Origin of the sequence: Streptomyces sp. DSM 41931 (assembly GCF_050271085.1) — a bacterium.
Classification (GTDB): Bacteria; Actinomycetota; Actinomycetes; order Streptomycetales; family Streptomycetaceae; genus Streptomyces; species Streptomyces albogriseolus.
The window spans coordinates 6,815,043-6,926,150 of record NZ_CP189902.1; the positions used below are offsets into that span (position 1 = coordinate 6,815,043).

105 protein-coding genes and 1 pseudogene (1 of these 106 cut by a window edge) are annotated in these 111,108 nt (G+C 73.0%); 53 read left to right on the plus strand and 53 right to left on the minus strand.

Annotated features, from left to right (window positions below; all coding sequences use genetic code 11):
- Positions 1–134, minus strand: partial view of an alpha-galactosidase gene (locus tag ACP7TJ_RS31030; RefSeq protein ID WP_427766953.1) — the beginning only. It extends 2,083 nt beyond the left edge of the window; 134 of the gene's 2,217 nt are visible here — the first part of the coding sequence; its start codon is at positions 132–134; the stop codon falls past the left edge of the window.
- A 178-nt stretch (positions 135–312) separates the two neighbouring features.
- On the opposite strand from ACP7TJ_RS31030, the gene ACP7TJ_RS31035 reads away from it, so the two are divergent.
- From ACP7TJ_RS31035 to msrA, 3 genes are all read left to right on the plus strand, one after another.
- Positions 313–1,479 (plus strand): ROK family transcriptional regulator, encoded by a 1,167-nt coding sequence (locus ACP7TJ_RS31035; protein ID WP_266403605.1) that lies wholly within the window; start codon positions 313–315, stop codon positions 1,477–1,479.
- Positions 1,480–1,658: 179 nt separating this feature from the next.
- The gene (locus ACP7TJ_RS31040; protein ID WP_427766956.1) at positions 1,659–2,855 is read left to right on the plus strand and encodes an SGNH/GDSL hydrolase family protein; all 1,197 of its coding nucleotides are present in this window, start codon (positions 1,659–1,661) and stop codon (positions 2,853–2,855) included.
- Between the two features lie 134 nt (positions 2,856–2,989).
- Complete coding sequence (gene msrA, locus ACP7TJ_RS31045; protein ID WP_093768762.1) at positions 2,990–3,502, plus strand: peptide-methionine (S)-S-oxide reductase MsrA; 513 nt, start codon at positions 2,990–2,992, stop codon at positions 3,500–3,502.
- Between the two features lie 95 nt (positions 3,503–3,597).
- On the opposite strand, the gene ACP7TJ_RS31050 is transcribed toward msrA, so the two are convergent.
- Entirely contained in the window at positions 3,598–4,071 is a 474-nt protein-coding gene (locus ACP7TJ_RS31050; RefSeq protein WP_427766959.1) for a carboxymuconolactone decarboxylase family protein, read from the minus strand.
- A 183-nt stretch (positions 4,072–4,254) separates the two neighbouring features.
- Here ACP7TJ_RS31050 and ACP7TJ_RS31055 point away from each other — a divergent pair, with 183 nt between their 5' ends.
- The 9 genes from ACP7TJ_RS31055 (at position 4,255) to ACP7TJ_RS31095 (ending at position 16,416) form a co-directional block, all read left to right on the plus strand.
- Positions 4,255–4,485, plus strand: a complete 231-nt coding sequence (locus ACP7TJ_RS31055; RefSeq protein WP_093768764.1) for a hypothetical protein — start codon at positions 4,255–4,257, stop codon at positions 4,483–4,485.
- Positions 4,486–4,794: 309 nt separating this feature from the next.
- Positions 4,795–7,071: a catalase gene (locus tag ACP7TJ_RS31060; protein ID WP_367547903.1), complete on the plus strand. Its 2,277-nt coding sequence runs from the start codon at positions 4,795–4,797 to the stop codon at positions 7,069–7,071.
- Positions 7,072–7,254: 183 nt separating this feature from the next.
- A complete protein-coding gene (locus ACP7TJ_RS31065) occupies positions 7,255–8,406 on the plus strand; it encodes a spore photoproduct lyase family protein (RefSeq protein ID WP_093768766.1) in 1,152 nt (383 codons plus the stop codon).
- 75 nt (positions 8,407–8,481) lie between these two features.
- Positions 8,482–9,336, plus strand: a complete 855-nt coding sequence (locus tag ACP7TJ_RS31070; RefSeq protein WP_367463676.1) for an ABC transporter ATP-binding protein — start codon at positions 8,482–8,484, stop codon at positions 9,334–9,336.
- Positions 9,333–10,313 (plus strand): ABC transporter substrate-binding protein, encoded by a 981-nt coding sequence (locus ACP7TJ_RS31075; protein WP_427766965.1) that lies wholly within the window; start codon positions 9,333–9,335, stop codon positions 10,311–10,313. Before ACP7TJ_RS31070 ends, ACP7TJ_RS31075 begins: the two co-directional genes overlap by 4 nt.
- A 4-nt stretch (positions 10,314–10,317) precedes the next feature.
- Complete coding sequence (locus ACP7TJ_RS31080) at positions 10,318–12,384, plus strand: iron ABC transporter permease (protein WP_427766968.1); 2,067 nt, start codon at positions 10,318–10,320, stop codon at positions 12,382–12,384.
- Positions 12,385–12,514: 130 nt separating this feature from the next.
- A complete protein-coding gene (locus ACP7TJ_RS31085) occupies positions 12,515–13,891 on the plus strand; it encodes a hypothetical protein (RefSeq protein WP_427766971.1) in 1,377 nt (458 codons plus the stop codon).
- A gap of 45 nt (positions 13,892–13,936) precedes the next feature.
- Complete coding sequence (locus ACP7TJ_RS31090) at positions 13,937–15,160, plus strand: AAA family ATPase (RefSeq protein WP_427766973.1); 1,224 nt, start codon at positions 13,937–13,939, stop codon at positions 15,158–15,160.
- Positions 15,157–16,416, plus strand: a complete 1,260-nt coding sequence (locus ACP7TJ_RS31095) for a vWA domain-containing protein (protein ID WP_427766976.1) — start codon at positions 15,157–15,159, stop codon at positions 16,414–16,416. The genes ACP7TJ_RS31090 and ACP7TJ_RS31095 overlap by 4 nt, the downstream gene beginning before the upstream one ends.
- A 48-nt stretch (positions 16,417–16,464) precedes the next feature.
- Here ACP7TJ_RS31095 and ACP7TJ_RS31100 read toward each other — a convergent pair whose 3' ends face one another.
- The 5 genes from ACP7TJ_RS31100 to ACP7TJ_RS31120 form a co-directional block, all read right to left on the minus strand.
- Positions 16,465–18,495 (minus strand): RICIN domain-containing protein, encoded by a 2,031-nt coding sequence (locus ACP7TJ_RS31100; protein ID WP_427766979.1) that lies wholly within the window; start codon positions 18,493–18,495, stop codon positions 16,465–16,467.
- A 124-nt stretch (positions 18,496–18,619) separates the two neighbouring features.
- Positions 18,620–20,662 (minus strand): beta-galactosidase, encoded by a 2,043-nt coding sequence (locus ACP7TJ_RS31105; protein ID WP_427766982.1) that lies wholly within the window; start codon positions 20,660–20,662, stop codon positions 18,620–18,622.
- Between the two features lie 75 nt (positions 20,663–20,737).
- Positions 20,738–22,075 carry an ABC transporter substrate-binding protein gene (locus ACP7TJ_RS31110; protein WP_093768775.1) on the minus strand — a complete coding sequence of 446 codons (1,338 nt, stop codon included), beginning with the start codon at positions 22,073–22,075 and terminating at the stop codon, positions 20,738–20,740.
- A gap of 101 nt (positions 22,076–22,176) precedes the next feature.
- Positions 22,177–23,118 (minus strand): carbohydrate ABC transporter permease, encoded by a 942-nt coding sequence (locus ACP7TJ_RS31115; RefSeq protein ID WP_093768776.1) that lies wholly within the window; start codon positions 23,116–23,118, stop codon positions 22,177–22,179.
- Positions 23,119–23,122: 4 nt separating this feature from the next.
- A complete protein-coding gene (locus ACP7TJ_RS31120) occupies positions 23,123–24,049 on the minus strand; it encodes a carbohydrate ABC transporter permease (protein WP_093768777.1) in 927 nt (308 codons plus the stop codon).
- A gap of 357 nt (positions 24,050–24,406) precedes the next feature.
- On the opposite strand from ACP7TJ_RS31120, the gene ACP7TJ_RS31125 reads away from it, so the two are divergent.
- The 3 genes from ACP7TJ_RS31125 (at position 24,407) to ACP7TJ_RS31135 (ending at position 27,824) form a co-directional block, all read left to right on the plus strand.
- The gene (locus tag ACP7TJ_RS31125) at positions 24,407–25,399 is read left to right on the plus strand and encodes a LacI family DNA-binding transcriptional regulator (RefSeq protein ID WP_266551673.1); all 993 of its coding nucleotides are present in this window, start codon (positions 24,407–24,409) and stop codon (positions 25,397–25,399) included.
- A 132-nt stretch (positions 25,400–25,531) separates the two neighbouring features.
- Positions 25,532–26,338, plus strand: coding sequence for an SAM-dependent methyltransferase (locus ACP7TJ_RS31130; RefSeq protein ID WP_189911356.1), 807 nt, complete (start codon positions 25,532–25,534; stop codon positions 26,336–26,338).
- 307 nt (positions 26,339–26,645) lie between these two features.
- Entirely contained in the window at positions 26,646–27,824 is a 1,179-nt protein-coding gene (locus ACP7TJ_RS31135) for a Cmx/CmrA family chloramphenicol efflux MFS transporter (protein WP_427766988.1), read from the plus strand.
- Here the strand turns inward: ACP7TJ_RS31135 and ACP7TJ_RS31140 are convergent.
- Positions 27,790–28,389 (minus strand): hypothetical protein, encoded by a 600-nt coding sequence (locus ACP7TJ_RS31140; protein ID WP_427766991.1) that lies wholly within the window; start codon positions 28,387–28,389, stop codon positions 27,790–27,792. The genes ACP7TJ_RS31135 and ACP7TJ_RS31140 overlap by 35 nt on opposite strands.
- Positions 28,390–28,749: 360 nt before the next feature.
- On the opposite strand from ACP7TJ_RS31140, the gene ACP7TJ_RS31145 reads away from it, so the two are divergent.
- The 3 genes from ACP7TJ_RS31145 (at position 28,750) to ACP7TJ_RS31155 (ending at position 32,633) form a co-directional block, all read left to right on the plus strand.
- Complete coding sequence (locus ACP7TJ_RS31145) at positions 28,750–30,363, plus strand: DEAD/DEAH box helicase (protein WP_376724446.1); 1,614 nt, start codon at positions 28,750–28,752, stop codon at positions 30,361–30,363.
- Between the two features lie 246 nt (positions 30,364–30,609).
- On the plus strand, positions 30,610–31,374 hold the full coding sequence (locus tag ACP7TJ_RS31150; RefSeq protein WP_404715354.1) for a sulfite exporter TauE/SafE family protein: 765 nt from the start codon (positions 30,610–30,612) through the stop codon (positions 31,372–31,374).
- A gap of 149 nt (positions 31,375–31,523) precedes the next feature.
- Entirely contained in the window at positions 31,524–32,633 is a 1,110-nt protein-coding gene (locus tag ACP7TJ_RS31155) for a glycoside hydrolase family 5 protein (RefSeq protein WP_403448874.1), read from the plus strand.
- Positions 32,634–32,708: 75 nt separating this feature from the next.
- Here ACP7TJ_RS31155 and ACP7TJ_RS31160 read toward each other — a convergent pair whose 3' ends face one another.
- Positions 32,709–33,503 (minus strand): SDR family NAD(P)-dependent oxidoreductase, encoded by a 795-nt coding sequence (locus ACP7TJ_RS31160; RefSeq protein ID WP_403200452.1) that lies wholly within the window; start codon positions 33,501–33,503, stop codon positions 32,709–32,711.
- Positions 33,504–33,740: 237 nt separating this feature from the next.
- On the opposite strand from ACP7TJ_RS31160, the gene ppk2 reads away from it, so the two are divergent.
- Positions 33,741–34,802 (plus strand): polyphosphate kinase 2, encoded by a 1,062-nt coding sequence (gene ppk2, locus ACP7TJ_RS31165; protein WP_370166597.1) that lies wholly within the window; start codon positions 33,741–33,743, stop codon positions 34,800–34,802.
- A 506-nt stretch (positions 34,803–35,308) separates the two neighbouring features.
- Here ppk2 and yicI read toward each other — a convergent pair.
- A complete protein-coding gene (gene yicI / locus ACP7TJ_RS31170; protein WP_401541044.1) occupies positions 35,309–37,591 on the minus strand; it encodes an alpha-xylosidase in 2,283 nt (760 codons plus the stop codon).
- A 295-nt stretch (positions 37,592–37,886) separates the two neighbouring features.
- Here yicI and ACP7TJ_RS31175 point away from each other — a divergent pair, with 295 nt between their 5' ends.
- Genes ACP7TJ_RS31175 through ACP7TJ_RS31185 form a run of 3 tightly spaced genes read left to right on the plus strand, consistent with a single transcriptional unit; the run spans position 37,887 to position 40,951 of the window.
- Positions 37,887–39,152, plus strand: coding sequence for an ABC transporter substrate-binding protein (locus tag ACP7TJ_RS31175; protein ID WP_427766998.1), 1,266 nt, complete (start codon positions 37,887–37,889; stop codon positions 39,150–39,152).
- Between the two features lie 12 nt (positions 39,153–39,164).
- Positions 39,165–40,118, plus strand: coding sequence for a carbohydrate ABC transporter permease (locus ACP7TJ_RS31180; protein WP_427767001.1), 954 nt, complete (start codon positions 39,165–39,167; stop codon positions 40,116–40,118).
- A gap of 5 nt (positions 40,119–40,123) precedes the next feature.
- Entirely contained in the window at positions 40,124–40,951 is an 828-nt protein-coding gene (locus ACP7TJ_RS31185) for a carbohydrate ABC transporter permease (protein ID WP_167741613.1), read from the plus strand.
- On the opposite strand, the gene ACP7TJ_RS31190 is transcribed toward ACP7TJ_RS31185, so the two are convergent.
- From ACP7TJ_RS31190 to ACP7TJ_RS31200, 3 genes are all read right to left on the minus strand, one after another.
- A complete protein-coding gene (locus ACP7TJ_RS31190; RefSeq protein ID WP_427767004.1) occupies positions 40,944–42,113 on the minus strand; it encodes a PP2C family protein-serine/threonine phosphatase in 1,170 nt (389 codons plus the stop codon). The genes ACP7TJ_RS31185 and ACP7TJ_RS31190 overlap by 8 nt on opposite strands.
- A 92-nt stretch (positions 42,114–42,205) precedes the next feature.
- On the minus strand, positions 42,206–42,958 hold the full coding sequence (locus ACP7TJ_RS31195) for an IclR family transcriptional regulator (RefSeq protein WP_401626299.1): 753 nt from the start codon (positions 42,956–42,958) through the stop codon (positions 42,206–42,208).
- Between the two features lie 94 nt (positions 42,959–43,052).
- On the minus strand, positions 43,053–44,480 hold the full coding sequence (locus tag ACP7TJ_RS31200; protein WP_427767008.1) for a cellulose binding domain-containing protein: 1,428 nt from the start codon (positions 44,478–44,480) through the stop codon (positions 43,053–43,055).
- A gap of 300 nt (positions 44,481–44,780) precedes the next feature.
- Here ACP7TJ_RS31200 and ACP7TJ_RS31205 point away from each other — a divergent pair, with 300 nt between their 5' ends.
- The 5 genes from ACP7TJ_RS31205 (at position 44,781) to ACP7TJ_RS31225 (ending at position 50,102) form a co-directional block, all read left to right on the plus strand.
- Positions 44,781–45,635, plus strand: coding sequence for a GntR family transcriptional regulator (locus tag ACP7TJ_RS31205; RefSeq protein ID WP_367450051.1), 855 nt, complete (start codon positions 44,781–44,783; stop codon positions 45,633–45,635).
- A 150-nt stretch (positions 45,636–45,785) separates the two neighbouring features.
- Positions 45,786–46,991, plus strand: coding sequence for a glycoside hydrolase family 64 protein (locus tag ACP7TJ_RS31210; RefSeq protein WP_093768790.1), 1,206 nt, complete (start codon positions 45,786–45,788; stop codon positions 46,989–46,991).
- Between the two features lie 123 nt (positions 46,992–47,114).
- Positions 47,115–48,287: an AI-2E family transporter gene (locus ACP7TJ_RS31215; protein WP_376724451.1), complete on the plus strand. Its 1,173-nt coding sequence runs from the start codon at positions 47,115–47,117 to the stop codon at positions 48,285–48,287.
- 34 nt (positions 48,288–48,321) lie between these two features.
- On the plus strand, positions 48,322–49,533 hold the full coding sequence (locus tag ACP7TJ_RS31220; RefSeq protein ID WP_367419583.1) for a cysteine desulfurase-like protein: 1,212 nt from the start codon (positions 48,322–48,324) through the stop codon (positions 49,531–49,533).
- Positions 49,530–50,102: a GNAT family N-acetyltransferase gene (locus tag ACP7TJ_RS31225; protein WP_427767014.1), complete on the plus strand. Its 573-nt coding sequence runs from the start codon at positions 49,530–49,532 to the stop codon at positions 50,100–50,102. The genes ACP7TJ_RS31220 and ACP7TJ_RS31225 overlap by 4 nt, the downstream gene beginning before the upstream one ends.
- Before the next feature lie 60 nt (positions 50,103–50,162).
- Here the strand turns inward: ACP7TJ_RS31225 and ACP7TJ_RS31230 are convergent, their stop codons facing one another.
- The 5 genes from ACP7TJ_RS31230 to ACP7TJ_RS31250 form a co-directional block, all read right to left on the minus strand.
- Positions 50,163–52,079 (minus strand): AMP-dependent synthetase/ligase, encoded by a 1,917-nt coding sequence (locus tag ACP7TJ_RS31230; RefSeq protein ID WP_427767017.1) that lies wholly within the window; start codon positions 52,077–52,079, stop codon positions 50,163–50,165.
- Positions 52,080–52,184: 105 nt separating this feature from the next.
- A complete protein-coding gene (locus ACP7TJ_RS31235) occupies positions 52,185–53,735 on the minus strand; it encodes a YfbK domain-containing protein (protein ID WP_427767020.1) in 1,551 nt (516 codons plus the stop codon).
- Between the two features lie 339 nt (positions 53,736–54,074).
- Positions 54,075–55,160 (minus strand): lytic polysaccharide monooxygenase auxiliary activity family 9 protein, encoded by a 1,086-nt coding sequence (locus ACP7TJ_RS31240; RefSeq protein WP_093768796.1) that lies wholly within the window; start codon positions 55,158–55,160, stop codon positions 54,075–54,077.
- A 270-nt stretch (positions 55,161–55,430) separates the two neighbouring features.
- Positions 55,431–56,570 (minus strand): GH12 family glycosyl hydrolase domain-containing protein, encoded by a 1,140-nt coding sequence (locus ACP7TJ_RS31245; RefSeq protein WP_167741621.1) that lies wholly within the window; start codon positions 56,568–56,570, stop codon positions 55,431–55,433.
- A gap of 255 nt (positions 56,571–56,825) precedes the next feature.
- Positions 56,826–57,848, minus strand: a complete 1,023-nt coding sequence (locus ACP7TJ_RS31250; RefSeq protein WP_093768897.1) for a LacI family DNA-binding transcriptional regulator — start codon at positions 57,846–57,848, stop codon at positions 56,826–56,828.
- Positions 57,849–58,110: 262 nt separating this feature from the next.
- On the opposite strand from ACP7TJ_RS31250, the gene ACP7TJ_RS31255 reads away from it, so the two are divergent.
- The gene (locus ACP7TJ_RS31255) at positions 58,111–60,507 is read left to right on the plus strand and encodes an RICIN domain-containing protein (RefSeq protein ID WP_427767024.1); all 2,397 of its coding nucleotides are present in this window, start codon (positions 58,111–58,113) and stop codon (positions 60,505–60,507) included.
- A 32-nt stretch (positions 60,508–60,539) separates the two neighbouring features.
- Here the strand turns inward: ACP7TJ_RS31255 and ACP7TJ_RS31260 are convergent, their stop codons facing one another.
- From ACP7TJ_RS31260 to ACP7TJ_RS31275, 4 genes are all read right to left on the minus strand, one after another.
- Entirely contained in the window at positions 60,540–61,523 is a 984-nt protein-coding gene (locus ACP7TJ_RS31260; protein ID WP_376724455.1) for a TIGR01777 family oxidoreductase, read from the minus strand.
- Positions 61,524–61,637: 114 nt separating this feature from the next.
- Positions 61,638–62,027, minus strand: a complete 390-nt coding sequence (locus tag ACP7TJ_RS31265; protein WP_167741624.1) for a VOC family protein — start codon at positions 62,025–62,027, stop codon at positions 61,638–61,640.
- A complete protein-coding gene (locus tag ACP7TJ_RS31270) occupies positions 62,024–62,326 on the minus strand; it encodes an ArsR/SmtB family transcription factor (RefSeq protein WP_189911372.1) in 303 nt (100 codons plus the stop codon). The genes ACP7TJ_RS31265 and ACP7TJ_RS31270 overlap by 4 nt, the downstream gene beginning before the upstream one ends.
- A 79-nt stretch (positions 62,327–62,405) precedes the next feature.
- Complete coding sequence (locus ACP7TJ_RS31275) at positions 62,406–62,828, minus strand: DoxX family protein (protein ID WP_189911373.1); 423 nt, start codon at positions 62,826–62,828, stop codon at positions 62,406–62,408.
- Between the two features lie 166 nt (positions 62,829–62,994).
- Here ACP7TJ_RS31275 and ACP7TJ_RS31280 point away from each other — a divergent pair, with 166 nt between their 5' ends.
- Positions 62,995–63,441 (plus strand): DUF2809 domain-containing protein, encoded by a 447-nt coding sequence (locus ACP7TJ_RS31280; protein ID WP_167741626.1) that lies wholly within the window; start codon positions 62,995–62,997, stop codon positions 63,439–63,441.
- 48 nt (positions 63,442–63,489) lie between these two features.
- Here the strand turns inward: ACP7TJ_RS31280 and abc-f are convergent, their stop codons facing one another.
- Positions 63,490–65,151: a ribosomal protection-like ABC-F family protein gene (abc-f, locus tag ACP7TJ_RS31285; protein ID WP_387791341.1), complete on the minus strand. Its 1,662-nt coding sequence runs from the start codon at positions 65,149–65,151 to the stop codon at positions 63,490–63,492.
- 273 nt (positions 65,152–65,424) lie between these two features.
- Between abc-f and ACP7TJ_RS31290 the strand changes: the two genes are divergently transcribed.
- A complete protein-coding gene (locus ACP7TJ_RS31290; RefSeq protein ID WP_401541008.1) occupies positions 65,425–66,354 on the plus strand; it encodes a ketopantoate reductase family protein in 930 nt (309 codons plus the stop codon).
- 24 nt (positions 66,355–66,378) lie between these two features.
- Here the strand turns inward: ACP7TJ_RS31290 and ACP7TJ_RS31295 are convergent, their stop codons facing one another.
- The 6 genes from ACP7TJ_RS31295 to ACP7TJ_RS31320 all read right to left on the minus strand — a co-directional run bounded on the left by ACP7TJ_RS31295 (position 66,379) and on the right by ACP7TJ_RS31320 (position 74,186).
- Positions 66,379–67,458, minus strand: a complete 1,080-nt coding sequence (locus ACP7TJ_RS31295; protein ID WP_189911376.1) for a DUF475 domain-containing protein — start codon at positions 67,456–67,458, stop codon at positions 66,379–66,381.
- A 163-nt stretch (positions 67,459–67,621) separates the two neighbouring features.
- A complete protein-coding gene (locus tag ACP7TJ_RS31300; RefSeq protein WP_427767032.1) occupies positions 67,622–69,139 on the minus strand; it encodes an FAD-dependent oxidoreductase in 1,518 nt (505 codons plus the stop codon).
- A 47-nt stretch (positions 69,140–69,186) separates the two neighbouring features.
- Positions 69,187–70,107 (minus strand): AurF N-oxygenase family protein, encoded by a 921-nt coding sequence (locus ACP7TJ_RS31305; protein WP_167741631.1) that lies wholly within the window; start codon positions 70,105–70,107, stop codon positions 69,187–69,189.
- A gap of 181 nt (positions 70,108–70,288) precedes the next feature.
- On the minus strand, positions 70,289–71,863 hold the full coding sequence (locus tag ACP7TJ_RS31310) for a DUF4139 domain-containing protein (protein WP_427767036.1): 1,575 nt from the start codon (positions 71,861–71,863) through the stop codon (positions 70,289–70,291).
- Between the two features lie 7 nt (positions 71,864–71,870).
- Positions 71,871–73,943, minus strand: a complete 2,073-nt coding sequence (locus tag ACP7TJ_RS31315; protein WP_427767039.1) for a DUF4139 domain-containing protein — start codon at positions 73,941–73,943, stop codon at positions 71,871–71,873.
- Between the two features lie 108 nt (positions 73,944–74,051).
- Positions 74,052–74,186 carry a hypothetical protein gene (locus ACP7TJ_RS31320; RefSeq protein ID WP_255303994.1) on the minus strand — a complete coding sequence of 45 codons (135 nt, stop codon included), beginning with the start codon at positions 74,184–74,186 and terminating at the stop codon, positions 74,052–74,054.
- Between ACP7TJ_RS31320 and ACP7TJ_RS31325 the strand changes: the two genes are divergently transcribed.
- The 3 genes from ACP7TJ_RS31325 (at position 74,185) to ACP7TJ_RS31335 (ending at position 76,198) form a co-directional block, all read left to right on the plus strand.
- Positions 74,185–75,078, plus strand: coding sequence for a hypothetical protein (locus ACP7TJ_RS31325; protein WP_427767042.1), 894 nt, complete (start codon positions 74,185–74,187; stop codon positions 75,076–75,078). The genes ACP7TJ_RS31320 and ACP7TJ_RS31325 overlap by 2 nt on opposite strands.
- A gap of 233 nt (positions 75,079–75,311) precedes the next feature.
- Positions 75,312–75,662 carry a DUF1330 domain-containing protein gene (locus tag ACP7TJ_RS31330; protein WP_367419600.1) on the plus strand — a complete coding sequence of 117 codons (351 nt, stop codon included), beginning with the start codon at positions 75,312–75,314 and terminating at the stop codon, positions 75,660–75,662.
- An 86-nt stretch (positions 75,663–75,748) separates the two neighbouring features.
- Positions 75,749–76,198 carry an SRPBCC family protein gene (locus ACP7TJ_RS31335; protein ID WP_093768812.1) on the plus strand — a complete coding sequence of 150 codons (450 nt, stop codon included), beginning with the start codon at positions 75,749–75,751 and terminating at the stop codon, positions 76,196–76,198.
- 97 nt (positions 76,199–76,295) lie between these two features.
- Here ACP7TJ_RS31335 and ACP7TJ_RS31340 read toward each other — a convergent pair whose 3' ends face one another.
- Positions 76,296–76,451, minus strand: a complete 156-nt coding sequence (locus ACP7TJ_RS31340; RefSeq protein WP_167741635.1) for a hypothetical protein — start codon at positions 76,449–76,451, stop codon at positions 76,296–76,298.
- A gap of 141 nt (positions 76,452–76,592) precedes the next feature.
- On the opposite strand from ACP7TJ_RS31340, the gene ACP7TJ_RS31345 reads away from it, so the two are divergent.
- Positions 76,593–76,973 carry a transglycosylase family protein gene (locus tag ACP7TJ_RS31345; RefSeq protein WP_266403690.1) on the plus strand — a complete coding sequence of 127 codons (381 nt, stop codon included), beginning with the start codon at positions 76,593–76,595 and terminating at the stop codon, positions 76,971–76,973.
- Positions 76,974–77,052: 79 nt separating this feature from the next.
- Here the strand turns inward: ACP7TJ_RS31345 and ACP7TJ_RS31350 are convergent, their stop codons facing one another.
- Positions 77,053–77,634 carry a DUF4328 domain-containing protein gene (locus tag ACP7TJ_RS31350; RefSeq protein WP_427767047.1) on the minus strand — a complete coding sequence of 194 codons (582 nt, stop codon included), beginning with the start codon at positions 77,632–77,634 and terminating at the stop codon, positions 77,053–77,055.
- 428 nt (positions 77,635–78,062) lie between these two features.
- Here ACP7TJ_RS31350 and ACP7TJ_RS31355 point away from each other — a divergent pair, with 428 nt between their 5' ends.
- Entirely contained in the window at positions 78,063–78,497 is a 435-nt protein-coding gene (locus tag ACP7TJ_RS31355; protein WP_401540991.1) for a cytidine deaminase, read from the plus strand.
- 471 nt (positions 78,498–78,968) lie between these two features.
- Here ACP7TJ_RS31355 and ACP7TJ_RS31360 read toward each other — a convergent pair whose 3' ends face one another.
- Complete coding sequence (locus ACP7TJ_RS31360) at positions 78,969–79,982, minus strand: LacI family DNA-binding transcriptional regulator (protein WP_427767050.1); 1,014 nt, start codon at positions 79,980–79,982, stop codon at positions 78,969–78,971.
- 301 nt (positions 79,983–80,283) lie between these two features.
- Between ACP7TJ_RS31360 and ACP7TJ_RS31365 the strand changes: the two genes are divergently transcribed.
- The 4 genes from ACP7TJ_RS31365 (at position 80,284) to ACP7TJ_RS31380 (ending at position 85,139) form a co-directional block, all read left to right on the plus strand.
- Positions 80,284–81,591: an ABC transporter substrate-binding protein gene (locus tag ACP7TJ_RS31365; RefSeq protein WP_167741637.1), complete on the plus strand. Its 1,308-nt coding sequence runs from the start codon at positions 80,284–80,286 to the stop codon at positions 81,589–81,591.
- An 87-nt stretch (positions 81,592–81,678) separates the two neighbouring features.
- A complete protein-coding gene (locus ACP7TJ_RS31370; RefSeq protein WP_193457144.1) occupies positions 81,679–82,674 on the plus strand; it encodes a carbohydrate ABC transporter permease in 996 nt (331 codons plus the stop codon).
- Positions 82,675–82,686: 12 nt separating this feature from the next.
- The gene (locus ACP7TJ_RS31375) at positions 82,687–83,613 is read left to right on the plus strand and encodes a carbohydrate ABC transporter permease (RefSeq protein ID WP_167741639.1); all 927 of its coding nucleotides are present in this window, start codon (positions 82,687–82,689) and stop codon (positions 83,611–83,613) included.
- Between the two features lie 86 nt (positions 83,614–83,699).
- A complete protein-coding gene (locus ACP7TJ_RS31380; RefSeq protein WP_367474318.1) occupies positions 83,700–85,139 on the plus strand; it encodes a GH1 family beta-glucosidase in 1,440 nt (479 codons plus the stop codon).
- 61 nt (positions 85,140–85,200) lie between these two features.
- Here the strand turns inward: ACP7TJ_RS31380 and ACP7TJ_RS31385 are convergent, their stop codons facing one another.
- Complete coding sequence (locus ACP7TJ_RS31385) at positions 85,201–85,845, minus strand: maleylpyruvate isomerase family mycothiol-dependent enzyme (RefSeq protein ID WP_387582706.1); 645 nt, start codon at positions 85,843–85,845, stop codon at positions 85,201–85,203.
- Between the two features lie 106 nt (positions 85,846–85,951).
- On the opposite strand from ACP7TJ_RS31385, the gene ACP7TJ_RS31390 reads away from it, so the two are divergent.
- Positions 85,952–86,428: a hypothetical protein gene (locus tag ACP7TJ_RS31390; protein WP_401405617.1), complete on the plus strand. Its 477-nt coding sequence runs from the start codon at positions 85,952–85,954 to the stop codon at positions 86,426–86,428.
- Here ACP7TJ_RS31390 and ACP7TJ_RS31395 read toward each other — a convergent pair.
- Positions 86,383–87,123 (minus strand): class I SAM-dependent DNA methyltransferase, encoded by a 741-nt coding sequence (locus ACP7TJ_RS31395; protein WP_189910825.1) that lies wholly within the window; start codon positions 87,121–87,123, stop codon positions 86,383–86,385. The two genes, ACP7TJ_RS31390 and ACP7TJ_RS31395, sit on opposite strands and share 46 nt — an antisense overlap.
- Positions 87,124–87,241: 118 nt before the next feature.
- Here ACP7TJ_RS31395 and ACP7TJ_RS31400 point away from each other — a divergent pair, with 118 nt between their 5' ends.
- Entirely contained in the window at positions 87,242–87,880 is a 639-nt protein-coding gene (locus ACP7TJ_RS31400) for a hypothetical protein (RefSeq protein ID WP_427767058.1), read from the plus strand.
- Positions 87,881–87,898: 18 nt separating this feature from the next.
- Here the strand turns inward: ACP7TJ_RS31400 and ACP7TJ_RS31405 are convergent, their stop codons facing one another.
- On the minus strand, positions 87,899–88,432 hold the full coding sequence (locus tag ACP7TJ_RS31405; protein ID WP_367494568.1) for a GNAT family N-acetyltransferase: 534 nt from the start codon (positions 88,430–88,432) through the stop codon (positions 87,899–87,901).
- A 140-nt stretch (positions 88,433–88,572) separates the two neighbouring features.
- On the opposite strand from ACP7TJ_RS31405, the gene ACP7TJ_RS31410 reads away from it, so the two are divergent.
- Positions 88,573–89,442, plus strand: a complete 870-nt coding sequence (locus ACP7TJ_RS31410) for a helix-turn-helix transcriptional regulator (protein WP_427767061.1) — start codon at positions 88,573–88,575, stop codon at positions 89,440–89,442.
- A gap of 39 nt (positions 89,443–89,481) precedes the next feature.
- Here the strand turns inward: ACP7TJ_RS31410 and ACP7TJ_RS31415 are convergent, their stop codons facing one another.
- From ACP7TJ_RS31415 to ACP7TJ_RS31435, 5 genes are all read right to left on the minus strand, one after another.
- Positions 89,482–89,934 carry a hypothetical protein gene (locus ACP7TJ_RS31415; protein WP_167741647.1) on the minus strand — a complete coding sequence of 151 codons (453 nt, stop codon included), beginning with the start codon at positions 89,932–89,934 and terminating at the stop codon, positions 89,482–89,484.
- Positions 89,918–90,409 carry an RNA polymerase sigma factor gene (locus tag ACP7TJ_RS31420; RefSeq protein WP_093768828.1) on the minus strand — a complete coding sequence of 164 codons (492 nt, stop codon included), beginning with the start codon at positions 90,407–90,409 and terminating at the stop codon, positions 89,918–89,920. Before ACP7TJ_RS31420 ends, ACP7TJ_RS31415 begins: the two co-directional genes overlap by 17 nt.
- Before the next feature lie 126 nt (positions 90,410–90,535).
- A complete protein-coding gene (locus tag ACP7TJ_RS31425) occupies positions 90,536–91,162 on the minus strand; it encodes a class F sortase (RefSeq protein ID WP_093768829.1) in 627 nt (208 codons plus the stop codon).
- Positions 91,159–91,533, minus strand: coding sequence for a hypothetical protein (locus ACP7TJ_RS31430; RefSeq protein WP_093768830.1), 375 nt, complete (start codon positions 91,531–91,533; stop codon positions 91,159–91,161). The genes ACP7TJ_RS31425 and ACP7TJ_RS31430 overlap by 4 nt, the downstream gene beginning before the upstream one ends.
- Positions 91,534–91,666: 133 nt before the next feature.
- The gene (locus ACP7TJ_RS31435; protein ID WP_427767066.1) at positions 91,667–92,077 is read right to left on the minus strand and encodes a Rid family hydrolase; all 411 of its coding nucleotides are present in this window, start codon (positions 92,075–92,077) and stop codon (positions 91,667–91,669) included.
- Positions 92,078–92,156: 79 nt separating this feature from the next.
- Here ACP7TJ_RS31435 and ACP7TJ_RS31440 point away from each other — a divergent pair, with 79 nt between their 5' ends.
- Positions 92,157–92,534, plus strand: a complete 378-nt coding sequence (locus tag ACP7TJ_RS31440) for a winged helix-turn-helix transcriptional regulator (RefSeq protein WP_093768832.1) — start codon at positions 92,157–92,159, stop codon at positions 92,532–92,534.
- Between the two features lie 111 nt (positions 92,535–92,645).
- Entirely contained in the window at positions 92,646–93,134 is a 489-nt protein-coding gene (locus ACP7TJ_RS31445) for a VOC family protein (protein WP_189910820.1), read from the plus strand.
- Positions 93,135–93,155: 21 nt separating this feature from the next.
- Here the strand turns inward: ACP7TJ_RS31445 and ACP7TJ_RS31450 are convergent, their stop codons facing one another.
- Positions 93,156–94,052 (minus strand): NAD-dependent protein deacetylase, encoded by an 897-nt coding sequence (locus ACP7TJ_RS31450; RefSeq protein ID WP_427767070.1) that lies wholly within the window; start codon positions 94,050–94,052, stop codon positions 93,156–93,158.
- Between the two features lie 134 nt (positions 94,053–94,186).
- Positions 94,187–94,798 carry a TetR/AcrR family transcriptional regulator gene (locus ACP7TJ_RS31455; protein WP_167741649.1) on the minus strand — a complete coding sequence of 204 codons (612 nt, stop codon included), beginning with the start codon at positions 94,796–94,798 and terminating at the stop codon, positions 94,187–94,189.
- A gap of 90 nt (positions 94,799–94,888) precedes the next feature.
- Between ACP7TJ_RS31455 and ACP7TJ_RS31460 the strand changes: the two genes are divergently transcribed.
- The gene (locus ACP7TJ_RS31460) at positions 94,889–95,734 is read left to right on the plus strand and encodes an alpha/beta fold hydrolase (protein ID WP_427767074.1); all 846 of its coding nucleotides are present in this window, start codon (positions 94,889–94,891) and stop codon (positions 95,732–95,734) included.
- A gap of 30 nt (positions 95,735–95,764) precedes the next feature.
- On the opposite strand, the gene ACP7TJ_RS31465 is transcribed toward ACP7TJ_RS31460, so the two are convergent.
- Positions 95,765–96,265, minus strand: coding sequence for a DinB family protein (locus ACP7TJ_RS31465; protein ID WP_167741651.1), 501 nt, complete (start codon positions 96,263–96,265; stop codon positions 95,765–95,767).
- Positions 96,266–96,303: 38 nt separating this feature from the next.
- Positions 96,304–96,930, minus strand: a complete 627-nt coding sequence (locus tag ACP7TJ_RS31470) for an SAM-dependent methyltransferase (protein ID WP_427767077.1) — start codon at positions 96,928–96,930, stop codon at positions 96,304–96,306.
- Between the two features lie 93 nt (positions 96,931–97,023).
- Here ACP7TJ_RS31470 and ACP7TJ_RS31475 point away from each other — a divergent pair, with 93 nt between their 5' ends.
- Positions 97,024–97,623 (plus strand): helix-turn-helix domain-containing protein, encoded by a 600-nt coding sequence (locus ACP7TJ_RS31475; protein WP_387791360.1) that lies wholly within the window; start codon positions 97,024–97,026, stop codon positions 97,621–97,623.
- Positions 97,624–97,718: 95 nt separating this feature from the next.
- Here the strand turns inward: ACP7TJ_RS31475 and ACP7TJ_RS31480 are convergent, their stop codons facing one another.
- The 3 genes and pseudogenes from ACP7TJ_RS31480 to ACP7TJ_RS31490 form a co-directional block, all read right to left on the minus strand.
- Positions 97,719–98,003: a GlsB/YeaQ/YmgE family stress response membrane protein gene (locus tag ACP7TJ_RS31480; protein ID WP_093768899.1), complete on the minus strand. Its 285-nt coding sequence runs from the start codon at positions 98,001–98,003 to the stop codon at positions 97,719–97,721.
- A gap of 74 nt (positions 98,004–98,077) precedes the next feature.
- Positions 98,078–98,914 (minus strand): endonuclease/exonuclease/phosphatase family protein, encoded by an 837-nt coding sequence (locus ACP7TJ_RS31485; RefSeq protein WP_176710913.1) that lies wholly within the window; start codon positions 98,912–98,914, stop codon positions 98,078–98,080.
- A gap of 307 nt (positions 98,915–99,221) precedes the next feature.
- A pseudogene (locus tag ACP7TJ_RS31490) lies at positions 99,222–99,450 on the minus strand (serine hydrolase); the annotation flags it as partial.
- Positions 99,451–99,785: 335 nt separating this feature from the next.
- On the opposite strand from ACP7TJ_RS31490, the gene ACP7TJ_RS31495 reads away from it, so the two are divergent.
- Genes ACP7TJ_RS31495 through ACP7TJ_RS31505 form a run of 3 tightly spaced genes read left to right on the plus strand, consistent with a single transcriptional unit; the run spans position 99,786 to position 101,404 of the window.
- The gene (locus ACP7TJ_RS31495; protein WP_427767530.1) at positions 99,786–100,385 is read left to right on the plus strand and encodes a sulfite oxidase-like oxidoreductase; all 600 of its coding nucleotides are present in this window, start codon (positions 99,786–99,788) and stop codon (positions 100,383–100,385) included.
- Positions 100,355–101,110, plus strand: a complete 756-nt coding sequence (locus tag ACP7TJ_RS31500) for a ferredoxin reductase (protein ID WP_093768841.1) — start codon at positions 100,355–100,357, stop codon at positions 101,108–101,110. The genes ACP7TJ_RS31495 and ACP7TJ_RS31500 overlap by 31 nt, the downstream gene beginning before the upstream one ends.
- 18 nt (positions 101,111–101,128) lie before the next feature.
- Positions 101,129–101,404: a DUF6510 family protein gene (locus tag ACP7TJ_RS31505; protein ID WP_093768842.1), complete on the plus strand. Its 276-nt coding sequence runs from the start codon at positions 101,129–101,131 to the stop codon at positions 101,402–101,404.
- A gap of 100 nt (positions 101,405–101,504) precedes the next feature.
- Here ACP7TJ_RS31505 and ACP7TJ_RS31510 read toward each other — a convergent pair whose 3' ends face one another.
- The 3 genes from ACP7TJ_RS31510 to ACP7TJ_RS31520 form a co-directional block, all read right to left on the minus strand.
- Complete coding sequence (locus ACP7TJ_RS31510; protein WP_093768843.1) at positions 101,505–101,981, minus strand: VOC family protein; 477 nt, start codon at positions 101,979–101,981, stop codon at positions 101,505–101,507.
- 56 nt (positions 101,982–102,037) lie between these two features.
- Complete coding sequence (locus ACP7TJ_RS31515; RefSeq protein ID WP_093768844.1) at positions 102,038–102,955, minus strand: NADP-dependent oxidoreductase; 918 nt, start codon at positions 102,953–102,955, stop codon at positions 102,038–102,040.
- Between the two features lie 81 nt (positions 102,956–103,036).
- Positions 103,037–104,356, minus strand: a complete 1,320-nt coding sequence (locus ACP7TJ_RS31520) for a DUF2254 domain-containing protein (RefSeq protein WP_189910815.1) — start codon at positions 104,354–104,356, stop codon at positions 103,037–103,039.
- 223 nt (positions 104,357–104,579) lie between these two features.
- Here ACP7TJ_RS31520 and ACP7TJ_RS31525 point away from each other — a divergent pair, with 223 nt between their 5' ends.
- Both ACP7TJ_RS31525 and ACP7TJ_RS31530 read left to right on the plus strand, forming a co-directional pair.
- Positions 104,580–106,001 carry an amino acid permease gene (locus ACP7TJ_RS31525; RefSeq protein WP_427767085.1) on the plus strand — a complete coding sequence of 474 codons (1,422 nt, stop codon included), beginning with the start codon at positions 104,580–104,582 and terminating at the stop codon, positions 105,999–106,001.
- 193 nt (positions 106,002–106,194) lie between these two features.
- Positions 106,195–106,725: a hypothetical protein gene (locus ACP7TJ_RS31530; protein WP_093768847.1), complete on the plus strand. Its 531-nt coding sequence runs from the start codon at positions 106,195–106,197 to the stop codon at positions 106,723–106,725.
- A 46-nt stretch (positions 106,726–106,771) separates the two neighbouring features.
- On the opposite strand, the gene ACP7TJ_RS31535 is transcribed toward ACP7TJ_RS31530, so the two are convergent.
- Positions 106,772–107,287, minus strand: a complete 516-nt coding sequence (locus ACP7TJ_RS31535; RefSeq protein ID WP_167741659.1) for a molybdenum cofactor biosysynthesis protein — start codon at positions 107,285–107,287, stop codon at positions 106,772–106,774.
- A 42-nt stretch (positions 107,288–107,329) separates the two neighbouring features.
- Positions 107,330–108,463, minus strand: a complete 1,134-nt coding sequence (locus tag ACP7TJ_RS31540; protein WP_367490885.1) for a hypothetical protein — start codon at positions 108,461–108,463, stop codon at positions 107,330–107,332.
- 230 nt (positions 108,464–108,693) lie between these two features.
- Between ACP7TJ_RS31540 and ACP7TJ_RS31545 the strand changes: the two genes are divergently transcribed.
- Positions 108,694–108,936: a DUF6411 family protein gene (locus tag ACP7TJ_RS31545; protein ID WP_093768901.1), complete on the plus strand. Its 243-nt coding sequence runs from the start codon at positions 108,694–108,696 to the stop codon at positions 108,934–108,936.
- A 13-nt stretch (positions 108,937–108,949) separates the two neighbouring features.
- Here the strand turns inward: ACP7TJ_RS31545 and ACP7TJ_RS31550 are convergent, their stop codons facing one another.
- Complete coding sequence (locus ACP7TJ_RS31550) at positions 108,950–109,576, minus strand: dihydrofolate reductase family protein (RefSeq protein WP_167741661.1); 627 nt, start codon at positions 109,574–109,576, stop codon at positions 108,950–108,952.
- Positions 109,577–109,758: 182 nt separating this feature from the next.
- Here ACP7TJ_RS31550 and ACP7TJ_RS31555 point away from each other — a divergent pair, with 182 nt between their 5' ends.
- Positions 109,759–111,000 carry a PP2C family protein-serine/threonine phosphatase gene (locus tag ACP7TJ_RS31555; RefSeq protein ID WP_266551228.1) on the plus strand — a complete coding sequence of 414 codons (1,242 nt, stop codon included), beginning with the start codon at positions 109,759–109,761 and terminating at the stop codon, positions 110,998–111,000.
- Positions 111,001–111,108: the final 108 nt, after the last annotated feature.

Here is a 111,108-nt window from a genome sequence, read left to right on the forward strand (position 1 = left end):
TCCTCGGGGGTGAGGCGGGGGCCCCACGCCACATGACAGGGCGCGCCGGTCTCGTCGATCCACAGCGCGTACGACGTGCGCGGGGTGGTGAGCAGCCAGACCCCGGTGTCCGGGGAGCGGGTGATGAGCGGCATGGTGCCTCACGATCAGCGTCAGGGGATTGCACCGCACACCCAAGCGCGGCCTTCGATCATGTGTCAAGAGCCGACCGGCTCCTGTATTTACAAGGTTCAAGAGCGCTCTCCGTCGCCTTCGAAAGAAAGAAGACTGCTTTCATTGACAGAGGAAAATAAGGAGCCTAGGTTCCGGGCCATGTCCTCGACCTCGCCCGCCGAGACGTTCCCGGCGCACACCCCGGCGGCCTCCCAGATCTTCACCACCGTCCTGACGCACGGCCCGCTCACCCGGCAGGAGGCGGCCCGGCGGACGGGCCTGTCCCCGGCGGCGGTCACCAAGGCCGTCCGGCCGCTGCTCGAGGCCGGCTATCTGGTGGAGGACGCGGGCGCGGAGGTCCGCCCGCCGGTCGGCCGCCCGGCCAGCCCGGTGCGGGTCGACGGCGGACGGGCGCTGTTCGTCGGGCTGAAGGTGACCGGCGACGAGATCATCGGGGTGCTCACCGACCTGTGCTGCCGCATCCGTGTCGCCCGGCGCGTCCCCCTCTCCGGCCGGGCGCCGCGCCAGGTCCTCACGGTCGCCGCGGACCTCGTACGGGAACTGCTCACCGAGGCCGAGGGGTTCGGCGTCCGGGTGCTGGGGCTCGGCATCGCGGTGGCCGGGGACGTGGATCGCGCCGCGGGGACGGTGCGCTACTCGCCGTTCCTGGACTGGCGCGACGTACCCCTCGCCGGGCTCGCCGAGGAGGCGGCCGGGCTGCCGGTCACCGTCGACAACGACGTCCGCGCCCTGACGGTGGCCGAGCAGTGGTTCGGCGACGGCGTGGGCCTGTCCGACTTCGCCGTCGTCACCGTGGGCGCGGGCATCGGCTGCGGGCTCGTGGTGCACGGGCGGGTTGTCTCCGGCGCGCACGGCGTCGCGGGGGAGATCGGTCATGTCCCCGTTGTCCCGGACGGCCCGCCCTGCCACTGCGGTGACCGCGGCTGCCTGGAGGCCGTCGCCTCCGACGCGGCGATCACCGCCCGGGTCGGCGAGGTGACCGGCGTCCCGGTCGCCGACGCCGCGGAGGCCCTCGCCCTGGCGCGCCGGGGGGACGCGGGGGCGCGCGCCGTCTACGCCCGGGCGGGGGAGGCGATCGGACGGGGGATCGCCACCGTCGCCAATCTGCTCGGCCCCGAACGTGTGATCATCTCCGGCGAGGGGCTGGCCGCGTACGACCTGTTCGCCGGGCAGATCCGCGACGCCTTCGCCGCGGCCGCCTTCGGCTCCGCAGCCCGCTGCGAGGTCCGCACCCGCCCGCTGCCGTTCGAGGAGTGGGCCCGGGGCGCCGCCGCCACGGCCATCCAGTCCTTCGTCGGCCGCTGACGCCCGCCCGCCGGGTACCGGGAGATGAACGGCCGATGAAGGCCTGCGGCCGACGGTGCCGGGCCGGACGGGTGCCGCTAATCTCACTAGCAGTCACGACATCATCACGGGTTACGTGGGAGGCGACGCTGAACACCACGACGCTCCACCCTCGACGTCTTCCCCCGCGGGGGACCCGGTTGCGCGGGCTGTTCGTCCTGGCCCTGCTCGCCGCTCTCCTCGGTCCCGTCCCCTCGGCGGCCGGGAGCGCACCGCCCCGGCACGACGTGGTCACCTGGGCGACCAGCGCCTTCCGGCTGGGCACGGGCGTGCCCGACCGCGCCTACCGGCTGGTGGTGCACACCAGCGCCGGCGGCGACCGGATGCGCGTACGGCTCTCCAACGCCTTCGGAGACCGGCCGCTGACCTTCGACAGCGTGTACGCCGGTGTCCAGCGGGAGGGCGCCGCCCTGGTCCCCGGCAGCAACCGCCGGCTCACCTTCGGCGGGCGCACGAGCGTGACGGTCCCGCCCGGCGGCCTTGTGTACAGCGACCCGCTCCCCGGCCGGGTCCGCGCCCGCACCAACCTGGTCGTCAGCCTGCACAGCCCCGACGCGGCGGGGCCCGCCACCGGACACCGGCTGGCCATGCAGACCTCGTACGTCACCCAGGGCGACCACACCGCAGACGAGACCGCCGCCCCCTGGACGAGGAGCATCACGTCCTGGTTCTACCTGGACGCCGTCACCGTCCGCACCCCCGTCCGCACCGGCGCGGTGGTGGCGCTCGGCGACTCCATCACGGACGGCTGGGAGTCCACCACGGACCTCAACCGCCGCTGGCCCGACTACCTCTCCCGCCGCCTCCAGCACTCCCTCGCCACGACCGTCCGCGGTGTGGCCAACGCGGGCATCTCCGCCAACAAGGTGCTCGCCGACGGCGCCTCGCCGAGCGCCCTGAACCGCCTCGACCGCGATGTGCTGTCCCACCCGGGCGTCCGTACGGTCCTGGTGTTCGAGGGCGTGAACGACCTCAAGGCGCACACCGGCGTCACGGCCGAGGACCTGATCGACGGCTTCCGGCAGCTCACCGACCGCGTCCACGCGGCCGGGCACTGCGTGGTCGCCGCCACGATCGCGCCGTTCAAGGGCTGGCCCGAGTGGGACCCGGAGGCCGAGGCAGTACGCCAGGAGGTCAACGCGTTCATCCGCACCGGCGGACTGTTCGACGCCGTGGCCGACTTCGACCGGGCGGTGCGCAGCCCCGACGACCCCGAGAGCATCCGGCCCGCCTACGACAACGGCGACCACCTCCACTTCACCGACGAGGGCATGCGGGCGATGGCCGACGAGGTCCGCCTGAAGGACCTGGAGTGCGCCTCGGGGCCGGGACGCTGACCCCGCCCGGCGCCCCTCTGGGAGGACCGGGCGACCCGGTGTCCCGCGCACCGGGCGCGGCCGGAACAATGCAGGTCCCGGCACGGTTCTCACTGAGGAACGTCGCAGCACACCTGGGAGAAGGGCGACACACGATGACAAGGACCGAGGAGAAGGCGCTGCTCGCGGGCGGATGCTTCTGGGGCATGCAGGAGCTGATCCGCACGCTGCCGGGCGTGCTGAGCACCCGGGTGGGGTACAGCGGCGGCGACGTCCCCAACGCGACCTACCGCGACCACGGCACCCACGCCGAGTCCATCGAGATCACCTACGACCCGGCGGTCACCGACTACCGGACGATCCTGGAGTACTTCTTCCAGATCCACGACCCGACGACGAAGAACCGCCAGGGCAACGACATCGGCATGAGCTACCGCTCCGCGATCTTCTACTACGACGACGAGCAGAAGCGCGTCGCCGAGGAGACGATCGCCGACGTCGACGCGTCCGGGCTGTGGCCGGGCACGGTGGTCACCGAGGTGGCCCCCGCCGGAGACTTCTGGGAGGCCGAGCCGGAGCACCAGGACTACCTCCAGCGCTACCCGGACGGTTACACCTGCCACTTCCCGCGGCCAGACTGGCGCCTGCCCAAGCGCGCGGCGTCCTGAGCCGACGACGGCACACGGAAGGGGGCGCCCCCGCTCGGCGGGCGCGCCCCCTTCGTCGTGCGTGCAGGTGACGTCATGTCACACCACGCGCCTGCTCAGCCGAACTGACCGGGCTGGTAGTCGCCCGCGGGCTGCTGGTTGATGACGTTGATCCGGTTGTAGGCGTTGATGATCGCTATCAGCGAGATCAGCGCGGCGAGCTGGTTCTCGTCGTAGTGCTTCGCGGCGTTGGCCCACGCCTCGTCGGTGACCCCGCCGGCCGCGTCCGCGATCCGGGTGCCCTGCTCGGCCAGTTCGAGCGCCGCGCGCTCCGCCTCGGTGAAGACGGTGGCCTCGCGCCAGGTGGCGACCAGGTTGAGACGCAGCTGGGTCTCGCCCGCGGCGGCGGCGTCCTTGGTGTGCATGTCGGTGCAGAAGCCGCAGCCGTTGATCTGGCTGGAGCGGATCTTCACCAGTTCTTGGGTGGCGTGCGGCAGACCGGCGTCCCCCGCGGCCTTGCCCGCCGAGTTGATGTGCCGCAGCACCTTCCCGGCGACGGGGTTGGCGAAGAAGTCGATACGCGCGTTCATGTGCTCTCCATGGTCGGTCCGTCGTTACGGTGTCGCTTCACTGACGGAACGGCCCCGCGATGTGTGACAGCCCTCCGTATGTGACCTGCGTCTCATCACTTCAGGGCGCCGTACGACACGGCGTCAGGCGGGCACCGGACCTGCCGATAACCTTTCCGGGTGGACGGGGAGCGGGGGTGCCGGGTGGGCGAGCGTCGGGAACGCGACTGGACGGCGATGACGCCCGGGGACTTCGACCGCGAGGCCCCGCTCTGCCTCAACGTCGGCACCGGCCCCGTCGTCGTCCCCGCCGAACCGGACGAGTACGGCACCGCGCCGCTCTTCGGCGACGACGTCCCGGAGCGCCGCCCCGCCCCGCGCCGCGCCCCGCGCCGGACCACCGCCCCCGACGGACAGCAGGGGCAGCTCTTCTGACCCCGGCCGTCCCGGACGTGCTTCGGCGTGAAATCGATGTGCCTTGAAACCGGTGTGGGGGGTACGCGGCGGGAGCGGTCGGATCACCCGGAGGGAAGGTGCGCGGAGACCCGTTCGGCGTGACGCGGGGCCCGGGGGCCCGAGGTCACTCCATCGGCGGGCGTCTCCTGCGCGGGACGGCGAGCCATGAGACGTTGACGGAGGTCGACGTCCCTTTCGCACCTTGCGTCCCGAGGTCACCCGCAGTCGGCAAGTGAAGCAGCACGGCCACCCCGTCGTGGCCGGTCCGAAGCGGAGGAGCATAAATCCATGAGCGAGGCCAACCCCGTACGGCGTGCCGCCAAGAAGGTCGCCGAGACCCTGCAGGGCGGCACCTCGGCCCCGGCCGACGGCATCCCCGGCCGTCCCGCCCCCGAACCGCCCACGGTGGAGCGGCCGGTGGAGCCCCGTGAGCCGCTGCCGCCCAAGCCCGACCAGAGCGGGCCGGCCACCGTCTCGCCCACCGGTTCCCCCACGGGCGCCGACCAGGCGCGCATGGCCCAGTCCGGCAGCCATCTGACGAACGCGCAGGGCACCCGGCTGCACGACACCGACCACTCGCTCAAGGCGGGCCCGCGCGGCCCGGTCCTGCTCCAGGACCACCATCTGCGCGAGAAGATCATGCACTTCGACCACGAGCGCATCCCGGAGCGCGTGGTCCACGCCCGCGGCGCCGGAGCGCACGGCGTCTTCCAGAGCTACGGCACGGCGTCCGCCGTGACCAAGGCCGGGTTCCTCGCCCCGGACGTCGAGACGCCGGTCTTCGTGCGCTTCTCCACGGTCGTCGGCTCCCGCGGCTCCGCCGACACCGTGCGCGACACCCGCGGTTTCGCGACGAAGTTCTACACCAGCGAGGGCGTCTTCGACCTGGTCGGCAACAACATCCCGGTCTTCTTCATCCAGGACGCCATCAAGTTCCCCGACGTCGTGCACGCCGCCAAGCCGCACCCCGACAGGGAGATCCCGCAGGCCCAGAGCGCCCACGACACCTTCTGGGACTTCGTCTCCCTGCACACCGAGGCCACCCACCACACCCTCTTCTTCATGGGCGACCGCGGCATCCCGCGCTCGTACCGGATGATGGAGGGCTTCGGCGTCCACACCTTCCGCCTCGTCGACGCGGAGGGGAGGACCACCCTGGTGAAGTTCCACTGGAAGCCCAAGCTGGGCGTGCACTCCCTGGTGTGGGACGAGGCGCAGCTCATCAACGGCAACGACCCCGACTTCCACCGCCGGGACCTCGCCGACGCCATCGAGTCGGGCGCCTACCCGCAGTGGGAGCTGGGCATCCAGACCTTCCCCGACACCCCGGACCAGACCTTCGAGGGCATCGACCTGCTGGACCCGACGAACATCGTGCCGGAGGAACTGGCCCCGGTGCAGCCCATCGGGCTGATGACGCTCAACCGCAACCCGTCGAACTTCTTCGCGGAGACGGAGCAGGTCGCCTTCCACGTCGGCCACCTCGTGCCCGGCATCGACGTCACCGACGACCCGCTGCTCGCGGGCCGGCTGTTCTCCTACCTCGACACCCAGATCACCCGGCTCGGCGGCCCCAACTTCCCGCAGCTGCCCATCAACCGGCCGCACGCGCCCGTCAACGACATGCTGCGCGACGGCATGCACCAGACCGCCGTGCACCGGGGCGTGGCGCCCTACCAGCCCAACTCCCTCGACGGCGGCTGCCCGTTCACCGCGGGCGCGGACATGGGCGCCTACATCGAGACGCCGGTGACCGTTCCCGAGGGGCGGAAGGTGCGCGAGGCGCCGGAGTCGTTCTCCGACCACTTCAGCCAGCCCCGCCGCTTCTGGCTCTCCATGAGCCCGGTGGAGCGCGAGCACATCATCGGCGCGTACACCTTCGAGCTGGGCAAGTGCTACGAGGAGGCCATCCGCAAGCGCACCCTCCAGGTGCTGGCCAACATCGACCCCGAGCTGTGCTCCCGCGTCGCCGACGGCCTCGGCCTGCCCGCGCCGGAGCCGACGGTACCGCTCGCCGACGTCGAGCCGAGCCCGGCGCTGTCCCAGGTCGGCGGGACCTGGCCGGTCGACGGGCGCGTCATCGGCATCCTCACCGGCCCCGACGGCGACCTCGAAGGGGTGCACGCGGTGCGCGACGCCGTGCTGGAGGCGGGCATGATCCCACTGGTCGTCGCGCCGACCGGCGGCACGGTCGGCACGGGCGATCACGCTCTGACGGCGCAGCGCAGCCACGTCACGGCGCGGTCGATCGAGTTCGACGCGGTGCTGCTCGCCGGGCCGCCGGCGGCGGGTCCGGACGCGCCGGGCGCCACGGACGGCAAGGGCGCGCCGGGTGCTCCGCCGGCCGCGCCGGACCCGCGGGTCGTCCAGCTGCTCCAGGAGGCGTTCCGGCACGGGAAGGCGATCGGGGCGTGGGCGGGAGGCGAGGCGGCACTCGGCTCGGCGGGCGTCCCCGTCGACGCGCCCGGCGTCGTGGTGACGGACTCCGGCCCCTCGGCCCTGGACCAGATCCGCACGCTGCTTGCCTCCCACCGGGTCTGGGAACGGTTCGCGCCGGGGGCGTGAGGGACGCCTGCGGGTGCGTCGTGGCTGGTCGCGCAGTTCCCCGCGCCCCTTGGGCGGGTTGCACTCGCCGTGAGTGCACACCCTCAGGGGCGCGGGGAACTGCGCGACCGGCCCTCAGCGGCCCGCGGCCGTACCCTGGACGGCGACGGCCGCGTCCGTCACCTCCGCACGGGAAGCCGACCCATGTCCCACCAAGAGCCCCTCTTCGGCATCGACGAGATGCCCCGCCCCGAGCCGACGGCACCGACCTCCTCCCGCTTCCGCGACTCCCGCGCAGCGCACCGCCTCCTCGCGGTCAAGGAGATCCACGCCGAACCGGCCGCCGCCGCCTCTCCCCGGGGCCGTCAGATCCTGGCCCGCTTCCCCGAGGCCCGCCTCGTCGAGGTCCCCTCCCACTGGCGCATCCCCGACCTGCACGGCAACGAGGGCAGCGCGGACCGCTGGATGCGCGTCAAGCGCGAAACCCTCGTCCTCGGCGTGCGGAAGAAGCTCACCACCCGCCCCAACGGCCGCTCCGCCGACTGGATCGCCCCCGGCCCCTCCAACGGCTGCGCCCTCTCCTGCGTGTACTGCTACGTCCCGCGCCGCAAGGGCTTCGCCAACCCCATCACCCTCTTCACCAACATCGACGCGATCATCGCCCACCTCGGCCGGCACGTCGCCGCGCAGGGCCCCAAGACGGAGCCGAACCAGTGCGACCCCGAGGCGTGGGTGTACGACATCGGGGAGAACGGCGACTGCTCGGTCGACGCCCTGGTGTGCGACAACACCGCCGATCTGATCCGCGCCTTCCGCGACTGGCCCACCGCGAAGGCGTCGTTCGCCACCAAGTTCGTCAACCCGGACCTGCTGGAGCTCGACCCGCGCGGCCGGACCCGTATCCGCTTCTCGGTGATGCCGGCCGACGACTCCCGACTGCTGGACCTGCGCACCAGCCCGGTGGACCGGCGGATCGCCGCCGCCGCGGACTTCCTCGACGCGGGCTACGAGGTGCACTTCAATCTGTCGCCCGTCGTCGTCCGCCCCGGCTGGCAGGACGCGTGGGACGAACTGCTGCGGCAGATGGACGACGTGCTGCCCGAGCGGGTGAAGCGCCAGGCGCTGGCCGAGGTCATCATGCTCACGCACAACGCGGACCTGCACGAGGTGAACCTCCGCTGGCACCCGCGCGGCGAGGACGTCCTGTGGCAGCCCGCCCTGCAGGAGACGAAGCGCTCCCAGAACGGCGCCCTCAACCTCCGCTACCACGCGGGTGTCAAACGCCAGGCCCTCGCGGAGCTCCGCGACCTCGTCGAGCGCCGCACCCCGTGGCTGGGCGTGCGCTACGCGTTCTGAGCCTCCGCCGCCTCCGGACGCGCCGGCAGGGCACCCCCCCTGCCAGGCGCACTAAGGTTAGGCTAACCTTGTCTCGTGATTCCAGGTGAGAAGGCGTCCTCGGGCCTGCGAGGGCATGAACTGGCGGCCACCGGCGTGACCGTGGCGTACGACGGCACGGACGTCGTGCACGACGCGGAGCTGACGCTGTGCCCCGGTGAGGTGACCGCCCTCGTCGGCCCCAACGGCAGCGGCAAGTCGACCCTGCTGCGCACCGTCGCCCGGTTGCAGCGTCCCCGGCACGCCGCCCTCACCCTCGACGCCGCCACCGACGCGCTCGCGCTCGGCCCCCGGGAGTTCGCCCGCCACGTCGCGCTGCTGCTGCAGAGCCGGCCTACGCCCAGCGGCCTGAGCGTGCGCGACGTCGTGGAGTTCGGCCGCTACCCGCACCGCGGCCGCTGGGGCGGTACCGACCCGGGCGGCCGGGCCGCCGTCGACCGCGCCCTCGCCCTCACCGGCGTCACCGACCTCGCCGACCGCGGCGCCGAACACCTCTCCGGCGGACAGCTCCAGCGCGTCTGGCTGGCCGGCTGCCTGGCCCAGGAGACCGGCGTGCTGCTCCTGGACGAGCCCACCACCTACCTCGACCTGCGCTACCAGGTCGAACTCCTCGACCTCGTGCGCGATCTGGCGGACGACCAGGGCATCGCCGTCGGGGTCGTGCTGCACGACCTCGACCAGGCGGCCGCCGTCGCCGACCGCATCGTGCTCCTGGCGGACGGACGCGTCGTCGCCGAGGGAGCACCCGAGGACGTCCTCACCCCCGAGCGGCTGACCGACGTCTACGGCATCCGCATCGAGGTCGACACCGACCCCCTCACCGGCCGCCTGCGCACCCGCGCCCTCGGCCGTCACCACACCCGAAGCGAAAGGCTCAGCACCACCTCATGAGACGCCTCCTGCGCACCGCGCCCCTGGCCGCCGCCGCTGCCCTGCTGCTCGCCGCCTGCGGCACCACCGAACCCGCGGCCGACGAAGCGCCCAAGGCGTCGGCCGAGCCCATCACCCTCACCGACGCGTCCGGCGCGAAGGTGGAACTCGACGGGCCCGCCACGAAGGTCGTCGGCACCGAGTGGAACGTCGTCGAGCACCTCCTCTCGCTCGGCGTGGAGCCCGTCGGCGTGGCCGACGTCAAGGGCTACAAGACCTGGGACAGCGCCGTACCGCTCACCGGCGACGCCAAGGACATCGGCACCCGCGGCGAGCCCAGCACGGACACCATCGCCGCGCTGAACCCCGACCTCATCGTCGCCACCACCGACCTCCAGCCGAACGCCGTCGAGCAGCTGCGGAAGATCGCCCCGGTCCTCGAGGTGACGTCCGCGGACGCCTCCGACCCGGTCGGGCAGATGCTGGAGAACCTCGACCTCATCGCGAAGGCCACCGGCACCACCGAGCAGGCCGCCACCCTGAAGAAGGACTTCGACGCCAAGCTCGCCGAGGGCGCCAAGGCCCTCGAGGACGCCGGCCTGAAGGGCGCCCCGATCGCCTTCTCCGACGGCTACGTCGTCTCCAACCAGGTCTCCCTGCGCCCCTACACCTCCGGCTCGCTCATCGGCGGCGTCAACGAGCGGCTCGGCCTGAAGAACGCCTGGAAGCTCAAGGGCGACGAGGCGTACGGCCTCGCCGCCACCGACGTCGAGGGCCTGACCGCCCTGGGCAACGCGCACTTCGCCTACATCGGCAACGAGCAGGACGCCGCCAGCGACCCGTTCGGCAAGGAACTGAAGAACAACTCCGTCTGGAAGTCGCTGCCGTTCGTGAAGTCCGGCGACGTGCACCGGCTGGACGACGGCATCTGGATGTTCGGCGGCACCGGCTCGATGGAACGTTACGTCGACGCCCTCGTCGCGGCGCTGACGAAGTAGCGCGATGGCCGTCACCGCCACCCCTCCCACCGTCCGCCCGGAGACGGTTCCCTCGCGGGCGGGCGCGGCCGCGGTGACGACCGCGCTCGTGCTCCTCGTCGCCGTCCTCGCCGTCGTCGACATCACCCAGGGCACGGCAGCGGTCGGCCCGGCCGAGGTCCTCAAGGCCCTCACCGGCCGGGCCGACCCGGGCGACGCGTCCGTCGTCATCGCCTCGCGGCTGCCCCGGACGGCCGCGGGGCTGCTCGTGGGCGCCGCCCTCGGCGTCGCGGGCCTCGCCCTCCAGGCCGTCAGCCGCAACGTCCTGGCGTCCCCGGACACCCTCGCCGTCAACGCGGGCTCCTACTTCGCCCTCGGCGTCGTCGCCGTCACCGGCCTGTCGCTGCCGCTCATCGCCTCCTCGGCCATCGCCTTCGCGGGCGGTCTCGCCGCGGCGGCCGTCGTCCTCGGCCTCTCCGGGCTCGGCACGGGCACCGTACGGCTCGTCCTGGCCGGCACCGCGCTCGCGCTCGGCCTGACCGCCGTCACCGAGGGGCTGCTCCTGCTGTTCCCGGAGGAGACCGAGGGCCTCTACCAGTGGAACCAGGGCAGCATCGGCCAGAACGGCTTCGACGGCGTGCTGCAGATGCTGCCCGTCGTCGTCATCGGCGTCACCGGGCTGCTCCTCGTCGCGCGCCGGGTGGACGCCCTCGCGCTCGGCGACGACACCGCGCGCGGCCTCGGCGTGCCGGTGCGGGCCACCCGCGTCACGGCCGTCGTGCTGGCGACGCTGCTGTCCGCCGCTGCCGTCACCCTCGCGGGACCGATCGGCTTCGTCGGCCTGTGCGCCCCGGCGCTCGCCCGTCCCCTCGCCCGCTGGGTCCGCGGCCTGCGGCGGCTGCGCGTCGGCGCACCGGTCACCGGTCTCGTCGGCGCCGCGCTGGTCCTCGGCGCGGACGTGCTGCTGCGCGCGCTGATCGACGCCGACACCGCCGTCGCGGTGCCCACCGGCGTGGTCACCAGCCTCGTGGGGGCGGCGTTCCTGGTGGTGATGGCCGCCCGGCTCCGCGACACCGGCGGCGCCGCCGCACCCGACAAGCTGAACATCCGCAGCCGCACGGCGTTCCTCGTCACCCTCGCCGCGCTGGTGCTCGCCCTGGCCGGCGTCGCCGTCGCGGGGCTGCTGCTCGGCGACAGCAAGCTGCTGCTGGGCGACGTGGCCAACTGGGCGCAAGGCAACGCGGGCCGGACCGTCTCCTTCGTCCTGGACACCCGCACCCCGCGGGTGCTCGCCGCGCTCCTCGCCGGCGCCGCCCTCGCGCTGGCCGGCACGCTCGTCCAGGCCGTCACCCGCAACCCGCTCGCGGAACCCGCCGTCCTTGGCGTCTCCGGCGGCGGCGCGCTCGGCGCGGTGATCCTCGTGACCACCGTCCCGACGGCAGGGGGCTGGAGCGTGTCCGCGGCGGCCTTCGCCGGGTCCGCGCTCACCGCGGTCCTGGTGTTCGGTCTCGCGGCGCGCGGAGGCTTCCAGCAGAACCGGCTGGTGCTCGTCGGCATCGGCGTGGCGTCCGGGACGACCGCCGTGATCAGCCTGCTGATCGTGCTCACCGACCCGTTCAACGCCACCAAGGCGCTCACCTGGCTGTCGGGCTCCACCTACGGCCGTGACCTGCCCGACGTGCTGCCCCTCGCGGCGGTGCTCGCGGTCGGCGTGGCGGTGGCGGGCGCAGGACACCGGGAGCTCGACCTGGTCTCCCTGGACGAGGACACACCGAGGCTCCTCGGGCTGGACCTCGCGCGGGGCCGGCTCGCCTTCCTCGTGCTGAGCGTGCTGCTCACCGCGACCGCCGTGGCCGCGGCGGGCACCATCGGCTTCGTCGGCCTGGTGGCCCCGCACGCCGCGCGCGCCCTGGCCGGCCGCCGGCACACCCGGGTGCTGCCGGTCGCGGTGCTGCTGGGCGCCGTGCTCGTGTGCACGGCGGACCTGCTGGGCCGCACCGTCATCGCCCCGGCCCAGCTGGGCGCCGGCCTGATGACGGCGGTGATCGGCACGCCGTACTTCCTCCATGTGCTGGTGCGTGCCCGCCGCTGACGGAGGCCGGAGGTCACCCTTCCCTTCGGAAAACCACCTGACAGGGTGATCGACGGCGCACTAACCTGACGGCGATGACCACCTCCTTCCTTCACAGAAGGGGGGTCCCGTCCACGCAAGGTGAGTGCTGATGCACCCACGCCCCGTGGACGAGGACTCCCGTCTCTCCCTCTGGCGGCGCGTACGCGAGTACGCCGTGCCGCCCACCATGATCGAGACCGCGACCGCCCGCCGCCGCTCCGGCGATTGGGCGGGGGCGTGCGCCGCGGCCCGCGTCGACGTCGACTTGCGGCTGCGCGACCTCACCCGCATCCACGGCGTCGGCCTCGCGGCACAAGTGCGCGTGGACCTGCGGTACTTGGCGCCCGACCTGCTGCGCTGGCACATGCCGAGGTCCGCCCCCGACGGTCTGCTGCGGCCGGGCCTCACCGTCCCCCTCGCCCGCTACACCGCGGGCGAACCGGACGAGTGCCGCCCCGTGTACTTGGTGGTCCGCACCCCGCCGGCGTGGGCGGCGGGCGGCCAGCGTATGAGCCTCGCGCTGTGGGACGGCCACCGGCTGCGGGAGGGCTCCCGCGGGCATCCGCGCCCCCGGCCCGGCCGGCGGTTCCGGTTCGACCTGCACCGGCACCTGTGGGACGCCCGCCGGGCGCGCGAACTGCCTCACCGGTCCGGGACGGACGCGCCTCGGACGGAGATCGTGGTGCCGTCCGGGCTGCTGCCGCCGGGCCACCACTACGCCGTGGACCGCTGGGCGGACGAGGCCCGCATCCTGTTCCGTGACGCGGGACGGGGACGCACGGGAGGGTCCGTCGCCGTACGGCTGGACGCCCGGCGCCGACTGGTGCTGGACCTGTCCTGCGACGGACACCGTCCGGTCGCGGTGTCCACCGAGCAGGCCGCCTCCAGAACAACGCCCCTCCTGCCGGACGCGGCGACCCACGTCCTCCCCGACCTCGCCCTGCTCCGGGCCGGCGCGATCGACGCCGGACGGCTGCATCCGCTGGTGGCCTCCGCCCTGGCGCCCGGCCACCCCGTCGCCCCCGAGGCGCCGCCCCCACCGGCCACCACGCGTCCCCACACCGTCCTGTGCCAGGGGGTTCCGCACCGCGTAGCCCTCGTCGACGGTGTCCTGGTCCCGCTGGACCACACACCCGACGAGATCGGGCGGGAGGAGCTGCTGGCCGAACTGACCGGCACCCCGCTGCCCTGCCTCCAGTTCGTCGACCGCGCCCATCGCAGGCCCGACTGCCTCACAGGCGTCCGTGAACGACTGGACCACGGCGACGTCGACGGCGCGCTGGCCGTCGTCGAGAACCTGCTCGGTCCGGACGCGTGTCTGCGCGACGGGCCGCTGAAGGACGCCCTTGAGGAGGCCGCACTGCGCAGGCTCGCCCACGGGCTCCACCGGGCCGGCCTGCGCGGCCCCGCCGACCACTGGATCCTGCCCGCGCCCGCCAGGCGCCGCGACCACCGCACCCACCCGCGCCACGCCATCTCCCGCTGACCGACCCGGCCGCGCCCGGCCCCTCTCCTCCCTCGGTGATGCCTCATGCCCACGTCCCTGTCCGCCCCCTCCCAGCTCGACGTCGCCTCCGACCTGCTCGCCCTGCTGCGGGACACCACCACCGAACCGCGCCCCGACGTCCAGCTGGAGGCGCTCACCCTCGCCGTGTCCGCCGATCTGCCCGTGCTGCTCCGGGGCGAGCCGGGCATCGGCAAGACCGCCGCGCTCACCCAGCTCGCCGCCGCGCTCGACCTTCCGCTGACCACCGTCATCGCCAGCGTGCACGAGCCGACCGACTTCTCCGGGCTGCCCGTCGTGGGCGACGACCCCGCCGAACAGGGCGTGCCGATGGCTCCGCCGGACTGGGCCGTGCGCCTGGTGCGGGCCGGCCGGGGCCTGCTGTTCCTGGACGAGCTGTCCACCGCCCCGCCCGCCGTGCAGGCCGCCCTGCTGCGCCTGGTCCTGGAGCGGCGCGTCGGCGCGCTGCGGCTCCCGCCGGGCGTGCGGATCGTCGCCGCCGCCAATCCGCGCGCCTCCGCCGCCGACGGCTGGGAGCTGAGTCCGCCGCTGGCCAACCGTTTCGTGCACCTGAACTGGACCCACGACCCCGAGACCGTCGTCCGCGGCCTCGGCGGGACCTGGCCGCTCGCCACCCTGCCCGAACTGGACCCCTCCCGCATGCCGGACGCCGTCGCCCACGCCCGCCGGGCGGTGTGCGCCTTCCTCACCGCCCGGCCCCCGCTGGTGCACCGGCTGCCGGACGGGGAGACCCGCCGCGGCGGCCCCTGGCCCTCGCCGCGCAGCTGGGAGATGACCCTGCGTCTGATCGCCTTCGCCACCGCCGCCGGCTCCTCCCGCGACGTCCTCTCGCTGCTGGTCCGCGGTACCGTCGGCGACGGACCGGGCCTGGAGATGCTGGCGAGCCTGGACCGGCTGGACCTGCCCGACCCGGAGACCCTGCTCGCGGACCCGTCCGGAGCCGAGCTGCCCGAGCGGGGCGACCTGCGTCAGGCCGCGCTGGACGCGGTGGTCGCCGCCGTACGCGCCCGCCCCGAGCGGCACCGCTGGGACGCGGCCTGGGACCTGCTCGCCCGCGCCGCCGCCACCGGCGCGCCCGACCTGGTCGTCGTCCCCGCGACCACCCTCGCCGCCCTGCGCCGCGAGGACTGGGACGTCCCCCCGACGATCGAACGCCTCACCGGCGCCCTGAAACTGTCCCGCCGTGCCGACCGGGCCCTGGACCGCACGCGGGAGGCCGCGGCCCGATGACCACGCACCCGCCGCGCGCCACGACCCCCGCGCTCGACCTCGACAAACTGCTTGCGGCCCGGCTGACGGCCGTCCGCGCCCGCCCTTACCTCGCCACCGCCCTCTTCGCCCTGCGCCCCGTCGAGTCCCGCAGCGTGCCCACGATGGCCGTCGACCGGTACTGGCGGTGCTACGCCTCGCCCGCGTTCGTCGCCGCCACGTCGCTGGAGGAGCTGGCCGGTGTCTGGGTGCACGAGGTGTCCCACCTGCTGCGCGACCACCACGGCCGCGGCGACCGCGTGGCCCGCGCGCGCGGGATCGACGGGCCGGGAGAGCGGCTGCGGATGAACATCGCCGCCGACTGCGAGATCAACGACGACGTGTACGGCGACGGGCTGCCCCAGCCCGAGGACGTCGTCCTGCCCGGGGCGCTGGGCCTGGAGTCCGGGCTGCTGATGGAGGACTACCTGTCCCGGTTCCGGCTGGGCGCGCACACCCGCACCATGGTCTGGCTGAACTGCGGCAGCGGCGCCGACGGCCTCGAACGGGAGTGGGACCTCGGCCCGGACGGCGCGCACGCCCTCACCGACCAGGAACGCGACGCGGTCCGCTTCCGGGTGGCCCAGGGCATCGCCGGCCGGCCCGGCAGGACGCCGAAACGCTGGCGGCGATGGGCCGAGGAGGTGTTCCACCCGCCGCAGCCCTGGCGGGAGCTGCTCGGCGCGGCGCTCCGCTCCGCCGTGTCCGCCTCCGGCTCGGGCGACGACTACAGCTACGGCCGGCCCTCCCGGCGGTCCGCCGGTGTGCCGGGCGCGGTCCTGCCCAGCCTGCGGCGCACCCCGCCCCGGGTGTCCGTCGTGGTCGACACCTCCGGCTCGGTCAGCGACGCCGAACTGGGCAGCGCCCTGCTGGAGGTGACGGCGATCTCCCGTGCCGTGGGCGGGCGCCGCGACCTGGTGTCCGTGGTGCCGTGCGACGCCGCGTCGTACGAGGTGCACCGGCTGTGCCGCGCGGAGGGCATTCCGCTCGTCGGAGGCGGCGGCACCGATCTACGGGCCGGTTTCACCCGGGCGCTCGCCGCGCGTCCCCGTCCCGACGTGCTCGTCGTCCTCACCGACGGCCAGACCCGCTGGCCGTCGTCCCGGCCCCCGTGCCGCACGGTGGTCGGCCTCTTCCCGCGCCCTCCCCGCAGGACCGACGAGGAGAACCCCGACTACGTGCCGGACACCCCGCCCGAGTGGGCCCGCGTGGTCACCGTCGGCGACCCGCACGGATGAGCGGCCCGGTGGGTCACCCACCGGGCCGCTCATCACGGGGGAACCGGATCAGCCCGTCACGTCCGTGATCCTCCACCGCTGGTTCGCGCCCGAGTTGGGCGGCCAGGTGGTCACCGCGGCGCCCTCGTGCGTGGCCTGACCGCCGACCTCCAGAAGCCGGCCGGTGGCCGCGTTGACCAGGGTCCAGGTGCCGTCACCGGTCGTCGACGTGATCCACTGGGCGGCAGGGTCCGGTCGGCCGCTGCGGGGCTCGGCCACCGGCACGTCGTCCCGTACCGTCAGCCGCCGGTCGCCGTTGGTGAACTCGTAGCGCTGGCGCGTCCCGTCGTCCGGGTGGACGGCGCTCAGCCGCCACCGCTGGGCGGCCGACCCGTCGCCGCCGCTGATGACGAGATCGGTGCCGTTGCCCGCCAGGGTGACCGCCTTGCCGCTCTGCACGCCGGTCAGCGTGTAGGTGCGGCCCTTGCGCAGCAGCGGGGCGTCCTCGGCGACCCCGGAGACGCCGTCGACCACGAAGGTCGTCACCGACTGTGCGGGCACGGTGACGGTGGCCGACCCGCCGGTGACCGGGACCGCCCGGTGCCGCACCAGTTTGCCGTCGGCGCTGGTCACCACGGGAGTGACGGTCGCCCTGGGTGCGATCCGGCGGAACTTGGAGAGATCCACGGTCACCTCACGCGCCGTCGCGGTGTCGTTGACGTGGACGACCGAGGCGCCCTTGCCGTCCCGCGAGACCGCCGCCGCGCTGGAGGTGTCGTCCACCGTGATCAGCCGGTCGCCCGGCCGGATGAAGTGGGTGAAGTTCCGGGCGGTGTCGAACTTGGTGTTCGTACGGACGGGGCATGTCGCCGGCGTGTCCTCGGCGGTGCAGCTGAACGGGACCTGGATCTCGCCCCAGTTGCCGCCCTTGGCGGACTCGCCGCCCGGCTTCATGTTGTCGAGATCCTCGACGGGCTGCCAGAACACCCAGGCACGGGGCTCCAGTTCGCGCAGGTCGTCGACGATGCGCGTGGCGAGGCCGAGTCCGGGGCGCATGTCGGTGAAGCTCTGCCCGTCGCCCCAGTCACCCTCGACCTCGCTCATCCACAGCCGCTTGTTCTCGGCCTTGGCGATGTCGCGGACGGTGGTGCGCTGACCGGTGCCGTAGGTGTGGACGTTCAACTGACCGACCAGGGACCGTGCTTCGGGCCCGTAGACGGACCAGTTGCGGGCGAAGATCGAGGGGTTGGTCTCGTCCATCGCCGAGATCCGCGCCTTGGTGCCCGCCTCGCGCAGCGCCGGGGCGAGCGCGCGGATCACCTTCTCCTGGAGCTCCGGACCGATGTGGGCGCCCTCCTGACGGCCCCCGACCGGTTCGCCGTCGGGGCCGAGACGGGTGGACCAGTAGTCGGTGTTCGGCTCGTTGAAGGGGTCGACGGTGGCGACCTTGATGCCGTGCGCCTTCTCCAGCCGCCGGGTCACGCCCGCCACGTACGCGGCGAAGTCGTCGACCGACTCGTTCTTCAGCTGGTCGCGCGTGGCGTCGAAGCCGCCGGAGACGTAGCCGCTGACCGTCATGAACCAGGGCGGGGAGTTGCTGAAGGTCTCCCAGTGGGTGATGTCCTTCTTGATCCGGTCGACCCACCAGCGCTGGGTGGCGTCGGCCCCGTCGTTCCAGTCGGCCGGGTCGTCCGGGTCCCACCAGCCGGTGTCCTCGCGGGTGGTGCCGGCGGGCGCCTTCCACCAGCCCTCGACGGCTCCGCCAGGCCGCAGGTAGTCCTCGACGTCGGGGGCGTTGCCGCCGCCGATGTTGTAGCGGGCGATGTTCAGGGCCAGTCCGTCGTCGCCGAAGACGAGCCGCGCCAGCTTCTCGCGGATCTGCGGCGGGTAGTCGCCGGTGGCGTTGGCGAACCAGACGAGGCTGGTGCCCCAGCCCTCGAACGGCTGCTGCCGGTAGGAGGGGTCGGGCCGTACGGTGACGGACGGCAGGTCGGCTGCCTGGGCGGCGGACGTGGGGCCGGGGACCAGCGCGGCCCCGGTGACCAGGGCCGCGGTCAGGCCGGTGGCCGTGAGGAGTCGTCTGTCGCGGGTGCGTGCCATCGGTGTGCTCCCAACAGTGGGGTGTGTGGGTCGCGCTCTGGTGGTACGCCCGGCCGTGCTCACGGCCGGGAGAGAACGGCCCCCGGAACGGCCCGTGCCGTTCCGGGGGTGGTACGACCGCCGGTCAGGAGGCGGGCTGCCGCAGGACGGCGACGGCGCGCGGGCCGAGGGTGAGGGAGCCGTCGGCGCCGGTGTCGCCGAGCAGCACCTCGCCGTCGAGCCCCGGCACCGGGGCGGTGTCGTCGGTGCGGTTCACCAGGAACAGGAACCGGCCCCCGGGACCCCGGCGCACCACCGGCTCGACCGAACCCCGTGCCTCGGCGGGCAGTTCGCTCTCCACGCCGGCCGGTTCCAGCAGACGCGGCAGCAGCGACACCAGCCCGTCCACGCCGAGCCGCGTGGAGACGTAGGCGGCGGTGCCGCGGCCCGAAGGGCGCCGGGTGACGGCGGGACGGCCGGCCTGCTCGCCGGTGCGGTAGCGGACGAGGACGTCCGTGTCGTCGGCGGTCACCGTGATCCGGTCGGTCCACAGCGTGCCGGTGGTGGCGTCGTCCAGCTCCACGCCGTCGCCCGCGAGCAGCGGCGCGAACTCCTCGACCCGGATGCCCAGCAGGTCCCGCAGGGCACCGGGGTAGCCGCCGAGCCACACGTGGTCGTGCTCGTCGACGATCCCGGAGAAGTACGTCGTGATCAGGTGGCCGCCCTGCTCGGTGTAGCGGGTGAGGGTCTTGGCCAGGTCGGCGGGCACCACGTGCAGCACGGGCGCGATCAGCACCTGGTGGCGCTGGAGGTCCGAGCGGGTGGTGACGAGGTCGGCGCGGATGCCGAGACGGAGCAGCGCCGAGTACCAGTCGAGCGCCTCCTGCCGGTACCGCAGCAGGGCCGTGGGGTGCGAGTCCTGCTCGCTCGCCCACCAGGAGTCCCAGTCGTACACGATGCCGACCGGGGCGGGCTCCCGCTCGCTGCCGGCCACCGGGGCCAGCGTCTTGAGCGTGGCGCCGAGTTCGGCCACCGCGCGGAACAGGTCGCTGTCCGCGCCGGCGTGCGGCACCATCGCCGAGTGGTACTTCTCGGCGCCCGCCGCCGACTGCCGCCACTGGAAGAAGCAGACCGCGTCCGCGCCGTGCGCCACGTGCAGCAGTGAGTCCCGGGCCAGCTCGCCGGGGCGCTTGGCCACGTTCACCGGCTGCCAGTTGACGGCGCTGGTGGAGTGCTCCATCAGGAACCACGGCCGGCCGCCGGAGATGCCGCTGGTGAGATTGGCGGAGAAGGACAGCTCGTCGCGGTCCTGCGGGCCGGGGTGCACGTAGTGGTCGTTGGAGACGAAGTCGATCTCCTCCGCCCAGTCCGCGTAGTCCATGCCCTTGGTGTTGCCCATCACCATGAAGTTGGTGGTGACCGGCACGTCCGGGGTGATCTCCCGCAGCAGGTCCCGCTCGGCGCGCAGATGGTCCTTCAGCGCGTCCGACGAGAACCGCTTGAAGTCGAGCTGCTGCGTCGGGTTGGGGTGCGAGGCGGCGAGCCGCGGCGGCAGGATCTGCTCCCACGCGGAGTAGCGCTGCGACCAGAACGCGGTGCCCCAGGCGTCGTTGAGCGCGTCCAGCGTGCGGTACCGCTCGCGCAGCCACTCCCGGAAGGCGCGGGCCGCGTCGTCGGAGTAGTCGTACACGTTGTGGCAGCCCAGCTCGTTGCTGACGTGCCAGGCGACGAGCGCCGGGTGGTCCTTGTACCGCTCGGCGAGCGTGCGGACCAGGCGCAGCGCGTGCTCGCGGAAGACGGGCGAGGTGGGGCGCCAGTGCTGGCGGGCGCCCGGCCACAGGGTCTCGCCGGTCGCGGTGACCGGCAGGACCTCCGGGTGGGCGGTGGTCAGCCACGGCGGCGGGGAGGCGGTCGCGGTGGCCAGGTCGACGCCGACGCCGCCCTCGTGCAGCAGGTCGAGCACCTCGTCGAGCCAGCCGAAGTCCCAGGTGTCCGCCGTGGGCTGGAGCCGGGCCCAGGAGAAGATCCCGACGGACACGACGTTGACGCCGGCCTCCCGCATCAGCCGGACGTCCTCCTCCCACACGGACCGGGGCCACTGCTCCGGGTTGTAGTCGGCGCCGAAGAGGAGACGGGGGGCGGTGTCACCGTCCGGCCCGCCGCTGCGGGACAGGAGGGTGGAGATCATGGTGGTCCTTCCGGTGGGCGCATCGGGGGCGGCGCGCGGCGTGGTGCGCGCCGCCCCGCGGGGTGGTGCGTGTCGCTACTTCTCGACGGTGAAGCCCTGCTCCTCGCCGTACTTCACCGAGGCGTCCTGCCACGCCTTGAGACCGTCCTCCAGCCGGGTGCCGGAGATGTAGGCCTTGCCGACGGTGTCGTTGAAGATCGAGTTGGCGTACGCCTGGAAGGGCAGGTACGACCAGTCGTCGGCGACGTTCGCGGCGGAGGCGGCGAAGATCTCGTTGGCCTTCTGGCCGCCGAAGTACGGGAACTCCTTGCCCAGGAACTCGGTGGACTTCAGCTCCGCCTGGGTGGCGGGGAAGGCGCCCTCGGAGACGCGGGAGGCGACGCCCTCGCCGGAGTTGGCGTACTCCACGAAGGCGTAGGCCAGTTCCTTGTTCTTGGCGAGCGCCGGGACGGTCAGGGCGCTGCCGCCGTTCTCCGCGCTGGCCTTGTCGCCCTGGGTCCACGCGGGCAGCGGGGCCACGCGCCACTGGCCGGAGGCGTTGGGCACGCCGGACTCGAAGTTGGCGGGCATCCAGGCGCCGGTGGACAGGGTGGCGATGGAGCCGTCGCCGAGGCCCTTGTACCAGTCGTCGGTCCAGCTGGTGACGGGCGCGAGCAGCTTCTCGTCGATCAGCTTCTGCCAGACGTCCGTGAACTTCTTGGCGTTCGCGTCACCGAAGTCGATCTTCACGTTGGTGCCGTCGACCTTGTAGGGCCGCGAACCGGCCTGCCACAGCAGGCTGGTGGTGAAGCCGGCGTCACCGGTGTCGTTGGCGATGTACGCCTTCGGGTCGGCCTTGTGCAGCTTGCGGGCCGCGTCCAGGTACTCGTCCCAGGTGGTGGGAACGGCGATCTTGTACTTGTCGAAGACCTTCTTGTTGTAGAACAGCGCCATCGGACCGGAGTCCATCGGCAGGCCGTACACCTTGTCGCCCTCGGTGACGGCGTTCCACGGGCCCGGCGTGTACGCGGAGGCCAGCTTGTCCGCGCCGAAGCCGGACAGGTCGGTCAGGCCCTTGGTGAGGGAGTACTGGCCGATCGAGAAGTACTCGAGCTGCGCGACGTCAGGGACGCCCTTGCCCGCGGATATGGCGTTCGACAGCGCCGTGTAGTGCTTGTCGCCGGAGCGCTCGCTCACCAGGTTGATCTTGACCTTGGGGTGCTTCTTCTGGAAGTCGGCGGCGACCGTCTTCAGCGTGGGCTCCCACGACCAGACGGTGACCGTGCCGCCCTTGTCCAGGGCCGCCTGGATGTCCTCGGCGGAGACCGACTCGGTGCCGGCGCCGTCGTCCGAGCCGCCGCAGGCGGTGGCGCCCAGGGCGAGGGAGGTCACGAGGGCGATGCCGCCCAGCAGGCGGCTGGTCCTTCTGCGCATGAGTGTGGATCCACTTCTTCGTGGGTGGGACAGGGGAGGGGTGGGGGAGACAGGACGTGGGGAGGGTGTGGGGTCTCGAGGGCGGTCGGCGGGCCGCCGGATCACTCCTTGACGCTTCCGGCGGCGAGACCCGACTGCCAGTACTTCTGGAGGAACAGGAACGCGACGACGAGCGGCAGGATCGTGAGGAGGGAACCGGTGATCACCAGGTTGAAGATCACCTCGCCGCCGACGGTCTCCGCCTGGGAGTTCCACGCGCTCAGGCCCAGCGTCAGGGGGTACCAGTCCGGGTCCTTGAGCATGATCAGCGGCAGGAAGTAGTTGTTCCAGGTGGCGACCGTGGTGAACAGCAGCACGGTCACGATGCCGGGGGCGAGCAGCGGAAGCGCGACGGTGAAGAAGGTCCGCGCCTCGCCCGCGCCGTCCATCCGGGCGGCTTCCAGAAGCTCCGTGGGGATCGCCTCGGTGGCGAAAACCCACATCAGGTAGAGGCCGAACGGCGACACCAGCGACGGGAGGATGACCGCCCACGGGGTGTCCGTCAGCCCCATCTTGCTGAACATCAGGAAGGTGGGGACGGCGAGCGCGGTGCCCGGCACCGCGACCGCGCCGATCACCGTGGCGAAGACGCCGCGCTTGCCGGGGAAGTCGAACTTCGCCAGCGCGTACCCGCCGAGCACCGCCAGCAGGGTCGCGCCGCCGGCGCCCAGCACCACGTACAGCAGGGTGTTGAGCAGCCAGCGGGTGAAGATGCCGTCGCCGTAGGTGAACGTGTCACGGATGTTGTCCCACAGGGCGAAGTCGTCCGCGAACCACAGGCCGTTGGAGCTCGCCAGCCCCGACTGCGTCTTCGTGGCGTTGATCACCAGCCAGATCAGCGGGACCACGGTGTAGAGGACGACCAGCGAGGTCAGCACGGTCAGCAGCTTGCTGCGCCGGGGGCGGCCCGGGCGGTGCTCCTTGGCGCGCCGCAGACGCGGGGCGCTCTTCACGGCGCCGGGGGCCGCGGCGGCGGGGGCGGGGGTGGTGACAGGGGTGGTCATCGGGTCACGCTCCCTTGCGCATGCCGCGAAGCTGCACGACGTAGGCGACCACCATCGTGATCAGGCCCATGATGATGGCCACGGTCGCGGAGTAGTTGTGCTGCTGGCCGCTGAAGGACAGCGAGTACGTGTAGAAGTTCGGCGTGTAGTCCGTGGTGATGGCGTTGCGGGCCAGCGGACGCAGGATGCTCGGCTCGTTGAAGAGCTGGAAGCTGCCGATGATGGAGAAGATCGTCGCGATCACCAGCGCGCCGCGGATGGCGGGCAGCTTGATCGCGGTGATCACCCGCCACTGGCTCGCGCCGTCGATCTCCGCCGCCTCGTACAGGGAGTGCGGGACGACCCGCAGCGCCGAGTAGAAGATCAGCATGTTGTAGCCGACGAACTCCCACGTGACGATGTTGCCGATGGAGGCCAGCACCAGGTCGGCGGAGAGCGGGTCGGGCAGCGACCAGCCGAAGGCGGAGTTGAAGTCCCCGACCAGGCCGTACTTGGTGCCGTACATGAAGCCCCACATCAGGGTGGCGACCACGGCGGGCACCGCGTACGGCAGGAAGATCGTGATGCGGAAGAAGCTCTTGCCGTACAGCCGGCCGCTGTCCAGGGCGAGCGCCACCAGCAGGGCGATGCCCAGCATGATCGGCACCTGGACCACCAGGAACAGAGCGACCCGGCCCAGCGACGCCCAGAACAGCTCGTCCTTCAGGGCCTGCTGGTAGTTGTCGAACCCGACGAAGGTGGTGCCGCCGATGAGCTGGTCGCGGAACAGGCTCAGGTAGACCGAGTAAGCGATCGGTGCGAGGAAGACCAGGGCGAACACGGCCGCGAACGGGCCGATGAACCCCCAGCCCTTCCATGAGCGCCGGTCCCGTCTCACCGGAGGCGGGGCCGGCCGCGGCTCTGCGGCCGCCGGCGGTTGCAGCGTCGTCATGTCGTTCCTTGCTGTTCGGCGTTCCGGTAACCAGCGGCTCGGCACCCGGCACGGAGCCGGGCGGCAGGTCGCCCGGTCGGATGTTTGCGTAAACATCCGTGGCCGGGGAATCGCGTCGACCTGTTATGTTTACGTAAACATCCGGTGGCGGCATGTCTACACTGCCCCGATGACGACGGTCAAGGGTCCTCAGTGGGACCGTGACACGGGAGACAGGAAGGCGGGGGGCGGCGCGTGGAGACGGTCGACGACGCGGCGGTGGACCCGGGCGGCCCGGCCGCCGCGACGGAGGGAGACGGCCGGGGGACGGCCGCGCCCGCCCCGCGGCGCCGCGCCCGGGCCCGCGCCACCGCCTCGATGGCGGACGTGGCACGGCTCGCGGGAGTCTCGGCGCAGACCGTCTCCCGCGTCTCCAACGGCTATCCCGGGGTGACCGAGGAGACCCGCCGCCAGGTCCTCGCCGCGATGAAGGAGCTCGGCTACCGGCCCAACAGCGCCGCCCGCGCCCTCAAGCGGGGCGAGTTCCGCACCATAGGCGTCATCACCTTCACGCTCTCCACCACCGGCAACGTGCGCACCCTGGAGGCCATCGCCAACTCCGCCGCGCGCGAGGGCTACGCGGTGACCCTGCTGCCGGTCGCCGTGCCCACCCAGGACGAGGTGCGCGGCGCGTTCTCCCGCCTCGAGGAACTCGCCGTCGACGCCGTGATCGTCATCATGGAGGTGCACCTCCTGGACGCGGCCACGGTCCATCTCCCGCCGCACGTCCAGGTGGTGGTGGTCGACTCCGACGCCGGCGACCGCTACACCGTCGTCGACACCGACCAGCACGGCGGCACCCGCGCCGCCGTACGGCACCTGCTCGGCCTCGGCCACCGCACCGTGTGGCATCTCGCCGGACCCGAGGACTCGTTCGCCGCGCAGCGCCGCACGGACGCCTGGCGCGCCGCGCTCACCGAGGCGGGGCGGGAGCTGCCGCCGCTGGTCCGCGGCGACTGGTCGGCCGAGTCCGGCTACCGGGCCGGCCTCGAACTCGCCGCCGTCGAGGACTGCACGGCCGTCTTCGCCGCCAACGACCAGATGGCGCTGGGGCTGTTGAGAGCCCTGCACGAACACGGCAGACGGGTGCCGGAGGACGTCAGCGTGGTCGGCTTCGACGACATCCCGGAGGCGTCCTCGTTCCTGCCGCCGCTGACCACCCTGCACCAGGACTTCGCCGAGGTGGGGCGGCTGTGCGTACAGGCGGTGCTGCGCAAGATGCGGCAGGAGGGACCGGAGCGGGGCACGACGCTGGTGCCGGCGCGGCTGGTGCTGCGGCAGAGCACGGCGCCGCCGCCGAAGGGGCGCTGAGGGACGCTGGAGGCTCGTCGCCGACACGGGGCGCAGACCGGTGAACCGCCCCTGTCCGCACGGTCGTTGGTGTGCCAGACTCGATGATCGTCAGGGCGCAGGAGCCGCCGTACCCACCGGAACGGACGTGTCATGCCGACGGGCACACCCCCCACCCCGCCGCGGACCGACACCAGCAGGGCCCAGCCCGCGCGGGTCTACGACTGGCTGCTGGGCGGCAAGGACAACTATCCGGTCGACGAGGTCGTCGGGCGCGCACTCCCGCCGCAGGCGAAGGACGCCGCCCGGCAGAACCGCGCCTTCATGCACCGCGCCGCCGCCTGGCTCGCGGACCAGGGCGTCGACCAGTTCCTGGACATCGGCACCGGCATCCCCACCGAGCCGAACCTCCACCAGATCGTGCAGCGCGTGGTCCCCGCGGCGCGGGTCGTCTACGTCGACAACGACCCGATCGTGCTGCGTCACGCCGAGGCGCTGCTCGTCAGCAGCCCCGAGGGCACCACGGACTACGTCCAGGCCGACGTGCGCGAACCCGGCGAGATCCTGCGGCACGCCCGCGACGTCCTCGACTTCTCCCGCCCCGTGGCCCTGTCCCTGATCGCCCTCCTCCACTTCCTCCCCGACGACCAGGACCCGCAGGGCATCGTCCGGCAGTTGGTGGACGCGCTGCCGCCGGGCAGCCACCTCGTGCTGTCCCACGCCGCGTCCGACCTCCACGCCGACCTGGCCCGCCAGGTCACCGAGGAGTACGCCCGCGCCGGCATCCGCCTCGGCTTCCGCACCCATGCCGAGGTCGCCCGTTTCTTCGACGGCCTCGACCTGGTCGCCCCCGGCCTGGTGACGGCCCCGGAATGGTTCCGCACGGAACCGGCGCCTGTGGCGGAGGACAGCGGGATCTACGCGGGGGTGGCGCGGGTGCCGGCCGCTGGGACGGCGTAGAGGGCGAGCGGACCGAGGCGTCGGCGGAGCCGACCGCCACGACCCGGACGTGTTCGCCCTCCGGCCCCCGAACGGCATCCGGGGAAAACCGGAATGCTCCGGAAGGCATCGGTCGGATAGCGTGCGGGACATGTCGAGTCCTGAGTCGGACGAGGCGGGGGCTGCCGGTCACGCCGCCAGCCCCTGAACCACCGAGTCCGTAGTCCTGTCGTCGCACCGCCTTCCGCGGTGGGACGCGCGTGTGTTCACGGCCGGCCGCGGTGACGAGATGACCCTCTCGTGCCTCTCCTCACCTCGGAGCCACTCGATGCCCCTCCCGCTGTACCTGCTTGCCCTGGCGGTCTTCGCCATGGGCACCTCGGAGTTCATGCTTGCCGGCCTTCTGCCGGACATCGCCCTGGATCTCGGCGTCACCGTCGGGACGGCGGGCTCGCTCACCTCGGCCTACGCGATCGGCATGATCGTCGGAGCCCCCCTGGTGGCCGCGTCGGCCCGCAACCTGCCCAGGCGCCCAGCCCTTCTCGGCTTCCTCCTGGTCTTCGCCGCGGCCCACGCCGTGGGCGCCGTGTCCACGAGCTTCGCCCTCCTGTTCTGCACCCGAGTCGTCGCCGCGCTCGCGAACGCCGGATTCCTCGCCGTCGCCCTGACAGCCGCGGCCGCCCTGGTCCCGCCCGACAGGAAGGGACGCGCCTTGGCCGTTCTGCTGTCCGGCACGACGCTGGCCACGATCGCCGGCGTGCCCGGCGGGGCGGTGCTCGGCACGGAACTCGGCTGGCAGGCCACCTTCTGGACCGTCACCGCTCTCTGCCTGCCGGCGGCCGTCGGCATCGTCGTAGGCGTCCCCGCGGAACATGACGCACGCGGGGCGACCGGTAAGCCGGCGCTGCGGACGGAACTCTCCCGACTCACCCGGCCGCGGCTGATCCTGGTGATGCTGCTCGGCGCGCTGGTGAACGCGGCCACCTTCGGCGGCCTCACCTTCCTCGCACCCGTGGTGACCGGCACCGCCGGGCTGGGTGAGCTGTGGGTGCCCGTCGCCCTGGTGCTCTTCGGCACCGGTTCCTTCGTGGGCGTCACCGTCGCCGGACGGCTGTCCGACCGGAACCCCGGCCCGGTCGTCACGGTCGCCGGCCCCTTGCTGCTGATCGGCTGGCCGGCCCTGGCGGTGCTGGCCCACCGGCCGGTCGCCTTGTTCACGCTCGTGTTCGTGCTGGGCGCGCTGTCGTTCGCGCTGGGCAGCACACTGATCGCCCGCGTCCTTCACGAGGCCGCGGGCGCCCCCACGATGGCCGGCGCGTACGCGACTGCGGCACTCAACGTGGGCGCTGCCGTCGGCCCCGTCGCGGCCGGGGCCACGCTCGGCACCGGAGCCGGCCCCCTGGGACCGCTCTACGTGTCAGGCCTCCTCGTCGCGACCGCGCTGCTCATCGCGTTCCCCTTCCTTCGCGTCGTCACCGGTGTGAGGAGTGGGGAGGCGCGGCTGTGACGCCGTCCTCATGGATCAGCCGAGGGCCGGCGTCATGCGAGTCGTCCGCGAAGTCCGCGAGGGCGCGGAAGTCGTCGTCGCGGAGGCCGATGCGCGGGTCCACGTGGTGCAGGAGCGCCGGCCCGCGGTGGTGGGCGTCGAGACAGGCCCGGTCGGGTTCGGTCTGTTCGTCGTCCACCCAGGCGAAGGGACGGCCGTCGGCGTACTCCACCAGTGGCGCGGTCTTCCAGTGGACTCCGTCGGTGCGCTCCCGGAAGAGCGCGTCACCGAAGTCGACAAAGGGGAGTTCGGGGAGGCCGAGGGCCGGTGCGATCCATCGGTTGGCCTCGTCCATCCATGTCGTCGCCCAGCACAGGTCGTATTCCATCCGGAGCAGGGAACGTCCGTGCTCAGGATTGAGCCAGACCCGCAGGGGGCGCCGACGGGACGACAGGCTCACCTCGTCGACGAGGGCGCTGTTGTGGGGCACCCTGAGGGTGATGTAGCCCTCGGGGCGCCTCTCGGGCTGGGCCGCGTAAGGGTTGAGAGGACCGTCCACGTCCAGGAACAGCAACGGTCGTTTCACGGACCGGATCTTCCCTGGCGCGGGCGGCGATTTCCAGCCCGGGGGAGGGGGGCGGGCGACGCCCGTCACAGTGCGCGGGCGATCGCCGTGCTACTGTCGATCTCTGTTGTAGTCGTGCGGTCATCGACCCGCGGGGTCGGAGGGACCGGCACCGCGCCAGCACCGGCGCCTGCTGCGCAGCAAGATCTCACACGGATCACACGGAGAGGTGCACACTCCCGTCGCTGCTTCTCATGGGTCGCGCCCTCACCGGGCGGTACCGCCTCCGCGGCCCCATTCACCCAGGCTCGTTCTTGCAATTCCCCGCGTCCCACTGCGGCGGACATTCCTTGAGACGCGCCACATCAAGGAAGGTTCTCCGTGACACAGGCACGTGCGAACGATCGATCCGCCCGCACCCGCTCCGTCGGCAAGGGCGCCCCGAAGGGCGGCCGCCGCTTCGGCGCCGCGGGCGGCCGCGGCGGTGCGCCCCGACAGGGGCAGGGCAAGGGCAAGGGCGGCTCGGGCCGCAGGACCGTGACGTCGGGGGAGTTCGCCCTCCCCGAGACGATCACCCCGGCGCTCCCCGCGGTGGAAGCCTTCGAGGACCTCGGCCTCCCCGCCGAGATGCTGGCCACCCTCGGCAGCGAAGGCGTCACCGCGCCGTTCCCCATCCAGGCGGCCACGCTGCCGAACTCCCTGGCCGGCCGTGACGTGCTCGGCCGTGGCCGCACCGGCTCCGGCAAGACCCTCGCCTTCGGCCTGCCGCTGCTCGCCCGTACGGCCGGCCGCCGTGCCGAGCCCCGCAAGCCGCTCGCCCTCGTCCTCGTCCCCACCCGGGAACTCGCCGGACAGGTCAACGACGCGCTGACCCCCTACGCCCGCTCCGTGCGGCTGCGGGTCGCCACCGTGGTCGGCGGGCTGTCGATCGGCAAGCAGGCGTCCGCGCTGCGTGCCGGCGCCGAGGTCGTCGTCGCGACGCCGGGACGGCTGAAGGACCTGGTCGACCGGGGCGACTGCATACTCGACGAGGTCGCGATCACCGTGCTCGACGAGGCCGACCAGATGACCGACATGGGCTTCATGCCCCAGGTCACCCGGCTGCTCGACCAGGTGCGCCCCGACGGCCAGCGCCTGCTCTTCTCCGCCACGCTCGACCGCAACGTCGACCAGCTCGTCCGCCGCTACCTCAGCGACCCGGTGGTCCACTCCGTCGACCCGTCCGCGGGCGCGGTGACCACCATGGAGCACCACGTGCTCCACCTCGACGACGCGGACAAGCGGCAGACGACCACGGAGATCGCGGCGCGCGACGGACGGGTCATCATGTTCCTCGACACCAAGCACGCGGTGGACCGCCTCACCAAGCACCTGCTGCAGAACGGTGTGCGCGCCGCCGGCCTGCACGGCGGCAAGTCGCAGCCGCAGCGGACGCGGACGCTCACCCAGTTCAAGGACGGGCACGTCACCGTGCTGGTGGCGACGAACGTCGCGGCGCGCGGCATCCACGTCGACGACCTCGGCCTGGTCGTCAACGTCGACCCGCCGGGCGACCCCAAGGACTACCTCCACCGCGGCGGCCGTACGGCCCGCGCCGGCGAGTCCGGCAGCGTGATCACCCTGGTCACACGGGACCAGCGGCGCGACGTCAGCCGGCTGATGTCCCAGGCGGGCATCACCCCGCGCATCACGGAGGTGCGGCCGGGCGACGAGGAGCTGACCCGCATCACCGGTGCGCGGACGCCCTCCGGTGTACCGGTCGTCATCACGGTCCCGGTCGTGGAACGGCCCCGCCGCACCGCCTCGTCCCCGTCCCGCAACCGCAGCCGCCGCCGCGGCGCGCCGGGCCGGCAGGGCCAGGGCCAGGGCGGTACGGCCAAGGGCGGCGCCCAGGCCGCCCAGGACCGCACCGCCGGCGGCCGCACCCGCCGCACCGACGAAGGGGCTCCGCGCCGCAAGCCGCGTACCAAGCCGTCGATGGACCGCGCGGCCTAGCAGTACTCCTGACCGGACGCGATGCCGTCCGGTCCGGCACAGCGGTGGCCGGCCCCACGCCGGCCACCGCACCGGCTGCGCGACCTCCTCCTCGGCCCCGCGGAGCGCGCCGTCCACCGACAAGGCGATCCGTCCCGGCGGTCACGTTTCGGGGGGCGCCGAAGCGACCGCCAGCTAGCGTGCCCCCATGAGCGTCTCCACGGCCCCCTTCCCCGACCACCCCACGCCGCCGGTCCGGGGCGTGGCATGACCCCGCTCGAGATGCTCGGGGTGTTCGGCGCCGGGGTCGGGGCTGGTGCCCTGAACGCCGTGGTCGGGTCCGGCACGCTCGTGACGTTCCCCGTGCTGCTCGCCGCCGGGCTGTCACCCCTCACCGCCACCGTGTCCAACGCCCTCGGCCTCGTGCCGGGCGCCGTCAGCGGGGCCGTCGGGTACCGCCGTGAGCTGGCCGGGCAGGGCCGCCGCGTCCGCAAGCTGGCCGTCGGCTCCGCGCTCGGCGGGATCACCGGCGCCGTCCTGCTGCTCGCCCTGCCCGCCGAGGCGTTCGAGACCATCGTGCCCTGTCTGGTCGGACTGGCCCTCGTCCTCGTCGCCCTCCAGCCGCTGATCAGCCGCACGGTGCGGGAACGCCGGTCCGCGGACCGGCCCGTGCGGCGGGACGGGGGGCGGCCGCTGTTCGCCGGGCTGACACTCGCCAGCGTCTACGGCGGCTACTTCGCCGCCGCACAGGGAATCATCTACATCTCCCTGATGGGCCTGCTCCTCGACGAGCCGCTCCAGCGGCTCAACGCCGTCAAGAACGTCCTCGTCGCCGTCGTCAACACGGTCGCCGCCGTCTTCTTCCTCTTCGTCGCCGACTTCGACTGGACGGCCGTCGCCCTCATCGCCGTCGGTTCCACGCTGGGCGGCCAGCTCGGCGCGGCGACGGGCCGCCGCTTCCGCCCGGCCGTGCTGCGCGCCCTCGTCGTCGCCGTCGGGACCGTCGCCCTCGTCCAGCTCGTCCTGCGCTGAGCGCGGAGGCGGAGGCGGCACGCACCCCCCGGGGGCGCGCACCCGCCGGCACGAAGGCTTCGTCACGCCCCTTGTCATCGGGTCGCGGCTGCATTTCCATCCTGTTAGGAAACTTTCCTAACCAGCCATCCCGGACGGAGTCCCCCCACATGACACCGGCCCCCCACACGGCATCAGCCTGCCCGAAACCGAAACCGCGTACGGAACCGAGAACCCGCCCCGCCCTCCTCCTCAGCGCCCTCGCCGGCGCCCTGCTCCTCCTCCTGACCGCCGCCCTCCCCGCCACCGCGGCCCGCCCCACCGGCTACGGTGCGGACGTGCCGATCACCCACCGCGCAGCCACCCCCGTCGACGCCCACGGCCGCCTCCAGGTCTGCGGCACCCAGCTCTGCGACCAGTACGGCCTCCCCGTCCAGCTCCGCGGCATGAGCACCCACGGCACCCAGTGGTACGCCCGATGCCTGACCGACGCCTCCCTCGACGCCCTCGCCCACGACTGGCGGGCCGACGTCCTCCGCGTCTCCACCTACGTGCAGGAGGGCGGCTACGAGACCGACCCCGCGCACTTCACCGCCCTCGCCGACCGGCTGATCCGGCAGGCGAGCGACCGCGGGCTGTACGTGATCGTCGACTGGCACATGCTGACCCCCGGCGACCCCATGGCCAACCTCGACCACGCCACGAGGTTCTTGACCGACATCGCGCGCCGCCACCAGGACCGCGTCAACATCCTCTACGAGATCGCCAACGAGCCCAACGGCGTCAGCTGGTCCCGCATCAAGGAGTACGCGGAGCGGATCATCCCGGTCGTCCGCGCCGCGGACCCCGACGCGCTCGTCCTCGTCGGCACCCGGGCCTGGTCCTCGTTCGGCGTGTCCGAGAGCGCCGACGAGTCGGAGGTCGTGAACGACCCGGTCGACGCCTCCAACATCATGTACACGTTCCACTTCTACGCCGCCTCGCACCGCGACGAGTACCTCGCGGCCCTCTCCCGCGCGGCCGACCGGATCCCCGTGTTCGTCACCGAGTTCGGCACGCAGAACTACGCCGGTGAGGGCGCCGACGACTTCGCGATGTCCCAGCGCTACCTCGACCTCATGGCGCGGAAGAAGATCAGCTGGGTCAACTGGAACTTCTCCGACGACCACCGCAGCGGAGCCGTGTTCACCCCGGGCACCTGCGCCGCCGACGGCCCGTGGGCCGGCACACGGTCGCTCAAGCCCGCCGGCGTCTGGATCCGCGACCGGATCAGGACGTAGGACGTCTTCCGCGTCACACGAACCGCCGCCGGCGCCTGCCCAGCGGGTGCCGGCCCGACCCCGTCGGGGTCACCTTCACGGCAGGATCGAGTCCACATACCCGCCGTCCACCCGCACCGCCCCACCCGTCGTCGCCGACGCCTGATCCGAGGCCAGGTACACGACCATGTTCGCGATCTCCTCCGGCTCGATCAGCCGCTGCAGCAGCGACTGCGGCCGGTACCGGCGCATGAAGGCGCGCTGCGCCTCCTCCCACGGCAGGGTGCGGTCCACCAGCTCGTAGACGAAGTCCCGCACCCCGCCCGTGTGCGTGGGACCGGCGACGACCGAGTTCACCGTGACGCCCGTGCCCGCCGCCTGCTTGGCGAAGCCGCGGCTCACGGCGAGCAGCGCGGTCTTCGACATGCCGTAGTGGATCATCTCCGCCGGGACGACGATCGCCGAGTCGCTGGCGATGTTCTGCACCCGGCCCCAGCCGCGCTCGGTCATCCCGGGCAGGAAGAGGCGGATCAGGCGCACCGCCGCCAGGACGTTCACCTCGAAGTAGCGGCGCCACTCGTCGTCGCTGATCTCCAGCGGGTCGGCGGCGCCGAAGACTCCGAGGTTGTTCACCAGGACGTCCACCTGGGGGAGCGCCTCCACGACCCGCAGGGCGCCCTCCTGGGTGGTCACGTCCGCCGCGACCGGCACCACTTCGGCGCCGGGTACCTCCCGCTCCAGCTCCGCAGCGCCCGCCCGCACCCGCTCCTCGGAGCGTCCGTTCACCGCTACCCGCGCCCCCGCCCGCGCGAGCCCGGCGGCGATCGCCGCCCCGATGCCCTGGGTGGAACCCGTCACCAGCGCGGTACGGCCCCTGAGATCGATCTGCACGTCCTCACCTCTCCAGCCGGGATGCGACGGCGCGGCCCGGCCTGCGGACCACCGCCCGCGCACGCCGCGCCTTCCGACCCGCCCCGACTTCCCCTGAGCCCGCCGCCGAATCACCGCCCGCCACGCTTCGGCGCGCCCGCTGCGGGCACCCGCTTTCCGCATCACCGCGCCCGCCCCTCCGGCATACGCTGCACAAGGGGTGACCCGGTGAGACGGGACCGAAAGGCGGGAGACGACGTGACGGCAGACCACCCGGACGAGCGACAGGGACGTGACCACCCGGACGCGCACGAGAGCCGCGCGGAGGCGGACGCGGGAACGGAGCAGTCGCGCACCACGGGCGAGAACCTGCTGCACGGGCTGGAGGTGGACGCCCGGCGGCCGGAGCGCCCCGTGCTGCTGGACGCCGACGGCACCCCCATCGAGACCTGGCGCGAGAACCATCCGTACGACCGGAAGATCCGCAGGTCGGAGTACGAGCGCACGAAGCGCGTCCTGCAGATCGAGCTGCTGAAGATGCAACGGTGGGTGAAGGACACCGGCCAGCGGATGGTCGTCGTCTGCGAGGGACGCGACGCGGCCGGCAAGGGCGGCACCATCCAGCGGTTCATGGAACGCCTCAACCCGCGCGGCGCCCGCGTGGTCGCCCTGGAGAAGCCGACCGAGCGGGAGGCGGGGCAGTGGTACTTCCAGCGCTACGTGGCCCACCTCCCGGCCCGCGGCGAGATCGTCTTCTTCGACCGCTCCTGGTACAACCGGGCCGGCGTCGAGCGGGTCATGGGCTTCTGCTCGGAGGAGGAGTACCGGCTGTTCCTGGAGCAGACCCCGCTGTTCGAGCGGCTGCTCACCGACGACGGCATCATGCTGGTGAAGTTCTGGTTCTCCGTCTCCCGGGCCGAGCAGCGCACCCGTTTCGCCATCCGCCAGGTCGACCCGCTGCGGCGCTGGAAGCTGTCGCCGATGGACCTCGAGTCGCTGGACCGCTGGGACGACTACACCAAGGCGAAGGTGGAGATGTTCCGCGCCACGGACACCCCGCACGCGCCGTGGACGGTCGTGAAGAACAACGACAAGCGGCGGGGGCGGCTCGAGGCGATGCGCAGCCTCCTCGACCGCTGCGACTACCCGGCCAAGGACCACGAGGCGCTCGGCAAGCCGGACCCGCTGATCGTGGGCGCGGCGGACACCCTGCTGGAGGCCGGTGAGGAACCCGAGGTCCTCTCCCCGACGCCCCTGGCGGGCCCCGGCCACGGCCCGGGCAGCCACCCGGAGGACGGAGCGGAGCGCCCGGGTCCCTGACCCCGGCCGCCGAACCCGCCCCGGCCCGCCAGGGCCTTTCCGGTCACACAGACCCGCCCGGCCGCGACCCTCCGGCGACGCCGACCGGCTCGTCCGCGCGGTGTCCGCCCATCCGCCCGGCCACGGCCTGCCCGGGGACGCCGACCGGCCCCGTCCCGTCACGCAGGCAGCCCGTCCGGCCCGTCCGTGCGGTGTCCGCCCACCCGTCGGGCCACGGCCTGCCCGGGGACGCCGACCGGCACCGTCCCGTCACGCAGGCCCGTCGCAGACCCGCCCGGCCACGACCCTCCGGCGACGCCGACCGGCTCGTCCGCGCGGTGTCCGCCCATCCGCCCGGCCACGGCCTGCCCGGGGACGCCGACCGGCCCCGTCCCGTCACGCAGGCCCGTCGCAGACCCGTCCGGCGTCGGCCCGTCCGGCGACGCCGACCGGCCCGTCCGTGCAGTGGCCGCCCTCCGGGGCGGGCCGGCCCGTCCGGGCCGCCCGCTCTCACCGCACCAGGACCCTCACTCCGGGGCCACCGCCGTCGCCACCGTCACCTCACCCACGCCCGAAGCCTCCGCCCCGCCCGGCACCCGCACGGTGAACGGCCGGTCCGTGCCCGAAGCCGTCACCCGGAGCACGTCCCCGTCCCGCCGGACCTGGAACGTCGCCGCCGGGAGGCCCGCCGTGTCCGGGACGGTCACCTCGGCCGTCCAGTCGGGCGCGGCCGAAGGGTGCACCAGCAGCACCGGTGCGTCCAGCCAGTCGCCGTCCGGGCGGGAGTCGTCCCCGGCCAGCGGCAGCACCGCGCCCTCACGGACGTACAGCGGGAGGCTGTCGTAGCCGTGGCGCTCGGTGCGCCAGCACGGGCCCGTCACCCGCTCGCCGCTCAGCAGATGCGTCCACGTGCCCTCCGGCACGTACACCTCCACATCGCCGTCCGCGCTGAACACGGGGGCGACCAGCAGGTCGGGGCCGAGCATGTACTGGCGGTCCAGCGGGCGGCACGCCGGATCGTGCGGGAACTCCAGCAGCATGGGCCGCATCATCGGCACGCCCGTGCGGTGCGCCTCGGCCGCCGCGCCGTACAGGTACGGCATCAGCCGGTGCTTGAGCAGGGTGAACCGACGGGCGACGTCGACCGCCTCGTCGCCGAACTCCCACGGCACCCGGTACGACGTGGAGCCGTGCAGCCTGCTGTGCGAGGACAGCAGGCCGAAGGCCAGCCAGCGCTTGAACACCTCCGGGTCGGGCGTGCCCTCGAACCCGCCGATGTCGTGACTCCAGAAGCCGAACCCGCTCAGCGACAGCGAGAGACCGCCGCGCAGCGACTCCGCCATCGCCTCGAAGGACGACCAGCAGTCGCCGCCCCAGTGCACCGGGTACTGCTGGCCGCCCGCGGTCGCCGACCGGGCGAAGACCACCGCCTCGCCCTGCCCGCGCTCCTTCTCCAGCAGCTCGAACACGGTGCGGTTGTAGAGATGCGTGTAGTAGTTGTGCATCCGCTCGGGGTCCGAGCCGTCGTGCCACACGACGTCGGTCGGGATGCGCTCGCCGAAGTCCGTCTTGAAACAGTCCACCCCCTGGTCGAGCAGCGCCTTCAGCTTGCTCTGGAACCAGGCGCGGGCGTCCGGGCTGGTGAAGTCGACCAGGCCCATGCCGGCCTGCCACAGGTCCCACTGCCACACGTCCCCGCCGGGCCGGCGCACCAGGTGCCCGAGCGCGGCCGCCTCGTCGAACAGCGGCGACTTCTGCGCGATGTACGGGTTGATCCACACGCTGACCCGCAGGCCCTTGTCCTTGAGCCGGGCCAGCATGCCCTCCGGGTCCGGGAACACCTCCGGGTCCCACTGGAAGTCGCACCACTGGTACTCGCGCATCCAGAAGCAGTCGAAGTGGAACACCGACAGCGGGATGCCGCGCTCCGCCATGCCGTCGACGAACGAGGTCACCGTCGCCTCGTCGTACGAGGTGGTGAACGAGGTGCTCAGCCACAGGCCGAACGACCACGCGGGCGGCAGCGCCGGGCGGCCGGTGAGGGCGGTGTAACGGCCCAGGACGTCCTTCGGGGTCGGGCCGGCGATGACGTAGTACTCCAGCGTCTGGTCCTCGACGCTGAACTGCACCTGGCCGACGGACTCGGATCCGACCTCGAACGAGACCGCGCCGGGGTGGTTGACGAAGACGCCGTAGCCGCGTGAGGACAGGTAGAACGGGACGTTCTTGTACGCCTGTTCGCTGCTGGTGCCGCCGTCGGCCTGCCACACGTCGACGGTCTGGCCGTTCTTGACGAACGGGGTGAACCGCTCGCCCAGGCCGTAGACGTGCTCGCCGACGCCGAGGGACAGCCGGCTCAGCACGTGGTGCGTCCCGTCGGCGGTGGTGGCGTACGCCGTGCTCTTGGCGCCCGCCCGGGTCAGCTCCCGTCCGTCCGCGTCGAGGAAGGTGAGCCCGAAGGCGCCGTCCGCGTCCAGCCGCAGGGTCAGCGGGCCGCTGGCCAGCTCCGTGACCGCGCCGTCCCGGCGCACCTCGCCCGCACCGCCGGCCTCGCCGGCCAGGGCGAAGTCCGGTCCCGGGCGGCGCTTCCCGGCGTGATGGGTGACCCGCACGCCGACGACTCCCTCGGCGGGGGAGAAGCAGTCGACCGTGACCAGCGGGGCGTTCAGGGTGTCGCCCCGGCGCGTCACTCTTTTCGTCGAGGCATAGCTGGTGAAGCGCTTCGATTCCGCGCTGACATCTCGCACCTCGGTGGCGTACGAGATCTGGACGCCGTCGCGGACACGCCAGAAGCCGTCGGTGAATTTCATGGTCTTCCTCGGGATGGGGAGCGTGGAGGAGGTGCGAGGGGAACCTCTGACCAGGAACTATGACAGGATCCGCGGAACCTGTCACGCCCTGGCGCAAGGAGATCGTGCCGTTGGGGGGCTAGCGCGACCGACTCACGCTGACGTATTAGTAATCAGGCCAAACAAATTACACCCCGGTGCGGCGCCAGACGAGACCCCGATGTCGGCGGCCCGTTGTCGAAGCGCTTCACCTACCCTTCCACAGAGCCGCCGGCCTCGGTGCACACCGAGCCGGTCCCACCCAGGGGCACCCACCGTGACAGCACATCCACCGGTTGCCGCACGTCATCCGCGCACACGCGGACGCGCACGCAGAGCCGTCACCTCACTCGCCGCCGCAGCGGCCCTCGTCGCCCCGGCGGCGCTCACCGGCTGCGCCGCCGAACGCGACGACGACGTGTACACCGTTCTGAACTCCTCGACCGACGAGACCTACCACCGCTGGGACGCCGAGGCGATGGCCCGCTGCGGCAAGCGGCTCGGGGTCACCGTCGAGCAGCAGAGCGTCCCCGCGTCCCAGGTCATGACCAAGGCGCTGCGCATGGCCTCGTCGAAGTCACTGCCGGACGTCGTCCAGTTCGACGCCTCGGAGATGCCGGTGTTCGCCGAGGCCGGCGGACTGGTCGACCTGCGCACCCTCGGCCTGTCCACCGACCATGTGCCCGACGGCATCGTCGACTTCGGCTCCTACCGGGGCACCTACTACGGGGCCGCCCGCTCCGTGAACACCCTCGCCCTCTTCTACAACAAGGACGTCCTCGCCGAGGCGGGCGTCCGCACCCCCGCCACCTGGGACGAACTCCGCCGGGCGGCGCGCGAGCTCACCCGGGGCAAGCGCTACGGGCTGGCGCTCAGCGCGGGCGGGGCCGAGGACGGCGTCTTCCAGTTCACCCCGTTCATGTGGTCCAACGGCGGCGACGAACGCGAACTCGACAGCCCTCAGGTCGTCGAGGCGCTCGACTTCTGGAAGGCGCTGCTGAAGGACGGTTCGCTCTCCCGGTCCACGGTCAACTGGACCCAGGCCGACGTCAACGACCAGTTCATGGCGGGCAACGCCGCCATGATGATCAACGGCCCCTGGCAGGTCGAGACGCTCAACAGCGACCCGTCCCTGAACTGGGGCATCGCCGAGATCCCGGTGCCCGAGGCGGGCGCCGACTCGGTCGCCCCGCTCGGCGGCGCCGTCCTCACCGTGCCCCGCACCGGCGACGACGGGCGCCGGCGCATGGCCGGCCGGATCGTCGCCTGCCTGACCAGCGAGAAGGAACAGCTCACCTACGCCCTCAACAGCTGGATGGTCCCCGCCGACGAGCGGGCCGCGGCCGAGTGGCGCGCCCAGGTGCCCGCACTCGGCGCGCTGGCCGACCAGGTCGCCACCGCCCGCTCCCGCACCGACCGGCTCGGCGCCGGCTGGCCGGCCGTCTCCCTCGCCCTGCAGAGCGCCTTCCAGTCCGCCCTGACCGGCCAGTCCAGCGAGGCCGCCCTGAAGCGCGCCCAGCAGCGCGCCACGAGCGGGAACTGAGGTACGCACCCCATGACCACGTCCACCGTCACCGCCCCGCCGCCCGCCGCCGCGCCCGGAAAGACCGCCGCTCCGGACCCGGCCCGCGCCCGACTGCGCCGCGGACTCGTCCGGTGGGGCTTCGTCGCCCCCGCCGTCGTCTTCATGCTGCTGTTCTTCGGCTACCCGCTCGTCCGGAACGTCGTGATGAGCTTCCAGCACTACACGCCGAAGACCTTCTTCACCGGCGAGGCCCCCTTCAACGGCGCCGACAACTGGTCGTCCGTCTTCCAGGACGCCCTGTTCGGCAAGGCCCTGTGGCACACCCTCGTCTTCACCGCGGGCTCCCTGCTCGGCCAGTTCTGCATCGGCCTCGCCCTCGCCGTCTTCTTCAACCGCCGCTTCCCCCTCGGCGGGGTCCTGCGCTCGCTGATCCTGCTGCCCTGGCTCGTGCCGATGGTGGTGTCCGGCATCGTCTGGCGCCGCATCCTCGACCAGGACACCGGCGTACTGAACACCTTCCTCGACACCCTCGGCCTCGGCGGGCACACGCCGTGGCTGACCAGCCCGGACATGGCGCTGCTCTCGGTGATCCTGGTGAACGTCTGGATCGGCATCCCGTTCAACATGGTCATCCTCTACGGAGGCCTCCAGGAGATCCCCAAGGAGCTGTACGAGGCGGCCTCCCTGGACGGCGCCTCCGCCTGGCGCGCCTTCCGCTCCGTCACCCTGCCGCTGCTCAAGCCGGTGATCACGGTCGTGCTGGTGCTGGGCTTCATGTCGACGGTGAAGATCCTCGACCTGATCCTCGCCCTCACCGACGGCGGCCCCGCCGACGCCACCCAGACCCTGGGCACGCTCACCTACCAGAACTCCTTCGTGGAGCTGGACTTCGGCGCCGGCGCGGTCGTCGGCAACGTCCTGATCCTGATCTCCGCCGTGTTCGCGGTGTTCTACCTGCGGGCCAACCGCACCGAGGGGAAGTGACCGTCATGGCCGCCCACGCGCCCACCGCGCCCCGCCGCCGCTGGGGCTCCACCGTCGCGGGTCTGCTCGTCCTCGCGGTGATGCTGTTCCCGCTGTACTGGATGCTCAACACCGCGCTCCAGCCCGACTCCGGCCTGCTCCAGGTCGACCCGGTGCCCTCGGGACTCGACCTCTCCGGCTTCACCAAGGCCCTCACCGACCAGGGCGGCAACCTGCTGACCTCCCTGCTGGTGTCCGCCGGCGCCGTCGTGATCTGCCTCGCGATCGCCGCGCCCGCCGCCTACGGTCTGGCCCGCTTCGGCCTGCGCGGCTCGCGCACCATGGTGTTCGGCACCCTCATCACGCAGATGGTGCCCGGCATCGTCATCGCCAACGCCCTCTACACCTCCTACGTCGACCTGGGCCTGGTCAACTCGTACGCCGGGCTGATGCTCGCGGACGCCTCGCTCGGCATCCCCTTCTCCATCGTGCTGATGCGCTCCTTCATGGTGTCCGTCCCCGGGGAGGTGATCGAGGCCGCCGAGATCGACGGGGCGGGACCGGTCCGGGTGTTCCTGCGGGTGGTGCTGCCGATGAGCCGCAACGCCCTGATCACCTCGGGTCTGTTCGCCTTCCTGTTCGCGTGGAGCGACTTCATGTTCGCCCTCACCCTGAACACCACGGACGACGTCAAGCCGATCACGCTGGGCATCTACCAGTACATCGGCGCACACGTCGGGGACTGGGGCTCGGTGATGGCCGCGGCCGTGCTCTCCGCCGTGCCCGCCGCGATCCTGCTCGTCCTCGCCCAGAAGTACATCGCTGCCGGCATCACCGGAGGATCGGTCAAGTGACCACCGCGCCCAGGGGCGCCCCGGCCGGTGCGGCGGCCGGCCTGCGCAGCAGGAGCAGCGCCGCGTCGTCGTGCAGCCGGCCGCCCACATGGTCCAGCAGGTCCTCGTGCAGCGCGGCCAGCGTCCGGGCCGGCTCGTCGTACAGGTGCCGGGTGAGCCCCTCGGCCAGGGGGTAGAACGCGCGGTCGGCGTCCCGCGCCTCCGTGACGCCGTCGGTGTAGAGGAGCAGCTGGTCGCCGTCGCCGAAGGGCACCACCTGGAGGCGGGGCGCGTCGTCCGACAGGGCGCGCAGCCCCAGCGGCGGCGCGGGGTGGACGGGCTCGACGGCCGTCACCTCGGCGCCCCGGATCAGCAGCGGGGGAGCGTGACCGCAGTTGACCGTCTCCAGCCGCCCGGGCTCCGGGCAGCCGGCGACCACGGCGGTGACGAAGTCGTCGCCGCCCAGGTTGCGGGCCAGGCTCCGCTCGATCCGGCACACCACGTCCAGCAGGTCCGGCTCGTCGTACGCCGCCTCGCGGAACACGCCGAGCACCAGCGCGGCCGTCCCCACGGCCGGCAGCCCCTTGCCCCGCACATCACCCACGATCATCCGCACTCCGTGCGGGGTGGGGACGAGGGCGTAGAGGTCGCCGCCGATCCGCGCCTCGGCGGCGGCCGCGCTGTAGCGCACCGCCACCTGGAACGGGCCGACCGTGTCCGGGACCGGCTGGAGCAGCGCGTGCTGCGCGGTCTCCGCGACGGAGCGCACGGCGGCCAGCACCCGCTCGCGCCGCGCCCGCAGCGCGCTGGCGAGGGTGCCCGCCAGGGTGACGGCCACCAGGGCGGCCAGCACGACGGTCAGGTGCGCGACGTCCATGTCGTGCCGGTAGGCGATGCCGGCGCCGAGCAGGGAGGCCAGCGCGCCCACGCCCAGCACTCCACGGGGCCGGCTGGTGGCGGCGGCCAGGGCGGGACCCGTGGCGAGCAGCGGCAGCCAGATCCGGCCGGTGCCGGCCGCCATGTCGATGGACACGATGACGCACAGGATCAGCACCGGCAGCGCCGGCGTCTCGGCGACGCAGTGCGCGAACACACGGGTACAGGGTGAGCGGAGGCGCTGGATCCCGCGCGGGTAAGGCCGTATCGGCGAGCGGTCGCGTCCATGCTGACGGGCGTGACTCATGTGCTGCGGGTGTCCTCACCTTTGCGACGTGTCCGAATTGCCTGCTCTTCCAAGAAAAGGTGATGGTGCCCCGCATCACAAGAATGCGGTTTTCATATGGTGAGGGACAGGCCCCGGGTGACCCGGCGGGCGGTCGGCAGCAGCCGGTCGCGGACCTCGTCGAGCCGGTCGAGACGGCTGCGCGGCATGGACACGCCGATGGAGCCCAGGGTGCCGCCGCCGTACACCGGCACCGCCACGCAGACCGTGCCCAGCGCGTACTCCTCCAGGTCCGTCACGGCCGGGGCGAGGGGCGTCGTCTCCAGCCGGCGGATCAGCTCCATGGGCGTGGTGACCGTGTGCGGGGTGAGGTCGTTCAGCGCGTGCCGGGACAGGTACTCCTCGCGGGCCTCGTCGTCCAGCTCCCGCAGCACGGCCTTGCCCAGCGCGGTGGCGTGGCCGGCGTCCTCGAAGCCCACCCACAGGTCGACGCGCGGGGCGCGGGGTCCGTCCACGACCTCGGAGACCCGGATCTCGCCGTCCTCGTAGAAGGTGAGGTAGGCGGCGCTGGACAGTTCGTCCCGCAGCGCGGAGAGGACCGGCCGGACCCGGGTGAGCAGCGCCTGACTCCGGCCGCCGCTGTGCAGGGACTGCAGCCGGTCGCCCAGGACGAAGCCGCCGTCGTCGAGTTTCCGCAGGTAGCCGTCGTGCACCAGGGTGCGCAGCAGATGGTAGGCGGTGCCCAGGGGCAGCCCGGTCTCCCGCGCCAGCCGCTTGGCCGGCGCGCCCGTCTCGTGCGCGCTCGCCGCCTCCAGCAGCCGGAAGGCACGCTGCACGGAGGAGATGAGCGTCGGGCTCGCACCCATGCGTCCAGCCTGCGCCACCTGTCCACCGACGGCAAGGGAATCCCCCGCTCCATTCGGAACAAGGGATTCCGTGAGGGTGGCGGTCACGGGTCCGTCAGGGCGCCGGCACCTCGTCCACGAACGAGGTGCCGGCGGCGCGGTACGCGTCGATCTTCGCCGCGACCTGGGCGGGCGTCAGCACCTGGTCCTTGACGTGCAGGACGTAGTCGACCTGCTGGTGGTAGGCGCGAGGTGTCGTCGACGACTGGCCCTCCAGGTCGATCAGCCACTGGTTGAAGTTGATCGACATCGGCCGCTCCGGCAGGTACGCGACGTCATGGGTGCCGAAGTGGCTGCCGTCGACGTAGTACGTGATGCCGGAGTCGTCGATGGTGACGACCAGGTCGCGCCAGCCGGCGAAGCTCCGCCGGCTCTCGCTGTGCTGGTTGACGGCCTGCCAGGGGTCCGGGGCGTAGGTCTCCCAGGACGTCGTGTACAGGATCGAGGACGGCTCGCCCCAGCCGCCGTTGGGGAGGTACTCGAAGTCGTACTCGGCGTAGTCGTCGGCCATCGGCGCCTTGAGGTCGTTGATGGTGAAGAACGTCTGCACCACCCGGTCGCCGTCCGGGCCGGAGACGGGGGCGTCGGAGAAGCGCACCCGGGCCGCGTAGGTGCCGTACGCGAACTTCATGCTGCGGGTGAGGATCTCGGTGTGCGTGGTGGAGGCGCCGGTGCCCGCGGTGGACGTCTCCAGGTCCATCACCGAGTTCCCGCCCGAGGAGCCGAAGGTCACCTTCGACGGGTCCCAGGTCGCGCCGGGCACCCCGGGTCCGCCCGCGTTGGAGCGGACGCTCCAGCCGTGCGCCGTGAGGTCGGGGTCGGTGTGCGACGCGTAGTCGAAGTCGTCGAACAGCGTCTGGCCGCCCTCGCCGGGCGGGTCGGTCGGGTCGGTGGGGTCGGTCGGGCCGCCGCCCTCGGGTCCGGCGCCCCATACGGTGGCGCCCGCGAGCCGCGCGGTCACCTTGTCCCAGTCGGCGTACGACGTCCGCGCGGCGCCGAAGGAGTAGTCGTCGCTCTGCCGCAGCGTCTGCCAGTCGGTCCGGTGGAACCGCAGTTGCAGGTCCCCGGTGTCGGCGCCCGGCGCGAGCGTTCCGGCGGACGGGGTGAACCCGATCTCCAGATAGCGGTCGGCCGTCGCGGTGGGCTCGGGGAGCGTGCCGAAGGTGCCGGTGACGGCCGCACAGCCGAGGACCGCCCAGGAGCAGGCGAAGCGGTACGCGGTGTCCGGGGCGTCGGCCTTGAAGTAGTAACGGATCTTCACCTGGCTCAGCTGCACCGGCGCGGAACCGGTGTTGCGGACCTTGAACCAGGGCTCGCTCTGGTCGGCGGTGGCCCCGGCGGCGGTCGTGCGGTACTGCACGGCGAGCGGGCCGTCCGCGGCGGTGGCGGCCGGGGCGGGGAGCCCGGTGAGGGCTGCGCCGCCCAGCAGGGCGGTCAGGGCGAGTGCCGCGCGGGCGCGGCGGCCGGTGGGACGAGTACGCATCCGTGGTCCTTTCGCGGTGGGGGTGGCGCACGGGGGTGCGTCCGCGCGGCGGGCGTGGGGGCGCCGCCCGGCGCGGGGCTCGCGGTGACGGACCGGTCCTCGGAACTGACCAGTTGCCCGCCGGTGCCTTACCAGTTGATGTCGAGAGAAGGTGGCATAGACCAATGAGTGCGTCAACCCCACCTGCTGAAAAGCGAGTTGACCGCGCCGCGGGGCGTCACGGTGGTGACCGGACCAGTTAAGGTCGGGGGCGTACCAGTCGCCACGCCCGCCCGCGGCCGACGACGAGGAGAGACCCGTATGGCCATCGATCCCGCCGCCTCGGGTGCGGTGCTCAAGCGTGAACGGGTGCGCGACGCGCTCCTCGAACTCATCGAGGCCCGCCGCCCCGGGGACGCCGTCCCCTCCGAGCGGGCCCTCTGCGCCCGGCTCGGCGTCTCGCGCCCCACCGTGCGGGCGGCGGTCGACGAACTGGTGGTGGCGGGACTGCTGGTGCGCGAGCACGGCCGGGGCATGTTCGTCGCCGCGGAGAAGATCACCCAGGAACTGGTCCCGGAACACGGCGCGTTGGCCGTGCCGCGGGCCAACGGCGTGTGGACCAGCCGCATCCTGGAGTTCCGCACGCTCCCGGCCGGCGCCCGCGTGGGCCGCAGACTGCGCGTGTCACCGGCCGCGGAGGTCCGGTACGCGGCCCGGCTGCGACTGGTGGACGGCGCCCCGATGGCCATCGAGCATCTGCACCTCCCCGCCGCTCTGGTGCCCGGCCTCACCGAGGAGGAGCTCGAACAGGGCGACCTCTACGAGCACTTCCGCGACCGGCACGGGGTGCGGGTCAGCGAGGCCGTGCAGTCCGTCGAGCCGACCGTGGTGACCCGGGCGGAGGCGGAGCTGCTGGACGTGCCCGAGCTGTCGCCGGCCCTCCTCTTCGAGCGCCTCACCACCGACACGGCCGGGCGTCCGGTGGAGTACGTCCACTCCGTCTACCGGGGCGACCGCTACCGCATCGTCTCCCGGCTCGCCCTTGGACCCCCGGCCTCGCGTGCGGACGGGACGGGAGAGGGCCGAGGGGATCACCATCCGGGCTTCCCGCCCGGCGACCTCACCTCCCGCGGCCTGGTCAGCTTCTCGGCGCACGGCGTCGTCCAGCACGACTGATCCACCCCCGGAGCGGCGCGCACAGGCATGCGGAACCATCGCCTCCTCCAATTTCGCTTGAACCGTTGACAGGTCCATACCAGGGCGGGATTCTCTTCCTGAGAGCGCTCTCACAGCAGTTCCCGGCCACTCGTCGAACGGAGAACGACCATGCTGCGCACTCTCAGACGCCGGGTCACCGCCGTGGCGCTGGGCCTCGCCACCGCGCTGGGCGGCGGCTGGCTCGCCGCCGGGGTCCCGTCCCCCGCGCACGCCGCGGTCCCGGCCACCATCCCGCTGACCATCACCAACAACTCGGGCCGCGCCGAACAGATCCACATCTACAACCTCGGCACCGAGCTGTCGTCCGGCCGGCAGGGCTGGGCCGACGCGAGCGGCGCCTTCCACCCCTGGCCCGCGGGCGGCAATCCCCCCACCCCCGCACCCGACGCCTCCATCCCGGGCCCGGCCCCCGGCCGGTCCACCACCATCCAGATCCCCAAGTTCTCCGGCCGCATCTACTTCTCCTACGGCCGCAAGATGGAGTTCCGGCTCACCACCGGCGGCCTGGTGCAGCCCGCCGTGCAGAACCCCACCGACCCCAACCGCGACATCCTCTTCAACTGGTCCGAGTACACGCTCAACGACTCGGGGCTGTGGATCAACAGCACCCAGGTCGACATGTTCTCCGCGCCCTACACGGTGGGCGTGCGGCGCGGCGACGGCACCACACTGAGCACCGGCAAGCTGCGCCCCGGCGGCTACAACGGCGTGTTCAACGCCCTCAGGGGACAGTCCGGCGGCTGGGCGAACCTCATCCAGACCCGGTCCGACGGCACCGTGCTGCGCGCCCTGTCCCCGCTCTACGGGGTGGAGACCGGCGCCCTCCCGGCGTCGGTCATGGACGACTACATCAACCGGGTCTGGAACAAGTACACAGGCACGGACCTGATCGTCACGCCCTTCGCCGACCGTCCCGACGTCCGGTACACCGGCCGGGTCTCGGGCGGCGTCCTGCGGTTCACCGACGGCTCCGGCGCCGTGGTCACCACCTTCCAGAAGCCGGACGCCTCGTCCGTCTTCGGCTGCCACCGCCTCCTCGACGCGCCCAACGACCAGGTGCGCGGCCCCATCTCGCGCACCCTGTGCGCGGGCTTCAACCGCACCACCCTGCTCGCCAACCCCCACCAGCCCGACCGGAGCGCGGCCGGCTTCTACCAGGAGCCGGTCACCAACCACTACGCGCGGATCATCCACGCGCACATGGCCGACGGGAAGGCGTACGGCTTCGCCTTCGACGACGTCGGCCACCACGAGTCGCTCGTACACGACGGCGACCCGCGCGGGGCGTCCCTGACGCTCGACCCGTTCGACTGACCGCGCCCCCGCGCCGTGTCCGACCGGGCCTCCGGCCGGACACGGCGCACCTGACGCCCGTCGGGCACACGTCTCCTGTGTCCCGCGATCACCGCACATTCACGGGCACCATAGGGTGCCACCATGTCTGCCACGTTGAACGCCGGTAAAACGCGCGCCGCGCTGCGCACCTCGGCACGCATCTCGGGGGAACTGCTGCTGGTCCTGGTGGCGACCGGGGTGGCCCTCTGGCTGCTGGGCCGGATGTGGTCGGTGGTCTGGCCCCTCATAGTCGGCCTGCTGCTCACCACGCTCACCTGGCCTCCGACCCGCTGGCTGCTCCGGCGCGGACTGCGCCCCGCGGTCGCCGCCTCCCTGGTGACCGTGCTGTTCCTGCTGGTCGGCGCGGGCACCGTGGCGCTCATCGCGGTGCCCGTCGCGTCGGAGTCCGGTGAACTCGGCGACGGCGTCGTCGAGGGCGTGCAGAAGCTGCGCGAGTGGGCCGAGGGCCCGCCGCTGAACATCGACGACGCCCAGATCACGGGCGCCTTCGACGCCGCGACCGACCGCATCCAGGACAGCGCCGGGTCGATCGCCACCACCGCCGTCACCGGGGTGAGCACCGTCTTCAGCGGTGTCGTCACCGCCGTCCTGGCGCTCTTCCTGATGTTCTTCTTCCTCAAGGACGGGCCGCGTTTCCTGCCGTGGCTGCGCCGCCAGCTCCCCGGCCGGCTCGCCACCGACGTGCCGGTCGTCGCCGCGCGCTGCTGGGACACCCTCGGCGCGTTCGTGCGGTCGCAGGCGCTCGTCGGCCTCATCGACGCCGTGCTGATCGGCCTCGGCCTGTGGGTCCTCGACGTGCCGCTGGTCCTGCCGCTCGCGGTGCTGACCTTCGTGTCCGCGTTCGTGCCCATCGTCGGCGCCCTGTTCGCCGGCCTCGTCGCCGTGCTGATCGCGCTGGTGTCCAACGGGTTCATGGACGCGGTGCTCGTGCTGGTCCTCATCGTGGTCGTGCAGCAGCTCGAGGGCAACGTGTTCCAGCCGATGATCCAGAGCCGCGGCCTCGGTCTGCACGCGGCGGTCATCCTGCTGGCGGTCACGCTGGGCGGCAGCCTGGCCGGCATCGTAGGCAGCCTGCTCGCCGTGCCGGTCGCCGCCCTCGTCGCGGTCGTCTGGAACTACCTGCGCGAACAGCTCACCGACCCGCCGGCGCCACAGCCTCCGGCGCCGGAGCCGTCGGCGCCCCAGCCTCCCCAACCGTCGGCGGCGCAGCCCTCCGCGCCGCAGTCCCCGGCGCCCGACGCCCCCGCCGCCTGACCCACCTCCGCCCTCCGACCTCCAGGAAGCCCCCGTGACGTACGACCTCACCGCACTGCGCGCCGACATCCCCGCGCTGGCCGCCGGCACCGCCCACTTCGACGGCCCCGGCGGCACCCAGACGCCGCGCCCCGTCATCGAGGCGATCGCCGACGCCCTGTCCCGGCCGCTGTCCAACCGGGGCGGCCTGCTCCCCGGCGAGCGCCACGCCGACACCCTCGTCGTCGAGGCGCGCCGCGCCCTGGCCGACCTGCTCGGCGCCGACCCGGCGGGCATCGTCATCGGCCGCAGCGCCACCCAGCTCACCTACGACATCGCCCGCACCCTCGCCGCCGGCTGGTCGGAGGGCGACGAGGTGGTGGTCACCCGGCTCGACCACGACGCCAACATCCGCCCGTGGGTGCAGGCGGCCGAGCGGGCCGGCGTCACCGTCCGCCGCGCCGACTTCGACCCGGCCACCGGGGAGCTCACCGCCGGCCACATCCGCGCCCAGCTCTCCCCGCGCACCCGCCTGGTCGCGGTCACCGCCGCCTCCAACCTCATCGGCACCATGCCCCCGGTCGCCGAGATAGCACGCCTGGTCCACGAGGCGGGCGCCCTGCTGTACGTCGACGGTGTGCACTACACGGCGCACGCGCCGGTCGACGTCCGGGCGCTCGGCGCGGACTTCTTCGTCTGCTCGCCGTACAAGTTCCTCGGCCCGCACCACGGGGTGCTGGCCGCGGCCCCGGAGCTGCTGGAGACCCTGCGCCCGGACAAGCTGCTGCCCTCCTCGGACGCGGTGCCCGAGCGGTTCGAACTGGGCACCCTGCCCTACGAGTTCCTGGCCGGCACCCGCGCGGCCGTCGACGTCCTCGCCGGGCTCGGCGGGCGGACCGACGGCGACCGCCGAGCCCGGCTCGGCGCGGCGTACGAGGCGATCGGGGAGCACGAGGCACGGCTGCGGGCCCGCCTGGAGGAGGGCCTGGCGGCCCTCGACGGGGTGACCGTCCACTCCCGTGCCGCCCGCCGCACCCCCACCCTGCTGCTCACCCTCGACGGCCGCCGCACCGAGGACGCCTACCGCTTCCTCGCCGGACGGAACGTCCACGCCCCCTCCGGCCACTTCTACGCCCTGGAGGCCTCCCGCCACCTGGGCCTCGGCGACACCGGCGGCCTGCGCGTCGGTCTCGCCTGTTACACCTCCGACGAGGACGTCGACCGCCTGCTCGACGGTCTGGCGGCCTTCCTGAAGGAGACCCCATGACCGTCGACGTCCGTCCGGCCTCGGAGTTCGAGGACGTCCGTGCCCTGCTCGGTCCCAAGTCGCCGCAGGCGAACGTCTGCTGGTGCCTGAGCTACCGCATCCCCTCCAAGCTCAACCGCGAGCTGCGAGGCCCCGCCCGCGGCGAGTACGTCGCCGGGCTGCTGCGCTCCGGCGCCCCCCTGGGCGTGCTCGCCCACGAGGACGGCGAGCCCGTCGGCTGGGCCGCCGTCGCCCCGCGCGCGGACACCTCCTTCGTCCGCAATCGCACGATCCCGCACATCGACGACCTGCCGGTGTGGTCCCTGTGGTGCATCCGGGTGCGCCCCGGCCACCGCGGCAAGGGTCTCTCGCACGCCCTGATCGCCGGCGCCGTCGCGTACGCCCGCGCGCAGGGCGCCCTCGCCGTCGAGGCCTACCCCCTCGACAACGGCGACGCCCGCGTCGACCTGACCATGGCCTACCCGGGGCTCCGCAAGAACTTCGAGCAGGCCGGGTTCACCCACGCCGCCGACACCACCTCGGTGCTGGCCGGCCATCCCCGCGTGCTGATGCGGCTCGACCTGCGCTGAGGACACACGCGCACGGCACGGACGGCCCGACCCACGGCTCACGGGCACGGGCTGTCCCGCTCACGCGTACAGCGCGGCGATCTCCTTCGCGTACGCCTCCTGCGCCGCCCTCCGCTTGACCTTCAGCGACGGGGTGAGCAGGCCGTTCTCCTCGGTGAACTCGCCCTCGACGACGGTGAACGCGCGGATGGACTCGGCGCGGGAGACGGCCTCGTTGGCGTAGTCCACCGCCTTCTGCACGTCGGCGCGCATGCGCGGGTCGCGGACCACCTCGGACATCGGGGTGCCGGCGGGCATCCTGCGCACCGACAGCCAGTGGGCCACGGCCTCCGGGTCCAGGGTGATCACCGCGGCCACGAAGGGCCGGTTGTCGCCGACGACGAGGCACTGCCCGACCGGCGGGCGGCTGCGCAGCCGGTCCTCCAGCACGGCGGGGGAGACGTTCTTGCCGCCGGAGGTGACGATGATGTCCTTCTTGCGGCCGGTGATGGTCAGATAGCCGTCCTCGTCGAGGGAGCCGAGGTCCCCGGTGGCGAACCAGCCGTCGCGCAGCACCTCCTCGGTGGCCGCCGGGTCGTTCCGGTACGACCCGAAGACGATGCCGCCCTTGATCAGCACCTCACCGTCGTCGGCGATGCGCACCGCGGTGCCGGGGACCGGCCGGCCGACCGTGCCGGGGCGCGGGGACAGCGGCGGGACGACGGTGGCGGCGGCGGTGGTCTCGGTCAGGCCGTAGCCCTCGTAGATCATGATGCCGGCCGCGTAGAAGAACAGGCTGAGGTCCTTCTCCAGCGGGGAGCCGCCGCTGATGGCGTACCGCAGGCGCCCGCCGAGCTCCTTGCGGACCCTGCGGTAGACCAGCAGGTCGTACAGCGCCCACGCGGCGTACAGGCCGGGGCCGGGGCCCTTGCCGCGGCCCAGGAAGCGGTCGAGGTGCGCCCGCGCGAAGCGGACGGCGACGCGGTGGGCGCGCTCGAAGGACGCGCCGCGGCCGAGCTTCTCGGCGGTGGCCCGCCCGGTGTCGTGGATCTTCTCGAAGAGGTAGGGCACGCCCACCACGAAGGTGGGGCGGAACGACTTGAGCGCGGGCCTCAGTTCGTCCGGCTTGATGCTCGGGAAGTGCCCCGTCTCGATGCGGGCCATCAGACAGGAGATCTGCAGGGTGCGGCCCAGGATGTGGGCGAGCGGCAGGAACAGCAGCGTCGAGGCGACCTGGTCGGTGACCGCCTTGAAGACGGGGTGCAGCAGCTCGACCGTGTTGGCGGACTCGGCGTACAGGTTGCCGTGGGTGAGCACACAGCCCTTGGGGCGTCCCGTGGTGCCGGAGGTGTAGCAGACGGTCGCCACCGTGTCGGCGGTGAGGGCGGTGCGCCGCTTGGTGACCTCCTCGTCCGGGACGCCCCGGCCGCGGGCGACGAGGTCGTCCACGGCGCCCGCGTCCAGCTCCCACACCTCGGGCGCCGGGTCCAGGGCGGCGGTGCCGGCGCGGACCGTGGCGGTGTTGTCCGGGGTCTCCGTGACGACGTACCGGACGCCCGAGTCGCGGACGATCCACTCCACCTGCTCCGCCGAGGAGGTGGGGTACACCGGCACGGTCTGTCCGCCGGCCGCCCAGACCGCGAAGTCCAGGAGCGTCCACTCGTAGCGGGTGCGGGACATCACGGCGACCCGGTCGCCCGGCTCCAGGCCGGCGTCGATCAGGCCCCTGGCCACGGCGGTGACCTCCCCGGCGAAGGTCGCCGCCGTGACCGGGCGCCACACCCCCCGCTCCTCGCGGCGCAGCACGACCGCGTCGGGCGCCTCGTCCGCGTTGGTGAACGGGATGTCGGCGGTCGTGCCGGCGGCGGGGTGCGGGGCCAGGACCTCCGTGCGGACCTCGCGGACGGTCCCGCGTTCGTCCTTGACGGTCTCGACCGTGGTGCGGCCCGCCAGATCGGCCCGTCGTTTCGCCCGTTTCAGATCCTTGCGTACGCCCATGACGGCTCCCGGTCGCGGCTGACTGTCCTGCTGGTGCTCTCCGTACTTACTTACTCGGGAGTCAACTTACCCGCGCGTAAGAACGAGTCAACGGTCCGGGGGCGATCAGTCCAGCCGGTCCGCCGTGCGGATCGCCTCCGCCAGCTCCCGCACCTCCGCGTCCTCGGTCCGCGCGGCCAGCGTCCCGGCGCGCTCGGACAGCTCTTCGAGGCCCGGGGCGCCCGGCAGCGCACTGTCCCGGTGACCGGGGGAGCGCAGCGCGTCGGCGAAGTAGGCCGCGGTCGCGGTCACCGCCAGCCGGGGCCGCGCCCGCCACACCGACTCCGCGAGCCCGTCGGTCTCCAGGTCGCCGGTCTCCTCGTGCGGCGTGCGGCTGTCGGGGTCCAGCCAGCGCACGGTCGCCGTGGCGAGGTGCCCCTGGGCGCCGGGCCGGGTACGCACCGCGTACAGGGCGGTCACGGTGTGGCCGGGGCCGACCTCGCCGCCGTCGACCCGGTCGTTCCGGAAGTCCTCGTCGGCCACCCTGCGGTTGTCGTAGCCGACCAGGCGGAACTCGGCGACCGTCTCCGGGGCGAAGGCCACCTGCGCCTTGGCGTCCCGGGCGGTCAATTCGATGTTGCGGGGCAGTTCCTCGCAGAACACCTCGCGGGCGTCCGCCTCGTCGGACACGTACACGGTGTGGCCGTCGCCCCGGTCGGCGAGCCGCTCCATGAGCGCGTCGCCGTAGTCGCTGCCGACGCCGACGCCGAACAGGGTGATGCCGTGCTCGCGCCGGGACTCCGCGATGCGCTCCAGGATCGCGTCGGCCTCCGTCTCCCCGGTGTTGGCGAGCGCGTCGGACACCAGGACCACCCGGTTGGTGGCGCCCCCGCGCAGCCCCTCCACGGCGGTCTCGTACCCGGTCTCCACCCCGGCGCCGAGGTTGGTGGAGTCGGTCGGCTTCAGGCCGTCGATCGCGTCGTGGATCTCGCCCCGGTTGCCGCCGAGCCGGGTCATCGGCAGCACGGTCTCCGCCTCGTCGCTGAAGGTGACGAGGGCGACCGAGTCGTCGTCGCGCAGCCGGTCGGTCATGGTGCCCAGTGCCTCCTGGGCGAGGTCCAGCCGGCCCGGTTCGCCCATCGAGCCGGAGATGTCGATGACGAACGTGAGGGCGGCGGGCGCGCGTTCGCCGTCCGCCTCGGCCGTCCGGGTGGCGAGCCCGACCCGCACCAGCGACCAGTCCTCCGCGTCGGAGCGGGCGCCGTCCACGGTGACCGTGAATCCGTCGCCGTCGGGGCGCGGGTAGTCCTGCCGGAAGCTGTTGACGAACTCCTCGGGGCGCACGGTCGACGGGTCGGGCAGCCGGCCCTCGTCGAGGGTGCGGCGGGCGTAGCCGTAGGAGGCGGTGTCGACGTCCAGAGCGAACGTCGACAGGTGGTCGGGCTCCGGGGCCACGTCCCGGGATCCCTGCTCGCCCTCCCGCTCACCGCCCTCGTACCGGCCCGTGCCGTCCGGGGCGGGCAGCGGCGCCGTGCCGCCGCTGCCGCCGTCGTAGGAGGCGTCGCTCCTGCTCGCCCCGCTGTCGCCGTCCCCGCTGCATCCGGTGAGCAGCAGCCCGCAGGCCGCGGTGAGCGCGAGCAGCACCCCGGCCGGCCGTCGTGTCCCGTGCCGCTTCATGCTGTGTACCCCCTGTGTCGGTCGACGCCGCTTCAGTGACTGTGACGGCGCGCCGGGCGGAAACGTGCGGTACGGGGGGTTGCGAGTGCGTCTCGATGCGGGCACGGAGCAGTGCCGCCGAGACCGGTGGGTGATCTTCCGTTGACCTGCGCGAGGCCCGTGCACGCGACAGGCCGGTGCGGTCCGGGGGACGCGCCCCCGGACCGCACCGGCCCTGAACAGCGTTGATTCCACGAGTAGGTGACCCTGTCGGCCACCTCGATGGCCGAGTGGGACGGGTTGCCCCGGTCGTTACCGGCTCCGGCGGACCGTACCCGTCACCCGTTCATCGCGCGGGCGCTACGGATTGACGCAACCGATCGTGCCCACCGGGAAGTTGTTGCCGGTGGACGTGGCCGTGAAGCCGAACGACACGCTTCCGTCGGGGGCGATCACTCTGTTGTGGTCGGCGTTCCGCACCGTCACCGTGCCGTCCGAGCCGGTACGGAGGGTGCCGTTCCAGGCGCTGCCGATCGTGGTGCCCTGCCCGGGCTTCCACTGCACGGCCCAGCCGTTCAGCGGCGACGTCCCGTGGTTCATCACCTCGACGGAGCCCTGGAATCCGCCGTTCCAGGAGTTGGTCACGCTGTAGACGGCCATGCACTCACCGGTGTGCGGCGGGTCGCTCGGGTCGGGGGTCGGGTCGGTGCCGGGGTCCGGGTCGCCGCCCGAGCCGCGGATGCCGGTGACCTCGCCGTTGCCGCCGTCGAAGACCACGTCGGAGCAGGAGAAGAAGTTCTCCTGGCTGTCCGAGCGCACCCACTGCATGAAGATCAGCGCGTCACCGGAGCGGCCGGAGGGCAGCTGCAGGTTCCAGTGGTAGTGGCCCCCGTTGGTGCCCGGGGAACCCTGCTGGGGCGGGTTGGTGACGGTCTGGATCAGCTCCAGGTCGTTCCACTTCAGCTGGGAGGTGGGCGACCAGCCGGGCTTGGTGATGTACACCCGGAAGTCGCCCGGGTGCGCGGCCCAGTTGCTGTACTGCACCTTGATCGTCGCGCCGGACGTCAGGTGGGTGCGCGGCCAGTCGGAGCGGGCCGCGTTGTAGGCGGAGAAGTCGTAGGGCGACCGGTCGCCCGCGCTGCACAGCGTGCCGTCCGGTACGTAGCCGGCACCGCGTCCGCCGGCCTGGGAGTCGAGAACGGCGAACCAGTTGTAGAGGGCCGTGGCGCCGCTCTGGTTCAGCGCGGCCTTGCAGGCGGGGTTGGTCGGGTCGAGTGCGCCGGTGCCGGTGACGGCGTCCAGCTGGCACAGATAGGTGCGCGAGCCGGGCATCATCGCCACGCCGTGCGCCTGCGCGTCCTTCTGCCAGAGGAAACTGAGACCGAGCCCTCCGAGGAGGGTCGCCAGTACCGCTGCCAGAGAGACCAGTCTGCTTCTCAGAGCCATGGAGTCTCCTGTCCCGATGCTGAGTTCTTCATGGGCGGTGCGGATGGGGGATGGGGGAGGGGAACCGGGGGATTGGAACCCCCGCCCGGCCGGGGAGGGCGCCAGCCGGACGGGCGGGGGGATCTGAGGGCCGTCCGGGGAGGCGGTCGCGGCTCACGGACCGCCCCCCGGCGGGACGTACGGGCGTGCGGGGCCCGCCCCGTCGGCGCAGGGAGGGAAGAGCGGGCCCCAGGGCGAGGGGGCACGGCGGGGTGCGGCCCGCCGCGGCCCTCACGCGGTGCGGCAGGCGGTGCCGTTCAGCTGGAAGGCGCCCGGCTGCGCGAAGCTGCCGCTGTAGGCGCCCTGGAAGCCGAAGCTCTGGCTGCCGCCGGCGGCGATCCGGCTGTTGCCGGCCGAGGCGGTGGCCGTGACCGCGCCCGAGGAGGGGGTGACGGACGCGTTCCAGGCGTGCACGACGCTCTGCCCGGAGGGCAGGGTGAAGGCGAGCCGCCAGCCGTCCACGGGGGCCGCACCGTTGTTGGTGACGGTGACGTTCGCGGTGAAGCCGCCCGGCCACACGTTCGTCGCGTACGACACCGTGCAGGCGGCCGGGGTGCCCGGACCGTTCGGGTCGCCCGGGTCCTGCGACCCGCCCGTGTTGACGGTCGACGAGAAGGAGTTGACCGCGAGGCCCGCGCCGTTCTGCCAGGGCTCGAAACCGGCCTGGACGCTCGTCAGGTACCAGTCGCTGCCCGCCATCCCGCGGGCGACGGTCGCCCGGACGAAGTCCATCACGTCGAAGCTCCAGCTGCTGATCGCGGACGGAGCGACGAACGACAGCACGTCGTTGGTGCCGTTGCCGCCGGACCACACCTCCCAGGTGCGCCCGGCCACGGTGGCCGTGCCGACCTGCGAGCCGATCGGCTGGATCGGCCCCACCCGGTTGAACCAGATCATGATCTCGGTCCGGTTCACCCCGTCGGTGCGGGGCGTCGGGTCCAGCCAGATGTCGTACGAGGCGTTGTACACGGCGTCGGCGACATAGCTGTACGAGATGCTGCTGGGCGCGGAGGAGATGCCGCTGATGCGCGCGGGGAGCGCGGTGCCCGGCGAACAGTTCGTGTAGTGACAGCCGTTGAAGACCGACGGGTACGACTTCGGCGCGCCGTTGGTCGGCACCGAGCCGTCGGCCTGGGTGACCCGGAAGCCGGAGTCCGTGGCGGTGACGCACTGGGTGGCGCTGGTGCCCCAGCGGTTGTTCTGGACGACGTAGCGCCCCTGGATGACGGTCGAGCCGTACTGCTCGCAGATCGTGGTGTCGGCCTGGGCGGGGGCGGTCGCGGTCAGCAGCGCGGCGAGCGCCGCGAGAGTGGTCAGGAGCGCCGCCGACACGGCGCGCAGGGTGCGGGGGTGGTGCCGTAACCGTGGCATGTGGGGGACCTCTCGGGAGGGGGGTGCGGGATACCGGCGGGAGCGCTCCCGCCTCCCCATTGATGGGAGCGCTCCCAATGGTGTTCCGGAAGGGGACTGTAGAAGGCGTCCATGTCCCTGACAACCCTGTGCGCGACAACCCGTCGAACGTCTTTCGAAGTCGCAGGTCAACGCGATGATCCACTTGACCTCGGACGACGGGAGCGCTCCCGAAACTTTCGACGCGCAGGGGGCGGCGCGGGATTCCGCGCCGGGTCAGGCGGAGCCGCGCAGCACCAGTTCCGTGCGGTGGATGACGTGCCGCCAGGCCGCCGACGGCTCCTCCATCTCCTCCAGGAGCAGCCGCACCATCGTGTGCCCGATCTCCTCCAGCGGCTGACGGACCGTCGTCAGCTTCGGGTCGGTGTGCTGGGCGAGCGGGAAGTCGTCGAACCCGATCACCGCCACGTCGTCCGGCACCCGCCGGCCCGCCGCCCGGAGCGCTCCCAGCGCGCCCGCGGCCATGGTGTCCGACGCGGCGAACACCCCGTCGATCTCCGGTGCCCGCTCGATGAGTTCGGCCATCGCGCGGTGCCCGCTGTCCGCCGAGAAGTCGCCCTGCGCGGTCCAGGACTCCCGTGCCTCGACCCCCGCCCGCTCCAGCGCCTCCCGGTAACCGCGCAGCCGGCACCGGGCCACGTACATGTCCGGCGGCCCCGTGATGGTCGCGATCGCGCGCCGGCCGGTGTCCAGCAGGTGCGACACGGCGGTGCGCGCCCCTCCGACGTTGTCCGCGTCGACGTAGGTCACGCTCTCGTCCCCGGAGCGCCGTCCCAGCAGCACGGTGGGCAGGCCCACTTCGGCCAGCATGTCGGGCAGCGGGTCCGCCGCGTGCACGGACATCAGCATCACCCCGTCGACCCGGCCGCCGCGCGCGTACTCCACGAGCCGCTGCCGCTCGGCGTCCGTGCGCACCAGGGTGAGCAGCAGCTGCACCTCGGTCTCGGTCAGGGCGTCCCCGACGGACCGCACGATCTCGGAGAAGAAGGGCTCGCCGAACTGCCGCCAGTCCGGCTCCGTCATGACCAGCGCGACCGCGTCGGCGCGCCGTCCGGCCAGCGTGCGGGCGGCCAGATTGGGCACGTACCCCAGTTCCGCGATGGCGCGCTGCACGGCACGGCGGGTCGTGTCCCTGACCCCCGCCGCGTTGTTGATGACGCGGGAGACGGTGCCCCGCCCCACACCGGCGAGCGCCGCCACCTCCTCGAGCGTCGGTGTGCCCGGACGCCGCCTGAGCATGACCACCCCCACGAGATCACCTGATCCTACGGCCCCAGTCATGCCCGGATCGGCCGTTCCCGCAACCCGCCCGCCCGTGCGGCCGTTCGCACCCCGCGCCCGGCGTGAACGGCGTGTCCGGACCCTGGACAGGCCCCCCGGCGCCGTGCTCTCATCCCGACTGGGCCTTACAACGTTGTGCAGACCGAAAGGGCGAGCCACCCGCCCGTCCCGCGCACCCCCCTCCGCAGGACCACGGACGACGATGAACAGGAGCCCGCGCATGCCCGTCACCAGACGCACCCTCCTCGGCGCCGGAGCCGCAGGTCTCGGCGCGGCCGCACTCGGCGGACCCCTCGCCCGCCCCGCCTCCGCGTCCCCGAGAGCTGTCGCGGGCCCTCTCCCGGACGCCTTCCGCAGACTGTCCGCCGGCAGCGTCACCCCGCGCGGCTGGCTGGCCGGCCAACTGCGGCTCCAGCTCGACGGACTGTGCGGCCGCTACGAGGAGATCTCCCACTTCCTCGACTTCGGCACCACCGGCTGGGTCCACCCCGACCGCCCCGGCTGGGAGGAACTGCCGTACTGGCTGCGCGGATACGTGCCGCTCGCCGTGGCCACCGGCGACACCGCCGCCCTCACGAACGCGCGCCGGTGGATCGACGCGATCCTCGCCACCCAGCAGCCCGACGGCTTCTTCGGACCGCGCGCACTGCGCACCTCCCTCGGCGGCGGCCCCGACTTCTGGCCGTACCTGCCGCTGCTCCAAGCCCTGCGCTCGCACGAGGAGTTCACGGGTGACGAACGCGTCGTGCCCTTCCTCCTGACGTTCCTGCGCTACATGAACGCCCAGGGGCCCGGCGCGTTCGACACCAGCTGGATCTCCTACCGCTGGGGCGACGGCCTGGACATCGCCGTCTGGCTGTACCGCCGTACGGGGGAGGCCTTCCTCCTGGACCTGGCCGCCAAGATGCACACCCTGGGCGCCGACTGGACCGGTCCGACGCCCTCCCGCCACAACGTCAACATCGCCCAGGGCTTCCGCGAACCCGCCCAGTACGCCCAGGTGACCGGCTCCGCCGAGCTGACCCGCGCCACCTACCGCGCCTACGACACCGTCATGGCCGAGTACGGCAGGTTCCCCGGCGGCGGCATGGCGGGCGACGAGAACTACCGGCCCGGCTTCACCGACCCCCGGCAAGGCTTCGAAACCTGCGGCGTCGTCGAGTTCATGGCCTCCCACGAGCTCCTCACCCGCATCACGGGCGACCCGGTGTGGGCGGACCGCTGCGAGGACCTGGCGTTCAACATGCTCCCCGCCTCCCTCGACCCGCAGGGCAGGGCGATCCACTACATCACCAGCGCCAACAGCGTCGACCTGGACGACCGCACCAAGACGCAGGGCCAGTTCCAGAACGGCTTCGCCATGCAGGCGTACCACGCGGGCGTCGACCGGTACCGCTGCTGCCCGCACAACTACGGCATGGGCTGGCCCTACTTCACCGAGGAACTGTGGCTCGGCAGCGACGACGGGGGCCTGGCCGCCGCGATGTACGCACCCAGCACGGTCCGCGCCCAGGTCGCCGGCGGCACCACGGTGACCGTCACCGAGGACACCGGCTACCCGTTCACCGACACCGTCCGCCTCACCGTCGCCACCCCGCGCCCGGTGCGCTTCCCGCTCCGGCTGCGCGTGCCGGGATGGTGCCGCTCACCCGAACTGCGGGTCGCCGGACGGCCGGTGGGCGCGCCGGACGGACCGGGCTGGGCGACCGTGACACGCACCTGGCGCGACGGCGACATGGTCACCCTGCGCCTGCCGCAGCGCACCGAGGTGCGGGCTCTGCCGGACCAGCACGGCGCCGTGACCGTCCAGCACGGGCCGCTGACGTACTCCCTCAAGATCGGTGAACGGTACGAGCGTTACGCGGGTGACGACACCTTCCCCGCCCACGAGGTGCACGCCACCACACCCTGGAACTACGGCCTCGCCCCCCTGCCCAGGCCGGAGTTCACCCGCACCCCCGGCCCCGTCCCCGGCAACCCCTTCACCCACGCCACCACCCCCGTCCGCATCACCGCCGACGCCCGGCGGATCGCCGCGTGGACGGCCGACGACGAGCACGTCGTCACCCCCCTCCAGGACAGCCCCGCCCGCAGCGACGCCCCGGTGGAGCGCGTCACGCTGATCCCGATGGGCGCGGCGCGGCTGCGGATCACCGCGTTCCCCACGGCGTCCCCGGACGGGCGGCCCTGGACGCCCGAGCCGCCGTACCGGCGGATCGAGAACCGGCACAGCGGCAAGGTCCTCGCCGTGGACGGCATGTCCACCGAGAACAGCGCCCGCGTGGTGCAGTTCGCGAACACCGGCACGGGCGACCACGCCTGGCAGCTCGTGGACCGGGGGGAGGGCTGGTACCTCATCCGCAACGGCCACAGCGGCAAGGTGCTGGGCGTGGACGGCATGTCCACGGCGGACAGCGCGCGGGTCGTGCAGTACGAGGACAATGGGACCCCCGACCACCTCTGGACCCTGGTCGACAACGGCGACGGCTGGTACCGCGTCCGCAACCGGCACAGCGGCAAGGTGCTGGGCGTGGACGGCATGTCGACGGCGGACAGCGCGCAGGTGGTCCAGTACGAGGACAACGGCACGGCGGACCACTTGTGGCGCTTCCTCTGACGCGCCCCGGAGGGGCGCGGGGAACCGCGCGGTCAACCCCCGCCCACCCGCGCCCGGAGACGGCCCGGACCCGCCCGCGCGGCCCGTGCCCTGCGCACGAGGTCTCCGGCCGCCCCCTCCCACCCCGGCCAGGCGAACGCGAACCCCGCGTCCCGCAACCGGCCCGGCACCACCCGCCGGCTCTTGAGCAGCAGCTCCGTGTCCGAGCGCAGCGCGAACGCCCCCGCCTCCGCCATCCACCGGGTCGCCGGCAGCCCCACCGGCACACCCCACGTCCTCCGCAGCACCCGCATGAACTCCCGCTGGGGCAGCGGGCCGGGCGCGGCGAGATTCACCGCGCCCGCCACGTCCTCCCGCGCGATCAGAAACTCCACCGCCCGCACGAAGTCCTCGTCGTGGATCCATGACACGTACTGCCCGCCGCCCGCGACCGGCCCGCCCAGCCCCAGCCGGGCGAGCCGCAGCAGCACGTCGAACACCCCGCCCCGGTCCGGGCTCATCACCATCGCCGCCCGCAGGGCCACCTTCCGCGTGTCCGGGGTCGGCGCCTCGGCCTGCGTCCGCTCCCAGTTCTTCGCGATCTCGACGCTGTACGCCCAGTAGTCCGGCACGCCGCCCTCGGTGCCGCCGATGACGCCCGTCGCTTCGTCGTTCGCGGCGTCGAAGCGGTGGGCGTAGACCGTCGCGGTGCTCATCTGGAGCCACACCTTCGGCGGCCGGCGGGCGGCGGCGATCGCCTCGCCCACGACCCGCGTGGAGTCGACACGGGAGTCCATCATGGCGCGCAGGTTCTCCGGCGTGTACCGGCAGGAAACGCTGCGCCCCGCGAGATTGACGACGACGTCCGCGCCGTCCACCGCCTCGGCCCACGGGCCCAGGGCCGCCCCGTCCCAGGCGACGTCCTGAGGGCGGCGAGGCCGCCTGGTCAGCACGAGGACCTCGTGCCCGGCCGCGCTCAGCGCACGGTCCAGGATCGTGCCCACCTGTCCGGTCCCCCCGGGCAGAACGATCTTCATCGGACCCTCCGGCCTCTTCGCGTGCCCTCACCCTATCCCGATTTTTTGAACACGTTCAACAGTGGGGTGCGGTGAGGTCGAGGGCGGTGGTGGACAGGCCCGGGAGGGCCGGGCCTACGCCTGCGAGGCGAGCTGGATGAGGTTCCCGCAGGTGTCGTCGAAGACGGCGGTGGTGACGGGCCCCATCTCCAGCGGCTCCTGGGTGAAGCGGACGCCGTGCTCCCGCAGGCGCGCGTACTCCGCCCGCACGTCGTCCACGGTGAACTGGGCGAGGGGGATGCCGTCGGCCACGAGGGCGTCCCGGTAGGGCTTGACCGCGGGGTGATGGGCCGGCTCCAGGAGCAGCTCGGTGCCGTCCGGGTCCTCGGGCGGGACGACGGTGAGCCACCGGTCCTTCTCGCCCAGCGGCACGTCGTGCTTCTTCACGAAGCCGAGGACGTCGGTGTAGAAGCGCAGGGCCTTCGCCTGGTCGTCGACGAAGACGCTGGTGAGGTGGATCTTCATGAGGGGTCCTTCTCCGGTCCGGGGATACGGGGGCCGAGCCAGCGCTCGGTGATGTGCCGCAGCGGCGCGACATTCAGGTCGTGGAACTTGTACCGGCCCTCCCGCCGGGTCTCGACGAGCCCGGCGGCCTCCAGGACGGCGAGGTGCTGCGACACCGCCTGACGTGAGATGCCGAGCCCGTGCTTCATGCTCAGGCGCGCACAGATCTCGAACAGTGTCTGTCCGGACTTCTCCGTCAGCTCGTCGAGGATCGTGCGGCGGGTTCCGTCCGCTAGAGCTTTGAAGAGGTCGTCGGACATGCCCCCACTATAGGCAAGTCGTCACTTGCCTATCAACGCGAAAGCCGTCCCCGGTGAGTGACGGGTGCGGCTCCCGGTGCTAGCCGCGGCCCCCGGACGCGGCCGCGGCATCCCGGCGGAAGAGGCCCGGCAGGGACATGGCCCCGGGCCCGAAGAACACCAGCAGCAGGAAGCCCCAGCAGAACAGCGCCGGCGACAGGCCGCTGTTCTGCAGGGGGAAGAGCCCGTCCGGCTGGTGCTCGGTGAAGTAGGCGAAGGCCATGGCGCCCGAGCTGAGGAAGGCGGCGGCGCGGGTGAGGACGCCGAGCAGGATGAGCGCGCCGCAGACCAGCTCGATCAGCCCCGCGTACCAGAACGGCCAGTCGCCGGCGGGGGTGGCGTCCCGGCCCAGCACGCCGAACAGGGTGGCCGCGCCCTCACTGGTGAACAGCAGCCCGATGACGATGCGGAACAGACCGAGGGCCAGCGGCTGGTGACGGTCGAGCCGGTCGGTGGTGCCCATGGTGGAACTCCTTGCAGTGGCCGGTGCGCAGGGCGGGGAAAGAGGCGGCGCGGAGGCCGTCCGCCCTCACCAACGTGCGTGCCGGGCGCGCCGTTCAGCGGTTCCGGCCCTCGTAGGACACAGGTCGGCAACGGTCTTCCGGGCGGCGGCAGGCAGACTTGTCCCCATGAGCGACAGAGCTGTCCGGTCGGCTCGCCCCGCAGGCGGGAGCGACCCGTCCGCACCGGACACCACGGGACGGACACGGCTCGCGGCGGCGGCCGCGGCGCTGGTGACGGTCGGTGCGGGACTGGGCCTGCGGGCGGTGGCGACGGGCGGTGTCGCGAAGTACGGCGGGGACGCGCTGTACACCCTGCTGATCCTCACCCTCGTCGTCCTTCTGGCCCCGCGTACCACCCCCGCGCGGGCGGCGGGGCTCGCGCTCGCCGTGAGCTGGGCGGTGGAGCTGCTCCAGCTCACCGGACTGCCCGCCGACCTGACCGCGCGCAGCACCGCCGCCCGTCTGGTCCTCGGCTCCACCTTCAACGCACCGGACCTGTTCTGGTACGCGGTCGGCGCGTGCGCCGGCTGGCTCGTCCTCCGCGGGGTCACCCGCCGTCGACACGCGGTGTGAGGCCGTCCGTCCGGCACTCGTGACCACGGGTGCCGGACGCGGAACGCCTCAGACCCGGCGGCCGTCGCGCAGGCGGAGCCGCTCACCGGGGAAGCGCGCCCGGAAGCCGCGGTCGTGGGACACGGCCACCACCGCACCCGGGTAGGCGGCGAGCGCCGCCTCCAGGTCCTCGACGAGGTCGAGCGCCACATGGTTGGTCGGTTCGTCGAGCACCAGCAGGTCCGCCGGCCGGGTCACCAGCCGGGCGATCTGCAGTCGCCGTTGCTGCCCCGCCGACAGCGCCGCGACCGGCACCGTCAGGTCCTCCTCGCGGAACAGTCCCAGCGAGAGCAGGGTGTCACGGTGCTCCTCGACCGGCCCCGGCCGCCGCGCGGCGAACGCGGCGAGCAGTGGAAGCCGCCCCATGCGGACGGGCAGTTCCTGCGGCAGATGACCGACCGTGGCAGGGCGGCGCATCGCCCCCGTGTCCGGCTCCAGGTCCCCGGCGAGGAGCCGCAGCAGGGTCGACTTGCCCGCCCCGTTCTCCCCGGTGACCAGCAGCCGTTGCCCGGGCTCGACGGTCAATCGTCCCTCCAGCCGCAGCCGTTCACCGACGCCGACGTCCTCCAGTTCGACCAGCGGGGACACGGGCACGGGCCCGGCGGAAGACCGTTCGCCGACGGCCACCGCCGGGGCCGCCGTGAACCGCAGCGGCTCGGGCGGCGCGGGCACGGGCGTGCGCCGCAGCCGGGCCAGCCGTTCGCGCACCGCCCGCACCTGGCCGCCCAGTTTCGCCTCGTGCGAGCGGCGGTGTTTGCCGAATCCCTGCCGCGGGTCACCGCCGGTGGTGGACAGCCGTCTGCCCGCCGACTCCAGCAACTCCTCGGTGCGGGCGACCTCTTCGAGCCAGTCCGCGTGCGCCTGTTCGGCGCGGCGCCGTGCGGCCGCCTTCGCCGCCCGGTAGCCGGCCCAGCCGTCGCCGTACCGGCGCACCGAGCGGGTGTCCCGGTCGACCTCCAGGATGGTCGTGGCGATCCGCTCGATGAACTGCCGGTCGTGGGTGACGGCCACGACCGTGCCGCGGTGCGCGCGCAGCCGTTCCTCCAGCCAGTGCACCGCGGACGCGTCGAGATGGTTCGTCGGCTCGTCCAGCAGCAGCAGCTCGGGATCCGCGGCCAGGACGCAGGCGAGCGCCAGCCGGGACTGCTCGCCGCCGGACAGCGAGCCGAGCGGCCGGTCGCGGGTGACGCCGGCCAGCCCCAGCCCGTGCATCGCCGCGTCCACCCGCGCGTCGGCCCGGTACCCGTCGCGCTCCTCGTACGCGGTCAACAGATCGCCGTAGGCGGCGAGTTCGGCCTCGGACGCCTCACCGAGGCGCTCCTCCGCCGCACGCAGCCGGCGCTCCAGCGCGCGCAGCGGGGCGAGCGCGTGGTCGACCGCGTCCTGCACGGTGCGGTCGGGCTCCAGCACGGGGGTCTGGGTGAGGTGGCCGGAGCCGCCGGGGAAGACGACGGTGATCTCGCCGTCGTCGGGTGTCTCGGTTCCGGAGAGGAGCCGCAGCAGCGTGGACTTTCCGGCGCCGTTCTCCCCGATGACGGCAGCACGCTCACCGGGGCGGACGGTGAAGGAGACCTGGTCGAGGATGGTGCGGGGGCCGTAGCTCTTGGTGACGTCCTTGACGGACAGCTGTGCCGCGAGGGCGGGCGCGAGGGTGTGGGCGCGTGCGCGCATGGGACTTTCCCTGAGGTGAGAGAGGTGACGGAGGGCGAGGACTGCGGCGTCGGCCGCGCCCGGACTCAGAGAAAGAAGTAGTGGCGCATACCTCCACCCTAGCAAGACGATCCGTCTCGTCTCAAATTCTGTCCGGCCCTGAGGGGCGTTCCTCCGCGCGACGCGTCGGACACAAGCTCGATCAGGTCCCGCGCGACCACCGACGATGCTTGCGGCGCAGCTCCCCTGCGGCGACAGTGATCTCCGGAACGGTTGTCAAGGGAGCGGGTGGCCATGCGGATCGCGATCGTCGGAGCGGGTGGGGTCGGGGGTTACTTCGGGGCGAGGCTCGCCGCGGCGGGCCACGAGGTCACCTTCGTGGCCCGTGGACGCCACCTGGAGGCCGTACGGCGCTCGGGGCTTCTGGTGCGCAGTCCGCTGGGGGATGTCCGCACCTCACCCGGCTCGGTGGTGGAGAGCGTCGGGGACGTGGACGGCGCGGACCTGGTCGTCGTCGCCGTGAAACTGTGGGACACCGAGGACGTCGCCCGTCGGCTGGCCGCCTCGAAGCTGGCTGGCACGCCCGTGCTGTCGCTGCAGAACGGCGTGCACAAGGACACCGTCCTCGCCCGCCATCTGCCCGCCGGGTCCCTGCTCGGGGGTGCGTGCTTCATCTCCGCCTTCATCGAGGAACCGGGCGTCGTCCGGCACAACGGCACCCTTCAGCGCATGGTCTTCGGCGCCCGTCACCCTGAGCAGGAACCGGTCGCGCGTCAGCTCCTCCAGGCGTGCGCCGCGGCGGGCGTCGACGCCGAGGTCAGCGAGGACGTCGACCGGGTGATCTGGGAGAAGTACGTCTTCCTCGTCGGACTCTCGGCCACCACCACGGCGGCCCGCCGGCCCATCGGCGTCGTCCGCTCCCACGAGCGGACGCGGGTGCTGCTGCGGGACGTCATGGCGGAGGCCGTCGCCGTCGCCCGCGCGTCGGGCGTCGCGCTGGCCGAGGACTTCGCCGAGCGGCAGCTCGCCTTCTGCGACACCCTCCCCGCGGACATGACGTCGTCCATGCACAACGACCTGGAACACGGCCACCGTCTCGAACTGCCGTGGCTCAGCGGGGGAGTGGCCGACCTCGCCGCCGAACTCGGCGTCCCCGCGCCCCGCAACCGCACGGTCGCCGACATCCTGTCCCCGTACGTCGACGGCGCCCCGGCCGGCGCCTGACCGACGGGCTCCCCGGTCAGCCGGTCAGCCTGCCGTGGCGCGGTTGAGGCGGACGGACGACCAGAAGGCCGCGCCGATGAGGGTGACCCCGATCAGCCCGGTCACGACGTCGTTCACCGCGTAGCGGATGCTGACGAGCAGGACGGCCGCGAGGGCGCCGATCGCGTAGTGCGCGCCGTGCTCCAGGTACACGTAGTCGTCCAGGGTGCCCTGGCGCACCAGGTACACGGTGAGCGACCGGACGTACATGGCGCCGATGCCGAGACCCAGCGCCATCAGCACGATGTCGTTGGTGACGGCGAACGCGCCGATCACCCCGTCGAAGGAGAAGGACGCGTCCAGCACCTCGAGGTAGAGGAAGGTGAAGAAGGCGGCACGGCCGGCCAGCGCGAGGCCCGGGCGACCGCTCGTGGCCTCGCCGCCTTCCTCGCCGCCCTCGCCGCCGGCCAGCCTGGCCTCGAAGAAGCCGGACAGTCCGTGCACCACCAGATAGGTGACGAGTCCCGCGACCCCCGAGACCAGCACGGTCTGCGCCTTGTCGGCGTGGTGCCCGCCGTGCTGGTGGGCCTGGGTGGCGAACGTCATCGCGGTCACCAGGAGCACGACGAGGGCCACGCACACCGACAGCATGTCGATCCGGCCGAGCCGCGCCAGGGGCCGCTCCACCCGGCCGAGCCACTTGGTCTCCCGTTCCTCCAGGATGAAGTCGAGGAAGATCATCAGCAGGAACATGCCGCCGAACGCCGCGATCGACGGATGCGCGTCGGTGACCAGCTCCTGATAGCGCTCCTTGTCCGTGAGCGCCAGACGCACGGCTTCGTGCGGGGCCAGCCGCGCGCTGACGGACACGATGACCACCGGGAACAGCAGCCGCATGCCGAACACGGCGATGAGGATGCCGACGGTGAGGAAGATCCGCTGCCAGAAGGCGTTCAGCTTCTTCAGGATGCCCGCGTTGATGACCGCGTTGTCGAAGGACAGCGAGATCTCCAGCACGGCGAGGATGGCGACGATGCCGAGCGCCGTCCACCCGTCGTACAGCACCCCGCCCACCAGCCCGACGGCCGTCACGGCGAACGCCCACCGGAAGGTCTTCCACAGCACCCGGCACTCTCCCTTCACCCCCGCCCCCGATCGGACGACGGATTCGGCTCCAGTGCCCCTTCCCCCACCTTCCGTAACGCGCGGACCCCGCACATCCACCGATCACCGGTACGCCGTCACACGCCCGAAGCCGCATCCCACCTCGGGGAGCACGGCCCTGCCGTCAGCGCCCCCTCCGCCGTGCCAGCCGGCGGAACGCCCGTGCGCTGCCCGTCGGCGTGGGCAGCCGGCCCGCGACCGCGTCGTCGAGCAGGGAGCCGACCGTCTCCGTCGCGCAGACGCGGTTGGCGCCGATGCCGCCGGAGGCGCCGCGCTTGATCCAGCCGACGACGTAGGCGCCCGGGCGGCCGGTCACCCTTCCCCGGTCGTGGGGCACCGTGCCCGTGGACTCGTCGAACGGGAGCCCGGCCGGCGGCGTCCCGCGATGGCCCACCGCCCTGAGGGCCAGGCCGGCCGGGATCTCCACCTCGCCCGCCGTGCCGGTGACCCGTACCGCGCGGACCGATTCCTCCCCGCACACCTCGGCGGGCGCGGACAGGAAGCGGAACACGATGCGGCGCGGGCCGTCCGCCGTCGGCGGCAGGGACCAGTCGACGGCCTCCCGCCGTACGTCCTTCAGCGCCGCCGCCTTGTCCCGCGCCGCCGCCTCGTCGATCGCCGAGCCCACGGCCGGGTCGTGATCGTCGACGATCAGGTTCACACCGGGCAGATGCTTCAGGGCGAGCAACTCCGTGCGTGTGTACGCCGCGTGCTCCGGGCCGCGCCGCCCCAGCACCACCACCTCGCGCACCTTGCCGCGCCGCAGCTCCGCCAGCGCGTGGGCGGCGATCGGCGTCCCTCGGAGCGCCGACGGGTCGGACACCAGCAGGCGCGCGGCGTCCAGCGCGACATTGCCGTTGCCCACCACGACGACCCGGTCCGCCGACAGGTCGAAGGCGTCCGGGGCGACGTCGGGGTGCCCGTTGCACCAGGCGACGAACTCGGTCGCGGCGGCGCTGCCCGGCCGGTCCTCGCCCGGCACGCCGAGCCGCCGGGCCTCCTGCGCGCCGACGGCGTAGATCACCGCGTCGTGGTGGGCGGCGAGTTCGTCCGCCGTGACGCCTCCGCCCACCTCCAGGCCCAGACAGAGCCGGACCCGCGGATGGGTGAGGAAGCGGGCGAAGCTCTCGCCGGCCTTCTTCGTGGACGGGTGGTCGGGCGCGACCCCGTACCGGACCAGACCGCCGGCGACCGGCAGCCGGTCGATCAGCGTCACCTCGGCAGGGGTGTGCAGCAGCAGGTCCCGCGCCGCGTACATCCCGGCCGGTCCTGTGCCCACGACCGCGACCCTGAGCGGTCCGAAGTCCGGCGGCAGCACCCGGTCGAACGACGGCGCGCCCCAGTCGTGGAACACCGGCCCGCGGACGGGCTGTTCGGGCCGGTGCTCCTCGGTCTCGTAGTAGGCCGCGTTGATGCGGGCGTACTCCCGCTGCCCGCCGGTCAGCCGCTCGACCGGGAGGACGGCGTCCACGGGGCAGGCGTCCGCGCAGGCGCCGCAGTCGATGCAGCTCTTCGGGTCGATGTGCAGCATCTCCGTGCTGCCGAAGGCGCGTTCCTCCGGCGTCGGATGGATGCAGTTGACCGGGCAGACGGACACACAGGTGGCGTCGCTGCAGCAGGTCTGGGTGATCGCGAAGGCCATGGTCGTCCGCTCCGCTGAGGGCCCGGGGTGGGGCAGGCTGTACGTGGTCAGATGAGGTGGGCGCGCCGGTAGAAGAAGAGCGCGGGCCGGGTGAGCAGTCCGACGGAGGACAGGAACTCCATCAGGCCCGAACAGCTCGCCCGCACCATGGACTTGTGGTGCTCGTTGGCGCGGGCCTCGCGCAGCGCGCGCTTCCCGTCCAGCCCGGCGTTCGCGTACACCTCGCGGTTCACCATGCTGGTGACGATGACGTACGCGGCGATCGCGATCATCACCGCGTGGATGCGGCGGCGTACGCGCCCCGCACGGGCGAGGTGCTTCCGCGTCTCCTCGCGCGCGAACATCATGTGCCGCGACTCCTCGACGACATGGATGTTGTTGATGGTGCGGACGAACGGGACGACCCGTTCGTCGCGCATCCAGTCGCGCTGCATGACGTCGAGGACCTCCTCGGCGACCAGGATCGCCGCGTAGGCGGCCTCGCCGAAGGCGGTGGTCTTGAACAGCCGGCCCAGCTCGACCGCGACCCGGTGCGGGCGGTAGGCGGGGGCGCCGAGCTTCTTCGCGCCGCGGGCGAACATGATCGAGTGCCGGCACTCGTCGGCGATCTCGGTCAGCGCCCACTGGAACGTCTCGTCCGTGGGGTCCTTGGAGTAGATGTCCCGCAGGATCATCTGCTGGAGGATCATCTCGAACCAGATGCCGGTGCAGGCGACCGACGCCGCCTCCTGCCGTGTCAGCTCCTTGCGCTGCGCGTCGCTCATCTCCTCCCAGTACGCGGTGCCGTAGAGGGTGCTCCACTCCGGGCTGGCGCCGTGGAAGTCCTTGTCCAGCGGGGTGTCCCAGTCGACCTCGGTGAGCGGGTCGTAGGAGAGCTGCGCGGACGAGTCGAGCAGCCGACGGGCCACGTCGACGTCGTCGTCCGACGGCTGATCCGGGTGCTGTGCCCGGGAGGTGGTCAGGGCCATGCCGGGGCCTCCTCGAGTCGAGTCCGTACGCCATTACCACGGGTAACCGGCCCGCTTGCTGACGAACTGTATAGCAAGACCTTCTGCGTTCCCACCCCTGTGCCCGTCAAGCTCATGTGAAGGCCCGCACGGCGTGTTCACCGTGCGGGCCGGGGCGGGGCGTGACGTGCTGTGCGGCGGCTCAGAGGCCGGTGACCTTGCTGCTCGCCGACACCTCGTGGACGAGGGTGAGCGTGCGGTGGCCGCCCGGGGGGAGCTTCACGTCCCAGCGGGCGATGCCGTCCGCGTCCACCGAGTCCGGCGCGGGGGAGCACGCGTCCTCCCGCAGACGCACCTCCACCGCCGAGACCTCGGACACCGGGACGCGCTCCCGGACGACGACCACCCGGTCGTCCCGCTCGTCCGGCGCGGAGAACCGCGACAGATGCAGCCGGACGGTCCGGGTGAGCACGGTCCGCTGGGTCAGACCCGCGGTGTCACGGGTCTCCTCCGTCTCCCGTACGACCCGGTGGTCGTCCCGGCTGCCGAAGGCCAGCTCGACCACGGCCCCCGGGGCGGTGAACTCCAGCGTGCCGCGCCCGACGAACCCGCTGCCGCGGATCAGGTCCACCGGCCCCGCCAGCAGCGCGTGCCCGGACCGGTTGTCGCCCCGCACCACCTGCGTGACCAGCGGCGACAGCTCAGGCGCGCAGGCGTACTCACTGCGCGCGGCCGTGGTGAAGGACGACACCGGCACCCGGTGGGCGCGCCCGTCGGCCGGCACGGAGACCGGGCCGGGGGCGTGCAGCACGCGGACCTCGCCGCCGTCGTCCACCCCCGGCAGCCCGAGCACGGGAGCGGGACCCAGGTCCGCGATCTCCTCCTCCCGCAGGTCCACATGGACGGTGCGGCGCTCCTCGGGGGAGCGGTCGCGAAGCGTCAGCCGGTCCTCGCCGAGCACCGGCGGCTCCGTGGCCGCCGAGGAACGCGCCGTGGACAGCGTCAGCCGTACGCCGGACCAGTCCTCGCCGGTGCGCTGCCAGACCACCGCCTCCGTCTCCAGGGTGAGCGCGTCCCCGTCCAGCGTGGCCCGGTATGCTGGCCGCCACAGCGCGCACGGCGTGAGGTGGCTCAGCCGCAGCTCCGCCGTTCCCTCGCCCGAGGCCTCCACGGTCAGCTCGACATGCCCGACCAGCTCGGCGGGCTCCGTCTCGGCGTCGGCGAGGGCCTGCTCGGCCTCGCGCAGCTCGCCGGACAGGGCCTCCAGCCGCGCCGCCACCTCGCCCAGCCGCTCGGCCTGGTGCTCACGCTCCCCGTCGACGCGGTCCAGCTCCCGGGCCCAGCGGTCCGGTTCGGCCTCGCCGAACCCGGCGCCCTCACCGATCTCCCGCAGCAGATCGGCGGCGAGCCGGCCCAGCGTGTCCCCGCGCGCCGCCAGCCGCTCCCGGCGCTGCTCCAGCACCAGCCGCTCCTCCTCCAGCGAGGTCACGCGGCGGCGCAGCGGCGAGTCGTCGTCGGCGGGGCCGGGCCCGCGCGGCGTCCACGCGCGCACGATCCGCACGTCGAGCACGGTCGCCGGGAAACCGGCGGTCAGCTCGGCGTGCAGGGTCCGGTCGACGGCCGGCGCGGCGACCGGACCGAGTCGCACCTGCTGCGTCCCGGGCCGCAGTTCGAGCGTCGCGGTGCGTTCGACGTGGGCGCGGTCCTCGGTGCAGGTGACGGCGGTGACGGGGAGGGGGACCGGGGCGACCGGCTCCGATGACGGTGACGTGGACATGAGTGTGTCAGCTCCTGCGGTTGCCGCCGGTCAGGGCCTTGCCAGCCGGGATCCTGATCTCGTAGCCGCCGTCGAGGGCGACGGTGCCGCCGGCCGGCAGGTCGACCCGCCAGATCCGGGTGCCCGGGGCGTGCCGCTCCCGGTCCGCGGTGTCCTCGGGCTCGGCCCAGCCGGCCCGTTCCTCGATCCGTACGTCCGCCTCCGAGGTGACCGGCACCCGCTCGCGCACCTCCACACGGACCGCCGCCGGGAGCCGGTTGGCCAGCTCCACGTGGACGCGGTGGTCGAGCACGGTGACGTTGTTGCGCAGGCCCGCCGTCGACTCGGTGAGGTGTGTCCGCCGGGTGACGCCGATGGCCTCCGCCGGCCCCAGTCCGAGGCGGCGCACACCGCCCGGCGCGAGGGTGGGCAGGGCGGCGGTGAGCTGGTACTCCCCGTCGACGCTCACCTCGACCGGGCCGGCCGGCAGCGCCTGACCGGTCGCGTTGGACAGCACCAGCGTCGCGTACACGGTCTGCTCCACCGCCGGCACGCAGACGTACTCGGTGCGCAGCCCCACCGCGATCTCGCCGACGGTGACGGTGTGCCAGGTGCCGTCCGAGGGGATGCCGGCGGGCGCCGCGGCGTCGTAACGGTGGTCGAACGAGCCCGCCGACTCGCGGGGCCGCACGGCGTGCCCGGGCAGCGGCAGCGCGGCGGGCTTCTCGGCGCGCCGACGGTACTCGGCGGTCACCGGGTCGAAGCCCGCGCCGGGGAAGAGCCGGCCCCGGCGGTCCCGCGGCTCGTCCGGACCGCTCAACACGAGACTCGCGTAGTCGAGTTCGGCCTCGTCCGGCCGGGGCGGACCCGGGACGGACGGGGGTGGTGCGAACGGGGCGGCGCCCGTGGTCTCCGGCGCCGCCGCGTGGACCCCTCCGCCCGCACGGGGTGCGGCGGCCGCGCGGGGACCGGAACCGGGAGGGATCCGGGGCCGCGACCGGTCCGGGCCGGGAACGGAGCCCGGCGCGGCCGGACCGCCGAACCCCTGGGGAGGCGCGCCGTACGCGACGCCGCCGGGCGCGGGCAGCGCGGAGGGCGCCGGCGGGGGCGGGGGAGGGGGCGGAGCGCCGTGGGCGGCGCCGACCGTGACCGGGGTGTCCCCGCCGGGACCGCCCGCGACCCACCCGCCCGCCCCCGTCCTCGCGGAAACCGCGGGTTCCGGCCGAGGACCCGCCGCGTCGTACCCGGCGAACAGGCCGGTCAGCCCCGCCGGGGGCTCCCGCCAGCCGGACGGGGCCGGCGCGGGCTGGCTGCGGCCGATCCGCACCGACCTCAGCCGTGGCAGATCGGTACGGCGCCGCAGATCGGCCGTGGCGAAGGCGATCCGCACACCCGTCCAGTCCTCCCCGGACCGCTGGGCGACCGAGGCGCGCAGCACCAGCCGTCCGCTGTCCTCACCCTGACGGTGCGTGAGGCGGTACGTCGGCACCCAGACGGCGCCGGGCACCCCGTACTCGATCTCGGCCTCCGCCTCCGCCCCGGCCGCGCCGCGCAGGGTCAGCACCGCCGTGTACGAGGAGGCGACCCCGGACGCCGGCGCGTCGGTGCTCGCGCGGGCCAGCCGGTCGTGCGCCACATCCATCTCGTGCTCCAGGCGCCGGAGTTCGTCCTCCAGTTCGCGGAGCCTGTCGTGCAGCACGGTCAGGCGCTCGTCGACGAAGCCGGCCAGCTCCAGCCAGGCGTCCACCGGAGTGCGGCGGTGCGGGTCGTCCCGCTTACGGCCGGGCGGCACCGGGCGCAGCGCGCCGACCTCCTCGATCCGCTTCACCTGCCGGTCCCGCCGGGCCGCGGCGACGCCGTACGCCTCGGCCAGCCGGTCCACCTCACGCCGCGCCTCGTCGACGGCGTCCGCGTCCACGGGCTCCGCGTCGATCTCCGCCCGCGCCTCGGTGACACGCACACCCGGCGCACCGAGGACGCGGGCGCGCAGCGAGTGGGGGTCGAGCGAGCGCGGCAGTCCGGTCACCCGCACCCGTCCGTCCGCCGGGACCGTGCCCCGGGCGACGCGGCGGCACAGCGCGCCCTGCGCGTACACCGTCACCGATTCGAGTGCCGAATCCCACCTCGGTGCCGTCCCAGCCGTCATGTGCTCCCCCGCGCAGCCGTGTTCGTGCCGAGGGCAGCCTACGCGGTGACGGTCCGGTACGGATCACCACACGAGGCACCAGTACGTGCCGTGATGCCCGATCCCGATCCGGCTCTCGCGCGGCACCAGGGCCGGGTCGGGCCGGCCCACGGCCGCCATGGTGCAGGCGGGGTCGCCGACCGTGCCGGCGGCGGACATGCGTCGGGCGGCGTCCGTGGCGGCGGAGGAGGTGTACCAGGCGGTGGTGGGGCCGCCGGTCGGCTGCGGGGTGGCCGAGGGCTTCGGCTCGGTGGCGTGGGTGGGCTTCGCGCTCGGCTTGGCGGTCGGCTTCGTGGTCGGCTTGGTGGTCGCCGCCGTCGTCGGTGCGGGCTCGGGTGTGGCCGCCTTGGTGGGCTGCTGCGGTGCGGGGGAGACCGACGGGTGGACGGTGGGGGTCCGCGTCCCGGTCCCGGGCGGCGGAGGGATGCGTGGTCCGGGGGACGTCGCCGTGGTCCGGGTCGCCCCCGGGTGCGTGGACCGTCCCGCCGGCTCGGGGGCGGCCGACCGGAGCGGGGCTTCGGGTGCCGCGGACCGCCCCGGCGTCCTGGGACCCTCCGGCGCGCCCGTACCCGTGCCCGTCCCACCCGTCGAGGCGGGCGGCGGGGGCACGAGCCCTGGAGCCCGGCCGGACGGCGCGACCCCGGACGTGCCCGCCACCCGCGGAGGCCCGGTGCTCGCCCCGCCGTCCGGCACGGCCGGTCCGGTCCCGGCGCCCTGGTCCGGCACACCCGGCGGCTGCGTCCGCCCCTGCCCGGGCGGCGAGGGCCGGGTCGCCGGACCGCCGCTCGGTTCGGCCGCGCCGCCGGGACGGGACGCCGTCGGCACGGGAGCCCCCGTCCCGCCCGTGGGAGTCGGGCCCGGCGGTGACGTCTCGGTGGTCGGCGTCGGCAGCGGGCCCAGCGTCGGCAGCGTCAGGTCGTTCGAGGCGGACGGCCTGGGGCTCGGCGTGCCGTCGTCCTGTGCCACCCACACCCACACGCCGACGCCGCCCAGGACCAGCACGGCGGCGCCGCCGGCGATCCACGGGGCGCGCCGGGGCGGGCGACGGTGACGATTCATGGTCCCCACTGTCCTATGCACCCCGGCAGGCCGCCCGTCGCGTGGTCCGGCTGCCGTGCCGCCCGTCCGTCCAGTGCGCTCGAACGGGTGACGGACACCGCCGACCGGCCGTCCCGCCCCGGCCGTGCGGAGTACCCCGTTCCCTTACCTCCGAGGTCATCGACCCCGACCCCGGCCCGATGCCACGATCACCGCGTACGAGACGGACACATCCGGGAGGACACCATGACCGCGTACGCCATCGCCCATCTGCGGCCGGCCGCACCGCACCCCGACATCGCGGAGTACATGGAGCGGATCCCCGCCACGCTGGCACCGTTCGGCGGCCGCTTCCTGGTGCACGCCACGCGTCATGAGGTGAAGGAGGGCTCCTGGCCGGGACACGTGGTGATGATCGCCTTCCCCGGGATCACCGAGGCACGGGACTGGTGGGACTCGCCCGCGTACCGGGAGATCGCGCCGCTGCGCTCCCGGCACATCGACGGCGACATCATCCTGATCGACGGCGTCCCCGACGGTTACGACCCCGCCGTCACGGCGGCGGCCCTGCGCGAAGAACTCGGCGCCGGCGACTGACCGCTGGGCAGCCCGGATGCATCCGGTTACGGTGGAGATGTCCCCTTCGCCCGGGGCGTCGCCCCGGAGTATCCGGGAGAGAGACCATGAGTACACAGTTCGAGGTCGTCGTGGACGTCGACCGGCCCATCGACGACGTCTTCGCCTACCTCGCCGACGGGCGGAACGACCCCGAGTTCAGCCCTCGCGTCCTGTCGATGGAGAAGAGCCCCGACGGCGACACCCATGTGGGCACGGTGTTCCACAGCACGGTGAAGGACGCCGGGATGCGCTCCCAACGGGACTTCGAGATCCACGAGTTGACCGCGCCCACCCGTGTGCGCTGGCACGAGGTGTCGCACAACTCCATCACCGCCGAGGAGGGCGGTTACGACCTCGAACCCACACCCGGCGGCGGCACCAGGGTGCGCCTGTTCAACGTGCTCGAAGGGCACGGCGTGGGCAAGATGCTGCTCCCGCTCGCGGCGGGCGCGGCCCGCAGGGACGCCCCCGCCTTCGGCCGCCGTATCAAGGAGGCGGTCGAGGCCTCGGCCTGACTCACCCGCGCGGCCCGCCGAGCCGGCGGCCCCTCCGGCTGACGCGCCCGGCGGGTCTGCGCGGAGCCGCTCGGCCTGCGCGGACTGCGCACAGGGATCAGGAGACCACCACCCAGACCGCCGTCATCAGCAGAAAGGCGCACACCGCCAGCGCCGGAAGTCCCAGGATCGCCGTCACCACGCCCCAGCGCGTCCGTCCGGGCGGAGCCTCCGCGCCGTCCGCCCCTGCCATGCCGCCCTGTGTCGCACGCACGAACTCACCTTCCGGTCACGGGATGACAAGCAGGCTGGACCATGACGCGCCCACCAGTGGCGGACACCGCGTCCCCCGGCCGGCGTAGCGACTCGGCGGCCGGCATGCCGTCACGGTTCCGGGTGGCATAACAGTGGGCCTATGACATCGAGACATACCGCCCCTCAGGTCACCGAGCGCCGTGCCTCCGGAATGCGTGTCCGGGCTGCTCTGATGGTCCTGACCGCCGCGACCGCCCTCGGCACCACCACGACCGAGGCGGCAGCCTCGCCCACGGCCCGCCCCGGAACCGACTGGGACGCCATCGCCCGGTGCGAGTCGAGCGGCAACTGGAAGGCCAACACCGGCAACGGCCACTACGGCGGGCTCCAGTTCTCGCAGTCGAGCTGGGTCGCGGCCGGCGGACTGAAGTACGCGCCGCGGGCCGACCTCGCCACGCGCAAGGAGCAGATCGCCGTGGCCGAACGTCTGGCCCGGATCCAGGGCATGTCCGCGTGGGCGTGCGCCCACGCGGGGCGCTAGGTCCGCGCGGCGCGCGCCGGAAGTGCGGGGCGCGCCGGAAGCCCGGCACCGGCCGTCACGGGACGTCCGGCACCGGCCGTCACACGCCCGGAACCGGGCCGCCTGCCGCCGGATGCTGCGGCGCGGGCTGGAGCGGATGCCGCCCCGCCATCGCCTTGTCGTTCTGAGCCGCCGTCAGTCTGCGGACGAGCAGCAGGGCCAGCACCGCGGCGACGATGTCGAGGACCGACCCCGTCATCAGCCACCCCGCGGCGTCGTGGACCGCCTGCGGGTCGTCCGCGCTGTCGTACTGTGCCGTGGTGAACCGGTCGAAGATGTTCGACGCGATCCACACGCCCCACCAGGCGTTGAGCAGCCCCCGGTGCCGCACCTCGGACGCGTAGGGGTCCGGCTGGCTCGCGCGCAGGACGTCCTGGGCGATGCCGCGCGGGATCCACAGGTTGCCGAACGGGATGAACCAGCCGCCGATCGCCCAGCCCGGCGTGCGGCGCTGTGTGTCGGGCGCGAAGACCTCCGCGTTGTGACGCACCCGGTGGAACCAGATGATGAACAGCGTCGCCGTGCCGAGCAGGCCGAGCAGGTACAGCACGCTGGTCGAGGCGATCGCCGTGTCCGCGCGGTCGACCGCGGCCATGTCGACGTCGCCGGGGCCGCCGGACACCACGTCCCCCCATCACCGACATCATGTACGCCGCCGCACCGAAGTGCAGCACGTCGGCGACGATCACGACGGCCAGCAGCGCGGTCACGGCGTGCGCGAGACCCAGCGGTGAGCGCAGCACCGGAACGGGCCTGGGCACCAGGTGCGCGGGCATGGACGGATGAGCCATGAGGACCCCCCCTGAGAAATGCGGTGGACATGCGGCGGACTCTCCCCAGAAACGCCGCGAGATGATCACAAACGAGTGATCGGCTTCCGGACCCTACCTCATCTCCGACAAGGCGCGTCCATGACTATGCGCCGCCAAGGGTGGCTTGCCGGTCCCCGGCCGCACCTGACCGCGGAAATCGGCTTGCGCCCCACGGGCGTCACGCACCACGGTCCTCCTGACCGCAGGACCACAACCGTTACGGAAGGTACGCCAGGCCATGCACACGCAGGACGTGGACGAGGAACTCGTGGCGGCCGCGACCGAGGTCGCCCGCACCCGCTGCCGGGGCGACAACCACACCATGGCCGCTGCGGCCCGCACCACGGACGGCCGGATCGTCACCGGCGTGAACGCCTACCACTTCACCGGCGGCCCGTGCGCCGAACTGGTCGTCGTCGGCGCCGCCGCAGCCCAGGGCGCCCACGACCTGGAGACGATCGTCGCCGTGGGCGACCGCGACCGCGGAGTCGTCCCTCCGTGCGGTCGCTGCCGCCAGGTCCTCCTTGACTATTTCCCCGCGCTCAAGGTCATCGTCGCCACCCCCGCCGGCCTCCGCGCCCTTCCCGTCACCGGCCTCCTCCCGCACACCTACGTCTGGGCCGACCACCAGCTCGGCACGCCGTCGCAGTCCGAGCCGATGCCGCCGGGGTGAAGACGCGGTATGCGGAACGATCCCGCCGCACACAGGAGTTCGCGCACCCGCTCCGGCTCGGGACCGACGCGCGCCTGCCCGTCCGGCAGGACGACCGTCGGCGCCGTCTCGTTCCCGTCCGCGACCGCCCGTACCGACGCCGCGGCGGCCGGCTCGCGCCGGATGCCGGCCGAGTGCGCCCGCCGCGCGTCCCCGCCCAGCGTGAGGCGCGACCGCCCGCATTAGCGGCATCCCGGCCGCCGGTGGATCACCGGACGCCCGTCCGCGGCGCTCCGGCGCCGGGCCTCCTCCGCGCCGGGGGAGGGCGGGAAGACCAGCGGTGAGTTCGCCGCCGCGAACGCCACGCACACCGACAGGGCCACGGCCGCCGGGACGGTGTTCCCGTCGGCGAGCAGGCCGGCCGCGCCGAGTGCGCCGGCGGTCGTGAGCGAGCAGCAGCGGCAGCAGGCGGCCCCGTACCCTCGCGTGCCCCTACGACGACTCGCGGACGACCAGCTCCGTGGGCAGGGTGACCTGCTGCCTGGGCCCGTCGTTCAGGGTGATGTCGGTGAGGATGCGGGCCATCGTGCGGCCCAGTTCCTCCACCGGCTGGCGCACCGTCGTCAGCGGCGGGTTGGTGTGCCGGGCGAGCACCGAGTCCTCGAAGCCGACCACGGCGACGTCCTCCGGCACCCGGCGCTTCTGCCGGCGCAATTCGGCCAGCGCACCGACCGCCATGAGGTCGGACGCGGCGAACACGGCGTCCAGATCCGGCGCGCGTTCAAGAAGCAAACGCATGGCACGGCCACCGCTGTCCTCGGAGAAGTCCCCTGCCTCCAACAGTAGTTCGTCCGCCGGGACGCCCGCCTCCTGGTGCGCGGCGCGCCACCCCGCGAGGCGGGCGCGGCCCACGTCCATGTCCTGCGGGCCGGTGATCGTCGCGATCCGCCTGCGCCCGCGGCCCAGCAGATGCCGTACGGCCTCGGTGGCGCCGCCGGCGTTGTCGGAGTTGACGTAGCTCAGCTGCTCGCCCGCGTCGCGGCGGCCGGCGAGCACGGTGGGCAGGCCCATCTCTTCCAGGATGCCGGGCAGCCGGTCCTCGGCGTGCACGGAGACCAGCAGCACGCCGTCCACCCGGCGGGTGGCCACCGACTCGGTGAGCTGGTCGCGTTCGGCCTGGTCACGCACCAGCATCAGCTGCAGCTGGGTGCCGCTCTCGGCGAGCGCGCCGCTCACACCGCGGATCAGCGCGGCGAAGAACGGCTCCGAGCCGAGCCGGCTCTCCGACTCCGGGATCACCAGGGCCACGGCGTTGGTGCGGTTGGTGACCAGCCCGCGGGCGACCGAGTTGGGGACGTAGTTCAGTTCTTTGATCGCCGCCAGGACCCGGGCCCGCGCGTCGGCGCTGACCAGGTCGGAGCCGTTGACGACCCGGGAGACCGTGGTGCGACCCACGCCGGCGCGGGCGGCGACGGTTTTGATCGTGGGACGGCGGTTGCCCGTCATGCACTCCCCCCTCAGCGGCCGCGGCGGCGTTCTCTGCCGCGGAGGTGACCTGCGGCAATTCTTGCAGACGCCGACGTCGGCGGAGCACCACCGGGGTCCGGGAGGCGAACGGAGGCACCCTCCCGCACGCAGAAGTTGCTTTCAAGTTATTGACAGATTGCGCCGCTGCTACAAGTCTTCGTCCAGCGGTGGGAACGTGCCCACCCAGAGTTGGGCACGTTCCCACCTCGATCAAGAGCCGCTGTAGTCATCGCAGAACTCGTCACTCCGATGTGTCAGCGCCGTCGCTAGGAGGAGATCCATGGGCACTCTCGGTTCGTTGCGCAGAAGGGCGGTGGCGACAGCCGCGGCCGTCGGCGCGCTCTCGCTCGTCGTCGGCTGCAGCGGCGACAGCGACTCGGTCACCGGTGGCAGCAAGGACGGCGACAAGGTCACCATCACCATGGGCCTGTTCGGCGTCATGGGGATCAAGGAGACCGGCCTGCTGGAGGAGTACGAGAAGCAGAACCCCGGCGTCACGATCAAGGCCGAGATAGCCGGTGACGAGCAGACCTACTACACCGCGCTGCAGACCAAGCTCGCCGCCGGCAAGGGCCTGAAGGACATCCAGGGCATCGAGATCGGCCGGGCCAAGGAGATCACCGAGACCCGGGCGGACATGTTCGCCGACTTCGCGGGCGTGGCGGGCACCGACCACTTCCTGCCCTGGAAGCAGTCGCAGATCACCACCAAGGACGGCAAGGTGCTGGGACTCGGCACCGACATCGGCCCGATGGCCGTCTGTTACCGCAAGGACTACTTCGAGAAGGCGGGCCTGCCCACCGACCGCGAAGAGGTCGGCAAGCTGTGGGAAGGCGACTGGAAGAAGTACGTCGAGGTCGGCCGCACCTTCAAGAAGGACTTCAAGGGCGGTGACGTCGCCTACACCGACTCGGCCAGCGGCCTGTTCAACGCCATGGTCTACGGCTACCCCGAGCAGTACTACAACGAGCAGGGCGAGCTGATCTACGACAAGAACCCGGCCGTCAAGGAGGCCTGGGCGCTGGCGTCGGACGCGGCGGAGGAGGACCTGACCGCCAAGCTCCGCCAGTTCCAGCCCGGCTGGGACCCCGGTCTGTCCAACGGCACGTTCGCGACCGCCGTGTGCCCGGCCTGGATGCTGAGCCACATCAGCGAGAAGGCCGGTCCCGCCAACAAGGGCAAGTGGGACGTCGCCCGCGCCCCGAAGGGCGCCAACTGGGGCGGTTCCTTCCTGGGCGTGATCGAGGAGAGCCCGGTGAAGGAGGAGGCGCAGAAGCTCGTCGCGTGGCTGACCGCGCCCGAGCAGCAGGCCCGCATCTTCAAGGACCTCGGCAACATCCCGTCCTCGCAGAAGGCCCTCGAGGACCCGTCCGTGAAGGCCGTGAAGAACGACTACTTCAGCGGCGCGCCCCTCGGTGAGATCTTCGGCGCCGCGGCCCAGGACATCCCGGACAAGCAGGTCCTCGGCCGCAAGGACGGCACGATCAAGGACACCTTCTCCCAGGGCCTGGCCCTGGTCGAGCAGGGGACGCCGCGTGACGAGGCCTGGAAGACCACCTCGGAGCGCATCGAGAAGGCGGTCCGCTGACCGCAGTTCCAGCGGCCGTCCCGGGCCCGCCCGCCTTCGGGCGCGGGCCCGGGACGGCTCCCCATCCGCTCTCAGGAAGGAAGTCCGGTGGCCACCTCCACCACCAAGGCCCTGGCCGGCGAGGAGCCGCCGGGCCCGTCCCGCGCCGGGGACGGCAAGGAGACCTCACGGCGGCGCGGCGCCTGGCTGCACCGCCTCGACGTCAAAGGCGCGCCGTACGCGTTCGTCGCCCCGTTCTTCGTGGTCTTCGCCGCGTTCAGCTTCTACCCGCTCGTCTACACCTCGTGGATCTCCCTGCACGACGTGGAACTGGCCACGCTCGACGTCATGGAGTGGGTGGCGTTCGACAACTACGTCGACCTGTGGGGTGATTCGCGGTTCTGGAACGCCACGCAGAACACCATCACCATCGGCATCATCTCCACGGTGCCGCAGCTGGCGATGGCCCTCGGCCTGGCGCACCTGCTCAACTACCGCATGCGCGCCTCGCTGTTCTTCCGCGTGGCCTCGCTGGTCCCGTACGCCACCTCGGTGGCCGCCGCCGCGCTCGTCTTCACCATGATCTTCGAGCGTGACTTCGGCATGATCAACTGGGCGCTCGGCTCCGTCGGCATCGACCCGGTGAACTGGGAGGCCGAGAAGTGGCCGTCCCAGGTCGCGATCTCCACGATCGTCATCTGGCGCTGGACCGGCTACAACGCCCTGCTCTACCTGGCCGCGATGCAGGCCATCCCCGCCGACCGCTACGAGGCCGCCTCCCTGGACGGCGCCTCCCGCTGGCAGCAGTTCACACACGTCACCGTGCCCGGCATCCGCTCCACCATCGTCTTCACCATCGTGCTCTCCACGATCGGCGCCACCCAGCTGTTCGGTGAGCCGCTGATCTTCGGCCAGGGCCCCAACGGCGTCACCGGCGGCGCGGACAACCAGTACCAGACGCTCGGTCTGCTGCTGTACGAGGAGGGCTGGAAGAACTACCAGATGGGCCGCTCGGCGACCGTCGCCTGGGCGATGTTCATGCTGCTGGTCCTCGCCTTCCTGGCGCACCGACTGATCAAGCGCCTGCGCTCCCGTACGTCCTGACCTGGAGACGCCATGACCATCCACAGCCTCCCGGCCCGGACGGACGCCCCGGACCGGACCGAAACCGGAAAGCCGGCCCGCCGCGGCGGCGGACGCCGTCTGCTGCGCGAACGCGCCGGGCGCACCCACCACGCGGGACCGCTCGCCTACGTCCTGCTCGCCATCATGGCGATCCTGTCCATCTTCCCGCTGTACTGGACGATGGTGGCCGCGTCCACCGACAACACCCGGGTCAGCCAGACCCCGCCGCCGTTCCTGCCAGGACCCAACCTGTTCAGCAACCTCGCCCGCGCCTGGGACGAGGCGGCCATGGGCAAGGCCATGATCAACAGCACGATCGTGGCTGGGGTGATCGCCCTGTCCACCGTGTTCTTCGCGACGCTCGCCGGGTTCGCCTTCGCCAAACTGCGCTTCAAGGGCCGCAACATCCTGCTCATGCTGGTGATCGGCACCATGATGGTGCCGCCGCAGCTCGGCGTCGTCCCGCTGTTCATGATGATGTCGGAACTCGGCTGGTCGCAGCAGTTGCCCGCCGTCATCTTCCCCACCCTGGTCAGCGCCGTCGGTGTGTTCTTCATGCGGCAGTACCTCTCCGAGGCGCTGCCCGACGAACTCGTCGAGGCCGGACGGGTCGACGGGGCGCACTCGCTGCGCATCTTCTGGAGCATCGTGCTGCCCGTGGCGCGGCCCGCCATGGCCGTCCTGTTCATGATCACGTTCGTGCACGCCTGGAACGACTTCTTCTGGCCGTTCGTGGTGCTCGACATGACCAACCCGACCGTCCCCGTCGCCCTCACCCAGCTCAGCGCGGGCTACGTGCGCGACCAGTCGCTCATCATGGCCGGCGCGCTGCTCGGCACCCTGCCGCTGCTGGCGATGTTCCTCGTCTTCGGCCGTCAGATCGTCAGCGGCATCATGGCCGGCGCCGTCAAGGGCTGACCGCCCTCCGCAGCCCCGAACCGACACCCCCACCGGGCCGGCCCGCGCACCCCGCGGGCGACGCCCATCACCCCGAAAGGACTTACGTGGTCACCGCAGCACAGCAGACCGCGTCCGCCCCGGACGCCGCCCGCACCTTCCCCAAGGGCTTCCTCTGGGGTTCGGCCACCGCCTCCTACCAGATCGAGGGCGCCGCCGCCGAGGACGGACGCACCCCGTCCATCTGGGACACCTACGCCCGCACCCCGGGCCGGGTCCGCAACGGCGACACCGGTGACATCGCCACCGACCACTACCACCGCTGGCGCGAGGACGTCGCCCTCATGACCGAACTGGGCCTCGGCGCCTACCGGTTCTCCCTCGCCTGGCCCCGCATCCAGCCCACCGGACGCGGCCCCGCCGTCCAGAAGGGCCTCGACTTCTACCGCCGTCTGACCGACGAGCTGCTGGAGAAGGGCATCCAGCCCGTCGCCACCCTCTACCACTGGGACCTGCCCCAGGAGCTGGAGGACGCCGGCGGCTGGCCCGAGCGCGCCACCGCCGAACGCTTCGCCGAGTACGCCGCCCTCGCCGCGGACGCCCTCGGCGACCGTGTGAAGACGTGGACCACGCTCAACGAGCCCTGGTGCAGCGCCTTCCTCGGCTACGGCTCCGGCGTGCACGCCCCCGGACGCACCGACCCGGTCGCCGCCCTGCGCGCCGCCCACCACCTCAACCTCGGTCACGGACTGGCCGTCCAGGCCCTGCGCGACCGCCTTCCGGCCGCCGCCCAGTGCTCGGTCACCCTCAACATCCACCACGTCCGCCCGCTCACCGCCACCGAGGGCGACGCGGACGCGGTCCGCCGCATCGACGCACTGGCCAACCGCGTCTTCACCGGCCCGATGCTGGAGGGCGCCTACCCGGAGGACCTTCTCAAGGACACCGCCGGCCTGACCGACTGGTCCTTCGTGAAGGACGGCGACCTGGAGCAGATCAACCAGCCGCTCGACTTCCTCGGTGTCAACTACTACACGCCCACGGTCGTCTCCGAGACCGACGGCAGCGGCACCCACACCTCCGACGGCCACGGCAACAGCCCGCACAGCCCCTGGCCGGCCGCCGACAAGGTCGCCTTCCACCAGCCGCCCGGTGAGCGCACCGCCATGGGCTGGGCCGTCGACGCCACCGGCCTGTACGACCTGCTGCGCCGGCTGTCGCACGACTTCCCGAAGCTGCCGCTGGTCATCACCGAGAACGGCGCCGCCTTCGACGACTACGCCGACCCGTCCGGCAACGTCAACGACCCCGCCCGCATCGCCTACGTCCGCGACCACCTGGCCGCCGTCCACCGCGCCATCCTCGACGGCTCCGACGTCCGCGGCTACTTCCTGTGGTCCCTGCTCGACAACTTCGAGTGGGCGCACGGCTACAGCAAGCGGTTCGGCGCGGTGTACGTCGACTACCCGACGGGCAGGCGCATCCCGAAGGCCAGTGCGCGCTGGTACGCGGAGATCGCCCGCACGGGCGTCCTTCCCGCGGCCTGACCCCAGCTCCGCGAGTCCGACTCCCTGCCCGTGGGGGGACAGGGAGTCGGGCTCGCGGGTCTCATCTCCTGCCGGAGCGGCTTCGGAGGGTCCCGACACCGTCGCCGTCGAGCTCGTCGCAGCAGGCCGCGCGCCCGGTCATCGCCATGACGAGGTCGATGGTCCGCCCCGACACCAGGGGCCCGTCCCCGGTGGCGAACGGCCCGTCGCCCGCGACGAGCCGCAGCCCGCCGATCCGCCCCTTCGCGACGACCACGAGGTCCGTGCCCCGGTAGTACCCGGCCACGGCGGTCACGGTCTCCACCGGGTACTCCCGCCGTATGCCGAGCGGCCGCCGGATGTCCTCCCCGTGCACGACGGTCTCGCCGAGCATGGCGAGGGCGGGCAGCGGAGGCTTGGTGGTGCTCGACACGGTGTTCCTGAAGCGGGCGAGGGTGCCGTCCGGCCCTGAACCGAGCTGCTCGGCCAGGCGCATGGCGACCTGCTTGTCGAAGTCGAACCGGCACCGGACGACGCCCGCGAGCCACCTGACGGTGCTGAGACTCGCCCCCGCGGTGAGATGCGCGAGCACCTCACGCACGGTGAGCCCGTCGCAGAGCGAGGGCGTGGCCCACTGGCCGGGACTCAGCCCCGCGAGATCGTCGGCGAGCGCGGCCCGCTCGGCACGGATCATGGACCACACCGTGGGGTCGGGAAGAGTCGTCATGGGGGAGGGGCTCCTGTCTGCGGGGCGGCTGAGGCGCGTGTGTCTGCGGCGGATGACTCCCGCCCCGCACGGAACTCATCGCCGGGAACGCGGCAGACTGCGGGGCATGGACGTCGTGGCGCTGCTGAAGTCGGCCTCTCTTCTGGTTCCCGAGGCGACCGCGACCGCAGCCGCGGCGGAGGAGCTGCGGCTGGAGCGAAGCGCGGCGTGGTGCCACTGGCGGGAGGGGGAGACCCGCAACGGTGTCATCCGCGCCGACCTCACCCTGCGCGCGCCGTCCGACGGCGGCCGCCGGTCACCGGCGGACGGCGCCGGGGTCCTGCGCCCGATGTGGAACATCGGCAACAGCACACCGGCCGGCGAACCGGAGCACAACATCGCCTGCATCTGGGTGGAGGACGCTCCCGCCTTGGAACCTGGCGGCCGGGCAACGGTGCGGCTGGCCCCGTTGACGCCTCGGAGCTGGCGTCACCTGGAACCTGGCCAGGTGATCACCATGCACGAGACCCGCACGGTGGCCGGGACGGCGGTCGTCCTTCAGGCGGACTTCCGCCACACGGAGATGTGCTTCGGGGAGTCCTGAGTGAACGGTGCGCCGTCCCAGTCCGCGACGCGGCGTTCCCGTTCCAGGCCGGCGATGCGGGCCATGAGGTCGAGTTCCGCCGGCCAGGCGTAGCGGTGGCGGGAGGCGCCGCGGCGGTAGCGGCCGTCCTCGCCGTCGCGGGTGAAGTGGTGCGAGACGAGGATCTGCTCGACGGGGTCGATGGTGTCGAACCCCAGATGCCGCTCGGACACGTCGAACGGCACCGCGACCTGCCCGGGCGGCAGGAACCGCAGCGGCGGCACGCCCAGTTCGACGACGAAGCGGCCCCCGGGCCGCAGATGACGCGCGGCGTTGCGGAAGCACTCGACCTGCTCGTCCTGCGTGAGCAGGTTCGAGACCGTGTTGTAGACGAGGTACACCAGGGCGAACTCACCCGGCACGACGGTGGTCGCCATGTCGCCGATGACCACCGGCAGCGTGTCCTCGTCGACCTTGCGGCGCAACACCGCCGCCATGTGCTCGGACAGCTCGATGCCCGTCACCGGCACACCGCGTTCCCGCAGCGGCACCCCCACGCGCCCGGTCCCGATGGCGAACTCCAGCGCCCGGCCGTCCCCGGCGAGCTCGGCGAGGAAGCCGACGGTCGCTCCGAGGACGGGGGCCGAGGTCATCTCGGTCTCCTCGGCGTCATAGCGCTCGGCGGCGTCGCGGCCCCACATCTCACTACTCGTCACGATCGGCCACTGTGCCCCCACCACGAGGCGCTGTCGACCCATTTATCCGGCGGTGGGCGCGCTCGCCCCACCCGATAATGGCCCCGGCCCAACTCCCTAGACAGAAGGGCGGGCAGCCGTGGGCGCACCGCATCCGCTCCTGACGTACCTCCTGGAAGCCGCCGACGGTCGCTTCCCGCCGGTCGACGGCAAGGTGACCGTGCTGCCGCCCCTGGCCGGAGGGCTCGAGTGCTCGGTCGCCTTCACCGGCCACGCCGTCGTCGCCACCGCCCTGAGCGGCCAGGACGTACACGCCCGGGAACCGGACGGCTTCGGTGCGTCGCTCGCGCCGGACTTCCTGCGCCACCTGGCCGGCCCCAAGGGCTGGATCGACGTCATCGACGTGACCCTCACGGCCCGCGGCACGGGCGGCCCGCCGCGCCTGGCGGAGTCGGCCGGCGCGGACGACCATCCGCGCGTACGCCATGCCCGGGACGTGCGGACGAACGTCGAGGTCCACGGCGACGAGCGCGGCCTCGTCACCCTCGCCGACGGGCTCGCCGGACGGCGGGAGCTGAGCATCGATCTCCGCGACGTCCGGGACGGCGGCCGAGGACACGGGCGGTCGCTCATCGCCGACGCCCTGTCCCTGGTCGCGGAGGGCGCCCCGGTCTTCGCCGCCGTCTCCCCCGGCAACGCCCGCTCCCTCCGCGCCTTCCTCGCCTGCGGGTTCACACCGATCGGCAGTGAGGTCCTGCTGCGTCCCGAACGGGCATAGCCCGGTACGCGCCCCCTGTCATGCGGACGTCGCAGGCCGGAGGCCCAGCCACTGCTCCGCGTCCCATGCCCGGAAGCGCTCCACCTCCGTGAAGCCCAGCCTGGCCGCGAGGCGGAGGGAGCGGGCGTTGGCGGTCTGGGTGGCCAGGACCACCGGCTCGCCGGGGAGGACGCCGTCGAGCCAGCCGAGTGCCGCCCCGCACGCCTCCGCCGCGTACCCGTGTCCCCACGCCCGCGGCAGGAACAGATACCCGAGATCGACCTTGCCCACCGCAGCGGGACGCGCATGCTCCCGCGCCCTCCTCAGCAGCACCTGCCCGGCCATCACCCCGTCGAGCTCGACGACGAAGCTCCCCGGCCACCGCTCCGGCACCACCGGCATCTCGCGTTCCAGCTCGTCCCGCGGTCTGGCGCCGCCCAGATAGGTGTGCACCTCCTGCGACGCGTACAGCTCGACGAACCCCGCACGGTCCCGTGCCTCGGCCGCACGCAGCACCAGCCGCCCGGTCCGGATCGGTGCGGGCGGCCAGGGGACGGCTCCCAGATCGTTCATGCCGGCCAGCCAAGCAGCGCGCTCAGCCGCGGACAAGAGTCCACCACCTGGGAGCCCCGTCCCCGGGCGCGGCTTTCCTGGGTGCAGCGCACCCCCCTACGGCGTCACCACGACGCTCTCCCCAGCCGTAGCCTCGAACCATGAGCACGTACGACGACCAGCCCGCCGCCGGGAACGCCCTGGGCGGATTCCTCCGCGCACGGCGTGCCCGGCTGCGCCCCGAGGACATGGGCATCCCCTCCTCGGGGCGCCGCAGGGTGCCCGGTCTGCGCCGTGAGGAGGTCGCCACGCTCGCCGGGGTGAGCACCGACTACTACACGCGCCTGGAACAGGGCCGCGAACGCCATCCGTCCCCGCAGATACTCGACGCCGTCGCACGGGCGCTGCGGCTGGACGACGAAGCGGTGGCCCACCTGTACCGGGTCGCCGGGCCGGCCACCCGCCGCACCCGGCCCGCGCAGCGCACCGAACGCGTCGCGCCCCCTCTGCGGCGGCTGCTCGACGGGTGGAACGACACGCCCGCCTTCGTCCTGGGCCCCTCCCTCGACGTCCTGGCCCGCAACCGGCTCGCGGACGCGCTCTTCGCCGGGTTCACCCACTCCGGCAACCTGCTGCGCATGACGTTCCTGGACCCGGAGGCGCACCGCTTCCACCGCGACTGGGACCGGGCCGCCGAGTCGGCCGTCGCGGCACTGCGGCAGGCCGCCGGCCTCGACCCCGGCCACCGGGGCCTGAGCAGCCTCGTAGGTGAACTGTCCATCAAGAGCCCCGACTTCCGCACCCTGTGGGCGCGCCACGACGTACGCGGCAAGACCGGTGAGGCCAAGCTGCTCCACCACGCCGAGGTCGGCGACCTGGAGCTGCACTACGAGTCGTTCACCGTCAACAGCGCCCCCACCCAGCAGCTCGTCGTCTACCAGGCCGAACCGGGCACCCCCTCCGCCGACGCCCTCACCCTGCTCGGCACTCTCCACGCCGAACCCGCGCCCGCGCCGGGCAGGACACGCTGACCGAGGGCGCGTCGACCTGCCCCGCGCCCGAGCCGGCCGTCACCGGCTCCGGTACTCCCGCGTCGGCTCGGCCACCCTCTCCGGCACCGCGGGCCCGGGCGTCGGGACGACGAAGCTCCGCGACGCGCTCGACTCCCGCGCGGCCGGGCCGGGCCGGGTGTCCGCGGGGGGCTCGGCGGGCTCCGGCGACACCGTGGGGCCCGTCGTGGGGGAGGGGGAGCCGGTCAGGGGCGGCGGCGCCAGCGGGACCGTGGGCGTCACCGGCCGGTCGGAGGTCGTCGCGTTCTGCAGCGGCAGCGCGACGAGCAGGGCCACGGCGCAGGTGAGACCGGCCCCGACCGTCGTACGGACCACCCGTCGCCGCGCCGCACGGCGGCGGATCGTCTCGAACCGGCCGGGCGGCGGGCCGAGGTGGTAGGACGCGGGCCGCAGAAGTTCGGCGAGCGGGTCGTCCGGCTCGAACTCGGGGCCCTCGTCAGCGTGAGTGATCAAGGTTTCTCCTCAGGTGGGCACGGAGCAGCTCCCTGGCCGCGTGAAGATCGGCCTTGATGGTTCCCTCCTTGCGTCCGGTCACCGCGGACACCTCCCGGACCGGCAGGTCAGCGTAGTAGTGCAGCAGGATCGGCACCCGCAGCCGCTCCGGCAGCGCCTGCACCAGCATCCGCACCGACGGGTCGGAGGGTTCCGTGTGCGGGCGCACGGCCGCCTCGGTGCCGACCCGGCGCACGGTCCTGCGTTCGCGGTCGAGTCTGCGCCAGTGGTCGCGCACCAGGTTGGCCGCGGTGACATACAGGAAGGCCCGTGGTTCCGTCACGGACGTCCAGCGCGACCACAGCCGGGTGAACGCCTCGGAGGCGATCTCGTGGGCCGTCTCGTCGTCGTCGACGAGACGGCGGCACCAGCCGGCGAGGCGCGGGTAGAGGGCAGCGAAGAGCTCGGACGCTGCCTGCTCGCGGGACCGTTTCAATGCTCTCCATGGTCGGGGCGGCCCCGGTGACGGGGTGCCGCTCGCGGACGGGATGACAGGGCGTCGGACATCGCGTGACGACCGGATGCCGGGCCGCCGTGGCGGCGGCCCGGCACGGGGTGCGGATCAGGGGGCGGTGGCGCGGAGCGCCGCGAAGACGATCACGTTGTCGCGGTACTCGCCGTCCTCCAGCGGACCCCCGCACGTGATGAGCCGCAGCTCCGGCCGTGCGGTGTCGCCGTAGACGTCCTCCGTGGGGAAGCCGGCCTTGGCGACCGTGCGGACCGAGGTGACGGCGAACTCCGCCGCCGTGCCGTTCTCCAGACGCACCGTGATCCCGTCGTCCCGCCGCAGCCGCGCCAGATGACGGAAGACCCCGTCGCCGTGGGCGCCGACCGTGACATGGCCGAGGATCACCGAGGGACCCGGCCGGCCCGGCGTGGGGGAGTACCGGTACCAGCCGGCCGGGTCGTCCGCCGTGATCGGAGGGACCTCCACCGTGCGGTCCGGGGCCAGCCCCAGCCGTACGACCGGGGTGTCGACCCCGATGGCGGGGATCTCCAGACCCACCGGGACCGAACGCGCCAGGGGACGCGGCCCGGAGACCGGTGACCCCGCCGCGGAGGGCGGCCGGTGCCCCGGCGATTCCCTCACGGCCGGCCCGTCGCCGGCGGAACCGCCGTCCCCGCCGCAGCCCGCGGTCAAGCAGGCCACGGCCACGGCGACGACGGCGCGTCTGGAGAACGGGGTCATGCCCCGGACGCCCGCCGGCGCACGACGAAGACCGCCGCGCCGCCCGCGGCGAGCACCGCGGCGGCGCCCCCGCCGATCAGCAGGCCGTCGCCGCCGGACTGCGCGGCGACCGGCGCGTCACCGGTGTCCGGGGCGCCGCGCGGCACCACGGTGACCCCGTCGGCCTCCTCCGCCGGAGCCGGGGTCGGCTCGGCGGCGCCGGGCTCGGCCGGGACCGGGCTCGGGTCGGTCTCGGCCGCCTGGCCGCCGGAGTCGGCGGGGGCCGCCGTCGTGTCGGGGACGGGGGAGGGGTCGTCGGCGAACGCCGGCATGGCGGTGGCCAGCACGGCGGTGCACGCGAGTGCCGCTGCGCTCAGGACGTTTCGGCGCATGGAACGCTCTCTTTCCTGGGTCCGCCCGCACGGTCGCCCGGCGGGCTGGGGGATGGATCGTGCGAAGAGACGGGGGAGCGGACACCCAGGTTGCAAAGAGAAGGTAAAGCCGCGAACGGCGGTGGTGCGGGGCTCAGTCGAGGATCGCCGTCGCCTCCACCTCGACCAGCACGTCCGGCTCGAAGAGGTGGTCGACGCCGATCAGGGACGACGGCGGGAGCGGCAGCGGCAGCCCGATCTCCTCGGCGACCTCCTCGACCCCCGCCATGAACGGGGCGATCTTCTCGGGCGCCCAGTCGGTGACGTAGAAGGTGAGGCGCAGGACGTCGTCGAAGGAGGCGCCGGCGCCGCGCAGGCCGCGCGCGGTGCCCCGGAGCGCGTGGGCGACCTGCCCTGCGAGGTCCCCCGGGGCGAGCGGAGTGCCGTCGGCGGCGCGGGCGACCTGCCCGCTGACGTGCACGTGACGGGTGCCCGTCCCCACGGCGACGTGCTCGTACGGGGCGGGCTGCAGCATGCCTTCGGGCGTGAAACGACGGACGGTCACGGGGGTCTCCTCGTGTCGAAGCAGTAGGTATACCCTTGATACTTGGTGGCCGAAGGACACTTCAAGGAGACCAGGTATCGTGCCGGAAACCGAAGGCGGCCGCGCGAGCGGCGAGCTGCGGATCGAGAACGCGCACCGCGAGCTGCTCGACCAGGTGCTGGACAAGTGGTCGCTCAGCGTCCTCAACGAACTGTGCGAGCGGCCCTGCCGGTTCAACGACCTGCGCCGCGCCGTCCCCGCGGTCACCCAGAAGTCGCTCACCGCGACCCTGCGCAGGCTCGAACGCAACGGCATCGTCGAGCGGGAGGTCGTCAGCTCGCGCCCCGTCGCCGTGGAGTACCGCATCACGCCGCTCGGCAAGACCATGCGGCGCCCGGTCGACGTGCTCCTGGAGTGGGCCACGACCCACATGCCGGAGATCGAGCGGGCCCGCCGCGCCTTCGACGACCTCGACTGAATCACCGCGGCGGCCCCCGCCGACGGAGCTTGACCTCAACCGAAGTTGAGTTCCTACGTTCGTCCTCGAGAGCCGCGGCAGCAGGCCGCAGCGCCCACGAGGAGGTCTGTCATGGACGAGCGCACGGCCGAGGCGGCCGTTCCCGAGCGCTACCACTACGCGGTCGTGCCGCACATCATGGTCGACGACGCCGCGGCCGCGATCGACTTCTACCGGCGGGCCTTCGGCGCGCGGGAGGACTTCCGGCTGGAGGCGCCGGGCGGGGGAGTGCTGCACGCCGAGATCACCGTGGGGCGGTCGACGCTGATGCTGGGCGACGCGAGCGTGAAGGAGGCGGAGGACGCGTCCTTCACCGCGCCCGCCTTCCTCGGCGGCGGCACCTCCGTCACGCTGCACGTCTTCGTCCCGGACGTCGACGCGCTGGCCGCGCGGGCTCAGGCGGAGGGCGCGGAGATCCTCCAGCCGCCGACGGACATGTTCCACGGGGACCGCACGGTGATCCTCCGCGACCCGTCGGGGCATCTGTGGGTGTTCCTGACTCACATCGAGGACGTGAGCGAGGACGAACTCAGGCGACGCCTGGCAGCCGCCGCCCTGTGACCACGGGGGCGGGTCCGCCGCTCAGGCGGCCGCCTCCTCGACGGTGACGCCCAGCCGCCCGGCGACGGTGGTGAGCGCCGGGCCCAGCAGCAGCCCGACCCGCGCCCGGGCGTGCCGGTCGCCGCGGGTCGGGTCCCGGTTGACGATCAGCACGGGCTTGCCGCTCTCCGCCGCCAGCCGCACGAACCGCAGCCCCGACATCACCGTCAGGGAGGACCCGAGGACCAGCAGGGAGTTCGACTCCCGGACCATGCGCCGGCACAGCTCGACCCGCTCCGGCGGCACCGTCTCCCCGAAGAACACCACGTCCGGCTTGAGGACGCCGCCGCACACCGCGCACGGCACCACGCGGAAGCCGGCGACCTGGTCGTCGGTGAGGTCGGCGTCACCGTCGGGGTTGATCCCCGCGGCCACCGGCGAGAAGCCCGGGTTGGCCGCCTCCAGCCGCTCCGCGAGCTCACGGCGCGGGCTCGTCCGCCCGCACGACAGACAGACCACCCGGTCCAGACTCCCGTGCAGCTCCACAACACCCTCGGTGCCGGCGGCCTGGTGCAGCCCGTCCACGTTCTGGGTGATCACGCCCGGCACCAGGCCGTGGCGGCCGAACGCGGCCACCGCCCGGTGCCCGGCGTTGGGCAGGGCACGGCCGAAGGTCCGCCATCCGAGGTGGCTGCGCGCCCAGTACCGGCGCCGGGCGGCGGCCCCGCCGACGAACTCCTGGAACGTCATGGGGGTGTGCCGGCTCAGACTCCCGCCCTCGCCGCGGTAGTCGGGGATCCCGGACTCCGTGGAGATCCCGGCCCCGCTGAGCACCAGCACACCACCGGCGCGCAGCGCGTCGACGACGGGTTCCAGGTCCGTGGTGGCCGGCGGCAGGTCCTCCGTCGGGGTCCATCTCAAAGTGGGGCGCACGCGCATGCCCACCAGGGTACGGAACCCCTTGCGAACCCCCCGGGGCGATCTCGCGATCCGGTGGCCGGTACCGTCACCCGCCGCGCCGACAGGACCCCGTCCCGCCCCCGTCCCGCAACGCGGCGCCCCGGCCGGGACGGTCACGCCCGGTCCAGCAGCCGCTCCGCCATCGCGCGCGCGTCCCGCAGACAGCGGCCGTCGCCCTCCAGGCCCGCCCGCACCATCGCCCCCTCCAGCAGGAAGGCGATCTGCCGCGCCGTGGCCCGGGCGGTGTCGGGACGGCCGGGCAGCAGCGCCGTGACGTGATCCGCGATCATCCGTTCCACCTCCTCCTTCTGCCCGCGCACCTGCGCCCGCCCCTCGTGCCCGGCGGGCATCTCCGCGGCCGCGTTGAGCAGCCCGCACCCCCGGAAGCCGCCCGTGGGAGGAGAGTCCGCACCGTCGATGTACGTGTCGAAGACAGCCAGTACGCCGTCGCGCGGGTCCGGCTCCGGTCCCACCCGCTCCCGGTACCGCCCCAGCCAGTCCTCGTGCCGGTCGTCCAGGTAGGCCCGCACGAGGTCGGCCTTGGAGGAGAAGTTGTTGTACAGGCTCATCTTGGCCACACCGGCCTCGGCGGTGATGGTGTCGATGCCGGTGGCCGTCACGCCCTCCTGGTAGAAGCGCCGCGCTGCGGCCCGCAGGATCCGCTCCCGCGCCGGCCGTCGCCTCCCCGCCCCGGCCGATTCCGCCGGCTCCCGCCGTCCCGACATGACGCACCCCTCACTGGGTAGACTGGTCTACCTAGTCTACGGGACGCCCCCCGCCGACGTCCCGCCGCCCCGGCCCCCGAGGAGGGCACGATGCCGTTCCTGACCGACCACCTCGTCGTCGACGGAGTACGCCTGGCCTACCGCGACAGCGGAAGCGGCGAGCCGGTCGTCTTCCTCCACGGCACGCCCTCCCACTCCTACGAGTGGCGCGACGTCGTCCCCCACATCGAGGCGGACGGCCACCGCGTCATCGCGTACGACCTGCTGGGCTACGGCCTCTCCGAACGCCCCGCGCACCGGGACACCTCGGTCGCCGGCCAGACCGACCTGCTCGGGCACCTCCTCGACGCCCTCGGCGTCGACCGGGTGAGCCTGGTGGCGCACGACATCGGCGGCGCCGTCGCCCTGCGCTTCGCCCTCGCCCACCCCGGCCGGGTACGCCGTCTGATGATCATGGACTCGGTGAGTTACGACTCCTGGCCCTCGCCCACCTGGCGCCGGATCATCGACGAGGAGCTGGACACGCACGCGGCCCTGCCGCAGGACGAGTTCGACGCCCTGCTGACCCGTCAGCTCGCCATGACGGTCACCGACGCGTCGCGGATGACCGGTGACGTCCTGCGCGCGTACCTCGCGCCCCACGCGTCGCGGCTCGGCCGCACCTCCTTCTTCGAGCACCAGGTGCGCCACTACGACGCGCGCTACACCCAGGAGATCGCCGGCCGGCTCGGGCAGCTCACCCTGCCCGTGCGCATCCTGTGGGGCGCGGAGGACCAGTGGCAGCCCGTCCACTACGCCGAGCGCCTGCGGGACGACATCCCCGGCGCCGAACTCGTCGTCGTACCCGGCGCCGGGCACTTCCTCATGGAGGACGCGCCCGAGCGCGTCGTCCACGAGATCCGCGATTTCCTGGCCCGGGCCGAAGCCCCGGCCTAGGCAGCGGCCGAGGGACCGGCGTCACGACGCTCAGCGGCCCGTCGTCCCGTCGGCCAGTTCGCGCAGGATGTCCGCGTGCCCCGCGTGCCGCCCGGTCTCCTCGATCATGTGGACGAGTGCCCAGCGGACAGTGGGGGCGGGGCGCCCCGGCCGCGACCAGGGGAGGTGAGTGGCGGGATCCGCGCATCCGTCGAGGACGCCGTTGGCCCGCTCGACCGCCTCCCGGTAACGGGCCGTGACGTCGGCGACACGGTCCTCGTCACCGGCGTGGAACGTGGACGGCCAGTCCGTGACCGTCTCCCCCAGGAACAGCGACCGCTCCACCCACGTCAAGTGGTTGAGCAGGCCCAGCAGGTTCGTCCCCGACGGCACCATGGCGGTGCGCACCCGCGGTTCCGGCGCGTCCTCGACCTTCGCGGCGACGGACGTTCGCACGTAGTCGAGGAAGGCGCGCAGCACCTCGGTCTCGCTGCCGCCCGTCCGGGGCGGCGGGGTGTCGCGGCGACGCCGGCGGGGTGCGGTGGCTGACATGGCGTGTTCTCCCTCCTGCGCCCGTGCCGTCCGTCGGCTCAGCCGGCGCGGCGGACGAGCAGCACGTGGTCGGTCACCTCGGCCGTGACGCCGTCCGGGCCGGTCGCGGTCCTGCGGGGCGCGTCGGCCCGTTCCACCGCCCAGACCTCCGGGTCGAGCCCGATCCCCGCGGCGACCTCACGCGGGCTCGGAAAACCGGCGCCGGGATCCTGGTTCCACGACCAGGGCGCGGTCGAGCCGTGGTCCACGACCAGCAGGCGTCCGCCCGGACGCAGCGCGAGCGCGGCCGTGCGCAGCACGGCCGACCGGTCCAGGTCGTACGGGGTGTGCAGATAGTGGACGCTGACCAGGTCGAACGTGCCGGGCGGGAACGACGTCCGCAGGTCCAGCCGTACGGCGGCGACCCGGTCGTGGACGCCGTGCGTGCGCGCGAGGGCGGTGAGCCGTTCGACCGCGACGGCCGAGATGTCGGCCGCGGTGACCCGCCACCCCGCGCGGGTCAGCCACAGCGTGTCGCCGCCGTCGCCGCACCCCAGGTCCAGGGCGTCGCCGGGCGGCAGACCCGTCACCGTCTCCGTCAGCCGGACGTTGGGGGACGGGCCGGCCGTCGCGGGGCGGGCGGCGTGGACGCCGTCCCAGAACGTGACCGCATCGGTGCTGCGCATCGGAAACTCCCTCAGGTCGTCGTCGATGCGCCCAGTCTCGGCAGCCGTCCACCGTTCCGGCACGGAATCTTGCCGTTGTGGCAAGCTGGCGTGATGGACGGAAGGACGGACGACGAGGTGCTGGACGCCGTGGGCCCGAGGCTGCGCGCGCTGCGCCGGGACCGCGGGCTCACACTGGCCGACGTGGCGGCCGTCACCGGCGTGTCCGAGAGCACCCTGTCCCGGCTGGAGGGCGGACAGCGCCGGGCGACGCTCGAACTGCTGCTGCCGCTGTCCCGGATGTACGACGTGCCGCTGGACGACCTGGTGGGGGCGCCCCGGACCGGCGACCCGCGGATCCATCTGAAGCCCGTCACCCGGTTCGGGATGACCTTCGTGCCGCTGTCCCGCCGGCCCGGCGGGGTGCACGCCTTCAAGGTGATCATCCCCGCGCGGTCGAAGCCCGCCGAGCCCACGCCGCAGACCCACGAGGGCTTCGAGTGGCTCTACGTCCTCACCGGCCGTCTGCGGCTCCTCGTCGGTGAGCGTGACCTGACACTGTCACCCGGCGAGGCCGCCGAGTTCGACACCTCCCTGCCGCACTGGCTGGGCAGCGCCGACGGCAAGGCCGTGGAACTCCTCGTCCTCTTCGGCCTCCAGGGCGTCCGCGCCCACCTCCGCTCCGACCCCCGCGCCGGACGCGATCCGGCGTGAACGCGCACGCGGAAGGCCCCCGTCCGAGGACGGGGGCCTTCCGCGTGGCAGGCAGAGGCCTGCGGGGGTGTCACCTCACACCAGTGAATGCGCCTTTAGGCGTGGGCGTGACCGCCTCGGTGACTGCGACCGGCGAAAGCCCGGTACAGCGCGAGGAGAATGACGGAGCCGATGATGGCGGCGATCCACGTCGACAGGTCGAAGAAACCGTCGATCGAGTCGACCCCGAATATCACCTTGCCCAGGAAACCGCCGAGCAGACCGCCCGCGATGCCGATGAGCATGGTGATGATGATGCCGCCCGGGTCCTTGCCCGGCATGAGCGCCTTGGCGATCGCGCCGGCAATCAGACCGATGAAAATCCAAGCGATAATGCCCATCACTGACTCCTTCGATGTCGGTTCGTCGAACGTGTATCCGCGAATCGCGCGTCCTAACAGAACTTTTAACGGAATCAGTGCGCGGTGACGTCGGTGTGCAGCAGATGGTGATCGGAATACGCGCTGGGCCGCACCTCGTGCCTCACCGCCGAAAGCCCCCGCAGGAACACGTAGTCGAACTTGCTCTGCCAGTCCGTCGTCGGCTCGCACGCGCCGGCGGCCGGCGGCCGGCACCCGCCGTCCGTGTCCTCGGCCAGCGCCCACATCGGGGACAGCTCGGGGGAGTCCGGCACGGCGTTGAAGTCGCCGAGCACGACGGCACGCCCGTACCGGGCCACCCGCGGGGCGAGCACCGCGGTCTGCCGCGCGCGCACCGACTCCTGACGCCGTTGCGCCAGATGCGTGTTGAAAACCCGTACGGTCTGCCCGGCGACCTCGGTCGTGACGGCGATGTAGCCGCGGTCCTCCGAGCCGCCGTCCGGATACTCCTCCGCGACGACGTCGGTCATCGGCGCCGCCGACAGCAGCGCCTGCCCGTAACCTCCCGGCCGCCACGGGGCGCCGCCGCAGCGGCTCCAACTGCGCAGCACCGGGCCGTACTCGACGTGGTAGTCCAGCCCGTGCAGATGGGCCAGGTGGTCCCGGATCCGCTCGACGTCCCGTACACAGGCCTCCTGGAGGCCGACGACCTGCGGCGCGTACGCGGCGATTTCCGCGGCCCGGTCGACGTTGCTCTCGTCGCACGGGTTGCACAGGTTCCACGTCATGATCCGGTTGGGCACCACGTCCTTCGCGGCGTCGACCGGCACCGTCCGTGCGAACGGGGCGCCCGCGGGCGTGCTGGGGCCGAGGAGCATCATGCAGGTCACGACGACGGCTCCCGCGACCAGCCACGCACCTCTTCCGAGCACCCCCGCCTCCTCGACGTGCACCCGCACCGCGTGTCGGTGCCTCCCTGCACCGAGGGTAGGCGACGGGGGTGTCAGCAGCGTGTGAGGACCGGCCGTCCGCCCGCCGGGCGGGAGTTGACGGGCACTGAGTCCGGCCGATGCGGTGCCAGGTTCCCGGTCGGCCGTTGGCCGCCAAGCGGTGGAAGGCCGCCGGCGCCGCGTCGATGGCGTGCGGCGTCGGACGGCCCGACGCCTCGAGAACCGTGCCGCCGTGCCCCCAGTAGGGGGCCTGCCCCGGGCTCAGGGGCTCCAGCGGGTGCAGCCCGGGCCCCGTCACCTTCTCCAACAGCTGCCTCAGAACAAGGTAGTTGGTGTTGGAGTGCGCCCCTGGAGTGCCGCCCGGCACGCCGGCCGGAGGCGCGGCGACGTCCATGCGGGAACGCCTTCAGCGACGGATAGGCGTACGGGAGGTACTCGGCGAGCCCGCTGGTGTGGTTGAGCAGCATCCGCACCGTGATCGCGTCGCCGCGCCCTCCCGGGACCGAGCCGGGCAGGTACCCCGGCGGCGTCCAGCGGCGCCGGATCCCGCCTGATCATGGAGGAGGTGCCGCAGGCCCTGCGCGCGGCCGGTCTGCCCGACGAGGAGATCCCCGCGCACTACCACCGTCTCGCGGTGCTCCTCGTCGCGCCGATCCCCTCCGACGCCGGCATCGGCACCGTCACGCCCGAGGAGCGGGAACAGGGCCTCGAACTGTTCCGCGTCGCGGTCCTGGGCGCCGACCCCGGGCGCTTCCCGGCCCCGCCCGCGACCGGCGACCTCGCCGCCGAGATGCCGGTCCGCGGCGACTCCGGAAAAATGGGGACTGCCCTCTTCCGAGAGCGGGGATACGACATGGCCGTCATTTCACGCGGATTCCACGGCCGGGGACGGGACAAGGGGCACGAACTGCCGCCGGGGCAGTACGAGACCACCGGATTCCCCGTACTGTCCGCGGGCCCCACACCCACGGTGAGCCCCGACGAATGGGAGTTCACCGTCCGCACCGAGACCGGCGTCCGGTACCAGTGGAACTGGCAGGAGCTGATGGCCCTGCCCTCCGAGACGCCCACCGTCGACATCCACTGCGTGACCAAGTGGTCGAAGTTCGGGACCCGATGGCAGGGCGTCTCCCTCGACGTCCTCCTCGCGAACGTCGAGTCCGGCGCCGAGTACGCCATGGTCCGCTCCTACGGCGACTACACCACCAACCTCCCCGTCGAGGACCTCCTCGACGGCAAGGCGTGGATCGCCTACCGCTACGACGACGAGGAACTTCCCGCGGAACACGGCGGCCCCGCCCGCCTCCTCGTCCCGCAATTGTACTTCTGGAAGTCCGCGAAGTGGGTGAGCGGCATCCAGCTGCTCGACGAGGAGGAACGCGGCTTCTGGGAGACCGTCGGCTACCACGATTACGGTGACCCATGGCGCGAGCAGCGGTACCAGGGCGACTAGGCGCACGGCTGCGCTGGCTGCAGGCCCGCCTCACCGGCCGGCGCGACGAGTCGGACACCGCCGGCACCCTCGTGTTCGACGTCCCCGGGTGGCCGGGCCACCTGCCCGGACAGCACGTCGACGTACGGCTCACCGCGGAGGACGGCTACAGCACGCAGCGCAGCTACTCGATCGCCTCCGCGCCCGACGGGGAACGCGTCGAGCTGACCGTCGAACGGATCGACGACGGCGAGGTCTCCCCGTACCTGGTGGACGTCCTCGAGGTGGGTGACGTGATCGAACTGCGCGGACCGGTCGGCGGCTGGTTCGTGTGGCGGCCCGAGGAGCAGAAGGAACCGGTGCTGCTCGTCGCGGGCGGCTCCGGGATGGTGCCGCTGATGGCGATGATCCGCACCCGGCGCGCCCTCGGCAACCGCGTCCCGTTCCGGCTCGTGTACGGCCTCCGCAGCCCTCGGTCCCAGTTGTTCGTGCCGGACCTGCGGACGCAGGACCCGGGGCTCGACAAGACCTTCCTCTACAGCCGCTCCGCACCGGAGGGCTGGCCGCGGCCACCCGGGCGCGTCACCGCGAACGATCTGTCCGCCGGCGGGTGGCCGCCGGACTTCGAACCGGCCTGCTACGTCTGCGGATCCACCGGATTCGTGGAGACGGCGGCCGGCCTGCTCGTGGCACTCGGCCACGATCCCCGCCGCATCCGGACCGAACGCTTCGGCCCCGGCGGGTGAGTGAAGGGACCCCGTTCCATGACCACCGAACCCGGCTTCCTCGACGGCAACGCCGCCGCCGGCGACCTCGAGTCGCTGTTCGGCGCCGACATGACCATGGCCTCCGGCCGGTGCCAGGGCTGCGGCCTGCGGATGCGGCTGGCCGAGGCGCACGCCTACCTCGGCGGCCCGGGGACGGTGCTGCGCTGCCCCGGCTGCGAGGACGTGCTGCTGCGCATGGTCCGCTCCCCGGGCGACCTCTGGCTCGACGCGAGCGGACTGGACTACCTCCGGCTTCCGGTGGCCGCGGGGTGAGCGCACGCCGCGGCGGCGGGACGACCTCAGGGTGACGGCCGCCGGCCCGGTGAAGGGGCCGGCGGCCGCCCGGAGTCGACACCGCCCGGAGTGACGCCCGTCAGCGGCCGGGAAGCCGCTGCTGCACCTCCTGCAGCACCCAGCCGTTGCCGTCCGGGTCGCTGAAGGTGGCGAAGGAACCGTAGGACATCCGGTCCGGGTGGAGACCCGGCAGCCGGCCCTGGCCCTGGGCGGGGTCGTGGGTGAAGTCCCCGCCGCCGTGGCCGTGGTAGAAGACGGCGGCCGCGTCGTGGAAGACCTCGCTCACCTCGATGCCGCGGTCGACGAGTTCCGCGCGGCTCTTCTCGATGTCGGGGACGACGAGGTACATGCCCTGCGCGGAGCCCGGCGGCACGGACGTGAGCCCCTTGCCGAAGATGATGGAGCACTCCGAACCGGGCGGGGTGAAGTGCACGGCCCTCCATTCCTCGCTGGCCGCCTTGTCGAGGTCCAGCCGGAAGCCCATGGCCTCGTAGAAGGCCTTGGCCCGGTCGACGTCCGACACGGGCAGCACGATGAGTTCGAGCTTGAGATCCATGAGAGTGACTGCTTTCCGTGGTGGCGGAACCCCCGCCCCCGATGGGCGCACCGATGTCACGCGACGGCGACGACGGTCTTCCCTGCCGTCCCGGACCTGGTGCGGAACGCGTCCGGCGCCTCGGTGAGCGGACGGACGCTCCCCACCAGGGGCCGCAGCCGTCCCTGCCGGTGACGGTCGACGACCTGCGCGAGGTGACCGCGGTCGGGCTCGACGATGAAGTACATCGCCCGGCCGTCCTCGGGCCGCACGGTCGGCGGGCGGGAGATGCTGATGAGGGTGCCTCCCGCTCTGAGGACGGCGGCCGAGCGGTCGAGCACCGTCCCTCCGACGGCGTCGAATACGAGGTCGACGAGGCCCACGGCTTCCTCCCACGCCGGCTGTTCCAGGTCGACGAACTCCTCCGCGCCCAGTTCCAGCACCAGGTCCCTGCTCTTCGCGCGGCCCGAACCGAGGACACGCGCTCCGGCGTCACGGGCGAGCTGCGTGGCTGCCATTCCCACCCCCCCTCCCGCTCCGTGCACGAGGACGCTCTGCCCCGTCCCGATCCGGCCGTGCACGAACAGCCCCTGCCAGGCGGTGAGTCCCGGCATCGGCAGGGCCGCCGCCCGTACGGGGTCGACGTCCGCGGGCAGCGGCGCGAGATTGCGCGCCTCCACCGCCACGTACTCGGCGAGGGCGCCGTCGCGGTTCCAGTCGGTGAGGCCGATCACCCGCTGTCCGACGGTCAGTCCGGTGGTGCCGAGCGCCACCTCCGCGACCTCCCCCGACACCTCGTGGCCCGGTACGACGGGGGACCGCGGCCTGCCGGCCCGGTCGACCCACGAGGCGGGCCAGGTGAGTTCGTCCGGGGTGAAGCAGGCCGCCCGCACCTTCACGACGACATCGCCCTCACCCGCGTACGGATACGGGGCCTCCTCGACGACCAGACCGTCCTCGGGCGCGTCGCGGTCGTGCGTTCGTACCGCTCTCATCGAGGCCCCCTGATTCCATGGGGAAGACGTCCTTCCAGCATGACCCCGTGACGCCCCCAGGTCGAACGGAGCGGCCTCGCCTCACACGTCCCCGCCGGGGCGCGGCGCGTCTCCGGGAGAGGAGCCGCCGCCCCCGATGCCCTGCCGGTCCCCGGTGCGGGCGAGCGTGCGGCGGACCCCCTCGGGGTACTCCCGCTCCACGGCGTCGTCGAGCAGCGCGAGCTGGCGGCGCACCGCGGGCCGCCGCCCGTCCGGCACGCCGGCCAGCAGCCCGTCGAGCAGGGCGCGCAGCCGCCGGCACACCTGCAGCGAGCCGACGCCGTACTCGCGGACCTCGGTGACGCCCAGCTCGAGGTACTCCTCCCAGCCGCGGCCCGGCACCACCGCGCGCGGCCGGCCGTCCCGGTCGGCGAGCACGTGCCGGCCCCGCAGCTCCGACCGGCCGACCGCGTGCAGGAACGCCTCGATGTGGTTGAGGACCTGCACGGCGGTGGTCGGGTCGTTCACCGCCGAGGACAGCGCCCGCGCCGCGATGTCGGCCAGTACCCGCAGCGCGAAGGCGGGATCCTGCTCGGCGGTCCGCTCGGCGCCCAGTGCGACCAGCCCCGAAAGCCGGCGCGGGTCCACCGCCGTGCGCGGCGTCCCGTGGACCTCCAGCAGCACGGCTCCCGGCGGCACGAAGTCCCCGACGCGATGCGCCACCGCCAGCACGCAGTCGTACCGCGCCGCGGCCCGCACCAGCCCGGCCACGTCCAGCCCCTGGACGGCCCCGCCGTCCTCCGAGCGCACCACCTGCGCGGGCGCGTCCCGGCGCGGGTCGTCGGCCCGGTCGTCGAGGAGGAAGCAGCGGCCCTGCGCCTCCACGGAGACGCCGAGGACGCGCAGGCCGGTGCGGCGCGCCCGGTCGGCGATCGCCACCGGGCGCACGTCGTGCACGAACCGGTTGAGGTAGACCAGCAGCATCACCAGGCTGACCGCGACCGCGAGACCGGCCAGGGTGACGCCCAGGTCGGGCACCGTGCCCGGGCCGATCCGGCGCAGCAGCGTGAACGCGAAGGCGAAGGTGCCGGCGAACAGGGACAGCACGGTCTTCTGCAGCGGGTTGCGGTACCACAGCCGCATGTAGCGCGGGGACAGCGTGCCGATGGCCTGCTGGACGGCCAGCACCCCGATCGTGACCACGAATCCCAGCAGGGCGACCATGGCGCCCACGATGGCGGTCAGCACGCCCGTCGCCGTGGTGGCCGTGTACCGCCAGCCGGTCGGGATGCCCACCCTGTCGTCCAGGGCGAGCGCCGCCTCGCCGAGCAGGGCCCCGGCGGCCAGGCCGAGCACCGGCAGGATCCACAGGCTGGTCCTGACGTACTGCCCCAGCTGGAACCGGAAGGACCAGGTCGGCATGGGCCGCCTCCGCAGTGCCGGGGGAGGGCTCGCACCTCACGCTACCGCCGGGGCGGCCGCCGGACGATTCCGCGTCCAGATGCCTTCACAGTGCATCTTTTCCTGTGCCGGACAGTCCGCCGCAGGATGATTACGCCCGATTTGGAGCGATCCGTCGTCATCCCCGACCATGTCTCCGGCCCGGCGATCCCGGGCATCCGTTCGACGAGAGGCGCACCACCCCATGCACGTCACCGGAACCGTCCCCCCACCGGCTCCGGCCCCGCAGGACACTCCCGGCGGCCCCGCCCACCCCGACGGCACCCCCGACGGCACGGGCCGACGCACCCGCCGCTTCGGACTGCCCGTCGCCACCGCGCTGGTCATGGGCAACATCATCGGCGGCGGCATCTTCCTGCTCCCGGCGTCCATCGCCCCGTACGGCACCATCAGCCTCCTCGCCTTCGGCGTGCTGACCGTCGGCGCCATCGCCCTGGCCCTGGTCTTCGGCCGCCTCGCCGAACGCGACCCGCGCACCGGCGGCCCGTACGTCTACGCCCGTGAGGCCTTCGGCGACTTCGCCGGGTTCCTCGCCGCCTGGGCGTACTGGATCACCACCTGGGTGTCCAACGCGGCGCTCGCCGTGGCCGCCGTCGGCTACCTCGACGTGCTGATCCCCGTGAACGAGCACCGCTGGACCGCCTGCCTCGCGGCCCTCGTCATCCAGTGGCTGCCGGCCCTCGCCAACTACGCCGGGACCCGCTACGTCGGCGCCGTCCAGGTCGTGTCCACCGTGCTCAAGCTGGTGCCGCTGCTGCTCGTCGCCGTCGGCGGGCTGTTCGCCTTCGACGCGGACAACCTCGGACCCTTCCAGGCGAGCGGGGAGAGCGCGATGGGCGCCGTCTCCGCCGCGGCCGCCATTCTGCTCTTCTCCTACCTCGGCGTGGAGTCCGCCGCCGTCAGCGCCGGCGAGGTGCGCGACCCCCGGCGCACCGTGGGCCGCGCCACCGTCATCGGCACCGCCGGGGCGGCGGTCGTCTATCTGCTGGGCACCCTCGCCGTCTTCGGCACGGTCGCCCACGACCGGCTCGCGGAGTCCGGCGCGCCCTTCTCGAACGCCGTCAACGGCATGTTCGGCGGGGCGTGGGGCGGCTGGGCCGTGGCGCTCGCCGCGCTCGTCTCCATGACCGGCTGCCTCAACGGCTGGACCCTCCTCAGCGCCCAGACCTCCTACGCCGCCGCCAAGGACGGGCTGTTCCCCGCCCCCCTCGCCCGCAAGCGGCGCGGTGTGCCGACGGTGGGCGTCGGCGTCACCGTGCTCCTGGCCTCGCTGCTCACCGTGTACAACTACGCCGCCGGCACGGCCCGGGTGTTCGAGACGCTGGTCCTGGTCACCACCTTCACCGCGACCGTGCCGTACCTGCTCGCCACGGCCGCGCAGCTCTTCCACCTCGTCTCCGGGCAGCGGGACCGGGTCGACCGCGGGCGCCTGGTCCGCGACCTGGTGGTCGCCTCGGTAGCCGCCGCGTTCTCGCTGTGGCTGGTCGCCGGCGCCGGATACCAGGCCGTCTACCAGGGCGTGCTGTTCCTCTTCGGCGGCGTGCTGGTGTACGCGGTCATGGCGGCCCGCCGGCAGCGGACGGCGAACCGCGCCGCCGACCGGTGACCGTGACCGGCGGGCGCCGCGGGTTCCCGTAGCGGGCTCGGGCAAATGGGGCAGCTTCCGGCGCGGGGCGTTGCCTCCGGGCGGCCCGGCAGTTGATCCAGAACACGGCGCACGTGAGGCGGCCGGTCCTCCGGCTTCCTCACGCGCTGCCGTGCCGCCCTGTTCCCGCCCCTCCCGCCGGAGGCCGCCCGCGATGCACGAACCCGCCCACCCGTCGCCCCAGCCCGACGCCCCACGCACCGCCGAACGGCCCCTCCCGGAACCCCGCCTGCTCAGCGGCGTCTACGGGCTGGTCCTGGCCAGCGCCCTGGCGGCCGCCCTCGACTCACCGGACGAGCAGACCAGCCCCGGCTCGGACGCCCTGTGGGTGCTGCTCACCGCCGTCGCCGCCGCGGCCGCGCACGGCTACGCGCACGTGCTCTCCCACCGCATGTCCGCCGAGCGCGGGGGACCGATGGCCGGCCTGCGCGCCATGCTCGCGGAGTGGCCGGTGGTCGTTGCGGCGGTCCCCACGGTCGTCCTGCTGCTGTTCGCGGTCCCCGACTGGTGGACCGAGGCCGACGCCGTCGAGGTCGCGCTGGTGGTCAACACCCTGATCCTCGCCGGATGGGGCATGTGGACCGCGCGCCGCGCCGGCCGGACCTGGCCGGCCTCGCTGCGGGCCGGGGCGGGGGACATGCTGATCGGCCTGGTGATCATCGGAGCCAACGCCGTGATCAAGTAGCGCCCCGCGCCCCGCGCCCCGCGCCCCGCGCCCCGCGCCCCGCGCCCTACGCCCTGCTCCGCGGGGCGGGCTCCGACAGCACCTCCAGCCGGGCCGGCCCGACTAGGAGAACGCCGTCGTCGAGCGGCGTGCACCGCACCCCGCCCTTGTCCCTGAGCGCCTTCTGCGCGCCCGGGCCGACGGTGACGTTCATCCACGCGCAGGGCCGCGCCGGACGGTTCAGCGAGAACCGCACCGGCCCCTCCCCGCAGTCCAGGCTCACCGTCGCGCCCACCAGCGCGTCCACGTCCACACCCCGCAGCAGCACGTTGCGCCGGGTGTGCCGCAGGTCGACGGCGGGTTCGATGTCCGTGGGGAGGTTCTCCACGGACATCACCGTGACGGAGGCGTCCCGGTGCGCGGCCTGCGCGAAGAAGCGGTCGCCCACCAGCCCCAGGCCGGCCCGTACCTCGGCGCGCTGGACGCGCTCGTCGTCCGGACCGGGCGCGGGCCCCTCCGAGGGCCGCCCGGCCAGCCGGTGCGCGGGCGACACAAGAAGCTGCACCACCTCGACGTCGATCATGCGCTTCCTCGTCGGTTCCGGCGGACACGGCCGGCACCGACCCTACCCGCCGGAACCGGCACCGTCCGCCGCCTGCGCGGGCGCCTCCGTACGCCGTCCGACGACCCGCAGCACCACCGTGGCGGTGACACCCGCGAGCGTGCCCCAGAGCACCGCCGCGCTCGTCCCGTCACCGAGTCCGGACGCCGCCTGGAGCAGATGCCAGGACGACGTCCCGCCGTCGACGGCCACCACACGCCACAGGTGCCGCACCAGCAGCCCGAGGACGACGGCGCACACCGTGCACGCCGCCATCGCCGGGACCGACGCCCGGGTGAGCATCCCCGGCAGCCACCGCAGCGCGCACCACACCACCGTGAGCAGCAGCACGTCCCCGAACCGCACCAGCAGCCAGTCCCCCAAGCCGGTCCCGGACGGACCGGACCAGGCGCTCAGCAGCAGCCACTGCCGCAGCAGATCACCCGGCTCGCTCAGAAACCCGCCGCCCGTGAACATCGTCTGGATCCGCGCCGCGTTCGTCTGGTACGACAGCACCACCACGGACACCGCGACCACCGCGGTGCCGGCGGTCGCGGCGACGACGGCGGCCCGCGCCGGCACGTCCCCGCGCGCCCGCGGCTCCGCGTTCCTCAGCGCCAGCCGGGTCACGAACACCGTCCACGCCGCCGTGGCGAGCGCCAGCGGCACCAGCACCGTCCGCCCGGTCGAGGCGAGCGCGGCGAGCTGCGGCAGGAACCGGTAACTGCCGCGCCCGCCGGACGCGATCATCCACGGAGCCGACACGGTCACCGCGAGGGTCCCCGCGACCACGCCCCACGCCCACAGCGCGAGGAGCGCCTGCCAGACCCGGCCGCGTTCCGCCGGCAGCCGCCGGACCAGCAGCAGGGCCCCGGCCGCGTAGAAGAGGAACACGGCGACGAAGCGGATCTGCATCGCCGTGTCGTGCAGGGCGAGGTAACTGGGACCGTCCGCCGTCACCGCGACCGACGCGCCGGGCTGCGGGTCGTACGCCCAGGGGAGGAGCCAGGTCCGCAGCGCGTTGGCCGTCTCGACGCCCAGCGCGCCGGTGGCGCCGTCCAGGTCCAGCGCGCCGGCGCTCGCCCCCGCCCACCACAGCAGCAGCGTCAGCATCAGCCCGCCCGCCACGGCCGGTACCGCCGCATGCCGGTATTCCATGTCCCGCCCCCGTACCGCGTGTTGGTCCCCGACACCACGAAGTCCCCGTGGCTAGGAGGACTTTACGCATCCACGATCACATGGGGGTCACGTGGCCGCTGCGACGCCTGATGTGCGGCCCGGCACATGCCGCGGATCGGGGAGCGTGTTCGCGCCGGGAGCGGGAACGAGTGGTCGCACGGACCGCCCGGTCCGCGGCTCACCGCCCCTCGCGACACCTGGAGGACTTCATGATGGTCGTCGGCATCGTCGTCGTCTGCGTGGTCATCGCCGCGCTCGCCTTCCTCGTCCCACGCCTGTCCCGGCACCCGCAGAACGGCACGCAACGCACCCTGGGCCTCGGCTCGCGCGCCGGTTCCAAGGCCCCGGGCCCGCTCGGCCGGCTGCTCAGCAAGCCCTTCAGCTCCGGCTCCCGCGCCGTCGGCCGCAGCGGCTCCGCCGGCCGCCGGGCGCGCGGCAAGATGCCGTTCTGACCCGCTGCGGACCTCAGGACGTCCGGTCCGGTACCTCCGTGGCGTACCGGGGCCTGCCGGCGGGCCGGTAGACCTGGACCGTCACGCCGCCCGGCGTGGCCCGTGACTCCACCAGCTCGAGCGCGCTGTCGGGGCCGTCGGCCGGGAACAGCCGTGTGCCCTGGCCCACGATCACCGGATAGGTGAGCAGGATCATCTCGTCGATCAGGCCCTCTTCGGCCAGCCGCCGCACCAGCTGCCCGCTGCCGTGCACCTGGAGCTCACCGGGCATCCGCTCCTTGAGCTCCCGCACGGCCGCCACGGGGTCCCCGGACAGCACGGTCGTGCCCGCCCAGCCCGGGGCGGTGAGGGTCGTCGACACGACGTACTTCGGCCGCGCGTGCAGGGCCGCCCCGACCGGGTTGTCGTCGGGGTCGGCCATGGCGCCCCACGAGGCCGCGAAGATCTCGTAGGTCCTGCGTCCGAAGAGAAACGCGTCGGCGCGCCCGTACACCCCGCCGAGATACTCCATGGTCTCCTCGTCGACCAGCAGCAGCGCCCATCCGCCGCGTTCGAAGCCGCCCCTGCGGTCCTCGTCCGCGAGGCCGAGCCCCTGCATGACGCCGTCGACGGAGACGTTGGTGACGGTGGTCAGCTTCATGATGTCCGCTCCCGGCCGCTGGGACGGCGTCGTGGTGCGCCGCTTCCATGGGGTGGGACTCCGGCGGCCCGCGGAACTCATCGGCGGTGTCCGCACTCCCTGCGGCGCCGGGCGATCCGACGGACCGGGGATCCGCGGCGCATACTGACAGTGACGCGCAGGCGCCGGACGGGAGACCGCACATGAGTCCATCGCGGGTCGACCACCAGGCCCTCTTCTCGGTCCTGCCCAGCCCGTATCTGGTGCTGGACGCCGACCTCACCGTCGTCGACGTCAACGAGATGTACCTCAGAGTGACCGGCCGCACCCGCGAGGAGCTGATCGGCCAGTACCTCTTCGACATCTTCCCTGACAACCCCGAGGACCCGGCGGCGGACGGCATCCGCACGCTGAGCACCTCCCTGCAGCGCGTCCTGCGGACCAAGGAAACCGAGGCCCTCGCCGTGCAGCGGTACGACCTCCCGGTGCCCGGCCGCCCTGGAGCCTTCCAGGAACGCTGGTGGTCGCCGGTCAACACGCCCGTTCTCGGCCCCGACGGCGAGATCGAGTGGATCGTCCACCGCGTCGAGGACATGACCGAGTTCCTGCTGTCCCGCCCCGTGCACGACACACCGGCCGGCCGCGTGCGGACCCGGGCCGTGACGGAGGCCGAACTGTACGCGAGGGCGCGGCAGCTTCAGGAGACCAACGAGAAGCTCCGCGCCGCCCACGACTGGGAGCGCCGCACCGCGCTCGCCCTCCAGGACGTCATGCTGCACGCCCCGGACCTGGCCGCGCACCGAGGCATCGCCGTGCGCTACATGCCGGCCACCCGCTCCCTCAACGTGTGCGGCGACTGGTACGACGTGGTGGACCTGGACGACGACAGCTTCACCGTCGCGGTCGGCGACGTCGTCGGCCACGGCCTGGAGGCCGCGGCCGTCATGGGCATGCTGCGCAGCGCCCTGTCCGCCGCCGTGCGCGCCATCCACGAACCCGGCGCGGCGATGGATCTCCTCAGCCGGTACGCCCGGTCCTTCGAGGGCGCCCTGGCGACCACCGCGGCCAAGGCCGTCGTCGACACCCGAGGCCGCCGCATCACCTACACCTGCGCGGGCCACCCGCCACCGGTGCTGGGGCGGCGGGACGGCCCGGCGGTCCTGCTCGACCAGGCCACCGACCCGCCGCTGGGCGTCCTCACCGAACAGCGGCCGCGCCCGCAGGCCACCGTCTCCTACGAACCCGGCGACACCCTGGTGCTCTACACCGACGGGCTGATCGAACGCCGCGGCGAGGACATCGACGCGGGCCTGCTGCGCCTCACCGACGCGGTCGCCCACCACGCGGACCTCGACCCGGAGCCGCTGGCCGACGCCCTGCTCACCCGCCTGGGCGTGGCCGACGGCGGCCGCGACGACATCGCGCTGGTCGTCGTACGTCTGTAGACCGCGGGGTCGGGGCGCACCTGGCCCGGGCGAGCACGGCCGCTTCCCAGGTATGGACCATCGACGTGTCATGGCCGCATCATGGAACGACCTTCGTGGAGGGAGCGG

Excerpts from the sequence above, each read along its gene's own strand:
- ACP7TJ_RS31035 (WP_266403605.1), top strand. The coding sequence starts at position 313 with ATGTCCTCGACCTCGCCCGCCGAGACGTTCCCGGCGCACACCCCGGCG.
- msrA (WP_093768762.1), top strand. The coding sequence starts at position 2,990 with ATGACAAGGACCGAGGAGAAGGCGCTGCTCGCGGGCGGATGCTTCTGG.
- ACP7TJ_RS31050 (WP_427766959.1), bottom strand. The coding sequence starts at position 4,071 with ATGAACGCGCGTATCGACTTCTTCGCCAACCCCGTCGCCGGGAAGGTG.
- ACP7TJ_RS31060 (WP_367547903.1), top strand. The coding sequence starts at position 4,795 with ATGAGCGAGGCCAACCCCGTACGGCGTGCCGCCAAGAAGGTCGCCGAG.
- ACP7TJ_RS31065 (WP_093768766.1), top strand. The coding sequence starts at position 7,255 with ATGTCCCACCAAGAGCCCCTCTTCGGCATCGACGAGATGCCCCGCCCC.
- ACP7TJ_RS31075 (WP_427766965.1), top strand. The coding sequence starts at position 9,333 with ATGAGACGCCTCCTGCGCACCGCGCCCCTGGCCGCCGCCGCTGCCCTG.
- ACP7TJ_RS31080 (WP_427766968.1), top strand. The coding sequence starts at position 10,318 with ATGGCCGTCACCGCCACCCCTCCCACCGTCCGCCCGGAGACGGTTCCC.
- ACP7TJ_RS31085 (WP_427766971.1), top strand. The coding sequence starts at position 12,515 with ATGCACCCACGCCCCGTGGACGAGGACTCCCGTCTCTCCCTCTGGCGG.
- ACP7TJ_RS31090 (WP_427766973.1), top strand. The coding sequence starts at position 13,937 with ATGCCCACGTCCCTGTCCGCCCCCTCCCAGCTCGACGTCGCCTCCGAC.
- ACP7TJ_RS31095 (WP_427766976.1), top strand. The coding sequence starts at position 15,157 with ATGACCACGCACCCGCCGCGCGCCACGACCCCCGCGCTCGACCTCGAC.
- ACP7TJ_RS31100 (WP_427766979.1), bottom strand. The coding sequence starts at position 18,495 with ATGGCACGCACCCGCGACAGACGACTCCTCACGGCCACCGGCCTGACC.
- ACP7TJ_RS31105 (WP_427766982.1), bottom strand. The coding sequence starts at position 20,662 with ATGATCTCCACCCTCCTGTCCCGCAGCGGCGGGCCGGACGGTGACACC.
- ACP7TJ_RS31110 (WP_093768775.1), bottom strand. The coding sequence starts at position 22,075 with ATGCGCAGAAGGACCAGCCGCCTGCTGGGCGGCATCGCCCTCGTGACC.
- ACP7TJ_RS31115 (WP_093768776.1), bottom strand. The coding sequence starts at position 23,118 with ATGACCACCCCTGTCACCACCCCCGCCCCCGCCGCCGCGGCCCCCGGC.
- ACP7TJ_RS31120 (WP_093768777.1), bottom strand. The coding sequence starts at position 24,049 with ATGACGACGCTGCAACCGCCGGCGGCCGCAGAGCCGCGGCCGGCCCCG.
- ACP7TJ_RS31125 (WP_266551673.1), top strand. The coding sequence starts at position 24,407 with ATGGCGGACGTGGCACGGCTCGCGGGAGTCTCGGCGCAGACCGTCTCC.
- ACP7TJ_RS31130 (WP_189911356.1), top strand. The coding sequence starts at position 25,532 with ATGCCGACGGGCACACCCCCCACCCCGCCGCGGACCGACACCAGCAGG.
- ACP7TJ_RS31135 (WP_427766988.1), top strand. The coding sequence starts at position 26,646 with ATGCCCCTCCCGCTGTACCTGCTTGCCCTGGCGGTCTTCGCCATGGGC.
- ACP7TJ_RS31150 (WP_404715354.1), top strand. The coding sequence starts at position 30,610 with ATGACCCCGCTCGAGATGCTCGGGGTGTTCGGCGCCGGGGTCGGGGCT.
- ACP7TJ_RS31155 (WP_403448874.1), top strand. The coding sequence starts at position 31,524 with ATGACACCGGCCCCCCACACGGCATCAGCCTGCCCGAAACCGAAACCG.
- yicI (WP_401541044.1), bottom strand. The coding sequence starts at position 37,591 with ATGAAATTCACCGACGGCTTCTGGCGTGTCCGCGACGGCGTCCAGATC.
- ACP7TJ_RS31180 (WP_427767001.1), top strand. The coding sequence starts at position 39,165 with ATGACCACGTCCACCGTCACCGCCCCGCCGCCCGCCGCCGCGCCCGGA.
- ACP7TJ_RS31185 (WP_167741613.1), top strand. The coding sequence starts at position 40,124 with ATGGCCGCCCACGCGCCCACCGCGCCCCGCCGCCGCTGGGGCTCCACC.
- ACP7TJ_RS31190 (WP_427767004.1), bottom strand. The coding sequence starts at position 42,113 with ATGAGTCACGCCCGTCAGCATGGACGCGACCGCTCGCCGATACGGCCT.
- ACP7TJ_RS31195 (WP_401626299.1), bottom strand. The coding sequence starts at position 42,958 with ATGGGTGCGAGCCCGACGCTCATCTCCTCCGTGCAGCGTGCCTTCCGG.
- ACP7TJ_RS31200 (WP_427767008.1), bottom strand. The coding sequence starts at position 44,480 with ATGCGTACTCGTCCCACCGGCCGCCGCGCCCGCGCGGCACTCGCCCTG.
- ACP7TJ_RS31205 (WP_367450051.1), top strand. The coding sequence starts at position 44,781 with ATGGCCATCGATCCCGCCGCCTCGGGTGCGGTGCTCAAGCGTGAACGG.
- ACP7TJ_RS31210 (WP_093768790.1), top strand. The coding sequence starts at position 45,786 with ATGCTGCGCACTCTCAGACGCCGGGTCACCGCCGTGGCGCTGGGCCTC.
- ACP7TJ_RS31215 (WP_376724451.1), top strand. The coding sequence starts at position 47,115 with ATGTCTGCCACGTTGAACGCCGGTAAAACGCGCGCCGCGCTGCGCACC.
- ACP7TJ_RS31225 (WP_427767014.1), top strand. The coding sequence starts at position 49,530 with ATGACCGTCGACGTCCGTCCGGCCTCGGAGTTCGAGGACGTCCGTGCC.
- ACP7TJ_RS31230 (WP_427767017.1), bottom strand. The coding sequence starts at position 52,079 with ATGGGCGTACGCAAGGATCTGAAACGGGCGAAACGACGGGCCGATCTG.
- ACP7TJ_RS31235 (WP_427767020.1), bottom strand. The coding sequence starts at position 53,735 with ATGAAGCGGCACGGGACACGACGGCCGGCCGGGGTGCTGCTCGCGCTC.
- ACP7TJ_RS31240 (WP_093768796.1), bottom strand. The coding sequence starts at position 55,160 with ATGGCTCTGAGAAGCAGACTGGTCTCTCTGGCAGCGGTACTGGCGACC.
- ACP7TJ_RS31245 (WP_167741621.1), bottom strand. The coding sequence starts at position 56,570 with ATGCCACGGTTACGGCACCACCCCCGCACCCTGCGCGCCGTGTCGGCG.
- ACP7TJ_RS31250 (WP_093768897.1), bottom strand. The coding sequence starts at position 57,848 with ATGCTCAGGCGGCGTCCGGGCACACCGACGCTCGAGGAGGTGGCGGCG.
- ACP7TJ_RS31255 (WP_427767024.1), top strand. The coding sequence starts at position 58,111 with ATGCCCGTCACCAGACGCACCCTCCTCGGCGCCGGAGCCGCAGGTCTC.
- ACP7TJ_RS31260 (WP_376724455.1), bottom strand. The coding sequence starts at position 61,523 with ATGAAGATCGTTCTGCCCGGGGGGACCGGACAGGTGGGCACGATCCTG.
- ACP7TJ_RS31265 (WP_167741624.1), bottom strand. The coding sequence starts at position 62,027 with ATGAAGATCCACCTCACCAGCGTCTTCGTCGACGACCAGGCGAAGGCC.
- ACP7TJ_RS31270 (WP_189911372.1), bottom strand. The coding sequence starts at position 62,326 with ATGTCCGACGACCTCTTCAAAGCTCTAGCGGACGGAACCCGCCGCACG.
- ACP7TJ_RS31275 (WP_189911373.1), bottom strand. The coding sequence starts at position 62,828 with ATGGGCACCACCGACCGGCTCGACCGTCACCAGCCGCTGGCCCTCGGT.
- ACP7TJ_RS31280 (WP_167741626.1), top strand. The coding sequence starts at position 62,995 with ATGAGCGACAGAGCTGTCCGGTCGGCTCGCCCCGCAGGCGGGAGCGAC.
- abc-f (WP_387791341.1), bottom strand. The coding sequence starts at position 65,151 with ATGCGCGCACGCGCCCACACCCTCGCGCCCGCCCTCGCGGCACAGCTG.
- ACP7TJ_RS31290 (WP_401541008.1), top strand. The coding sequence starts at position 65,425 with ATGCGGATCGCGATCGTCGGAGCGGGTGGGGTCGGGGGTTACTTCGGG.
- ACP7TJ_RS31300 (WP_427767032.1), bottom strand. The coding sequence starts at position 69,139 with ATGGCCTTCGCGATCACCCAGACCTGCTGCAGCGACGCCACCTGTGTG.
- ACP7TJ_RS31305 (WP_167741631.1), bottom strand. The coding sequence starts at position 70,107 with ATGGCCCTGACCACCTCCCGGGCACAGCACCCGGATCAGCCGTCGGAC.
- ACP7TJ_RS31310 (WP_427767036.1), bottom strand. The coding sequence starts at position 71,863 with ATGTCCACGTCACCGTCATCGGAGCCGGTCGCCCCGGTCCCCCTCCCC.
- ACP7TJ_RS31325 (WP_427767042.1), top strand. The coding sequence starts at position 74,185 with ATGCGTCGGGCGGCGTCCGTGGCGGCGGAGGAGGTGTACCAGGCGGTG.
- ACP7TJ_RS31320 (WP_255303994.1), bottom strand. The coding sequence starts at position 74,186 with ATGTCCGCCGCCGGCACGGTCGGCGACCCCGCCTGCACCATGGCGGCC.
- ACP7TJ_RS31330 (WP_367419600.1), top strand. The coding sequence starts at position 75,312 with ATGACCGCGTACGCCATCGCCCATCTGCGGCCGGCCGCACCGCACCCC.
- ACP7TJ_RS31335 (WP_093768812.1), top strand. The coding sequence starts at position 75,749 with ATGAGTACACAGTTCGAGGTCGTCGTGGACGTCGACCGGCCCATCGAC.
- ACP7TJ_RS31345 (WP_266403690.1), top strand. The coding sequence starts at position 76,593 with ATGACATCGAGACATACCGCCCCTCAGGTCACCGAGCGCCGTGCCTCC.
- ACP7TJ_RS31355 (WP_401540991.1), top strand. The coding sequence starts at position 78,063 with ATGCACACGCAGGACGTGGACGAGGAACTCGTGGCGGCCGCGACCGAG.
- ACP7TJ_RS31360 (WP_427767050.1), bottom strand. The coding sequence starts at position 79,982 with ATGACGGGCAACCGCCGTCCCACGATCAAAACCGTCGCCGCCCGCGCC.
- ACP7TJ_RS31365 (WP_167741637.1), top strand. The coding sequence starts at position 80,284 with ATGGGCACTCTCGGTTCGTTGCGCAGAAGGGCGGTGGCGACAGCCGCG.
- ACP7TJ_RS31375 (WP_167741639.1), top strand. The coding sequence starts at position 82,687 with ATGACCATCCACAGCCTCCCGGCCCGGACGGACGCCCCGGACCGGACC.
- ACP7TJ_RS31385 (WP_387582706.1), bottom strand. The coding sequence starts at position 85,845 with ATGACGACTCTTCCCGACCCCACGGTGTGGTCCATGATCCGTGCCGAG.
- ACP7TJ_RS31390 (WP_401405617.1), top strand. The coding sequence starts at position 85,952 with ATGGACGTCGTGGCGCTGCTGAAGTCGGCCTCTCTTCTGGTTCCCGAG.
- ACP7TJ_RS31405 (WP_367494568.1), bottom strand. The coding sequence starts at position 88,432 with ATGAACGATCTGGGAGCCGTCCCCTGGCCGCCCGCACCGATCCGGACC.
- ACP7TJ_RS31410 (WP_427767061.1), top strand. The coding sequence starts at position 88,573 with ATGAGCACGTACGACGACCAGCCCGCCGCCGGGAACGCCCTGGGCGGA.
- ACP7TJ_RS31425 (WP_093768829.1), bottom strand. The coding sequence starts at position 91,162 with ATGACCCCGTTCTCCAGACGCGCCGTCGTCGCCGTGGCCGTGGCCTGC.
- ACP7TJ_RS31430 (WP_093768830.1), bottom strand. The coding sequence starts at position 91,533 with ATGCGCCGAAACGTCCTGAGCGCAGCGGCACTCGCGTGCACCGCCGTG.
- ACP7TJ_RS31445 (WP_189910820.1), top strand. The coding sequence starts at position 92,646 with ATGGACGAGCGCACGGCCGAGGCGGCCGTTCCCGAGCGCTACCACTAC.
- ACP7TJ_RS31450 (WP_427767070.1), bottom strand. The coding sequence starts at position 94,052 with ATGCGCGTGCGCCCCACTTTGAGATGGACCCCGACGGAGGACCTGCCG.
- ACP7TJ_RS31455 (WP_167741649.1), bottom strand. The coding sequence starts at position 94,798 with ATGTCGGGACGGCGGGAGCCGGCGGAATCGGCCGGGGCGGGGAGGCGA.
- ACP7TJ_RS31460 (WP_427767074.1), top strand. The coding sequence starts at position 94,889 with ATGCCGTTCCTGACCGACCACCTCGTCGTCGACGGAGTACGCCTGGCC.
- ACP7TJ_RS31465 (WP_167741651.1), bottom strand. The coding sequence starts at position 96,265 with ATGTCAGCCACCGCACCCCGCCGGCGTCGCCGCGACACCCCGCCGCCC.
- ACP7TJ_RS31470 (WP_427767077.1), bottom strand. The coding sequence starts at position 96,930 with ATGCGCAGCACCGATGCGGTCACGTTCTGGGACGGCGTCCACGCCGCC.
- ACP7TJ_RS31475 (WP_387791360.1), top strand. The coding sequence starts at position 97,024 with ATGGACGGAAGGACGGACGACGAGGTGCTGGACGCCGTGGGCCCGAGG.
- ACP7TJ_RS31480 (WP_093768899.1), bottom strand. The coding sequence starts at position 98,003 with ATGGGCATTATCGCTTGGATTTTCATCGGTCTGATTGCCGGCGCGATC.
- ACP7TJ_RS31495 (WP_427767530.1), top strand. The coding sequence starts at position 99,786 with ATGGCCGTCATTTCACGCGGATTCCACGGCCGGGGACGGGACAAGGGG.
- ACP7TJ_RS31500 (WP_093768841.1), top strand. The coding sequence starts at position 100,355 with ATGGCGCGAGCAGCGGTACCAGGGCGACTAGGCGCACGGCTGCGCTGG.
- ACP7TJ_RS31505 (WP_093768842.1), top strand. The coding sequence starts at position 101,129 with ATGACCACCGAACCCGGCTTCCTCGACGGCAACGCCGCCGCCGGCGAC.
- ACP7TJ_RS31510 (WP_093768843.1), bottom strand. The coding sequence starts at position 101,981 with ATGGATCTCAAGCTCGAACTCATCGTGCTGCCCGTGTCGGACGTCGAC.
- ACP7TJ_RS31515 (WP_093768844.1), bottom strand. The coding sequence starts at position 102,955 with ATGAGAGCGGTACGAACGCACGACCGCGACGCGCCCGAGGACGGTCTG.
- ACP7TJ_RS31520 (WP_189910815.1), bottom strand. The coding sequence starts at position 104,356 with ATGCCGACCTGGTCCTTCCGGTTCCAGCTGGGGCAGTACGTCAGGACC.
- ACP7TJ_RS31525 (WP_427767085.1), top strand. The coding sequence starts at position 104,580 with ATGCACGTCACCGGAACCGTCCCCCCACCGGCTCCGGCCCCGCAGGAC.
- ACP7TJ_RS31530 (WP_093768847.1), top strand. The coding sequence starts at position 106,195 with ATGCACGAACCCGCCCACCCGTCGCCCCAGCCCGACGCCCCACGCACC.
- ACP7TJ_RS31535 (WP_167741659.1), bottom strand. The coding sequence starts at position 107,287 with ATGATCGACGTCGAGGTGGTGCAGCTTCTTGTGTCGCCCGCGCACCGG.
- ACP7TJ_RS31540 (WP_367490885.1), bottom strand. The coding sequence starts at position 108,463 with ATGGAATACCGGCATGCGGCGGTACCGGCCGTGGCGGGCGGGCTGATG.
- ACP7TJ_RS31545 (WP_093768901.1), top strand. The coding sequence starts at position 108,694 with ATGATGGTCGTCGGCATCGTCGTCGTCTGCGTGGTCATCGCCGCGCTC.
- ACP7TJ_RS31550 (WP_167741661.1), bottom strand. The coding sequence starts at position 109,576 with ATGAAGCTGACCACCGTCACCAACGTCTCCGTCGACGGCGTCATGCAG.
- ACP7TJ_RS31555 (WP_266551228.1), top strand. The coding sequence starts at position 109,759 with ATGAGTCCATCGCGGGTCGACCACCAGGCCCTCTTCTCGGTCCTGCCC.